60 protein-coding genes and 4 pseudogenes are annotated in these 115,343 nt (G+C 72.1%); 36 read left to right on the top strand and 28 right to left on the bottom strand.

Features of this window, described 5'->3' with window-relative positions:
• Positions 1-143: 143 nt before the first annotated feature.
• The gene (locus ABZX96_RS14700) at positions 144-1,154 is read right to left on the bottom strand and encodes an aldo/keto reductase (protein WP_355543425.1); all 1,011 of its coding nucleotides are present in this window, start codon (positions 1,152-1,154) and stop codon (positions 144-146) included.
• A gap of 70 nt (positions 1,155-1,224) precedes the next feature.
• On the opposite strand from ABZX96_RS14700, the pseudogene ABZX96_RS14695 reads away from it, so the two are divergent.
• Positions 1,225-1,537: pseudogene (locus ABZX96_RS14695) on the top strand (transposase); the annotation flags it as partial.
• An 880-nt stretch (positions 1,538-2,417) separates the two neighbouring features.
• Complete coding sequence (locus ABZX96_RS14690) at positions 2,418-2,552, top strand: hypothetical protein (protein WP_355543422.1); 135 nt, start codon at positions 2,418-2,420, stop codon at positions 2,550-2,552.
• A 74-nt stretch (positions 2,553-2,626) separates the two neighbouring features.
• Here ABZX96_RS14690 and ABZX96_RS14685 read toward each other — a convergent pair whose 3' ends face one another.
• From ABZX96_RS14685 to ABZX96_RS14670, 4 genes and pseudogenes are all read right to left on the bottom strand, one after another.
• A complete protein-coding gene (locus ABZX96_RS14685; RefSeq protein ID WP_355543503.1) occupies positions 2,627-3,346 on the bottom strand; it encodes a DUF6008 family protein in 720 nt (239 codons plus the stop codon).
• Positions 3,347-3,432: 86 nt separating this feature from the next.
• The gene (locus tag ABZX96_RS14680; RefSeq protein ID WP_355543419.1) at positions 3,433-4,389 is read right to left on the bottom strand and encodes an insulinase family protein; all 957 of its coding nucleotides are present in this window, start codon (positions 4,387-4,389) and stop codon (positions 3,433-3,435) included.
• 447 nt (positions 4,390-4,836) lie between these two features.
• Complete coding sequence (locus tag ABZX96_RS14675; protein WP_355543416.1) at positions 4,837-5,694, bottom strand: insulinase family protein; 858 nt, start codon at positions 5,692-5,694, stop codon at positions 4,837-4,839.
• A 49-nt stretch (positions 5,695-5,743) separates the two neighbouring features.
• A pseudogene (locus ABZX96_RS14670) lies at positions 5,744-6,103 on the bottom strand (insulinase family protein); the annotation flags it as partial.
• Between the two features lie 244 nt (positions 6,104-6,347).
• Between ABZX96_RS14670 and ABZX96_RS14665 the strand changes: the two are divergent.
• The 5 genes and pseudogenes from ABZX96_RS14665 (at position 6,348) to ABZX96_RS14645 (ending at position 10,840) form a co-directional block, all read left to right on the top strand.
• Positions 6,348-6,889: pseudogene (locus ABZX96_RS14665) on the top strand (DUF6423 family protein).
• A 20-nt stretch (positions 6,890-6,909) separates the two neighbouring features.
• A complete protein-coding gene (locus tag ABZX96_RS14660) occupies positions 6,910-8,205 on the top strand; it encodes an MFS transporter (protein ID WP_355543413.1) in 1,296 nt (431 codons plus the stop codon).
• A 38-nt stretch (positions 8,206-8,243) separates the two neighbouring features.
• The gene (locus ABZX96_RS14655; RefSeq protein ID WP_355543410.1) at positions 8,244-9,533 is read left to right on the top strand and encodes an NAD(P)-binding domain-containing protein; all 1,290 of its coding nucleotides are present in this window, start codon (positions 8,244-8,246) and stop codon (positions 9,531-9,533) included.
• A 27-nt stretch (positions 9,534-9,560) separates the two neighbouring features.
• Positions 9,561-9,983 carry a DUF6187 family protein gene (locus ABZX96_RS14650; RefSeq protein ID WP_355543407.1) on the top strand — a complete coding sequence of 141 codons (423 nt, stop codon included), beginning with the start codon at positions 9,561-9,563 and terminating at the stop codon, positions 9,981-9,983.
• A complete protein-coding gene (locus ABZX96_RS14645; protein WP_355543404.1) occupies positions 9,980-10,840 on the top strand; it encodes a cupin domain-containing protein in 861 nt (286 codons plus the stop codon). Before ABZX96_RS14650 ends, ABZX96_RS14645 begins: the two co-directional genes overlap by 4 nt.
• 641 nt (positions 10,841-11,481) lie before the next feature.
• On the opposite strand, the gene ABZX96_RS14640 is transcribed toward ABZX96_RS14645, so the two are convergent.
• From ABZX96_RS14640 to ABZX96_RS14630, 3 genes are all read right to left on the bottom strand, one after another.
• A complete protein-coding gene (locus ABZX96_RS14640; RefSeq protein ID WP_355543499.1) occupies positions 11,482-12,177 on the bottom strand; it encodes an FAD:protein FMN transferase in 696 nt (231 codons plus the stop codon).
• Positions 12,178-12,274: 97 nt separating this feature from the next.
• Entirely contained in the window at positions 12,275-12,718 is a 444-nt protein-coding gene (locus tag ABZX96_RS14635; RefSeq protein ID WP_355543401.1) for an FMN-binding protein, read from the bottom strand.
• Positions 12,719-12,776: 58 nt separating this feature from the next.
• Complete coding sequence (locus ABZX96_RS14630; protein ID WP_355543398.1) at positions 12,777-14,156, bottom strand: ferredoxin reductase family protein; 1,380 nt, start codon at positions 14,154-14,156, stop codon at positions 12,777-12,779.
• A gap of 160 nt (positions 14,157-14,316) precedes the next feature.
• Here ABZX96_RS14630 and ABZX96_RS14625 point away from each other — a divergent pair, with 160 nt between their 5' ends.
• The 4 genes from ABZX96_RS14625 to ABZX96_RS14610 all read left to right on the top strand — a co-directional run bounded on the left by ABZX96_RS14625 (position 14,317) and on the right by ABZX96_RS14610 (position 25,204).
• Entirely contained in the window at positions 14,317-15,111 is a 795-nt protein-coding gene (locus tag ABZX96_RS14625; RefSeq protein WP_355543395.1) for a response regulator transcription factor, read from the top strand.
• Positions 15,108-16,589: a HAMP domain-containing sensor histidine kinase gene (locus ABZX96_RS14620; protein ID WP_355543393.1), complete on the top strand. Its 1,482-nt coding sequence runs from the start codon at positions 15,108-15,110 to the stop codon at positions 16,587-16,589. The genes ABZX96_RS14625 and ABZX96_RS14620 overlap by 4 nt, the downstream gene beginning before the upstream one ends.
• Positions 16,590-17,477: 888 nt before the next feature.
• Entirely contained in the window at positions 17,478-23,996 is a 6,519-nt protein-coding gene (locus ABZX96_RS14615; protein WP_355543390.1) for a type I polyketide synthase, read from the top strand.
• Positions 23,997-24,001: 5 nt separating this feature from the next.
• On the top strand, positions 24,002-25,204 hold the full coding sequence (locus tag ABZX96_RS14610; RefSeq protein WP_355543387.1) for a geranylgeranyl reductase family protein: 1,203 nt from the start codon (positions 24,002-24,004) through the stop codon (positions 25,202-25,204).
• A 146-nt stretch (positions 25,205-25,350) separates the two neighbouring features.
• On the opposite strand, the gene ABZX96_RS14605 is transcribed toward ABZX96_RS14610, so the two are convergent.
• Positions 25,351-25,674 (bottom strand): hypothetical protein, encoded by a 324-nt coding sequence (locus tag ABZX96_RS14605; protein ID WP_355543384.1) that lies wholly within the window; start codon positions 25,672-25,674, stop codon positions 25,351-25,353.
• Between the two features lie 822 nt (positions 25,675-26,496).
• Between ABZX96_RS14605 and ABZX96_RS14600 the strand changes: the two genes are divergently transcribed.
• Positions 26,497-27,033 carry a hypothetical protein gene (locus ABZX96_RS14600; RefSeq protein WP_355543382.1) on the top strand — a complete coding sequence of 179 codons (537 nt, stop codon included), beginning with the start codon at positions 26,497-26,499 and terminating at the stop codon, positions 27,031-27,033.
• Between the two features lie 40 nt (positions 27,034-27,073).
• On the opposite strand, the gene ABZX96_RS14595 is transcribed toward ABZX96_RS14600, so the two are convergent.
• Positions 27,074-27,715 carry a TetR/AcrR family transcriptional regulator gene (locus ABZX96_RS14595; protein ID WP_355543380.1) on the bottom strand — a complete coding sequence of 214 codons (642 nt, stop codon included), beginning with the start codon at positions 27,713-27,715 and terminating at the stop codon, positions 27,074-27,076.
• Between the two features lie 292 nt (positions 27,716-28,007).
• Between ABZX96_RS14595 and ABZX96_RS14590 the strand changes: the two genes are divergently transcribed.
• From ABZX96_RS14590 to ABZX96_RS14560, 7 genes are all read left to right on the top strand, one after another.
• Positions 28,008-29,309, top strand: a complete 1,302-nt coding sequence (locus tag ABZX96_RS14590; protein ID WP_355543377.1) for an NAD(P)/FAD-dependent oxidoreductase — start codon at positions 28,008-28,010, stop codon at positions 29,307-29,309.
• Between the two features lie 871 nt (positions 29,310-30,180).
• On the top strand, positions 30,181-32,808 hold the full coding sequence (locus ABZX96_RS14585; protein ID WP_355543374.1) for a tetratricopeptide repeat protein: 2,628 nt from the start codon (positions 30,181-30,183) through the stop codon (positions 32,806-32,808).
• Between the two features lie 402 nt (positions 32,809-33,210).
• Entirely contained in the window at positions 33,211-34,470 is a 1,260-nt protein-coding gene (locus tag ABZX96_RS14580; protein WP_355543371.1) for an Nramp family divalent metal transporter, read from the top strand.
• A gap of 238 nt (positions 34,471-34,708) precedes the next feature.
• Positions 34,709-35,533 (top strand): helix-turn-helix transcriptional regulator, encoded by an 825-nt coding sequence (locus tag ABZX96_RS14575; protein WP_355543368.1) that lies wholly within the window; start codon positions 34,709-34,711, stop codon positions 35,531-35,533.
• A gap of 237 nt (positions 35,534-35,770) precedes the next feature.
• Positions 35,771-36,562 (top strand): AfsR/SARP family transcriptional regulator, encoded by a 792-nt coding sequence (locus ABZX96_RS14570; RefSeq protein ID WP_355543365.1) that lies wholly within the window; start codon positions 35,771-35,773, stop codon positions 36,560-36,562.
• A 273-nt stretch (positions 36,563-36,835) separates the two neighbouring features.
• Positions 36,836-37,789 carry a ribonucleotide-diphosphate reductase subunit beta gene (locus tag ABZX96_RS14565; RefSeq protein WP_355543362.1) on the top strand — a complete coding sequence of 318 codons (954 nt, stop codon included), beginning with the start codon at positions 36,836-36,838 and terminating at the stop codon, positions 37,787-37,789.
• A gap of 3 nt (positions 37,790-37,792) precedes the next feature.
• Positions 37,793-38,260: a hypothetical protein gene (locus ABZX96_RS14560; protein WP_355543360.1), complete on the top strand. Its 468-nt coding sequence runs from the start codon at positions 37,793-37,795 to the stop codon at positions 38,258-38,260.
• A gap of 60 nt (positions 38,261-38,320) precedes the next feature.
• On the opposite strand, the gene ABZX96_RS14555 is transcribed toward ABZX96_RS14560, so the two are convergent.
• Entirely contained in the window at positions 38,321-38,833 is a 513-nt protein-coding gene (locus ABZX96_RS14555) for a flavin reductase family protein (protein WP_355543357.1), read from the bottom strand.
• A 179-nt stretch (positions 38,834-39,012) separates the two neighbouring features.
• On the opposite strand from ABZX96_RS14555, the gene ABZX96_RS14550 reads away from it, so the two are divergent.
• Positions 39,013-40,203, top strand: coding sequence for an acyl-CoA dehydrogenase family protein (locus tag ABZX96_RS14550; protein WP_355543354.1), 1,191 nt, complete (start codon positions 39,013-39,015; stop codon positions 40,201-40,203).
• Positions 40,204-40,267: 64 nt separating this feature from the next.
• Here the strand turns inward: ABZX96_RS14550 and ABZX96_RS14545 are convergent, their stop codons facing one another.
• Positions 40,268-40,663 (bottom strand): DUF4440 domain-containing protein, encoded by a 396-nt coding sequence (locus tag ABZX96_RS14545; protein ID WP_355543351.1) that lies wholly within the window; start codon positions 40,661-40,663, stop codon positions 40,268-40,270.
• A gap of 226 nt (positions 40,664-40,889) precedes the next feature.
• Here ABZX96_RS14545 and ABZX96_RS14540 point away from each other — a divergent pair, with 226 nt between their 5' ends.
• The 6 genes from ABZX96_RS14540 to ABZX96_RS14515 all read left to right on the top strand — a co-directional run bounded on the left by ABZX96_RS14540 (position 40,890) and on the right by ABZX96_RS14515 (position 81,448).
• Positions 40,890-42,476 (top strand): aminotransferase class III-fold pyridoxal phosphate-dependent enzyme, encoded by a 1,587-nt coding sequence (locus ABZX96_RS14540; RefSeq protein ID WP_355543348.1) that lies wholly within the window; start codon positions 40,890-40,892, stop codon positions 42,474-42,476.
• A gap of 299 nt (positions 42,477-42,775) precedes the next feature.
• A complete protein-coding gene (locus tag ABZX96_RS14535) occupies positions 42,776-44,101 on the top strand; it encodes a helix-turn-helix domain-containing protein (protein WP_355543345.1) in 1,326 nt (441 codons plus the stop codon).
• A gap of 90 nt (positions 44,102-44,191) precedes the next feature.
• On the top strand, positions 44,192-52,753 hold the full coding sequence (locus ABZX96_RS14530; RefSeq protein WP_355543342.1) for a type I polyketide synthase: 8,562 nt from the start codon (positions 44,192-44,194) through the stop codon (positions 52,751-52,753).
• Positions 52,754-52,795: 42 nt separating this feature from the next.
• The gene (locus ABZX96_RS14525) at positions 52,796-63,394 is read left to right on the top strand and encodes a type I polyketide synthase (protein WP_355543339.1); all 10,599 of its coding nucleotides are present in this window, start codon (positions 52,796-52,798) and stop codon (positions 63,392-63,394) included.
• A 4-nt stretch (positions 63,395-63,398) separates the two neighbouring features.
• Positions 63,399-75,029 carry an SDR family NAD(P)-dependent oxidoreductase gene (locus ABZX96_RS14520; protein WP_355543336.1) on the top strand — a complete coding sequence of 3,877 codons (11,631 nt, stop codon included), beginning with the start codon at positions 63,399-63,401 and terminating at the stop codon, positions 75,027-75,029.
• 44 nt (positions 75,030-75,073) lie between these two features.
• A complete protein-coding gene (locus tag ABZX96_RS14515; RefSeq protein WP_355543333.1) occupies positions 75,074-81,448 on the top strand; it encodes a thioester reductase domain-containing protein in 6,375 nt (2,124 codons plus the stop codon).
• Between the two features lie 143 nt (positions 81,449-81,591).
• Here ABZX96_RS14515 and ABZX96_RS14510 read toward each other — a convergent pair whose 3' ends face one another.
• A complete protein-coding gene (locus ABZX96_RS14510) occupies positions 81,592-82,548 on the bottom strand; it encodes an AraC family transcriptional regulator (protein ID WP_355543330.1) in 957 nt (318 codons plus the stop codon).
• 80 nt (positions 82,549-82,628) lie between these two features.
• On the opposite strand from ABZX96_RS14510, the gene ABZX96_RS14505 reads away from it, so the two are divergent.
• The 5 genes from ABZX96_RS14505 to ABZX96_RS14485 all read left to right on the top strand — a co-directional run bounded on the left by ABZX96_RS14505 (position 82,629) and on the right by ABZX96_RS14485 (position 89,404).
• The gene (locus ABZX96_RS14505; protein ID WP_355543327.1) at positions 82,629-83,474 is read left to right on the top strand and encodes an NAD(P)H-binding protein; all 846 of its coding nucleotides are present in this window, start codon (positions 82,629-82,631) and stop codon (positions 83,472-83,474) included.
• A gap of 456 nt (positions 83,475-83,930) precedes the next feature.
• Positions 83,931-85,385 (top strand): NAD(P)/FAD-dependent oxidoreductase, encoded by a 1,455-nt coding sequence (locus tag ABZX96_RS14500; RefSeq protein WP_355543324.1) that lies wholly within the window; start codon positions 83,931-83,933, stop codon positions 85,383-85,385.
• Between the two features lie 180 nt (positions 85,386-85,565).
• Positions 85,566-86,759, top strand: coding sequence for a cytochrome P450 (locus ABZX96_RS14495; RefSeq protein WP_355543321.1), 1,194 nt, complete (start codon positions 85,566-85,568; stop codon positions 86,757-86,759).
• A 159-nt stretch (positions 86,760-86,918) separates the two neighbouring features.
• Positions 86,919-88,502, top strand: a complete 1,584-nt coding sequence (locus ABZX96_RS14490) for a methylmalonyl-CoA mutase family protein (RefSeq protein ID WP_355543318.1) — start codon at positions 86,919-86,921, stop codon at positions 88,500-88,502.
• 689 nt (positions 88,503-89,191) lie between these two features.
• On the top strand, positions 89,192-89,404 hold the full coding sequence (locus tag ABZX96_RS14485; RefSeq protein WP_355543315.1) for a DUF5988 family protein: 213 nt from the start codon (positions 89,192-89,194) through the stop codon (positions 89,402-89,404).
• Positions 89,405-89,603: 199 nt separating this feature from the next.
• Here ABZX96_RS14485 and ABZX96_RS14480 read toward each other — a convergent pair whose 3' ends face one another.
• Positions 89,604-91,349 carry a TIGR03767 family metallophosphoesterase gene (locus ABZX96_RS14480; protein WP_355543312.1) on the bottom strand — a complete coding sequence of 582 codons (1,746 nt, stop codon included), beginning with the start codon at positions 91,347-91,349 and terminating at the stop codon, positions 89,604-89,606.
• A 544-nt stretch (positions 91,350-91,893) separates the two neighbouring features.
• Here ABZX96_RS14480 and ABZX96_RS14475 point away from each other — a divergent pair.
• The 3 genes from ABZX96_RS14475 to ABZX96_RS14465 are packed head-to-tail and all read left to right on the top strand — an operon-like array spanning position 91,894 to position 95,122.
• A complete protein-coding gene (locus tag ABZX96_RS14475) occupies positions 91,894-93,183 on the top strand; it encodes a 4Fe-4S cluster-binding domain-containing protein (RefSeq protein ID WP_355543309.1) in 1,290 nt (429 codons plus the stop codon).
• On the top strand, positions 93,183-93,836 hold the full coding sequence (locus ABZX96_RS14470; protein ID WP_355543306.1) for a uracil phosphoribosyltransferase: 654 nt from the start codon (positions 93,183-93,185) through the stop codon (positions 93,834-93,836). Before ABZX96_RS14475 ends, ABZX96_RS14470 begins: the two co-directional genes overlap by 1 nt.
• Entirely contained in the window at positions 93,833-95,122 is a 1,290-nt protein-coding gene (locus ABZX96_RS14465; protein ID WP_355543304.1) for a hydrolase, read from the top strand. Before ABZX96_RS14470 ends, ABZX96_RS14465 begins: the two co-directional genes overlap by 4 nt.
• Before the next feature lie 184 nt (positions 95,123-95,306).
• Here the strand turns inward: ABZX96_RS14465 and mmsB are convergent, their stop codons facing one another.
• The 14 genes and pseudogenes from mmsB to ABZX96_RS14395 all read right to left on the bottom strand — a co-directional run bounded on the left by mmsB (position 95,307) and on the right by ABZX96_RS14395 (position 112,165).
• Positions 95,307-96,533 (bottom strand): multiple monosaccharide ABC transporter permease, encoded by a 1,227-nt coding sequence (gene mmsB / locus ABZX96_RS14460; RefSeq protein WP_355543301.1) that lies wholly within the window; start codon positions 96,531-96,533, stop codon positions 95,307-95,309.
• A gap of 9 nt (positions 96,534-96,542) precedes the next feature.
• Positions 96,543-98,078, bottom strand: coding sequence for a multiple monosaccharide ABC transporter ATP-binding protein (gene mmsA / locus ABZX96_RS14455; RefSeq protein ID WP_355543497.1), 1,536 nt, complete (start codon positions 98,076-98,078; stop codon positions 96,543-96,545).
• Between the two features lie 89 nt (positions 98,079-98,167).
• Positions 98,168-99,229 (bottom strand): multiple monosaccharide ABC transporter substrate-binding protein, encoded by a 1,062-nt coding sequence (gene chvE, locus ABZX96_RS14450; RefSeq protein ID WP_355543494.1) that lies wholly within the window; start codon positions 99,227-99,229, stop codon positions 98,168-98,170.
• A 266-nt stretch (positions 99,230-99,495) separates the two neighbouring features.
• Entirely contained in the window at positions 99,496-100,926 is a 1,431-nt protein-coding gene (locus ABZX96_RS14445; RefSeq protein ID WP_355543298.1) for an NADH-quinone oxidoreductase subunit N, read from the bottom strand.
• Positions 100,927-101,130: 204 nt separating this feature from the next.
• Positions 101,131-102,636, bottom strand: a complete 1,506-nt coding sequence (locus ABZX96_RS14440) for an NADH-quinone oxidoreductase subunit M (RefSeq protein WP_355543295.1) — start codon at positions 102,634-102,636, stop codon at positions 101,131-101,133.
• A 191-nt stretch (positions 102,637-102,827) separates the two neighbouring features.
• Positions 102,828-104,699: a proton-conducting transporter membrane subunit gene (locus tag ABZX96_RS14435; protein ID WP_355543292.1), complete on the bottom strand. Its 1,872-nt coding sequence runs from the start codon at positions 104,697-104,699 to the stop codon at positions 102,828-102,830.
• Positions 104,696-105,001: an NADH-quinone oxidoreductase subunit K gene (locus tag ABZX96_RS14430; protein ID WP_355543289.1), complete on the bottom strand. Its 306-nt coding sequence runs from the start codon at positions 104,999-105,001 to the stop codon at positions 104,696-104,698. Before ABZX96_RS14430 ends, ABZX96_RS14435 begins: the two co-directional genes overlap by 4 nt.
• Positions 105,002-105,201: 200 nt before the next feature.
• Positions 105,202-105,702: pseudogene (locus ABZX96_RS14425) on the bottom strand (NADH-quinone oxidoreductase subunit J); the annotation flags it as partial.
• Between the two features lie 102 nt (positions 105,703-105,804).
• On the bottom strand, positions 105,805-106,806 hold the full coding sequence (locus tag ABZX96_RS14420) for a complex I subunit 1 family protein (RefSeq protein ID WP_355543286.1): 1,002 nt from the start codon (positions 106,804-106,806) through the stop codon (positions 105,805-105,807).
• The gene (locus tag ABZX96_RS14415) at positions 106,799-108,010 is read right to left on the bottom strand and encodes a hypothetical protein (protein ID WP_355543283.1); all 1,212 of its coding nucleotides are present in this window, start codon (positions 108,008-108,010) and stop codon (positions 106,799-106,801) included. The genes ABZX96_RS14420 and ABZX96_RS14415 overlap by 8 nt, the downstream gene beginning before the upstream one ends.
• Complete coding sequence (locus ABZX96_RS14410) at positions 108,001-108,426, bottom strand: NADH-quinone oxidoreductase subunit A (RefSeq protein WP_355543280.1); 426 nt, start codon at positions 108,424-108,426, stop codon at positions 108,001-108,003. Before ABZX96_RS14410 ends, ABZX96_RS14415 begins: the two co-directional genes overlap by 10 nt.
• Before the next feature lie 181 nt (positions 108,427-108,607).
• Positions 108,608-109,084 (bottom strand): SRPBCC family protein, encoded by a 477-nt coding sequence (locus tag ABZX96_RS14405; protein WP_355543277.1) that lies wholly within the window; start codon positions 109,082-109,084, stop codon positions 108,608-108,610.
• Between the two features lie 188 nt (positions 109,085-109,272).
• A complete protein-coding gene (locus tag ABZX96_RS14400; RefSeq protein ID WP_355543274.1) occupies positions 109,273-110,913 on the bottom strand; it encodes an NAD(P)/FAD-dependent oxidoreductase in 1,641 nt (546 codons plus the stop codon).
• A gap of 151 nt (positions 110,914-111,064) precedes the next feature.
• Positions 111,065-112,165 (bottom strand): NAD-dependent epimerase/dehydratase family protein, encoded by a 1,101-nt coding sequence (locus ABZX96_RS14395; protein WP_355543271.1) that lies wholly within the window; start codon positions 112,163-112,165, stop codon positions 111,065-111,067.
• Positions 112,166-112,603: 438 nt separating this feature from the next.
• Between ABZX96_RS14395 and ABZX96_RS14390 the strand changes: the two genes are divergently transcribed.
• Positions 112,604-113,836 (top strand): DUF5954 family protein, encoded by a 1,233-nt coding sequence (locus tag ABZX96_RS14390; RefSeq protein ID WP_355543268.1) that lies wholly within the window; start codon positions 112,604-112,606, stop codon positions 113,834-113,836.
• A 503-nt stretch (positions 113,837-114,339) separates the two neighbouring features.
• On the top strand, positions 114,340-115,343 hold a 1,004-nt coding region (locus ABZX96_RS14385), incomplete at its 3' end, for a serine/threonine-protein kinase (protein ID WP_355543265.1).

Genomic DNA, 115,343 nt, shown 5'->3' with positions numbered 1-115,343 from the left:
GGCCGAGCCGACCTCGCGTGTGGTGTCGTTCATCGCGGAGGCGACTCCCTGCCGGCCGCGGCCGAGTGAGCCGGTGATGGCAGAGGTGCCCACGGCTCCGGACAGGCCGATGCCGAAGCCCGCCGGGACGAGTCCGCCCCGGACTACCGGGAGCCCGCCACAGGCCGCTGCTTGTAGAAGGATTCCTCCAGGTAGGCGGCCGCGTGCGGCTGGTAGGGCTCCTCCAAATAGGCGGCCTCCTGCTCGTCGAGTTCGACGTCCACCGCGGCGACCGCGTCGGCCAGTTGGGCCGGCTTGGTGACCCCGACGATGGGCGAGGTCACCGCCGGGTTGCGCATGACCCAGGCCAGGGCGACCTGGGCCGGGGACAGACCCCGCTTGCCCGCGATCTCGTGGACGCGCTCGGCCACTTCCTGGTCTTCGTCGCGGTAGAGGATCTTGCCGCCCTCGTCGGTCTCGGCACGCGCCGTGGCGGTGTCCCGGGCCCGCGTCAGTCTGCCCCGCGCCAGCGGGCTCCACGGGATCACGCCGATGCCCTGGTCGGCGCAGAGCGGGAGCATCTCCCGCTCTGCTTCTCGGTGGATGAGGTTGTAGTGGTCCTGCATCGACACGAACCGGGTCCAGCCGTTCAGGTCAGCCAGGTACAGGGCCTTCGTGAACTGCCAGGCGTACATGGAAGAGGCTCCGATGTAGCGGACCTTCCCGGACTTGACCGCGTCGTGCAGCGCCTCAAGGGTTTCCTCGATCGGTGTGTCGTAGTCCCAGCGGTGGATCTGGTACAGGTCGATGTAGTCGGTCCCCAGTCGCTTCAGGGAGGCGTCGAGCTCGGCGAAGATCGCCTTGCGGGACAGCCCGGCGCCGTTCGGGCCGGGGCGCATCCGCATCCAGACCTTGGTGGAGAGAACGACCTCCTCGCGCCGGGTGAAGTCCTTGACCGCCTGGCCGACGATCTCCTCGCTGCTTCCGGCGCTGTACCCATTGGCCGTGTCGAGGAAGTTGACGCCACTTTCGAGGGCCTGCTTGATGATGTCCCGGCTGGCGTCCGCGCCCAGCGACCAGGGCTCGCCGCCCCGGTCCGGCTCGCCGAAGCTCATGCAGCCGAGGGTGATGGCGGAGACTTCCAGCCCGGTCGTTCCGAGTTTGACGTATCGCATGCTTCCGAAACCTAGGAGTTGGAGTGCGCTCCAACGCAATATGTCTCGGTCCGGAATCCGGAGGCGTGGGGCCGTGATCATGGAGGCATACGTGCACGGGGTGTCCCCCGCAGCGTGGACGGCCGGGTCAAAGCCCTGGGCGGTGACACCGGGATCTCCAAGAGCGAGGTCTCCCGGATCTGCGGCGGCCTGGACGCGGAACTGTCCGTCTTCCGCACCCGGCCCCTGGACCACACCCGCTTCCCCTACCTCTACCTGGACGCGACTACTGCAAGGCCCGGGTCAACCACCAGATCGTCCCCCAGGCCGTGGCCATCGCCACCGGCATCACCGAGGACTACGGACGAGAAGTGCTCGGACTGCTGGTCGGCGACAGCGAGACCGAGGTGTTTGGGACCGCGTTCCTGCGCTCCCCGCACGAACGCGCCACTACCTCCCCGAAGGAAGCATGGGCCCTCTACCCGAAAACCAAAGACCAGATCCCCTCCGCTACACCACAACAGGGGGCATAACCCCTGTCGCTCCCCGGGCGCGCCAAGCAGGTCCCGGAGGCCTCCCGCGCCTGCGGACACCGAACGGCTTCGGCGTCGGCTCCTCCAGCTCCGGCTCACCTCCGCGCGTGCGGAGAGGACGGTTGAGCACGGGGTGCAACGGGACGCATCCGCAGCGGTGACGGCGATTCCGGAGAGTTGTACTCCTGCCTACTTTCGTACGGTGATGTCCTGGTCGAGCTGTGTGACGCGTTGCTGGGCACGGACGGCCCGGTCCGCACGCTCATGGACCTGGCCCCCGCCCTGAGCACCGAGGTGGGCCCATGCCCTCTACTCCGGGGTGAACCAGGGCCGGATCGAGGTCGCTCGGCTGCGTCGGGCTCTGGTCGAAGTGTCATTGCGCCTGGCGCCGACGGCCGCCTGCCACACCTTCGGCCGGGCCTAGCAAGACGGGCTACGCACTCTCTTTGCCGTCGTGGTCACCAGAGGAACAAGGCGGTCTGGTTACGGGCTGGGATGCCATGGCCGGGAGCCTATGACCGCCCCGAGCGCTGTGATGCAGCAGACCGACACGGCACTACCAACAGGTTGATGCGCACGGGAACGGAGCCCGCCTGCGCAAACTGTGGGCCGACAGTGCCTTCCGCGCGACCTGCACGGAACACGCCACCCGGCTCGGCCTCGGCTCCAAGCCGTCCAGCGCGACCTGGGCAGCAAGGGGCTCACCCCGCTGCCCCGCCGGTGGGCGGCCGAGCGCACCTTCGGATAGATCATGATGTTCCGCCGGCTCGCCCGCGACCACGAGTCGCTGCCCGCCCGCTCCGCCGCCCTCATCCAACTCCGAATGATCGACCTGATGGCCTGCCGCCTCACCGGCGAGCCCGCCCCTGCCTGGCGAGACACCTAGAACGATGCCAACTGGGCAGGTCGGGACGAAGGATTGGAAGGAGACGCCCACCAAAGGCTTCCAGCGCGATGTTGTTACGCCGGGGATGTGGCGTGTCGGACATCGGTGGCATCGAGGCGTCCGGCTTCCTCCTGCTGAGGAAGTGTCCGCTTCTCTTTCCAGAAGTGGTACAGAGAGGTGGCGAGGATGGCAGTGCCGAGGAGGTTGGCGACGAAGTGCCACCACACCCGGTATGTGGTGAGCGCTGGCCCCGGGTCGATCACGCCGAACCATGTTGACAGACCGATCGCACGGGTTGCCCCAAAGGCGACGGACAGCGTCAGTGCGATGTGCTCTGCGCCGTGAATGCTTTGCATCCATACGCCCGTCTTTGCCCACTTGTGCGAGTTGGTGTGATGGCTCAACTGCCGCGTGATCAGTGCGATGCCCACCAGCCCAGCGAGAAAAATGAAGTTCCCGGTCACGTGGAGAATTTCCATGCCGAGTGGTGGTTTCGTCGGATCGACTTGTCCCATACCCCGTGCCAGGCTGTCGCCCCACGGCGTCATCCAGGCCTCCGACGCGGGATGGGCGACCCAGTACGCCGCCTGCGCCACATGTTCCTGGAAATGCCCGAGCTGGCCGAGCACCCCCAACACGATGACGCCTGTACTGATGCGTCGCAGCCAGGGACGTTCGGTCCCACGGTCCGCGATGGCGAGGATGCCCACCGCGGCCCACATCGCCGCGGCCCAAAGGGTCAGCAGCACGGCTCCTGCGGTGTCCCAGGCTGCGACCGAGCCAGGCACCGACATGTCGGCATGATGGTTCACAGCGCTCCTGTGCGTCCACGTGGCTGAACGGGTGTTTGTTTGCTGGGCCAGTTCTTCGGAGATGACCGTTATAGTTCTTTTGCGTCATCCTGTTCTCTTGGATACGTCGTAGGAAGGACTGTTACGCGCACGGCGTCCGCGACTCGCAGATACCGATGTGCGGCGTTGAGCACGTCGGCGGGGCGTACACGGGCAAGCGCTTGAGGCCAGCGCCAGAGCCAGCCGGCCTCCACCCCAAGAGCGCGAACATGCGTAAGGGAAGCGGCAAGGCCGCGTTGCGGTGCCAGGGCGGCAGCAGCAGTGCCGCAGGCCGTAGCGGTTGCCCTACGCAGTTCTCCCCAAGGCAGGGGCTCCTCACGTAGTTCCGCCACGGCCGCTAGCACAACACCCCATGCCGCCTGATGGTGCTCCATGGGCACCTCGACGTTGACTTCCATAAAGGAGCGGCCGGGTTCGTGCCGGATCACGCTCCACGGGGAATAGCTCCACCCCAGTTCGTTGCGGAAGCGCCGCATGAGTCGGGAGCGGTAGCCACCGCCGAGTGTGTGCTGCGCTACAAAGAATGCGGGGTAGTCGGGGGCGTCCCGGCGGGGGGCCGACCATGCTATGCGCAGGCAAGCGGTCTCACCGCCGCCCACCCTGAGGATTCGCGCGCGAGCCTCGTCGCCGGCCTTGGGTGGGGTCTCCTTGTCGGATGCCCCGGTGGACTTCCGCTCCATCCGGTATTTCGGCCCTGAGGGCGCCGCGAGCATGTCTTTGTGTGCCGTGCGGGCCGCCATGTTCAAGGTGGTCATGAAACGTTCCAGCCCTCGGCCCAGTTCCTCCGCGTTGATACTGGACACCGCCGTGAAGCAGGCGGTGTCCAGATCCAGGAAACCGAGGGCATGTCGGCCCGTCAGGAGGGCCTCTGCGCCGTCCAAATAGGTGCTCGCCAGCCCGAAGGGCTCGGACCTGTCATCCCTTCCTGAGGCAAGCATGCTCCGGATGTAAGTAGAAGCAACTGCCTGACGATCGAGGAGAGCCACTTGCGCCTGTGCCTCCATAGATTCACGCAGGAGTCTCAGAGCATCAGGTACACCGAACGTTGCGATGAGCGACTCCGCCGCGTGTGCCAGGAAGTCCTCCCAACTGTCTGCCAGGAGGGGCAAACTCCAACTGTCTGCGGAGAGGCAAACTCCACAACAGCCCCTCTCCGTACGCCGTCACCTCGGCCTGTGCTCCGTGGCAAGCGGCCAATTCGTCCATGCTCGACCGGCCGCCCGCTGCGGAGCCCGCGGACATCAGGAACGCCGCGAGCAGCATCCGCAGACTTTCCGCTTGCCTGGGAGTGCCCCGGAACTCCGACCGCAACGGTGTGTAGCCGTTGATCTCCACTAGCGGGACGTCTCCGTACCGCACCGCGAGAACACCCGGCACGTGCTGTCCCTCCGCGGGTGCAGCCAATGCCTCTTGCAGATCAGGAGCTCCGACGATCACCGACCCACCTCCAGAGTGAGCACCGCCACTTTCTGTGCGAGCAGGTCCCGGGCCACGGCGCGGACTTCGGCCGCCGTTATCTGCAGCAGCGTGTGCGGCAGATCCAGCACCTTCGCGCTATCTCCATGGATCAGCTCGATCGAGCCTGTCATGAGGGCCCGGCCCATGACCTGGTCCTGGGTTCGCCACATCTGAGCGGCGATGCGACGAGCAGTGCGGGTCACTTCGCCCTGCTCCAGTCCCTCGTTCGCGATGCCGGCCAGTGTGTGACGCACCATGGCGACAGCGTCCGTCGTGGACAGATCCTTCTGGTGGAAGACCTCGACGACGAACGGCAGCGGGTTTCGGCCATCGAAAGGATTGCCGAAAAGCCCAAGGTAGCTGGCCACTTCGGTAATGCCACCGCGTTCGTCCGCTACCCGGTCGAGTCTTCCTAGGGGATGGTTGACCAAGATATCCGCCAGAAGAACGGCGGCCAGCAGGTTGCGAGAGATGCCGCGGCGCACCGGTGCACGGAATGCGATCGCGGTAGCAGGATGCGGTGCATGCGGATCCCGATGGGCCATGACGCGGTCCGCGTCGAGTTCGGGTTCTTCCTCTACTGTAGCTGCAGCGCGACCTTCGAGTACCGAGAAGGGGGCGTGGGAGCGTATTCTGCCAAAGTTTTTCTCGATCAGGGCTCGCATGTGTCGAGAATCAACGGACCCGCTTACGGTGAGGACTGCCCGGGACGGGACGTAGTAAGTCGCGGCAAATTGCTCGACATCGCTGGGGAAAGGAGGGTGTCGATGTGACTCGCACCATAACCGTTGTGTGCGTGTTGAGGAAAGGCGTAAGCCGCTTCGGGGAGCCACATCCAGGGAAACCTCCAAAGACTTGGCCGTCAATGTTGGCGCGGATTTCGTCCTTGACGACTTCCACCTGCTCCTTCAGCTGTCGTTTGCTGATCTTTCGTGTGGCCATTCGTTCGGCTTCCAGGCGCAGTAACGCCTCGGCCCGATCTGCCGGTAGAACTCCGTAGTATTCGGTGTAGTCAGCCTGTGTGGTGGCGTTGAGTATCCCGCCGGCGTCGAGCACGGCTCCCACCAAAGGGGCAGCGGACCTGTCGCACAGTAAGTGCTCGCAAAGATGAGCCACTCCGTTCTTGCCAAGTGGCTCTGTCCGAGAACCAACCTCGTAGTGCGCGGATATTGCCACCAGCCCGTGGGCGTCGTGTGGATCCAGCACCACGCGTAGTCCATTGGTCAGTGCAAGCCTCTCCATGGATCGACTATCTCCCGTCGCAAGCACCCGGTCATCCGAGCAATGGAACGGCAGTGTGGGGTGTGGGTTGATGGCTGTTCCTTCTGGCTCGTCAGCCAACTTCGGAACTGACTCTTGACGGTTACAAAGTGCACCGTCAAGCATTGAGCGCAACTCCAGTAACGGAGCAACGAGAGGAACCCTCGTGACCATCACCAATGACGCCCCTATAGCTGTGGGGGAGTTACGAGCCAAAGACATTCAGATGGCCGCCACTGCCGACCTCGCCCGGCGGACCCTGCTGATCAGTGGCGCGATCGGCGGGAACAGCCACGACATCGTGGTGTCCTTCGAGCTCCCCGAACCCGGCCGCTGACATGTCGTCAAGAGCGAGACCAACCTCACCGACCTGCCCTGGCTCACCTGGCAGATGACGTGCGAAGAGAACACTCGCTTCACTGCCGACGCACGGCGCAACTCGTCTCGCGACAGTTCGCCAAGACCTTCATGTCACCGGACCAAGAACGCATCACCTTCTATGACGGCGAGGTGCGTCCTGGGGAGGCGGTGCTGAAGATGTTCACCATCGAGGCGGCCCGCAAGCGCTCGGTCATTGCCCACTCGCGCTTCGTGCCACCGCCGGCTGAGGTCCCCGGCACCGGTCCGCAACAGCCACAGAAGCCGACGCAACCGGCGCAACCGGTCAAGCAGCGGCTGGCCGAACAGATCCGTCACGTAGTGGACAACGGTATGCCGCCCAGGCCGGCAATCGAGCTCTTCATCCCGGTCACGCTGATCAACGGCTGACACCTGGTCCAGGGGCGGCCGTGCGCATCGCGGCCACCTCACTAGTAGCCGAGCAGGACATCACATCAATGAGTACTCCAGGGCTGGTTCGCTTCGTCACGGCCCGCACTGTCTCGATCCTGGGTGATCGGCTGGCGGAGACCGCCTTGCCGATGGTGATCCTGCTGGCCACACAGGATGCCCTCTTGGCGGGCCTCGTGACAGCAGCCAATATGGCCCCCACGTTCCTTATCGCACTGCCCGTGGGACACTACGTCGATCTGCGGGAACGGCGCCGGCTGATGATCACTGCCGACATCTGGCGCGCTGTGTTGGCGGCTGGGCTCGCCATTGCTCTTCTCGCCCCCCACCCGCCGGCCGCGATTCTGATCGGCGTGTCCTTCCTGCTGGGTTGCGGAGATGTCTTGTTCAACGTCTCCGCGCAGTCCTACCTGCCGGCGCTGGTGCCCTCTGCTCGCATCATGCGCGCCAACACCGCTCTGGAGACCGGTGACGCGGCCGCCACCCTTGCGGGACCGGCCCTTGCCGGAGCTGTACTTGCCAGGTTCTCCGCCTCGGTCGCCATCGTCCTGAACTCGGCTTCCTTTCTTCTCTCCGCCTTGTTACTGCTTCGGCTCCCGAACTCCCGACTGGACCAAAGGCGGGACCCGGGGGAGGACGCCACTCACGCCAAGCACGCCGGCATGCTGGCTGGAGTGAGATTGCTGATCGGCGATCCGACCCAGCGACTTCTCCAGATCGCCACTGCCTATATGTATGTGGCAGCTGGCTCGTCCGGAGTCATGGTCATCAGCTTGGCCGTCCAGGCCTTGCGGTTGCGCACCGTGGAAGTGGGGCTGCTGCTCTCTGCAGCGGGCGTCGGCGGGCTGCTCGTCGGCTTAGTGGTCGCACGCATGGTCGAACGGGCACCGTGGGGTCCCCTGCTGGGGCTTGTCCTGTTCGGCCTCGCACTGACCTGCCTCTGGCTGGGCGCCAGCCCTAGTTTTGGCATCGCATTTCCGGCGGTATTGCTCATGGACGGCTGCTCCGCACTTGCTTTCATCACCGCTGGTTCGGCCCGTCAGCTTCTTACTCCCGCCGATCGCCTCGGCCGGGTTACCGCCGCCGCCGGCGTCCTGAACGGCGTAGCCCGCACGCTGGGCGCTGCGGGAGGTGGCACCCTCGTGGTGGCACTGGGGGCCCGCGGTGCCCTGATGACGCTGGGCGGATGCGGTATCGCAGCCGCGATCCCGCTGCTCCTGTCCCGTGTCGCCAGGTTCCCTCTGACCGGTGTTCCCCAACGAGACGTGAAGTCGGCCCCCGCAGGGACGTCCTGACCCGCCCCGGGCGTCCCCGGACAACGAGAGACCCAGCTATGACATACACGTTCATCCCTGCACCGGAACTCCTCGACAGTCCTCGAGGCCGGCGCCTCGTCGGAGCCACGCCGAGTGCCTTGATGGTGCCCGAACGACCGGAACTTCCCCCGACAGCCAGTGCGGTCATCGTCGGCGGCGGCTTGGCCGCGCTCAGCCTCGCGGCTCGTCTCTGGCATGACGGAATCAGGGACTACCTGATCCTGGAGCGCGGGCCCCGCCTTGGCGGCCAGTTCTTCGAACGGACGGCCAGCGTTGGCCAGATGATCCTGCGCAGCCCCTATGAACATCATCCTGGAGCCGAGGGACACAGCGACTGCGAGATGCTCGACTTCGCTCGACTGAACTGGAACCACCTCACCGCGATCGAGCAGAACGAGGTGCGAATGGCGCAGTCGGGCCAGCGCGCTGTGGCACCTCTCGACGTTTTCGAGGGTTTCTGCTCACATGTGGCAGCCACCCACAGCATCACCGAGCGATCTCGACGTGCGGAGGTCCAGAAGGTCGTCGCGGACGGCGACGGGTGGCGAGTGGCGACAGACCGGGGCGATGTCCGAGCCACAGCAGTAGTCCTCGCTGTCGGTGAAGCGCGGCGCGAGGCTCCGGACGGCTGGGACACCGCGTCCGAACGCGTACGGTACTGGGATGAACCCTGCGAGCCGATCGACGGACGTCACGCGGTGATCGGCGCGGGACTGAGCGCTGCGCACATCGTGGCCGATCTTTGCGCGCGCGGTCTGGCCGTCGATTGGGTGTTCCGAGGCAAGGAGCATTACCAGTGCGCCGATGTGAATGCCGCGTTTTTCCGCCCTGAAGGCCGGGCGATCTTTCACCTGGACTCGCTGGAGCGCCGATGGGCCATGCTGTCAGTCGAACGTCGCCCCTCCATCATGTTTGAGTTCCGCCCGCGTTTGCGGGCGTGGGAGGAAGTCGGCCTTCTCAGCGTCCACCGCGAAACGGTGGTCACGGAACTACGTGCCGATCCAACCGGAGTTGCACTGTGTATTGATGGCGGCGCGCCGCTGCGGGTGTCTCAGGCTCATCTGGCGCTGGGCACGCGGCCCCCACTCGCGCCCGAGGTTTCAGGAGCCGAAATCCGAACCCACGGGGGACTGCCTCTGATGGACGAGACCACCCTTCAGATTTCCGGCATCACTGGGTTATATGCCATCGGGGCCCTCGCCTCGCTCGCCCTTGGTCCCGCAACTCGGAACATTGATGGACACCGGGTGGCCGCTGCCCGTATCTCCACATCTCTGCGCAGGCGGCTCGGCAGCCGAGAAGCGTGACCGTTTCGAGCGAGCGTGGAGGTTGGCGTGATCATCACTCAGTATGAACCGGAAGAAGCGGCTCTTGAGCCGCAAAGCGTAGTCCTCGGCCAGGGCACGGACCGGGTCCTCGCGGCGTTGGGCCTTGTCGCCTACACCCATCGCATACCGCATCTCATGATCACCGTTGAGCGAGGGTCCCACGCGGGCGGTTGGAAACTCGGCTGGAAAGAGTCCATCGATGCCGGCCTGGATCTATGGGAAGAGATGCGGGCCCGCTTCGCAGAGTCCGGCCTGACGCGCATTCGTCGGAACGGCGCACCTCGCGAGAACCTGGCCAGGCTGGGAAGCGCTGTCGCCTCCGAGCTCGGTACCCCGCCTGATGCAGCGCTGACAGTGCTGCTCGCTGTGTGTCTCATCCGACGCGAAGAGTTCGACAGGCGACTGCTGGAACGGCGGGGACGCCGGTGAGATACCGTGCCGACCCACCCGCGATCGAGTTGCCGGAAACCTTTTACGCACAGCACTGGGAGCGTGAGCCCTTGCTGCTGCGGGCAGCCGACCCCAACTGCTTCCGCAGTGTTTTCACCAGCGCGGTGTTCGAAGAGCTGATTGAGTACGGAGCCCTGCGCAGCGGCTTCGTTACGGTGGTGGACAAGGGGCGACCAGTCGCCCACGAACTCCTCTGCCGGGAAGAGGAGGTAGGTGGGCTGGTCCATGACGATCTGGTGGCGCCGGAAATAGTGGCGAGCTATCGCCAAGGTGGGGCCACGGTAATACTTGCCGGAATTCACCTGCTGCATCGGTCCGTCGCCGACCTGGTGCGACGGCTGGAGGCAGATGTGGGCCGGGAGGCGGAGGCCCATGCCTTTCACACACCACCTCGTGCCAGCGGCCTGGCCCTGCATTTCGACGGCGAGGACAATTTCCTGTTTCAGCTGGAGGGCACCAAACACTGGACCCTCGCCCCACCCTTGTCTGACAGGCTGCCGGTCAGCGGTGGCCACCCGGGGGCCGGGCACGTGCTCGATCAGGACAGACTGATCCACGTCGAACTTTGTCCTGGGGATCTGCTGTATATCCCCCGTGGATGGTTGCATGCCTCATCGACGACCGACCAGGCGTCTCTGCACGTGACGATCCAGGTTTTGCCCCACACTGTTCGCGATGCCATCAGCGACAGGGTCCGGCAGATCCTGGAGGCCTCGGTCGCCGACGATCAAGTAGTCCCAGGCCGGGGAGCTTCCGCTACTGCATTTGCCGATCAGGTCCGCGCAACGGCCCGAGCGCTTGAGGAATGGGCTGATGAGCTGTCCTCGGGCCATTGATCAGACATCGCGCGGGTCACCGGATGGGGTCGGCCGAATATCTGCTTCGCATGGGTGTTCTGCGAGGTTCAGCGGGTCCTCGTAGTACTTGCAGGCGGATTCTCCGCTTGGGGGCATCATCGGCGGAGAGCGCGGTGCCCTGGTAAGTGGGGACGCACGTGAGCCGTACCCGCGTGGCCTGCCGGACGAAGCGTGGGAGCTGATCCAGCCGGTGACAACCGGAGGGAGAGCGAACCATCGGCTCACCTCGGCTCGCACGGAGATGACCGGTGCAAGGTCCTGGTCCTCACCACGGTGGCGTGGCGTGTTGTCTTCGGGCGTGGCGTGGACGGACGAGAGCGGGTGCGCGGCGGGCGGTCCCGCCCACGGCGTGGCGGGGTGCCGGGCGGCGTCGCCGGAGCCGAATGGGCGGCGGGAGACGGTTTCGCGGGGCGGGGAACGCGGGCGCGGACCGACGGCCCCCGCGCGGGGACCGGCCGCCGCGGCGCGGCTGGCTTCCTCCCGGAGCGTCCCCGAGCCGGGCGACGGCCCGCACCGGTCTCAGGGGGCTCGGCGGCAGCGGTCTCGCCGGGTCGTCACGCCGACGTGGACGCGCCTGCCGGCCGGTGCGGGCTCAGGCGGGCCTCTTGCCGGCGGGGACCTCAGTTCTCCCGCCGGGGTGAGGCCGGCACGATCAGTGCCCTGTAGCCGGGGATGCCGGCGATCCATTGCCGGGTCTCGGGCCCCAGGACGACCGGGGCGGTGGCGTAGGCGTCGGCCCAGGTGAGGTGCGGGCCGGTGACGGTCGCGGAGAGGGCCTTCGTGGCCGGGGCCCCGGTGCGGGGGTCGGTGATGTGGCAGCCGCGTTCCGTCGTGCCCGAGGTGGCGATGGCCAGGTCACGGCCGGTCACGACAGTCAGGAGGCGGCCGGGGCGGCGGGGGTCGGCGATACCCACGCGCCAAGGCGTGCCGGGCGATGCCTCGCCGCCGAGCTGGAGGTCGCCGCCGCCGTTGACGCAGGTGTTGGCCGCGCCGGCCGCGCGCAGGATCCGGGACGCTTCCTCGACGGCCCAGCCCTTGACGAGCCCCGAGGGGTCCAGGCGCCCTCCGGGACGGGGGGTGAAGCATCCGCGGGTGCGCCTTTCCGCCTCCTCGCACAGGCGGAGGACGCGCGCGACCACATTCGGGGCCTCGTCGAGCGTCATGGTGCCGTGGGCGAGGCGGCTGACGGCGCTGTCGGGGCGGTAGGTCGAGAAGAGCCGGTCGACGTGGTGGAGCCAGGCGACGGCCTGCCGCAGGGCGGAGACGAGGGCGGGGGTCGGCCGGTCGCGGATGTCGAAGGAGAAGACGGTGCCCATGACGTGCTCGACGTGACGGAGGCCGGGGTGACGGGAGCCCTGGGAGGCGGAGCGGGACCCGCCGACGGGACGTTCGGCGGCCCGGGCCGCCGCGGGCTCAGAGGGCGTGCCCATGGGCCTGGTCCAGGGCGCTTTGCAGGGACCGCACATATCCCTCGCTGGTGTAGGTGGCGCCCGACACGGCGTCGACGCGGGCGCTCTGGGCGTTCAGGGCCTCCTGCGTCAGCCGCGGTACGGCGGTCGCGGCGATCTCCCGGTCGCGTCCGTTCCCGGAAGGCACTTGGAGCACCTTGACCGTGACGATCCGCCCGCCCTTGAGCGTGACGGCGACCTGCACGGGACCGTACGGGGTGCCGACGACATCACCGGTGAAGGTGCGCCCGGCCCCGCCCGGGCCCGCCGGGGCGGGGGCGGAGTGCGGGCCGCCGGCCGATGACGGGGCGGGGGCCGCGGAAGGGGCGGCGGCCTGGTGCGGTTTGAGCGAGAGCAGCAGGACGATGCCGACGACGCTGGTGAGCGTGGTGGCGGCGGCTTTGCGCACGGTCTCTCCTTGGGACGGGGTGCGGAGATCGGGGTCTCGCCGGAAGCCGGGACGGGTCTCAGAAGGCGAAGGACTCGTGGTGGACGCGGCGCCGCGGTACGCCCGCGGCGCGCAGGGCGGTCAGGGCCGCGTCGGTCATGCCGGGCGGGCCGCACAGATACACCTCCCGTTCGGCGAGGTCGGGCACCTGCCGGACGAGGGCCGGCGCGGTGAGGGGGAGCGCGTGACCGGCCGGGGCGGAGACGGAGTAGTGGACGCGGGCGCCGCGATCCGCGGCGATCGCGTCGAGTTCCCCGCGCAGGGCGAGGTCCTGGGGGCGCCGGGCCCAGTAGATCAGGGCCGTGTCACCGGGAAGCGTCTCGAAGAGGGCGCGCAGCGGGGTGATGCCGACGCCGCCCGCCATGAGGAGCGACTTGCGGGCGCGGGCACGGGCGGCGGTGAGGCCGCCGTACGGGCCCTCGGCCCAGACGCGGGTGCCCGGCGCCAGTCCGGCGACGGCGGCGCTGTGCCGGCCGACGGCCTTGACGGTGATGCGCAGGAACCCGGGAGCGGCGGGCGCCGACAGCGAGTAGGGGGAGGCCGTCCACCAGAGCCCCGGGGCGAGGAAACGCCAGCGGAAGAACTGTCCGGGCCGGGCTCCCAGTTCCTCCAGCCGTTCGCCGGTGAGGTACACCGAGACGACGCCGGGCGCTTCGGGACGGACCGCGGCGACGCGCAGCCGGTGCCGGTACGCCGACCGCAGCGGCACGAGGAAGCGGTACCAGCCCACCAGCGCCGCCACCCCCACGTACAGCGCGTACCAGGCGGCCCGCGCCGGTCCGTCGCCCGCGAAGTCGGCGCCGTTGGAGAGCTGGTGGCCGAAGGCGAGGAAGACGGCCGCGTACGTGGCGAAGTGGAGGTAGTGCCAGGTCTCGTAGCCGACCCGGCGGCGTACCGCGCGGGCGGAGACGGCGGCGGTCAGCAGGAAGAGCAGGAAGCCCGCGGTGGCCTTGAGCATGTCGGGGTAGTGCAGGACGACGGCCGAGGTCTCGGCGACGAGGCCGGTGTGGCCGGTGAGCGCGTAGCCCCACAGGATCAGCAGCGTGTGGGCCAGGACGAGACTGATTGTCCATCGGCCGCCGTACGCGTGCCAGCGTGCCAGCCGGTCGGTGCCGATCGCGTGGTCGAGCAGCGGCGCGCGGGCCATGAGGGCGAGCAGGACGGCGCTGGCGTACCCGGCGAGGAGGCCGGTGACGCGTCCGCCGTTGGTGAGCCAGTCCGCGGGCCCGGCCACGGACGGGGTGTCGGCCCACCACAGGGCGAGGACCGCCGCGGCGCCGGCCGCGATGAGCAGCCGGGCGAGCAGGGGGCCGGGGTCGGGACGGGCCCGGCGCGGGGTGCCGCGGTGGCGGGAGCCGGGGCGGGCGGCGGTGCCGCGGGCGGGGACGAGGTCGGCCACGGTGGCGTCTCTCCTTCGTGCGCTGGACCGTTCGGAGGGCCAGCCTCGCCGTCCCGGCTCTGAGAACCTTCTGAACGGGCGGCCCGCGGCGGCATTCAGAGGAAACTCAGAGGCCCGGCCCGCCCCGCCCGCGGCCATGCCGGGAGATGCTGGAGGCACCATGCGGAACCACCCCTCGCCACCCGCCCTGAACAGGCCCGACGGCACCCCTGCCCGGGTACTCGTCGTCGACGACGAACCGGACCTCACCGACGTCCTGGCCGCCGCGCTGCGCGCGGAGGGGTGCGAGGTCCGCACCGCGGCCGACGGTACTTCGGCGCTGGAGACGGCCGCGGCCTTCCACCCCGACGCCGTGGTGCTGGACTGGATGCTGCCCGACATCGACGGGATCGCGGTGCTGCGCCGGCTGCGCGAGCGCGCGCCCGGCCTCTGCGTGCTGTTCCTGACCGCCCGGGACGCGGTGGAGGACCGCATCGCGGGCATCACGGCGGGCGGCGACGACTACGTGACCAAGCCGTTCAGCCTGGAGGAGGTGCTGGCCCGGCTGCGCGGACTGCTGCGCCGGGCCGGCATGACGCACGCGCCCGGCGACCACCGGCTGGTCTTCGCGGACCTGGTGATGGACGAGGAGGCCCGTGAGGTGAGCCGGGCGGGCCAGGTCGTGGACCTGTCGCGCACGGAGTTCGAGCTGCTGCGGTTCCTGATGCGCCATCCGCGCCGGGTCCTGTCCAAGGAACAGATCCTGGACCGGGTCTGGTCCTACGACTTCGGCGGCCGGGCCCATGTCGTCGAGCTCTACATCAGCTACCTCCGCAAGAAGATCGACGCCTGTCGGGAGCCGCTGATCCACACCGTGCGGGGTGTGGGATACGTACTCAAGCAGGCCCCCCGGCAAGGAGGCGCGTCGCCCGCCGGACGGGACACCGGGTACCGCTCCGCGGGCGGGCGCGCGTGAGCGAGCGGCGCCGCCTCCCGCGCCCGCCCCGTTCGCTGCGGGCCCGGCTGACCGCCGGACTGGTGGTGCTCCTCGCCGCGGCGTGCCTGGCTGTGGGCGCCACCACCGTCATCTCCCTGGAACACTTCCTGGTGGGCCGCCTCGACCAGCAGCTCAACGCGTCCGGTGGCCGTTTCGCCGCCAGCCTGGAGCACGGCGAGAGCCCGGACGCGGACAACCGCCCCGACACCCGGGGCCAGGCGAACGGCACCTTCGGCGCCCGGCTGCTGCACGGCCGCGTCACGCAGGCCGCCGTCGTGCGCGACGACGCCCAGGCGGCCGTGCCGCTGGCGGAGGAGGACCGCCGGGCGCTGGCCGCCGTTCCCGTCGGCGGGGGAAGCCGCACCGTCCGGCTCGGCGCCCTGGAGCGCTACCGGGTCACCGCTGTGGCCGGCGACGACGGCGACGTCATGATCACCGGGCTGCCGCTGCGTCCGGTCGAGGACACCGTCCACCGGCTGGAGATGGTCGAGGCGCTGGTGTTCGGCGCCGCCCTGGCCGCGACGGCGGTGGCGGGCACCCTGTGGGTACGGCTCTCCCTCCGGCCCCTGGACCGGGTCGCCACGACCGCCGCCGAAGTCACGCGCATGCCCCTGGCCAGCGGGCAGGTCGCGCTGCCCGCGCCGCTGCCTGCGAGCGACCCGGGCACCGAGGTCGGGCAGGTCGCGACCGCGCTGAACCGGATGCTCGGCCACGTCGGCGACGCCCTCGACCGCCGGCACGCGAGCGAGGAACGGCTGCGGCAGTTCGCCGCCGACGCCGGCCACGAGCTGCGCACCCCCGTCGCCGCCGTCCGGGCCCACGCCGAACTCGCCCTGCGGTACGAGGGCCCGCTCCCTCCGGACGTGCGGCACGCGCTGGAACGCGTCCAGTCCGAAGCGCGACGCATGTCGGGTCTGGTCGACGACCTGCTGCTGCTCGCCCGGCTCGACGCGGGCCGCCCGCTGGCCCGCGAGCCGGTGGACCTCACCCGGCTCGCCCTCGACGCCGTCGACGACGCCCGCGCCGTCGCGCCCGGCCACCGCTGGCTGCTGGACCTGCCACCCGAACCCGTCCACGTCCTGGGCGACTCCCACCGCCTTCACCAGGTCATCGCCAACCTCCTCGGCAACGCCCGCACGCACACCCCCGCGGGCACCGAGGTGATCCTGGCCATCACCCTGTCCCCGGACGGCGCGCAGACGCGGCTCACCGTCACCGACAACGGCCCTGGTATCCCCCCGGCGTCGCAGGCCGACATCTTCGACCGCTTCGTCCGCGCCGACCACGGCCGCTCCCGCACCGCCGGCGGCACCGGCCTCGGCCTGGCCATCGTCCGGGCCGTCACCGCCGCGCACGGCGGCACCGTCCAGGTCACCAGTCGCCCCGGCCACACCCGCTTCCACCTCCACCTGCCGTCCGTGCCCGAGCCCGAGCGGCCGGCCGGGCCGACTGACTGAAGAGGTGACTCCAGCGGTACGAGCGGCGCATGCGATTGCCGTTTCGTGTGCGAGGCGGCGCACAACCACGGCAGCCGCGCGCACGGTCTGTCGTCGGCGCCCTCAGAAGCCTGACCGACCGGTGACCGCGTGCTCTGCCCGGTGCGAAGCCGGTGACTTCACGCCGCGACCAGGTCTTCCGCGGTTCGGCCCCGACTTGCGGAAAAGGGCGCGTGGTTGCCCTGCGTTCACGCGGGCCGAGGTTTATGGCGCCGTGCGTGCAGAACGCGCCAAGTCCCTCGATCTCGCCGTTATTTGATGGCCGTGTCCCACGGCCCGCCTTCTGGGGGCACGTCTACGAGTCCGTATCTCGGAGCTCTCTCGTCGAGGTTTTCCAGGGCGAACAGGGCGAGACGCGCAATGTTATGTTTTCCCGGCAACCGAAGACATCTCGCAGGAGTGGATTGCCCGCGCCGCACCGGAAATGACGCTTGATCTCGGCTCGATGCCCGAGTGGACGCGCAGTTGAATTCGAGGCAGTCCGCTCCCTCACGGCACGGGCGCCTGAGGCGGCACCGTCGCGCTGGTCGCGCCAGGATGAGCGCGACGCGGTGCGCGACCGAGGTGCCGAGGATCGGCCGCATATCGCGGCCGGCCAATTGCCGTGAAGCGGCCGGATGGTCGCCGGCCGGGTCCCGGTGGCCGGTCGGCCGGTAAACGCGCCGGATCGGTTGGATTCGACGCACGGAAATCCTTGGCGTTCTTGGCCGTGCTACTCCCCGTCAATAGTGCGCCCTGTGAGGGCGGTCGAGCGTATGACGCAATGGAGGGTACGTGCGAAGCCCGTCGGCGCGGCGGAGAAACGGTCCGGCTGCCTTCCAGGCCCCCAGGGGGAGAAAGGTCAGTCTTATGAGTACGCAAACCGGCATGGTGAATCAGGAGGAGCCGATCGCGATTGTCGGGGCCGCCTGCCGATTTCCCGGCAAGGCCGTTTCCCTGGCTTTGTTGTGGGGGTTGCTCCGGGACCGTCGGGACACCAGGAGAAAGGTGCCGGCCGAGCGCTGGGAACAAGGGGAACTGAAGGGGCTGCCGGTCCAGGTGGCCGACCGGCTGCGGTACGGCTGCTTCCTGGAGGACGATGTCTACGCCTACGAGCCGGAATTCTTCGGCATCAACGCGCAGGAAGCCCCCTGGGTGGACCCCGAACACCGGCTGCTGGCGGAAGTGGTCTGGGAGGCGATCGAGCACGCCGGTATTCCGGTGCGGCGGCTTTCGGGAACGCCGACGGGCATGTTCTTCGGGATGTACCAGAAGGATTACATGCTGCGGGTGCAGCGGTCCCTGGAAGAGGTCGACGCCTATGCGATGTACACCGGTTTCGACAGCATCGGCTCCGGACGCGTCGGGTTCATGTTGAATTTGCGGGGGCCGCAGACCGTCGTGGAAAGCGCCTGCGCGTCCGGGCTGGTCGCGGTGCACACCGCCTGCCAGAGCCTGCGGGCCGGCGAGTCGGACGTCGCGCTGGCCGGTGCCGTGTCGCTGACCCTCGGCCCGGAGGGGGTCACCGCCCCCGCCCGGTGGGGCGTGTTCTCCCCCAACGGGCGCTGCCGCGCGTTCGACGCCGAGGCCGACGGCTACGTACGCGGCGAGGGCTGCGGAGTGGTCGTGCTCAAACGGCTGGCGGACGCGCGGCGGGCCGGGGACCGGGTGCTGGCGGTGCTGCGCGGTACGGCGGTCAACCAGAACGGCCGCGGTACCCGGCTGAGCGCCCCGTCGGAGCCCGCCCAGATCGACCTCTACCGCCTGGCGCTGGGGCGTGCGGGCGTCGAGGCCGGTGACGTCGGCATGGTGGAGGCGCACGGGCCGGGCACGGCGGTGGGCGACCCGATCGAGTTCGCCGCGGTGGCCGCGGTCTACGGCAAGGGCCGCGACCGGTGCGCGCTGGGCTCGGTGAAGACGAACATCGGCCACACCGAGCCGGTCTCGGGCGTGGCCGGGCTGCTGAAGGCCATCGCCTCCCTGCGGCACGGCCTGGTGCCGGCCAGCCTGCACTTCCGCCGCTGGAACCCGCAGATCGACCCCGGCGGCACCCGGCTCTTCGTCCCCACCGACACCGCCGAGTGGCCGGTGCGCGGCGGCCCCCGCCTGGCCGCGGTCTCCTCGTTCGGCATCAGCGGCGGCAACGCCCACCTCGTCCTCGAAGAGGCTCCCGGCCCGGCCCGCCGCGTCGTCCGCCAGGGCCAGTCCACCGCGTCCGGCCGTACCCGTGACCGCCTCGCCCAGGACACCCCGGGCGGCCACTCGCCGCGGGTCTTCCCGCTCTCCGCGGGCACCGCGGCGGCCCTGCGCTCCGCGGCCGGGCGCCTGGCCCGGTGGCTGCGGAGCGAGGGGGCCGACGTCCCGCTGGGCGATGTCGCGCACACCCTGGCCGTACGGCGCTCACCCGCGCGGGAGCGCGCCGCGATCGTCGCCACCGGGCGGACGGAACTGGTGGCCAGGCTGGAGGAGCTGGCGGCCGGGACCACGGCCCCCGCCGGGGTGGCGACCGGCCGGGCCGTGCCGGACCCCGGGCCGGGGCCGGTCTGGGTCTTCTCCGGGCACGGCTCGCAGTGGGCGGGAATGTGCCAGCGGCTGCTGGACCGCGATCCGCACTTCACCCGGGTCATCGACGAACTCGAACCGCTGGTCGCCGAGGAATCCGGGCTCTCCCTCCGGGAGACGCTGTCCCGGCCCGAGGTGGTGACCGGCTTCGACCGGGTGCAGCCAGTGATCTTCGCGCTCCAGCTCGGTCTGGTCGCCATGTGGCGCTCCCACGGTGTCCAACCGGCGGCCGTGATCGGTCACTCCATGGGAGAGGTGGCGGCGGCGGTGGCCGCCGGAGGGCTGAGCGTCCGGGACGGGGTACGGGTCATCTGCCGCCGGTCGCGCCTGATCCTGCGGACCGCGGGGCGGGGCCTGATGGCCTCGGTCGCCCTGGGCCCGGCCGAGGTGGAGCGGCTGCTGGCCGAACAGGAGGAGAAGGGCGCGACCGTCGCCGTCGTCGCGTCACCGCACAACACCGTCATCGGCGGGGACGCCGACCGCATCCGCCACCTGGCCCGCGACTGGGACGCGCGCGGCATCGGCGTCCGCGTGGTCGACGTGGACGTCGCCTCGCACACCGCCCACATGGACCCCATCCTGCCCGACCTGGCCGACGCGCTGTCCGGTGTCACCGGTACGACGCCGACGGCGGCCTTCTACAGCACCGTCGCCGACGACCCGCGGTCCCGGCCCGGATTCGACGCCGCCTACTGGTCGGACAACCTCCGCCGGGTCGTGCGCTTCGCCGACGCCGTGCACGCGGCGGCCGAGGACGGCCACCGGCTGTTCGTGGAGATCGGGCCGCACCCCGTCCTGCTCCAGCCCGTCCAGGCCACCCTCGCCGCGCACGGCCGCACCGGCACCGCCGTGGTGCCGTCCCTGCTCCGCGACACCGACGACGAGCTGGCGTTCCACACGCACGTGGCGGCGCTGCACTGCGCCGGCCACCCGCTGGACTGGGCCGACCGCTACGGCAAGGGGTCCCTGGCCGACGTCCCGCCCACCACGTGGGACCGCAAGCGGTACGTCGTGGCTCCCTCCCCGCTGCGGCGGACGTCCCCCACGCCCCACCCGCTCACCGGACCGCACACCACGGACCCCGACGGCGCGGGACGCCACCTGTGGCAGGCCCGGATCACCCCGACGACCCTGCCGTGGCTGACCGACCACCGTGTGAACGACGTCGTCGTGGTGCCCGGCGCCGCCCTGTGCGAGATGGCCGTCGCGGCGGCGGCCGACCTGTACGGCACCGGTCCGGAACGCCTGCGCGTCACCGGCGTCGACCTGGAACGGCTCCTGCTGCCGGCGGCGGAGGGCACCCGCGTCACCGCCACCGCCGAGGCGTCCGGTCCCGACAGCGCCCGCTGGCGCGTGGTCGGCACGGCCGCCGACGGCACCGTCGTCCGGCACGCCCGAGCGTGCCTGCACAGGATGCCCGAGGACGAACGGGCACCGCGGGGCCGCGATCCCCTGCGGCTGCCGGAGGAGTTCCCCCACGCCGTGGACGTGCCGGAGATCTACCGGCAGATGCGCGAGGAGCGCGGTGTGCTCCACGGGCCGTCCTTCCTGGGCCTGCGGAGCCTGCACGCGAGTGCGCCGCGGGGCGGGACCGCCGACCGCCCGAAACCGGACCGCTTGCTGGCGCGCATCCAGGTGCCGGACGACGGCCGGGCCGGGGCGCGGGAGTTCCACTGGCATCCCGTCGCGCTGGACACCTGCCTCCAGGCGGTCGCCGCGGCCGTCCTGCGCACCGACGGTCTGCCCGCCGGAGGAATCCTGCCGCGGCGTATCGAGGCACTGCGGCTGTACGGCACGGTTCCGCTCGACGGGTACTGCCTGGTGTCGCTCGAAGAGGCGGACGGCGGCCGGTACACGGCGGACTTCCGGCTGTTCGCCGACGACGGCACCGTGGTCGCGGACGCCACCGGAGTGGAGTTCCACCACGTACCCGCCGAAAGCCCCGAGGAGCGCTTCGCCGGCCGTCTGCTGCAAACGGTCTGGGAGACCCGCGAACCGCCCGGTCCGAAGGCGGCGACCGGGGCCTGGGCGCTCATGGCGGAGACGGGCCGGGAGGCGTCCGCGGCCGAGCTGGGCGAAGCCCTGCGACAGCACGGCGCCACGGTGCGCGTCCTGACGCCGCCCGCGGTCCGCGCGGACCGCGGCGGCGACGAGCCGCCCGCGCTCACCGGGACCGGTGCGCAGGCACTCCAGGCAGTGGTCTATCTGCCGGCCCCCGGCGCGACCGGCGAGGCAGCGGCGCCCGACCGCGAGGCGCGCAACCGCGTCGCCCACCTGCTGGAAGCGACCCGCGCCCTGCCCAGGGCCACGGACGGCGGGACGGCACCGCGCCTGTGGACCGTCACCGGCACCGCCCAGCAGGTCGCCCCCGGCGACCGGCCGGACCTGGGCCAGGCGGGCCTGCGCGGCCTGACGCGGGTCCTGAGCTACGAGCACCCCGAACTGCGCCCCAGCGTCCTGGACGTCGCACCGGACACGCCGGTACGGCAGGTGGCCGCCGAACTGCTGTCCTGCCCCGACGAGGAGGACGAGGTCGCCTACCGGGGCGGAGCGCGCTACCTGGCCCGGCTCCGCAACACTCCGATGGACGAGCGGGACCGCCGCCGCGCGACGGTCGACCGGCGGCGGAACCGGGTGGCCCTCCACCTCGCACGCCCCGGTGACCTGGACTCCTTCGAGTTCGTCGCCCAGCCCCGCCGCCGACCCGGACCGGGCGAGGTCGAGGTCCGCCTCGACGCCACCAGCGTCAACTTCATCAACGTGCTCCAGGCCATGGGCGTCTACCGGCAGTTCCGCACGGAGGACGACGGGCCGGAGGTCTGCGCGTTCGACGGCGCGGGCGTCGTCACCGCCGTCGGCACCGGCGTACGGGACGTCCGCGAGGGCGACCGCGTCGCCGCGATGTTCGTCGACGGCACCCGGACCGCCGTGATGTCCTCCTTCGCCACCGTCCGCGCCGACTGCGTCCTGCCGGTACCGGACACGGTGAGCACCCCGGACGCGGCGGCCCTGCCCTGCGCCTACCTGACCGCCTGGTACGCCCTGCGGCACCTGGCCCGGCTGCGGCCGGGGGAGACGGCGCTCATCCACTCGGCGAGCGGCGGCACCGGCCTGGCCGCGCTGAACCTCGCACGGGCCCGCGGCGCGGACGTCCTGGCCACCGCGGGCAGCGAGGAGAAGCGGGCCTACCTGCGGCGGTCGGGCGTCCGCCACGTGATGGACTCCCGCACGCCGGCCTTCGCCGACCAGGTACGGGACCTCACCGCGGGCCGCGGCGTCGACGTGGTCCTCAACTCCCTCACCGGCCCCGCCCAGACGGCGGGCCTCGACCTGCTGGCGCGCCAGGGCCGCTTCGTGGAACTCGGCAAGCGGGACATCTACGCCAACACCCGGCTAGGCCTGCTGCCCTTCCGCCGCAACGTCACCTTCGCGAGCGTCGACCTCCTGCTGATGCTGCGGAAGGACCCGGAGGTGCTCGCCGTGGGCTACCGCGAACTCGCCGGAATGCTCGCGGACGGCACGCTGCCGCTCCTGCCCCGCACCGATCACCCGGTCGCCGAGGCGTCCTCGGTCTTCCACACCATGGCCGCCGCCCGGCACACCGGCAAACTCGTCCTCACCTGGCCCACCGAGGGCACCGACACCCTGCCCGTGCGGCCCGAGGATGCCACCGTCGTCAGGCCCGGCGGAAGCTACCTGGTCACCGGCGGGCTCGGCGGGCTGGGACTCCTGGTCGCCCGGTGGCTGGCCGAGCGGGGCGCCGGGGCGGTCGTCCTCGCCTCCCGCGGCGCACCGAGCCCCGAGACCCGCGCCGCTCTCGACGCCCTCGCCGACTCCTCCGGCACCCGCCTGGAGGTCGTCAACGGGGACCTCGCGGAACCGGGCACCGCCGACGCCCTGGTGCGCGCCGCGCTGGCCACCGGCTTCCCGCTGCGTGGCGTCGTGCACGCGGCGGCGGTCGTCGAGGACGCCACCGCCGCCAACATCGGCCCCGCCCTCCTGGAGAAGGTCTGGCGCCCCAAGGCGACCGGCGCCTGGCTGCTGCACCACGCCGTCCAGGACCAGGACCTCGACTGGTGGGTCACCTTCTCCTCCGCCGCCTCCCTGCTGGGCAACCCCGGGCAAGGCGCCTACGCGGCGGCCAACGCCTGGCTGGACGAGTTCACCTCCTGGCGCCGCGCCCAGGGTCTGCCGGCCACGTGCGTCAACTGGGGCCCGTGGGCGGAAGCGGGCCGCGGCACCGTCATGGAACAGCGCGGCTACACCATGATCGCGCCCGCGGAGGGCATCGCCGCCCTGGAACGCATCCTCGCCCACGACCGCGCCCGCACCGCCTACACCCCCGCCGACCTGCCCCGGTGGCTGGAGTCCTACCCCGCCACCGCCCGCACCGCCTTCTTCGCCGACCTGGCCGCCGCCTCGGCGGACGCGGGCGTCACCGGCTCCCGCAGCGTCCTGCTGGAAGCGCTGAAGACGGCCGACGGCGCCCAGCAACGCCACCACATCCTGGAAGCGCAGGTCCTCGAACACATCGTCTCCGTGCTCCGGGTGGAGGCCGACCGGCTCGACGCCGACACGTCCCTGGTCACCCTGGGCCTGGACTCCCTCATGGCCATCGCCCTGCGCAACCGCCTGCAACGCGCAACGGCCCTGGACATCCCCAGCACGGTGATGTGGACCCACCCCACCGCCTCCGCACTCACCCACTACCTCCTCGACCGGCTGCACCCGGACCCGGGGCAGGACCACGCCGGCCCGGACGCCGGACCCACCGCCGCCCCGCACCCGCCGGAGACCGGCGAACGCGACCCGGCCGTTTCGAGGTGACCACCATGACGACAGACCCCGCCCACCCCACCCGCGCCCCCAAGACCTGGGACGTGATCGTCATCGGCGCCGGGCCGGCCGGCGCCACCGCGGCCCGCGTCGCCGCGGAGAACGGCTGCGAGGTACTGCTGCTGGAACGCGCGGCCATCCCCCGCTACAAGACCTGCGGCGGAGGACTCATCGGAGAGGCGCTCGCCGCCCTGCCCCCCGGCCTGCCCCTGAACGTCCTCGACACCGCCCGCACGTTCACCTTCGCCCTCGACGGCCGCAAGGAACGCACCCGCACGTCAAGCGCCCCTACCTGCGCCATGGTCTTCCGCAGCGAACTGGACGCGGCCCTGACCGAGGCGGCGGCCACCGCCGGCGCGACGGTCCGCGACAGCACCGCGCTGACCACCCTGAGCGAGCGGGACCACACCGTCACCGTACGGACCAACCGCGGCGAGGCCCTGCACGCCCGGGCCCTGATCGGCGCCGACGGCAGCGCGAGCCGGGTCGCCCGGTATGTGGGAGTGCGCTGCGCCCAAGTGGACCTCGCCCTCGAAGTGGAGGCGCCCGTGGACACGGCGACGGGCGACCGGTGGCGCGGCCGTGCCCTGCTCGAATGGGGCCCCATGCCGGGCTCGTTCGGCTGGGTGTTCCCCAAGGGGGACATCTGCACCGCCGGAGTCGTGGCCGCGCGCGGCGACCCCGACGCCCTGCGCGCCTTCAAAGAGGCGTTCCTGCGACGCCACGGCCTGCACACGTCCCGCCCTCTCCACGACACCGGCCACCTGACCCGATGCCGCCACCCGGACTCACCACTGACCCGCGGACGGGTCCTGGTCGCCGGCGACGCCGCCGCCCTGGTCGACCACTGGTCCCGGGAGGGCATCTCCTACGCCCTGCGCTCGGGTGCCCTCGCGGGCCGCGCCGCGGCCCGTGTCGCCGCCGCACCCGCGGAGGCGGACGCACGGTCCGCGACCGGCACCTACGCCCGGCAGATCGAGGAGGTCCTCGGCGTCGAAATGCGCGCCAGCGCCGCCCTGATGAGCGTCTTCGCGCGCAACCCGGCTTTCCTCCACACCGCGCTGACCCGCGTGCCCCAGGTATGGCGCCACCTCGACACCTACATCGCCGGCCGTTCCAGCGTCGCCCAGATCATGAACACCCCTCTCGCCCGTGTCGCGAGCGCGGTGGGCACCCGGCTGCCGGCCCGGCGGAGGTAGCGCGTTCCCCGGTCCACGCTCGGGGGGAATCAACGGTGCGGCCCGTGACTCCCATGCGCGGTGGAGGACGGGGGAGGCGCTGCGTCCGCCGAGGCTCCGCCGGAGCCGGACGAGTCGCCGATGTCCGGCACCATGTCTGGCCCGGCTTAACGCCGGACCTTCACGCTGAGGCCCCGTGGCGCCTTGGCCGACTTCCCCGGGGCGACGACTTGCCCCACGTCACCGGTGCAGTTCGTTCCCCGGTGAACGACTACATCGCGGTTCGTCTTGTTCTTGATGTCCAGGCCCCGCTTGGGCCATGAGAAACACGCGCCATCATGCGGGTTGATCATTTGTTCGCCGTTGACGGTGAGGTTGCCGGTCGCTGCCTGGGCGCTCGCGGTAGAGGTCAGGCACAGGGCGACGGTGGCCAGGGAGATACCGACCGCGCGCAGGGCGACGGCCCCGCCTGGACGCTTGAGTTTCCGCATTCCGATTCCCTTTCTGCACGTCGACGCTGCCGCGTCTGCTTCGATCGGCCCCGGGGTGTTACCCCGCCTACCCGGGGTCGCCGCAACGGCTTGACGAACGTCCCGTTGTGCTTGCCTCCGACGCGCACCGCGACAAGGTCGCCCATCGCGTAGCCTCCGCCGTTCCCGCACAGGGCGGGCGTGACCCATTCACCGGCCTGGTCGGAGCCTGGTTTTGCCTGCGAGATCCGTCCGCTCGTCGGAAGAGCGCCGGCGGCAAGGATCAGGGTTGGCGGTGGGTGATAAAGGGACGTCACCACCATCAGGGACGTCACCGCTATCTCTGCGTTGCGGGCTGGACACCGCCGCTTTCACTGATGCCCTTGCCTCGGAATCCCCATGCCGAATAATCTCAACATTCGCCCGTTCGGCCCATTCCTCTTATGTTCCCAATATGGGAAGGGAGGGAATGCCGGTGGGGCCACGCCCTTTTGTCCTGTCCTTCGGAAACGACCCGGGCCAGTGGGCGCCGCGAACGGTTTTCCGCCCGACCGGGGCCGGGTGGCGGAGCCCCCGGAGTGCGACGCCCTGATCGCCGCCCCGTCATCACTCTCAAGAGCCGGCGTGGCCGGGATTCGTGCGGCCGAACCGAGGGCGATCACCGGGGGATTGGCCTACAGGGGCTGGCATCCGCACGGCAACGACTCCCGTTGCCTCTGTGGCGTTCGGCGGAGGATAGACGTACGCACTCCGCTTCACCAGGTGGCCGGACCCCGTCCCGTCGGCCGTCTACTGTACGGGCACGGTCGCGCCGCCCGGCGTGGCCACCTGAGGAGGAAAACCATGTCATCGCCCTGCTCCCCTCAGTACGCTCCCGCCGGTGATGTGGGTGCGGCGCTCATGATGATCGACTCTCGGCTCAAGGCCATTCACGACGGCAAGACCGAGATCGACCCCGAACACGAGGCGCTGATCCACCAGTTCACCGAGTCACTCGGCCCCAAGGGGGCGCGTGACGTGCTGGACGGAGCGTGCACGCTCATCTACATGTTCATGGTGTGGCTGCGGCAGGCCCACGAGGAGCACGACAAGGACGTCATCGAGTACGTGGTGCCGAGCCTCGTGGCCACGATGCGCATGATGCCCAAGAGCGTCCGCCCGGAGGCCGTCCCGACGATGGCCGGGCTGGTCATCGCCGCGGGCACCGGGCTGAGCCCCAACCTGTGGCGCAAGCAGTACGGGGACTGGACCGAGGAGGAGATGACTCCCCTGGAGGTCACCGCCTTCCTGCTCGCGGAGCACATCAACCGCATCACCGACGACCCCGACTTCGCCACCCGCATGATCACCGAAGCGCTGTCCAGGGCGGACGAGGCCTGACGCGCCGTCTCGTCCGCGAGGGTCCCTCTTGAAGCGGTCCTCAGGCGCGCGGTCCGGGTCCCTGAGGGGCGTACGTCTCCAGGTAGGCGGTCACCATGCGCCGGGCTTCGGCGATCGTGGCCTCGTCACCGTCGGGGGAGCGCCGGAACGCGACGTCGAAGAGCCGGTTGCCGACCTCGAACGCGAGCCGCAGAACCAGCTGAGGGGTGTCCGCGGTGATCAGATCGCGCTCGACGAGGAAGCGCCGGAGGCGCTCGGCCTGCGCCGTGTCGTACGCGCGCATGATCTCGTCGAGCATCGCGTGGCGGCCGGCGAACCACAGCTCCGTGCAGCTCTTGTGCTGCCGGAAGTAGCCGAGCGGCGGGTTGATGATCGCGTCGGCGGCGTCTCGCAGCGTGCGCACCTCGGAGTTGTCGAGCGCGGCGCTGGTCAGCGCGTCGAGGGCGTTCGCGTGGCGCCGCAGGAGCTCGGCGTCGACCTGGTACCGGTCGGCGAAGTAGTGGTACATGGAGGCGATCGGGATGCCCGCTCGCTCACCGATCGCCTTGAGCGTGGCGGCCTCGTAGCCCTGCTCGCCGAGCAGCGTCTCGGCGGCGTCCAGGATGGCCTTTCTGCGCTCTATCCCACGGCGCTGCACGGCTGGGCGGGCCTGCACCGGGGATGCCGGACTTTTATCGAACATGATTCGAGATCGTATCAGGATTCCGCCGAAATCGGCCTGTGATCGCATTGCGCGGTCCGGGTGGCCGTGCTGGGCGTGAAGCGGGCCGAGTGGCCCCCGTCGCCTTCAGGTCTCGCCCTCCGGGCGCCCGGGCGCCCGCCGCGACTCCGCGGGCCGGGCTCTCGCGTCGGCGCGCGTTGACAGTGTCTGCGTGAGCTCTAAACTCGAAGTCGATTCGAGAACGTGTTTGGCGATACGCCGCCGTGCGGCCATCCCCCAGCGGCGCGGCGGCCCCAGGAGAACGGAGAACGCCGTGAGCGACAGTTGCGACGTGGTGGTGATCGGTGCCGGCTTCGCCGGGGTCACCGCGGCCCGGGACCTCAGCGTCTCGGGTCATTCGGTGATCCACCTCGAAGCGCGCGACCGTGTCGGCGGCCGGACCTTCACGGGCCAAGCCTTCGGCCGTCCTGTGGAGTTCGGCGGAACCTATGTGCACTGGAGCATGCCGAACGTCTGGCACGAGATGCAGCGCCACAACATCCCGCCGGCGACGACCCTCCAGGCGGACACGGTGTACTGGCTGGCCGGCGGCACGGTGCACTCCGGCACCCAGCGTGAGTACGCCGAGGCCGTGGCTCCCTCCGCGGCGCGGTTCTTCGCCGACGCGAGGACGCGGTTCCCCCGGCCGTTCGACGTCACCGCGGGCGACACCGGTGAGATAGAGAAGCAGACCCTCGCGGACCGGCTCGACTCCCTCGGCCTGTCCGCACACGACAGGGACCTTCTGGAAGGCATCCTCGCCACGTTCGTCCACTCTCCCGACGAGCAGGGCCTCGCGCAGTTCCTCCTCTGGGCCTCCGTGAACTTCGGGGACTGGGGTGCCTTCCTGGAGACCGCCGGGTTCTTTCCGATCCAGGGCGGGACCAAGCGGCTCATCGAGGCCATCCTGAGCGAGTCGAAGGCCGACCTCCGGCTGTCCACGCCCGTCGGCGCCGTCGAGGACGACGGCTCCGGCGTCACCGTGACCACCCGCGCGGGCGAGCGGATCAGGGCGCGCTCCGTCGTGGTCGCCGTCCCGCTCAACACCCTGGGCGACATGACCCTCACCCCCGAGGTCGCGGCGCCGGTGCGCGGCATGATCGAGCGGAAGCACCCGATGAGGACGGGCAAGATCCTGGCCAGGGTCAAGGGCGAGATCGAACCCTTCCTGGCCGTCGCCCCGGCCGGAAAGAACCCGATCTGCACCGCCAAGGCCGAGTACCGGCACGACGGCGACACGCTGCTCTCGTGCTTCGTCGCCGACCCCGCGTCCCTGGACGCCGGGGACCGCGAGGGTGTGCAAGCGGCGTTGCGGACCTTCGTCCCCGCCGTCGAGGTGATCGATACGGCCGGCCACGACTGGAGTGGTGACGAGTTCGCCCAGGGCACGTGGGCGCATCACCGGCCCGGCGACCTGACCCGGGTCGTTCCGCGGATGCGCGAACCCCACGGGCGCGTCCACTTCGCAGGGGCGGACTTCGCGGGCATGTACGTCACGGGGATCGAGGGGGCCATGGAGACCGGCGCGGGCGCGGCCCGGAAGATCGTTGCGGCCCTGGCCGACGGCTCGTACTGATCGGGTGCGTCCTCGTCGAGGAGAACCGTGGGCGACAGCGCCGTGGCGGTGATCGCCTGGCGTGCGCCGGACGTCCTGGCCGAGGCCGTCGCTCTGCTCGGTGGTGGTCGGCGTCGCCGGTTGCGCCGGTGACACCGACCACCGGGACGAGGGGGTGATCGCGGCGGCGCTCGACACTTTCGGCCGTGCCGTTCTGTCCGCCGACCATGCGGGCATCCCCTTGTTCATGGTCCGCTGACAGAATGCGCTCTCGATGCGGTGCGCGAGACCGTCGGTGTCGTTTTTGTTTCAGAGGACTGATGGGCCAATAGGTACGTGCCGAGCTGGTGTGGCGGATCTGCGGATCGTCTGGGTGACGAGGGCGCGCCCTGGCCCCGCTGTTCCGGACGCGATACCCCTTCGGCTCCGCGGCGAAGTACGGCTGAATGCGGGTGGTCGCCTCCAACTCGCCCATGCTGTTCGCCGGAAGCCGGTGCGCGAGTGTGGCATCGGATGTGGCGTGTGCCGTGACAGGCCGACGGTCCGACGCCCCGACGATCCGGCCCCGCCAACGGCCCACCGCGCCGCGGCCGGTGTCGAGCCGGGCCGGACCGCTGGAGACATGCCGGGGGCCGGCCGGCGGCGGGCCGGCCGCGGCGTGGAGGTCCCGAGGCGGACGCGCGCCGCTGAGGCGCGGTTCCCCAGCCCGCGTATAACGCCAAATGGGTGGAGTATCCGTAAATTACTCGTATGACTTCTTGCGCTCGCCCCGGTGGCAAAATCCAAGCCATATGCCGGGGGTTAGCTGGCGCAAATGGGTCACGGTCTTCCGCTCGCGCGCGGGAGATGGCAATATCGTGGGATAGTAGAGCCTGCACCTTTGGTGCCGGTTATGGATAGGGGTCCTCTTGCGGCAGCAAAGGAGCTGCCGCTTTCTTGTCGCCCGCCCGATCGTCCAGTTGGCCGTCATTCCACCTATCGGAACTCCCTTGGCTGTGCGCGGGGTCTGTGGATAAGGTGGGTGATCGTTGGGGAAGGCCACGGCAGGTGGGCGGATGATTTCTCGGTCTTCGACTCGGCCGTGGTCTGGGTTCGATTTCAACTATTGTTGTCCGGCCGGTTGGGCCCTGTGATTCAGGTGGTGCGCTGCGCCGCGCCGTGCGCGCGGACGCATTACGTGTGGTGTTCAAAATTCCTCGTGCAAAAGGGGGCAGCGGTCGTGGAGAACGGTGGTACTCCGTCACTGTTCGTTGAGGAACTGGAGCGTCTGCTTACTCAGCGGAACCTGTCCTGGCGGCGCCTCGCCGACCTGGTCGGCTACCATCCCAGCTGGCTCAGCAAGGTCCGGCACGGCGCGCCCCCCTCGGCCAGTCTCGTCAAACGCTGCGATGACGTACTGGAAGCCGGCGGAAAGCTCATCGAACTCGCCGCGGTGAAGTACACGCATTCCCCGGCGCAATTGCCCGCCCCGCCGGCGGGCTTCGTCGGCCGGGAAAGCGATCTTTTACGCCTGCGCAGTTTCCTGATGGGGCGTGGCGACGCGCGCGGCACCCCAATTGTTGCCATCGACGGCCCACCAGGCGTCGGCAAAACGGCGCTCGCGCTCCGCGCGGCCGACGAAATCATCAGGTCCGAACCGAATGCGTTCCCGGACGGCCAGCTCTACGCGGATCTCAAAGGGTATGCGAAAACGGGGCTTCCCGCGCGTTCTGCGGACGTTCTCGAAGAATTCCTGGTATCGCTCGGAATGCCGGTCCAGGACATCCCGGCCGGAACGGAGCGGAGAGCGAAACTCTACCGCTCACTCCTCTCCTCCCGGCGCGTTCTCATCGTGCTGGACAATGTCGCCTCCTCGGAACAAGCCGAACCTTTGCTGCCTTCCGCGGCCGGCTGCGCGGTCGTCCTGACCAGCCGTCGAAGACTGAGCGGGCTGGCCATGCGGGTCGGCGTGGAGCGGATTCTGCTCCAGCACCTCTCCGAGGAGGAGAGCCTCGAAATTCTCGCCACGGTCATCGGCTCCGGGCGCGCGGAGGCGGAAGCGGGGGCCGTGGCGGCCCTCACGGAGCTGTGCGGGCGTCTCCCGCTGGCCCTCAGGATCGCCGCCGACCGGGTGGCGGCGCACCCCCACCACCCGATCAGCGAACTCGTGGAGGAACTGGCGGCCGGACGGCAACGGCTCGACGGTCTCGCCAGCCACGATTCGGTGACCGTCCGCTCGGCCTTCGAGTGGTCCTACTGCGACTTGAAAGACGAGGAAGCCCGTACTTTCCGGTTCCTGAGTCTGCATCCGGGCCCGCACGCGGGTGTGGCGTCCATCGCGGCGCTCATCGATCGCCCCGTCCTGGAAACCCAGCAACTTCTGCAACGCCTGCACGAAGTCCACCTCCTGGAGGGGGTCTCCTGCAGCCGGTACCGTTTTCACGACTTGCTTCGGCTCTATGCCGCGGAGCGCCTCGAAAGCGATGACGACGCGGACCAGCGCAAGGCCGCGGTGGGACGGCTCGCCGACTGGTATCTGCACACGAGCATCGCCGGCGCGCACACGCTCGTCCCTTTTCGCGTCAGCCTCATCGACCTTCCCCGGCCGGACCGTTCCATCAGCCCGCTGCACTTCGAGGACGATGAGGCCGCGCTGCGCTGGTTCGACACCGAGGCCGCCAATTTCGTCCGGATCCTTCGGCTCGCCGTGGACCACGGTTTCCACGAGAACGCCTGGAAACTGGCGATCGGCCTCTACGACTACTTCTGTCTGCTCCGCAAACCCGGAAGCATCTGGCTGGCCATCACGGCGGTGGCGCTGAAGGCCGCGCGGGCCTCCGGCAGCCGGTTCGCCGAGGGCTGGCTGGAGACCGGTGTCGCCGAGGGCTACCGGTGGCAGCGCCAGTACAAACGCGCCCAGCAGCACTTCGAGTACTCCCTGGCGATACGGCGGCAGATCCGGGATCCGCACGGACAGGCGTGGACGCTCGGCGGCATGAGTTTCCTGGCCGTCGACCAAGGGCGCTGGCAGGAGGCGCACGACCGCGCGCAGGAGGCGATGACCCTGTTCACCGGGCTCGCCGACCACGACGGATCGGCCTCCGTGCTCCTGACCCTGGCCGATTCCTACTGCGGCTGGCACCGGTACGACCAGGCGCTGCGAACGCTCGGCAAGGCCCTGGACATCTTCCAGGAGATCCGGAACTACGACGGGCAGGGACGGGCGCTGACCAGAATGGCGGGGATCCACACGGCGCAGGGCCGGCACGCGTCGGCCCTGGTCTGTCTGGAGCGGGCCCTGGAGACCCGGCGCGCGGCCGGGGCCCGCGGGGGCGAGGCGGACTGCCTGTACCGGTACGGTTGCACGCTGGAGAGGCTGGGGCAGCCGAGCCGCGCCGTGGCCTCCTGGAAGAAGGCCCTCAGCCTGTACGAGGAACTCGGCGACGTCCGGGCGGACGAGATCCGCGCGCGCATCGAGAGGTCGTTCCTGCCGCGGGCGGAGCGGCAGCGGCGGGGCGACCCGATGGCGTGCTGGAGCTGAGCACGCGGTGCTCCCGGCGTCATGGGACGGGCGCGGGACGCCGCCGTGGGGAACTGACGCACCGGTAGCCCGGCCGCCCGTCGCGGACGGGGGAACCGGGTGGGCCCGCCCGCGGAAGGGCCGGGTGCGTGGCGCTCCCCGTGCCTGGCCCGCGAGGCAGGCGAGCGGACGCCGCATCCTGTGGGGCGGCCGGTCCATTCCCCGGGGGATGGACCGGCCGCCCTTTGCCGTTGGCGGCGTCCCGCCCGCGCGGCCCCGCGGCGGATGTGCCCGCGGCCCAAACGCCACGTTTCCCCTAACTCTCAACGGGCCAACGCTTGTTGGCGGGCGCGGTGATCGCGTCGTATGGAGCCGGACGCGACAGCCGTGATGCCCGTTGTTCGGAGGAGCTCTGTCCCGCTGATGACCGAATCGACGTCCCTGGCCTATCAGGCCGGGAAACCCGCCCCGCCCCGGAGTTCCCCGTCCCGCCTGGGCCGCGCCTACGGCTTTCTGGGATCCGCGTTCGTCGTCGCGGTCGCCTATGTCGACCCGGGCAACTTCGCCACCAACATGAGCGGCGGCGCACGCTACGGCTACCTCCTCCTGTGGGTCATCGCCTCCGCCAGCGCCGCCGCGGTGTTCGTGCAGTACCTGGCGGCCAAACTGGGCATCGCCACCGGGCGGAGCCTGCCCGAGCTGTGCCGCGAGCACTACCCGCGACCGGTCACCTTCGGGCTGTGGGTCCAGGCCGAGCTGGTGAGCATGGCCACCGACCTGGCGGAGTTCGTCGGCGCGGCGGTGGCGCTCAACCTGCTGTTCGGCGTGCCGCTGCTGCCCGCGGCATGCGTCACGGCGGCGGTGTCCCTGACGATCCTGACGCTGGCCCCGCTGCGCCGGCGGCGTTTCGAGACCGTCATCGTCGCCCTGATCCTCATGGTGTCCGCGGGCTTCGCCTATCAGGTGGTGCGGTCCGGACCGCCGGTCTCGGCGGGCGCCGGGCTGCTGCCGGGGTTCGCGGGTACGGACAGCGTCCTGCTGGCCACGGGCATGCTCGGCGCGACGGTGATGCCGCACGCCATCTACCTGCACTCGGCCCTCACCCAGGAGCATCACCACGCCTCGGTCACGGCCCGCAGGAAGGCGCTGCGCTCCTCCGTGAAGGGGCTCGCCTGCGCCCTGGGCATCGCCGCCGTCATCAACGGCTCGATGCTGCTCGTCGCGGCGGCCTCCCTGCACGGAACGCCGCTGCCGCACGAGTCGCTGGCCGACATGCACGACGGGCTCGGGAAGGTGCTCGGCGCCGACACCGCCCTCGCCTTCGCCCTGGCGCTGCTGGCCTCGGGCATCGCCGCGTCCAGCGTCGGGACCTACGCGGGCCAGGTGATCATGTCCGGTTTCCTGCGCACCCGGATTCCGCTGCTCCTGCGCAGGCTCCTGACGATGACGCCACCGCTCGCCATCCTCGCGCTCGGCACCGATCCCACGCAGGCCCTCATCATCAGCCAGGTCGTCCTGTCGTTCGGGATCCCGTTCGCCCTGGTCCCCCTCGTCCTGTTCGGGCGCCGCCGTGATGTGATGGGGCCGCTGACCAACCGCCGGCTGACGACCGCGATCGGCGCGGTGGTGGCCCTGTCGATCTCGGGCCTGAACCTGTTCCTCCTCCACCAGTTGGCGGCCTGACCCCCGCTGTTCCCTGAAACAGTCAACGGGTCAACACTTGGCCCGTAAATCGGCATCGTGCACGATCGACGGGCAATGCGAGAGCGGACCGGTCGCCTCTCGCCCCGGTGTTCCGTACTCGCCGCTCGACACTTCGCCTGGTGGGGGTTTCCTGTCCGTGGCAGTCAATCGACGCCTTGAGATATACCGCTGGAATCAATTCGACGGCGGCTTCTCGCCGAACGATGTCGCCGAGGAGATGAACCGTCCCGAAAGGGGGCCCGAGGGAGCCGTCGACGACCTCGTCGCGTTGCGGCCGAGGAATCCCGGCGGCGACCGCGAATTCATGACCGCGGACCCCCGTGCCCTGATCGACATGCCGACCTCGGTGGACACGTACGCGTCCTTCTTCGACGCCTTGCAGATCGTCGCGAGGACCGGTGAAGACACCAAGGAACTGCTGGACCTGGAGACGGCGTGCGCCCGTATGCACGAGGTGGCGGCGGAGTGCGGGGAGGAGGTCGTCGCCATGATGCCCGGTGGCGGCCGGCCGGTCGCCGAGCTGTTCGAGTGCGGGCCTCCCGTGCTCGGCCAGGGCATCCGCACGAGGCTGCTCCTCCAGCACACCGCCCGGTTCGACAGCGCCGCCCGGGAGCAGGCCGAGGCGCTGATCGGGGCGGGAGCCGAGATCCGCACGGTGGCGCCGCTGTTCGAGCAGCTGATCATCTTCGACGCCCGCACCGCCTTCATCCCCGCCGCCGACGCCGACCGGGACGCGGTGGCGGTGATCCGCGACCCCACCGTCGTCACGTTCCTGCACGCCTGCTTCGGGCGCGCCTGGGCGGGCGCCATGAGCTACGCCCCCCGGCTGGGCGAACTCAGCGCGATCAGCGACGACCTGAAGGACGAGATCCTCCGGATGCTGATCAACGGGGCCAAAGACGACACGATCGCCCGCCGGCTCGGTCTCTCCGTGCGCACCTGCCGGAAATACGTCGCGCAGCTCATGCGGAAATACCGCGTGGCCACCAGGTTTCAACTCGGTTATGCGGTCTGCCGGGGAATGGGGCCGGCGGGGGACTGACCGATCCGGTAACGAGCGGGGCCCAGGCATGCGGCGGCATGCCTGGGCTTTTTTTCTTGCCAAAGTCCGGCAGTTACCGGCATGGCGCCGATGTGCAGCTTCATGAACGGTTCAAGTGTGGACTACGGCAAATTCCCCGGACATAATTTTCGCAGCGATCACGGGGAGTTGAGTATGCCTCGGTACTTTTGCAGACGCCTCCGCGTTGGCGATTCAACCCGATTGAGGTGGTGAGCGATGCGGTTCGAAGTGTTGGGCTCGGTGCAGATTCGTGACGGTGACCGGACCGTGCCGTTGGGCGGCGTGCGGCACGGCGCGACGCTGGCCTACCTCCTGCTGCACAGCAACACGACGGTGACCATCAGCCGGCTCATGTCCGCGGTGTGGCCGGCCAGGGTCCCGCCCACGGGACGGCAGATGCTCTACAACGCGATCTTCCGGCTCCGCTCGGTCCTCTCCTCGGGCGGCGGCGGCGAGAAACTGCTGCGCGAAGGCCCCGGTTACGTGCTCCACGTGCCCGACGACCGGCTCGACCTCAGGCAGTTCCAGGCGCTGGTGGCCCGCGGGCGCCGCGAGCTCGCGGCCGGGCGGTGGAGCGAGGCGTCCGACACCTTCCGCGACGCCCTGGGCCTGTGGCGGGGCCCCGCACTCGCCGACCTCGTCGAGCACGGCTACGCCTGGCCGGAGTGCACCGCCCTCGACAACGCCCGCACGGCCGCGCTGGAGAGCCGTATCGAAGCCGACCTCGCGCTGGGCCGCTACCGGGACGTCATCGGCGACCTGGAGGGGCTGGTCGAGGCCGAGCCATTGCGCGAACAGGCCTGCGGATGGCTGATGCGGGCGCTGTACCAGTGCGGGCGGCAGGCCGACGCGCTGAGCCTCTACCGGCGCACCCGCGCCGCGCTCGTCGACCAGCTCGGCCTGGAACCCAGCCCCCAGCTGCGGGCCCTGGAACGCGCCGTGCTCAACCACGACCTGGCGCACGTGGGCGCCCCGCCCCTGCTCCACGCGAGCGCCGGCAGCCGCTGACCACGCGACCGCCGCCGGCCCCCTGACCCTTCCCTTCCCGACATCCCCCCGTACGGCGCCGTACGCCGACGTGCGACGGCGCACGGCCACCTCTTCTTGCCGGTACGTCGTGCCGTCCGCACCCGGACGCACCGGCATGACGTGCTGTCCGCGTCCGGACGCACCCGCTACGACGTGCCGTCCGCATCAGGACGCGTCCGGACGCGCCCGGCACGACGCAAGGTCTCATCCCCGAAACACCCGACGAAACCGGAGACAACCTCGATGGCCACCATGGACCCATCGCTCGTCACGTCGGTCGAGCAGTCCTCCCTCACGGACCTGGGGGGAATCAACATCGACGACATGATCGACTATGTACACAAGGACCTGAAGAAGCTCCCCGAGTACATCGACCTGTACAAGCGGTACTTCAAGCACCGCTGGAACGCCTACGACCTGGACTTCAGCCAGGACGTCGTCGACTGGCGCACCAAGATGACGGAGGAGGAGCGCTCGGCGTTCAAGGAGATCGCCGCGGCGTTCCACCACGCCGAGCGGCAGGTCGAGATCGAGCTGCCGGTCTTCATGCTCTCCGGCAGCGAGGAGGCCAAGCTCTACCTGTCCACCCAGATCGAGGACGAGGCCCGGCACACGCTGTTCTTCGACCGGTTCTACCGGGAGGTCGTGGGCCTGCCGGGCGACTCGGTGGAAGAGCTGCTGGCCGCCTCGTTCGACTACGTTCCCGAGTCCTTCGTGGGGTCCTTCGGGCTGATGGCCCACCTGTCGGACGACCTGCGCAAGGACCCCGAGAACATGGTCCTGAAGGTGCGCTACGCCACCGCGTACTTCTTGTGGATCGAGGGCGTCCTCGCGCTCAGCATCATGAAGATCACCCTCACCTACTGCCGGACCCGGGGCTACCTGCCCGGCTACTACACCGGGTTCATCGCCTCGTGCCGTGACGAGGCCCGGCACGTGCAGTTCGGGATGCGGTTCCTGCGCGACGCGATCCAGGAGGACCCGCGCCTGGTGCACGAGGTGTACGAGACCCTGCGCACGGAACTGGCCATGAACGGCGGCGTCAGCAAGCCGGCGCCGCTGGAGCCCCTGGGCTGGGACGCCGAGGCGGTCACCGAGTTCATGATCCGTCAGGTGGAGAACAAACTGTCCGACGTCGGCATCGACCTGCCGCCGGACATCGCCGCGATGGTGGCGAACATCCAGCCCGAGATCGCGGGAGGCTGAGCCATGGGCACGACGATCAGCGAGCAGACGGTGCGGTTCCTCACCGCCGAGTGGGCGGAGGCCGCCCGGGTCCACGTGGACGGCGGGCCGGGCGAGGACGTGGTGGCGGCCAAGCAGGAGAGCTACTGGGAGTGGATCGCGGACACCCGCGCGGCGTGCTCCCAGGCCTGGGCCCTCGGCGTGCGCGAGGCCGACGGCACGACGTCCTACCTGCGCCTGGCGTGGCAGGACGGCAAGTGCGCGGAGGGCACGGTGATCGCGCCGGGGGAGCCGGTGGAGGCCGACTTCGTCCTGGTGGGCAGCGTGGAGACGTGGCGCCGCTTCTACGCGGGCGAGCTGAACCTGCAGCGCGCGGTGGTCGACCGGAAGCTGGCGCTGGAGCGGGGCGACACCCTCATCTTCTTCCGGAGCATCTTCTTCTTCGTCGAGTCGCTGGCGGCGCTGCAGCAGGTGCCCACCAGCTTCGGCTGAGCACGCGGCTGCCCGCGCCCTCGACGAGGAGCGGCGCGGGCAGTTCGCTGTCCGGACGTCTCAGCCGCCCTGGCCGGCGACCGCGGGCACGGAGCTGACGAACGAGCCGTACCGGCCGCGGTGGAAGACCAGCGGATCGGCCGAGCCGAGGGAGTCGGTGAGCCCCACCACCCGGGAGACCACAACGGAGTGGTCTCCCGCCGGGTGCTCCGTGTCGATGACGCACGCGATACGGGCGACGGCGTCCTCCAGCTCCGGGCCGGTGTCCGACGGATTCCACCGCACGCCGGCGAACCGGTCGGCGGAACGCTGCGAGAACTGCCGGCTGAGCCGTTCACCGGCCCGGTCGAGAACGTTCACGCAAAACCGTCCGCGCTCGCGGATGAGCGGCCAGGTGGTCGACGTCCGCGCCGCACAAAGGAGCACCAAAGGCGGGTCGAGCGACACCGAGGTGAACGAGTTGCACACCATTCCTACCGGCTCCCCCTGTGGGCCCGTCGACGTAATGATGGTGACGCCGGTGGGGAAATTGCCGAGTGTGCGCCTGAAGTGTGCTGCATCGATAGTCGTCATGACACTCCTTGACCGGATATTTTTGAAGCAATCGTAGTGGTGCGACCGCCGCCGAGAACTGGGCCCGGCTACAGAATGCCGAGGCAACTTTGTTCTTGTGGCGCATTCATGGAATCCGCGTTCCGGCTTTTACTGAAGCCACGCAGACGAACACGTGGAAGAGAACGAAGGAGATGCGCGTGTCCACTGACCTTGATTTCCGATACGAGCCCGAGGTGCAGGAAGTCGTCGACCGGGCCCGCAAGCTGGTGCCGCTCCTGCGGGAGCACTCCGCCCGCGCCGAGCAGGACCGCCGGCTCGCCCCGGAGGCTGTCGAGGCGCTGCGCGCGGCCGGGTTCTTCCGGATGAGCGTGCCGCGGGCCTACGGCGGCGACGAGTTCGGCATCCGCACGCAGGCCGCCGCGATCGCGGAGATCGGCCGCGGCTGCGCGTCGGCGGGCTGGCTCGTCGGGATCACCGGAGCGGCCGAGACGCTGTCGAGCCTGATCCCGGAGAAGGGCGCCAAGGAGATCTTCGGCGCCACCCCCGACGTGTTCGTGTGCGCCAACGGCGGCCACCACTCCGCCACCGCGACCCGGGTGGACGGCGGGTACCGCGTCACCGGCAAGTTCCCCACCATCTCGGGCGTCGAGATCGGCGACTGGATGATCCTGGCGGTCGTTCCCCTCGTCGCGGACGGCGAGCCCACCGGGGAACTCGTCTCCCTGGCGGCGCCCCCGAAGGAGGGCCGCGTCCACCACACCTGGAACGTGGCCGGGATGCTGGGCACCGGCAGCCACACCGTCGAGTTCGACGGCCTCTTCGTCCCGGAGAGCCGGAGCATCGAGCACCCGCTGGACCCGGAACTCGGACTGCTGAACTTCCCCAAGCTGGAGACCTTCGCCGCGGTCGCGCACCGCACCATCGCGGCCCTGGTCGGTGCCGCGCACGGCGCCCTGGACACGGTGTGGGACATGCTGGAGAAGGGCAAGCCGCTGATCGACACGGTCCACGCGTCCGCGCTCGACTCCCCGGTCGTGCGCCAGTGGCTCACCGAGGCCGTGCACGACGTCGACACGGCCTACCACCACCTGCTGTCCTCCGCCGACATGTTCGACGCGGCAGCCACCGCCGAGGGCACCATGTCGCGCGCCGATCGCACCCGCGCCCGGCTGCACATGAGCTCCGCGCTGCAGAACGCGCGACAGGCCATGGGAAAGCTGCTCGACCTCGGCAGCACCAGCGGCTTCTCCTCGTCGAACCCCCTGCAGCGGTACTGGCGGGACCTGGAGACGGGCAGCCACCACATCCACTTCAACCGCCTGGTCAGCCTGGAGGACTACAGCCGCTCCCTGCTGGGCGTCGACCAGCCGGTGTCGCTGATCCACTGAACCCGGCCGTGCGTGCGCCCCGCCTCACGGACCGGATCCGTGAGGCGGGGCGCACGTGTGCCGGTCAGGTGGAGCCGAACCGGTTGTCGATCGCGAAGCGCCAGCCGTCCGCCCCGTGCACCAGCACGTCGGTCGCCTGCCCCGTCGTGCTCGTCCGGCCGCCCTCCGGGGCGTTCTCCTCCAGGGTCCATTCCGTGACCACGAGCGCGACGTCGCCGGCGATGTAGGTGTGCCGGTACGCGAACTCCACATGGGGCTCGGCGGTCCGGAAGTATTCCCCCAGCGCCTCCCGCAGGTCCCCGCTCTTGCCGAGCGCGACCCCGCGTTCCACGACGGTCAGGCCCTCGTCGGTGTAATGGGACAGCGTCGCGTCCACGTCACCCGAATTGAACGCGGCCGTGTATTTGCGCTTGAGTTCTTCGAAGCCCTTCCGGTGGTCCGTTCCGTTCACAGTGGGCACGGGCAACTCCTGTTCCCTCGGCGGTCGGCACGCGGCGACCTGGTCGATACCGTATTCCGGAGGCTAGCGATTCGGGCTAACCTCCGGATAATCCGCACGAAAACACGCCGCCTGCTTAACGATGGATTAGCGGGTGGTTATTCGGGCTCGGCCATGATGGATACCGCACGCGTCGCGGGCATCGCATCGCGCGCAGAAAAGCGGACCCGCAGGGGTGGAGGACCGAATGAATTACCAGGCGAACGACCTCGTGGACACCGAACTGCACCAAGCCGTTTCCCAGGTCGGCCTCGACGTCGAGTACGTCCGGTCCCGGGGCAACACGATGTGGGCCCGCGGACGCGACGGCGGCGAGATCCCCGTCACCGACTTCATCGGCGGCTACGGCTCACTGATCCTGGGCCACAACCACCCCGAGGTCGTCGCCCGGGCCAAGGAACTGCTCGACCGGGACACCCCCGTCCACGCGCAGGTCTCGCTCCGCCCGGAGGCGGCGGCCGTGGCCGCCGTCCTCAACCGGATCGTGCAGCGCGAGTTCGGCACCGACGAGCCGCACCGCGCGGTCTTCGCCAACTCCGGCGCCGAGGCCGTCGAAGTCGCCGTCAAACACGCCGAGATGGACCGGCGCATCCGGCTCGACGCCCTCACATCGGCGATCGAGGAGCACCTCGCCGACGCGCGCGCCGCGATCGCGCGGGGCGCCGCCGTCCTCGCCCCCGCCGTCCTCACCGCCCTCGGCCTGCCGGCCACGGCCTCCCCCGAGACCGCGCTCGACGCCTTGGAAGCGCGCGCCCACACACTCCAAGCCGCCGGACCCCGGCTGTTCACCCTCGCGGGCGGGTTCCACGGCAAGCTCGTGGGAAGCGTGCAGCTCACCCACAACCCCCAGTTCAGGACGCCGTTCACGGCCCTCGGTGTGGCACCCCGCTTCCTCCCCGTCAACCAGCCGGAAGCGCTGCGCCCGGCGTTCGAGGCCGAGCGCACCACGGTGCTGGACGTGACGGTGGCGGACGGCGTCGTGGACGTCGTCGAGCGCGACGTGCCCGTCTTCTGCGCGCTGCTGGTCGAACCCGTGCAGGGCGAGGGCGGCATCGTGCCGGTCACCCCCGAGTTCGCCAAGGAGATCCAGGCGGTCTGCGCCGAGTTCGACTGCCCCATCGTGGTCGACGAGGTGCAGACCGGGGCCGGACGCTCCGGCGCCTTCTTCGCCGGCTCGCTGCTCCCGCTCCGCGGTGACTACTACACCCTCGCCAAGAGCCTGGGCGGCGGGCTCGCGAAGACCGCGGTGACCCTGATACGCGAGGGGCGCTACCGCCCGCAGTTCGAGCTGGTGCACAGCTCCACCTTCGCCAAGGACGCCTTCTCCAGCGGCATCGCCCGCCGCGTGCTCGACCTCCTGGAGGCCGACGGCGGCGCCGCCTACCGCACCGCCGCCGAGCGCGGCGCCCGGCTCGCCGAGGCGCTGGAGGCGGTCCGCGCCGCGTACGGCGACATCGTCTCCGACGTCCGGGGCCTCGGGCTGCTGGTCGGCGTGGAGTTCGCCGACCGGTCCGCCGTCGGCTCGCCCATGGTCCGGCAGACCCAGCCCGCCGGCCTCTTCGGGTTCCTCGTCAGCGGATACCTGCTGCACGAGCACCGGATCCGCGTCATGCCGACCGGCAGCGCCCCCAACACCCTCCGCCTGGAGCCGTCGATCGCGCTCACCGACGACGAGATCGACCGCCTCGCCGCGGGCCTGCGCGAGGTGTGCGAGGTGCTGCGCGCCGACGACGACGAGCGGCTCACCGCCTTCCTCCGCAACCGCGGCTTCTAGCCCGGCCGGTCGGGCGGGCGCACGAGGCCACGTCGATGCCAGGGGTGGTCGCGGCACGGCGCTGTTTCGACGACAGAGCGGCCCCGGCCCGTCCTCCGGGCGCACGCCGCCGCCTCGGCGGCAGGCCGTCCCTCCGGGCGCACGCCGCCATGCCGACGACAGAACCGAACCCGGCTCGTCCTCCGGGCGCACGTCGCCACCTCCGCGGCAGGGCCCGCCCGCACCCGCCGCCGAACCCCGTCCCGTACCCGAAGCCGTCTCGATCACTCGACGCACGCCGTGCGCACGGAGAGGAAGCAATGTCGATCCATGGTGACGCGGACCGGTTCAGCCGCCTGCTGCTGGTACCCGGGGACGAGCGGGCGGCCTCGCGCGCGCTCTGCCGGGCCGAGGTGCTCGACGAGGTCGTCAACCGGTGCGGCCCGGCGGCGGCGGCCTGGGCGGCCGAGACCGGCCGGGCCCTGCTCGACCTCACCGTCCGCGAACTGGCCGACTGCGAGACCGCCGTACTGACGCCCAAGGACCACGAGCTGCTGGAGCTCATCGCGGTGTGGATCGCCCTGTGGATCGGCGGGGCCACCCCTCCCGACGCGCTCACCGCGGACATCGAGGACGTGGTCCGCGTCCACGTCGAGCGCGGCTTCGGCCCGGACAGCGCGCTGACCCTCATCCGTGTCGCGCACGGGCGGATCACCGCGGACCTGCTGCGGGCCTGCGAGAAGGCCGTGCCCGCCCGGGACCTCCCCGACGCCATGCGGCACGTGTCCGGGGCGGTCTTCGACGCGGTGGAGAGCCTGTGCCGGCTGGTCTCCCGCCGGTTCGCCGTGGAACGCGAACGGTGGCTGACCGGCCAGGCCGCCCAGCGGCGCAACATCGTGTGGGAGATCCTGCGCGGCGGTCCCGTGGACCTCGCCAGGGCGAGCCGCCGCCTGGGCTACGACCTCACGCTCAACCACCTCGGCCTCGTGCTGCGGTCCGAGGACACCGGCCGCGCCGACGGCCTGGAGCGGACCGCCGCACGCGTCCTGGAACGCGCCGGAGCCACCGCCACCCTCCTCGTCCCGGCCGGGGCGGGCCGCCTGTGGGCCTGGGGCGCCGTGCCGGGGACCCGGCCGCTAGACCTGTCGGGCCAGCCGCTGCCCCTGCACCTGCGGGTCGCCGCGGGGCTGCCCGCCGCGGGCCTGGCCGGGTTCCGCCTGACCCACGACCAGGCGGAGACCGCGGCCCGCATCGGCGGGCGCATGCGGGACGTCCACCGGATCCACGAGTACCGCACGCTGGAACTGGTGGCCCTGATGATGGCCGACGAACCCGGCGCCGCCGACTTCGTCCGCCGCGAACTGGGCGCGCTCGCCGAGGACTCGCCGTCGGCGGCGACCCTGCGCGCCACCCTCAAGTGCTACCTGGACCAGGACCGGAGCCTGGCGGCAGCGGCCCAGCACCTCCACGTGGCCAAGAACACCGTCCTCTACCGGGCCAGGAAGGCCGCCGAACTGCGCGGACGGCCACTCGGCGAGAACCGGCTGCACCTGCACGCCGCCCTCTGCCTCGCCGAGGCGCTGGGGCCGGACCTGCTGCGCCGGCCGAACGAGAACGTCCCGGCCCCGCTCCACGCGACGGCCTGACCGAGAGACAGCCCGACCCGGACGGCCCGACCGAGACGTCCGACCCAGCCTGACCGAGACGTCCGACCCAGAGGGAGAGCAGGGGAGCAGATGAGCACTGTCACCACCGGATCCGGTGCCGGACTCAGCGCCGTCGCCATCGTGGGAGTCGCCTGCCGGCTGCCCGGCGCCGGCAGCCCCGATGCCCTGTGGGACCTGCTGCGCGCGGGGCGCAGCGCCGTCACCGACGTACCCGAGCAGCGCCGCCACCACCTCGGCCCCGCCCGGTGGGCGGGGCTCCTCGACGAGGTCGACCGGTTCGACGCGGAGTTCTTCGGCATCTCGCCGAAGGAGGCCGCGGCCATGGACCCCCAGCAGCGGCTCATGCTGGAGCTGGGCTGGGAGGCGCTGGAGGACGCGGGAGTGCGGCCCGCGGACCTGCGGGGCTCGGCCACCGCCGTCTTCGTCGGCGCCATGGCGGACGACTACGCCCTCCTCGGCACCCGGGCCGGCACCCGGAGCATCACCCGGCACACCCTCACCGGCGTGGGCCGGGGCATGCTCGCCAACCGGCTCTCCTACTTCCTCGGCATTCACGGCACCAGCCTCACCGTCGACACCGGGCAGTCCTCCTCGCTCGTCGCCGTCCACCTGGCGTGCGAGGCGCTGCGGCGGGGCGAGACCGGCCTGGCCCTCGCCGGCGGCGTCAACCTCATCCTGGCGCCGGACAGCACCCTGCGGGCCGAACGGCTCGGGGCGCTCTCCCCGGACGGCCGCAGCCACACCTTCGACGCCCGCGCCAACGGATACGTCCGCGGCGAGGGCGGCGTCGCGCTCCTCCTGAAACCGCTGGCCGCCGCGCTCGCCGACGGCGACACCGTGTACGGCTGCGTTCTCGGCGGCGCCGTGAACAGCGACGGGGCCGGCGACACGCTGACCGCGCCGAACAGCGCCGCGCACACGGCCGTCCTCACCGCCGCGTACGGCAACGGCGGCGTCGACCCCGCCGAGGTCTCCTACGTCGAACTGCACGGCACCGGCACCCGACTGGGCGACCGCGTCGAAGCCGCCGGGCTCGGCGCCGTGTTCGGCCCCGAGCGCCCGGTGCGCGTCGGCTCCGTCAAGACGAACATCGGTCACCTCGAAGGGGCCGCGGGCATCGCCGGACTGCTCAAGGTCGTCCTGTCCCTGCGCCACCGCGCCCTCCCCGCCAGCCTGAACTACGACACGCCGAACCCGGACATCCCCCTGCGTGAGCTGGGCATCGAGGTCCAGCGCGACCTGACGCCGCTGCCCCCGCACGGCAGGGTCGTCGCGGGCGTCTCGTCCTTCGGGCTGGGCGGCACCAACTGCCACCTGGTCCTGGCCACCGCACCGGAAACGGCCCCGGCCGCAGCGCCCGATACGCCCGATACCGCAGCGCCCGATACCGCCGCCCCGGCAGCCGTGCCCGGCACCGCCGCTCCGGCCGCCGCGCCCGCCGCAGCCGCCCCCGCGGTGGCCTGGCCCCTCTCGGCCCGATCGGCGGCGGCGCTGCGGGACCAGGCCGCACGGCTGCACGCCCACCTCACCACGCACCCCGAACTCGGCCTCGCCGACGTCGGCTTCTCCCTCGCCACCTCCCGCACCGCCTTCCCCCACCGCGCCGTCCTGACCGGCACCACGCGCGAGGACCTGCTCGCCGGCCTGCGCGCGCTGAGCGAAGGCAAGCAGGCCGCCCACCTGGTCCGCGGCGAGAGCCGCGCCACCACGGGCGGCACCGTCTTCGTCTTCCCCGGCCAGGGCAGCCAATGGCCCGCGATGGCCCACGACCTCATCGCCGAGTCGCCGGCGTTCGCCGAGTCCGTCGAACGGTCCGCCCGGGCCCTCGCCCCGCACGTCGACTGGTCGTTGACCGACGTCCTGCGGCAGGTGCCGGGCAGCGCGTCCCTGGACCGCGTCGACGTGGTCCAGCCCGCGCTGTTCGCGGTGATGGTCGCGCTCGCGGACCTCTGGCGCGCCATGGGCGTCCACCCCGACGCGGTGATCGGCCACTCCCAGGGCGAGATCGCCGCCGCGTACGTCGCGGGCGCCCTGACGCTGGACGACGCCGCGGCCGTGGTGGCGCTGCGGAGCCGGGCCATCACCGCACTCGGCGGCGCCGGCGCCATGGCGTCCGTCCCACGACCCGTCGCCGAAGTCCGAGCACACCTCACCGACCTCACCGGCCTCTCCGGCAACGTGAGCGTCGCCGCGGTGAACGGCCCGTCCTCGACCGTGGTCTCCGGACCCGCCCCCGAACTGGAACGGCTGGTGGCCGCGTTCACCGCGAACGGGGTCGACGCCCGTATGATCCGCGTCGACTACGCCTCCCACTCCGCGTACGTCGAGGAGATCCGGGACGAGGTGCTCACGGCGCTCCGCGACATCCGTCCCCGGCGCGCCGACCTGCCCTTCTACTCGTCCGTGACCGGCGGCCTCCTCGACACCGTCGAACTCACCGGCGACTACTGGTACCGCAACCTGCGCCAGACCGTGGAGTTCGAGCGGGCCATCCGGTCCGCGACCGCCGACGGCCACCGGACCTTCCTGGAGTGCAGCGCCCACCCCGTGGTCGGCGTCGGCATCGGCCAGATCCTCGACGAGACCGACGCGTCCCACGACTCCGGCACCCGCTCCCTCGTCATGGGCACCCTGCGGCGCGACCACGGCGGCCTCGTCTCGTTCCTCGACGCCCTCGGGCGCCTCCACGTCAACGACGCCACGGACACGGACACCCCCGGCGTGGACTGGCACGCCGTCTACGCGGGCCACTCCGCCCGCCGCGTCCCCCTCCCCACATACGCCTTCCAGCGCGGCAGGCACTGGCTCGACGTCCCGGACGCGCCGACGCCGGACGAGACCGTGGAACCCACCGCCACCTCCAACGGTCCCGGCGGGACGGAACCCGCGTCCCCCGTCCCGTCCGAAGCACGGTCCGCCGACGACTTCCTCACCGCAGTCCGGGAAACCGCGGCGATCGTCCTGGGACACCCCACCGCCGAAGCGGTGCCCGTCGACCTGTCGTTCAAGGAGCTGGGCTTCGACTCGGCGGGCGCCGTCGAATTCCGCAACCTGCTCGGCGAGGCGACCGGGCTGCGGCTGCCCACCACCCTGACCTTCGACCACCCCACCCCCACGGCCGTCTCCCGGCACCTCGCCGCGCTCGCGAACGGGACCGTCGAACACGCCGCGGACGAACACGTACGACCGGCCACCGACGACGAACCCGTCGCGATCGTGGCGATGAGCGGACGCTGGCCCGGCGGAGCCGATTCCCCCGAGCGGCTCTGGCAGCTCGCGCTCGACGGCGTGGACGCCATCACCCCGTTCCCCGAGAACCGCGGCTGGGACACCGAGGGCATCTACGACCCCGAACCCGGAAAGCCCGGCAAGACCTACGCGCGCGAGGGCGGTTTCCTCCACGACGCCGACCGGTTCGACGGCGCGTTCTTCGGCCTCAGCCCGCGCGAGGCGACCGTCATGGACCCGCAGCAGCGGCTGCTCCTGGAGACGGCCTGGGAGGTGGTGGAACGGGCCGGGATCGACCCGGCCGCACTGCGCGGCAGCAACACCGGGGTCTTCGTCGGCCTGATGCCCCAGGAGTACGGCCCCCGATTGCAGGACACCCCCGAGGAGCACACGGGGCACGCCCTGACCGGGACCACCACGAGCGTGGCCTCCGGGCGGCTGTCCTACGCGCTCGGCCTCCAAGGCCCGGCGATCACCGTCGACACGGCCTGCTCCTCCTCCTTGGTCTCCCTGCACCTGTCGGTGCGGGCGCTGCGCCGGGGCGAGTGCGACCTCGCCGTCGCCGGCGGCGCCACCGTCATGTCCACCCCCGGGATGTTCACCGAGTTCAGCCGCCAGCGCGGCCTCGCCCCCGACGGCCGCTGCAAGCCCTTCTCCGACACCGCCGACGGCACCGCGTGGTCGGAGGGTGTGGGGCTGTTGTTGCTGGAGCGGTTGTCGGATGCGCGGCGTGCGGGGCGTCGGGTGCTGGCGGTGATTCGTGGCAGTGCGGTGAATCAGGACGGCGCGTCGAACGGCCTGACGGCGCCGAACGGGCCCGCGCAGGAGCGGGTCATCAGGGCGGCGCTCGCCGATGCCGGTCTGTCTCCGGACGAGGTCGATGTGGTGGAGGCGCACGGGACCGGTACGCGGCTGGGGGACCCCATCGAGGCGCAGGCGCTGATCGCCGCCTACGGCCAACGGCCGGAGGAACGGCCCCTGCTTGTCGGATCGCTGAAATCCAACATCGGTCACACGCAGGCCGCTGCGGGCGTCAGCGGCGTGATCAAGATGGTCCAGGCGATCCGGCACGGCCTGCTGCCCGCCACCCTCCATCTGGACGAGCCGTCGAGCCATGTCGACTGGTCGGCGGGCACGGTCGCCGTACCTGGGGAGACGGTGCCGTGGCCGGAGACGGGGCGGGTGCGGCGGGCGGGGGTGTCGTCGTTCGGGATCAGTGGGACGAATGCGCACCTGATTGTGGAGGAGGTGCCGGAGGAGGAGTCGGAGCGGGCGCCGTTGGCGGGGTCTGTGGTGCCGTGGGTGTTGTCGGGGCGTTCGGAGGAGGTGGTGCGGGAGCAGGCTGTTCGGCTGGGGGAGTGGGTGCGGCGGGAGCCTGATGTGGGTGTGGGGGACGTCGGGTGGTCGTTGGCGACCGGGCGTGGCCGGTTTGAGCGGCGTGCTGTGGTGGTCGGTGCCGATCGCGAGGAGCTGCTGGCGGCTCTGGAGGAGGTGGCGTCTGGCCGGGTGCCGGTGGTGGGTGCGTCCGGTGGTGGGCTGGGGTTCGTTTTCGCTGGTCAGGGTGGTCAGCGGGTGGGGATGGGCCGGGAGTTGTATGGGGCCTATCCGGTGTTCGCTACAGCACTGGACGAGGTGCTGGACGCGGTGGACGCGGAGCTGGCCGGTCATGTGGATCGTCCGTTGCGGGATGTGCTCTTCCCTGACCCTGACGCGAGCAGTGATGCCGGTTTGTTGGATCAGACGGTGTATGCGCAGGCGGCGTTGTTCGCCATTGAGGTGGGTCTGTTCCGCCTGTTCGAGTCTTGGGGCGTTCGGCCGGCGTGGCTGGTGGGGCATTCCGTGGGAGAGATCGCTGCGGCCTTCGTAGCGGGGGTGTTCTCCCTGTCGGATGCTGCCCGGCTGGTGGCGGCGCGGGGTCGTTTGATGCAGGCGCTGCCGTCTGGTGGCGTGATGGCCGCCGTGGAGGCATCTCCTGACGAACTGGCCGAGGTGCTGGAGGGCACGGTTGGCGCGGTGGGCCTGGCCGCCGTCAACGGGGCCACCTCCGTGGTGGTTTCCGGTGAGCGGTCGGCGGTGGAGCAGGTCGTGGCGGCCTGTGAGCAGCGTGGCCGGCGGGTGAAGCGGCTGCGGGTCAGCCATGCTTTCCACTCTCCGCTTATGGAGCCGATGTTGGCGGAGTTCGCGGCGGTGGTGGACGGGCTCTCGTTCGCCGAGCCGGTGCTGCCGATGGTCTCCACGGTGACCGGGGAGCCGGTGAGTGAGGGGCTGCTGACGGATCCGGCGTATTGGGTGCGGCACGTCCGCGAGACGGTCCGCTTCCACGACGCGGTGGCGCACCTGGGCGACCTGGGCCTGGGCGGTTTCCTGGAGCTGGGCCCGGGCGGGGTGCTCGTCGGACCGGTGCAGGAGACCGTGGAGCAGCACGGCAACGGGGGACAGGTAGTGGTCCCCGCCCTGCGCCCCGGGCAGAGCGAGCCCCACTCGGTGATGGCGGCGCTGGGCGCCCTCCACGCCGCCGACGTAACCCCCACGATCGACTGGAAGACGATCTACGGAGACCACGCCACCTTCGTGGACCTCCCCACCTACCCCTTCCAACGCCAGCGCTACTGGCTCACCGCTCCCGAGCCCGCCGCCGACGCCGCCGCTCTCGGGCTCGCCGCGCTCGGGCATCCGTTCCTGCGTGGTGCCGTGGAGCTCGCGGAGGTGGAGGGCACGGTGCTGACCGGCCGGTTGTCCCTGGGGGCGCAACCGTGGCTGGCCGATCACGAGGTGCTGGGCCGGGTGCTGCTGCCGGGCACGGCGTTCGTCGAACTGGCCCTGCAAGCCGCTGACGTGGTCGGATGCCGCACGGTCGAGGACCTGACCCTGTCCGCGCCCCTGATCCTGCCCGTGGACGGCGACGTTCAGGTCCAGGTGGCCGTCGGTGCCGCCGACGAGCGGGGTGGCCGGTCCCTGACCGTGCACGCCCGGCCCGAGGGCGGGGAGTGGACCCGTCATGCCGAAGGCGTCCTCGTCACCGACGCGGTGCCGCCGGCCGAGCCGCAGGGGGCATGGCCGCCACCAGGTGCCGTCCCCGTGGACGTCGACGCGCTCTACCAGACGCTTCGGGAGCGCGGTTACGGGTACGGCCCGGGGTTCCGGGGCCTGCGGGCGGCCTGGCGGCTCGGTGACGATCTGCTGGCCGAGGTCGCGCTGCCCGAGGGTTCGCCGGACGGCTTCGGGCTGCACCCGGTGCTCCTGGACGCCGCGCTGCACCCGGTGGTCGGCCTCGCCGTGAGTGAGGACGAGCCGACGACGCGGCTGCCGTTCGCGTGGTCCGGGGTCACGCTGCACGCCACGGCCGCGAGCGAGTTGCGCGTGCGCGTCACTCCGGACGACGAAGGAGCGGGCGGTGTGACGATCCGGGCGGCCGATCCCACGGGCGCGCCCGTCGCCTCCGTCCGGTCGCTGCGGCTGCTCCCCGTCCCGCTCGACCACCTGGAGGCCGCTGACCGGGCGCTGCCTTACCGCCTGGACTGGGTGCCGGGCGAGGCGGCGGGGACTTCGGGGCGGGTCGGTTCGTGGGCGCTCGTCGGCGACGGCGCCGGGCTGCCCGAGATGCCCACGTACCCCGACCTGGCCGGGCTCGGCGACGAGGTTCCCGAGATCGTCCTGCTCGACGTCCGCGGCGATCAGCACCGGTCCGGAACCGCCCAAGGCCAGCCCCGAACCGCCCAAGGCCAGCCCCGAACCGACCAAGACCGTCTACCCACCCACGTACACCACGCCATAACCCACGTAAGCCACCTCCTCCGCACCTGGCTCGCCGACGACCGGTACGCCGCGTCCACCCTCGTCCTCGTCACCAGCGGCGCCGTCACCGCCCGCGAGGGAGACGTGCCCGACCTGGCCGGTGCCCCGCTGTGGGGCCTGGTCCGCTCCGTGCAGGCCGAGCACCCCGGGCGCATCGTCCTGCTCGACGTGGACGAGCACGGCACCACGCCCGCGGCGATCCCGGCCGCCCTGGCCGGTGGCGAGCCGCAACTGGCCGTCAGGGCGGGCTCGGTGCTCGTCCCCCGCCTCGTCCGCCTGAAGCCGCGCGAGGCTGAGCCGGGCGCCGCGCCCTCGCCGACCGGGACCGTCCTGATCACCGGCGGTACCGGAACGCTCGGCGCGCTCGTGGCCCGCCGGCTCGTCACCCGGCACGGCGTCCGGCACCTGCTGCTGACCGGGCGACGCGGGCCGGACGCGCCCGGAGCCGCGGAACTGGCGGCCGAGCTGACCGCACTCGGCGCGCACGTCCGGATCGCGGCCTGCGATGTCGCGGACCCCGGCGAGCTGGCCGCGCTGCTGGCCTCCGTGCCCGCCGAGCACCCCTTGACCGCGGTCGTCCACGCCGCCGGAGTGCTCGCCGACGGCAGCTTCGCCTCGCTCTCCGAGGAGGCGTACGCGACGGTGCTGCGGTCCAAGGCCGACGCGGCCTGGCACCTGCACCGGCTCACCGCCGACGCCGATCTCGCCGCGTTCGTCCTGTTCTCCTCGGCGGTGGGCGTGATGGGCAACGCCGGTCAGGCCAACTACGGCGCCGCCAACGCGTTCCTGGACGCCCTGGCCGGTCACCGCGCCGCGCGAGGGATGCCCGCGACCTCGGCCGCGTGGGGCCTGTGGGCGGACGCGGGAGGGATGACCGACTCCATGAGCCGGGCCGATGTGGCCCGGATGGGCCGACGCGGGCTCGCCGCCATGTCCACCGCGCAGGGGCTCGCCCTGTTCGACACCGTCCTGACGGCGTCGGCGCGGACCCCGGTCCTGGTGGCGGCCGGTATCGACACCGAGGCCTGGGACGCCGACACCGGTTCCCCGGTGGTACGGGGCCTGGTCCGCGGGCAGCGGCGCCCGGCGGCCACCGCCGCGGCGCCCGCCCGGTCGCTGGAGCAGGACCTGGCCGGCCGGTCGTCCGAGGAGCAGCACGCCATGCTCCTGGAACTGGTCCGGCGGACGGCCGCTGGCGTGCTCGGCCACGACGGCCCCGAGGCGGTACCGGCGCGGACCGGCTTCCTCGAAGGGGAGTTCGACTCCCTGAGCGCGGTGGAACTGCGCACCCGGCTGAACACGGCCACGGGCCTGCGGCTGCCCACCACGCTCGTCTTCGACTACCCGACCCCGGACGCCGTCGCCGGTTACCTCCGCACCCGGCTCGTGAGCGAGGACACTCCCTCGGTCATGGCGGAGCTGGAGCGCTTCGACGCCGTCGTGGCGACGCTCGCGTCGTCCCCGGACGCCGGCGAGGAGCGGGCCGAAGTCGCCCGCCGCCTCGGCGAGCTGCTGCGGCGCCTCGACTCCGGGGCCGAGGCGGAGATCACCGCGGCGACCAACGACGAACTCTTCGCGCTCATCGACCAGGAGCTCCAGCTCCCCTGACCCGTCGGACCCGGCGACCACTTGGCAAGGAGATTGATTTCCGTGGCGGACGACCAGAAGCTGCGTGACTACCTCAACCGGGTCACCGTCCAGCTCAAGCAGGCCCGTGCCCGGCTGCACGAACTGGACGAGCCCATCGCCATCGTCGGCATGGCCTGCCGCTACCCCGGAGACGTGCGCTCGCCGGAGGAACTGTGGCGGCTGGTGGACGACGGGCGCGACGCGGTGACGGGGTTCCCGGACAACCGCGGCTGGGACCTCGACACCCTCTACGACCCCGACCCCACCAAGACCGGGACGTCGTACGTGCGCGAGAGCGGGTTCGTGCACGACGCGGACGAGTTCGACGCGGAGTTCTTCGGCATCTCCCCGCGCGAGGCGCAGGCGATGGACCCCCAGCAGCGGCTGCTCCTGGAGTCGGCGTGGGAGGTGCTGGAGAGCGCCGGCATCCGCCCGGGCCCGCTGCGCGGCAGCAACACGGGGGTGTTCGTCGGCATCATGGCCCAGGAATACGGGCCGAGCCTGCTCAACCCGTCGCTCGACGCCGTCGACGGCTACCTCGTCACGGGCAACCAGCTCAGCGTGGCCTCCGGGCGCATCTCGTACACGTTCGGTTTCGAGGGCCCGGCGATGACCGTCGACACCGCCTGCTCCTCGTCGCTCGTCTGCGTCCACCTGGCCGCGCAGGCGCTGCGCAATCGGGAATGCGACCTGGCGCTCGCGGGCGGCGTCGCGGTGCTCTCCACCCCCGGGTTCTTCGTCGACTTCAGCCGGCAGCGCGGGCTCGCCGCGGACGGGCGGTGCAAGGCGTTCGCGGCCGGGGCCGACGGCACCAGCTGGAGCGAGGGCGTGGGCATGCTGGCCCTGGCCCGCCTCTCCGACGCCGAGCGCCTGGGCCACCCGGTGCTCGCGGTGATCCGGGGCAGCGCGGTCAACCAGGACGGCGCGAGCAGTCAGCTCAGCGCCCCCAACGGCCCGTCGCAGCAGCGGGTCATCCGGCAGGCGCTGGCCGACGCCCGTCTGACGCCGGCGGACGTGGATGTCGTGGAGGCGCACGGTACGGGGACGCCGTTGGGTGATCCGATCGAGGCGCAGGCGCTGCTGGCGACGTATGGGCAGGGGCGTCCGGCGGATCGTCCGCTGTGGCTGGGTTCGCTGAAGTCCAACATCGGTCACACGCAGGCCGCCGCGGGCGTCGGCGGCATCATCAAGTCGGTCATGGCGATGCGCCACGGCACGCTGCCGCGCACCCTCCACGTCGACCGGCCCACCCCCCACGTGGACTGGGACGAGGGGGCGGTGGAACTGCTCACCGAGGCCCGGCCGTGGCCCGCGGCGGACCGGCCGCGGCGCGCCGCCGTCTCGTCGTTCGGGATCAGCGGCACCAACGCGCACGTCATCCTGGAACAGGCGCCCGAAGGCCCGGCGGACGCGGAGACGGACGCGGACGTGCAGACGGCAGCGGAGGACCGGCCTCTGTCCGATGGCGCGGACCCGAACGCCCCCGCGCTGTGGGTCCTCTCGGGCCGCTCCGAACAGGCGGTACGGGACCAGGCGGCACGGCTCCTCCGGCACGTCACCGACCATCCCGGACTCCGCCCGGCGGACGTCGGATTCTCGCTGGCCACCGCACGCACCCCGTTCGAATGGCGGGCCGCCGTCGCGGGGGAGCGCGCGGAACTGCTGACCGGTCTCGCGGCCGTCGCGGACGGGCAACGCGAGGTGGGCCGCGCCCTCACGGCCGATCCGCGTCCCGTCTTCGTCTTCCCGGGTCAGGGTTCGCAGTGGGTGGGGATGGCGGTGGAACTCGCCGGGTCCTCGCCGGTGTTCGCGGCTTCTTTGGAGGAGTGTGGGCGGGCGTTGGCGCCGTTTGTGGAGTGGTCGTTGTCGGCTGCGCTCGGTGATGGGGGGTTGTTGGAGCGTGTGGATGTGGTGCAGCCGGTGTTGTTCGCGGTGATGGTGTCGTTGGCGCGGTTGTGGGTGTCGTGTGGGGTGTTGCCTGCGGCGGTGGTGGGTCATTCGCAGGGGGAGATCGCTGCGGCGGTGGTGGCGGGTGCGTTGTCGTTGGAGGACGGTGCGCGGGTGGTGGCGTTGCGTAGTCGGGTGATTGGGGAGGTGTTGAGTGGTCGTGGCGGGATGATGTCGGTGGCGGTGTCGGCTGGGCGTGCGGCGGAGTTGGTCGCGGGTGTGGCGGGCCGGGTGGATGTGGCGGTGGTGAACGGTCCGGCGTCGGTGGTGCTGGCGGGGGAGCCGGACGCGTTGGCGGCGGTGGCTGCGAAGTGCGAAGGGCTGGGGATTCGGCATCGTGTGCTGCCGGTGGATTACGCCTCGCACAGTGAGGGTGTGGAGGCGGTCGAGGAACGGTTGCTGGCGGATTTGGCGCCGGTGGTGGCGCGGTCGTCGTCGGTGCCGTTCTTTTCGACGGTGACGGGCGGCGTGCTGGACACGGCCGGGTTGGATGCGGGGTATTGGTTCCGGAATCTGCGGCAGACGGTGTTGTTCGAGGACACGACCCGTGCGTTGGCGGAGGCCGGGCACAATGTGTTCATCGAGGTCAGCCCGCACCCGGCCCTCGTCTCCAGCATTCAGGACACCCTCGCCGACCACCCCCTCGACGCGGCGGCCTTCGGCACCCTGCGCCGCGGACACGGGGGGATCGAGCGGTTCCTCACCGCCCTCGGAGAGTCGTACGCCCACGGCGTCACCGCCGACTGGCCCACCCTGTTCGCGGGGGCGCGGCGCGTCGGCCTGCCCACGTACGCCTTCCAGCGGCGCCGCTACTGGCTGGAGCCGGCCGCCTCGGCCGACCCCACCCAATTCGGCCTCGCCGTCACCGACCACCCGTGGCTCGGGGCGGTCGTCCACGCGGCCGACAGCGACACCGTCCTGTTCACCGGCCGCGTCTCCCTGACAGCCGAACCCTGGCTGAACGACCACGAGGTCTTCGGAACCGTCCTCGTCCCGGGCGCGGCCCTCGTCGAGCTCGCGCTCCACGCCGGCGACCCGGTCGGAGCGTCCGTCCTGGAGGAACTCGTCATCGAGGCACCCTTGGTCCTCGCGCCGGAACAACCCCTCCAGCTCCAGGTCTCCGTCGGCCCCGAGAACGACGGCAGCCGCCCCGTCACCATCCACAGCAGGAGCCACCACGACGACGCCGAGTGGACCCTCCACGCGACCGGAACCCTCGGTACGGCCGACGAACCCGGCCCGGACGAAACCCTCGCCTGGCCGCCGGAGCGGGCGACCGAGATCGACGCCCACGCGATGTACGACGCGCTCGACGGCCTCGGCCTGGCCTACGGGCCCGGGTTCCAGGGAGTGCGCGCCGCGTGGCGGGCCGGGGACGAGCTCTACGCGGACGTCGTCCTCGCCGAGGAGACGTCAACCGGCTTCGGCATCCACCCCGCGCTGGCCGATGCCGCGCTGCACACCTACGCGCACGGGACGTTCACGGACGGGACGGTGCGCCTGCCGTTCTCGTGGAGCGGGGTCCGGCTGCACGCGACCGGCGCCACGTCCCTGCGGGTACGGCTCACCCCCACCGGCGAGGACACGGTGCGCCTGTACGCCACCGACCCCGCCGGTCAACCCGTCCTCACCGTCGAGGCCCTGACCACCCGCCCCGTCACCGCCGAACGGCTCGCCGCCCTCCGCGCCCCCGGCCAGGACACCCTGTACGAGGAGTCGTGGACCCCGACGGCCCTGCCCGCGACCGAACAACCGGCCACCGTGTCCCCGGTGGACGCGGCCCTGACCGGCGACGAGCCCGTGGACGGCGTCCTCGTCCTGGACGTCCCCGCCGCCCCGGGCGAGACGCTCACCACCACACACGCGGCGCTCCACCAGGTCCTCGACCCCCTCCAGCGGTGGCTGGCCGACGAGCGCCGCGCCGATTCGACCCTGGCCGTGGTCACGCACGGGTACCTGGACGCCGACCCGGTCGCCGCGGCCGTCTGGGGCCTGGTGCGCTCGGCCCAGTCGGAACACCCCGGCCGGATCGTGCTCGTCGACGCCCCCGCCGAGACGGAGCCCGACCTGACCACCCTCGTGCCCGGCGCCCTCGCGGGCGGCGAACCGCAGCTCGCGCTCCGGTCGGGCCAGGTCCTGGCGCCGCGCCTCATGCGGCAGACGCCCAGCGCCGAACCCGCGCCCGCTCCGTGGCGGCCGGACGGCACCGTACTGATCACCGGCGGCACCGGAACGCTCGCCACCCTCGCGGCCCGGCACCTGGTGGCGGCGCACGGGGTGCGTCACCTGCTGCTCACCAGCCGCCGGGGCATCCGCGCGGCGGGCGCGCCCGAACTGGTCCGGGAGCTGGAGGAGCTGGGCGCGAGTGTGACGGTGGCCGCCTGCGACGTCGGCGACCGCGACGCCCTCGCGGCCTTGCTCGCGGGCATCCCCGCCGAGCACCCCCTCACCGCGATCGTGCACACGGCCGGCGTCCTGGACGACGGACTCGTCACCTCCCTCACACAGGCCAAGACCGAAGCGGCCCTGCGGCCGAAGGCCGACGCCGCCTGGCACCTGCACGAGCTGACCAAGGACCTGGACCTCGCGGCCTTCGTCCTGTACTCGTCCCTGTCAGGCCTGATCGGCGGCCCCGGCCAGGCCAACTACGCCGCCGCCAACTCCTTCCTGGACGCCCTCGCCCGGCACCGGAACGACCTCGGCCTGCCCGCCGTCTCCCTCGCCTGGGGCCTGTGGGCCGACGCCAGCACCATGACCGGACAGCTCTCCGACCGCGACCACCGGCGCCTGAGCCGCATGGGCATCGCCCCCATCGCCGGCGACGCGGGCATGGCGGCCTTCGACGCCGCCCTCGCCCTCGGCCGCCCCGCCGTCGCGATCACACCGCTGGACCGGGACGCGCTGCGCGCCGCCGACCCCGTACCGGCCCTGTTCCGCGGCCTCGTGCGCACCGCACGCCGACGGGCCGCGGCCGGGCAATCCGGCGCGGACTCCTTCGCCGAACGGCTGCGTCCGCTGCCGCTGACGGAACAGCGCGCCGCCGTCCTCGCGCTGGTCTGCGAGCAGGTCGCGCACGTGCTCGGCCACAGCGACCCGTCGACCGTCCAGACGGAGCAGGCGTTCCGGGACCTCGGCTTCGACTCCCTCACGGCCGTCGAACTGCGCAACCGGCTGACCAAGGCCACCGGCGCCCGGCTGCCCGCCACGCTCATCTTCGACCACCCCACACCGGTCGCCCTGGCCGCCTTCATCGGGACCGTCCTCGGCATCGACGAACCGGCCGCCACCGAGACCGCCCCGGTCGCCGCGACCGGCGAACCCATCGCGATCGTCGGCATGGCCTGCCGCTTCCCCGGCGGCGTCCGCACGCCGGAACAACTGTGGCAACTGCTGGAATCGGGCACGGACGCCCTGTCGGACCTCCCGGACGACCGGGACTGGGACCTCGGCAAGCTGCGCGACGACCTCGTGACCCCCGACGCCGTCCCGATCAGGCGCGGCGGATTCCTCCACGACGCGGCGGAGTTCGACCCGGCGTTCTTCGGCATCTCCCCGCGCGAGGCGACCGTGACGGACCCGCAGCAGCGCCTGCTCCTGGAGACCGCCTGGGAGGCCGTCGAGCGCGCCGGGATCGACCCGGCCGCACTGCGCGGCAGCAACACCGGCGTCTTCGCGGGCTCCATGCACCGCGACTACAGCGCCCGGTTCACCGGCACCCCCGACGGCTATGAGGAGGTGCTCGGCACCAGCAACGCCGGCGGCGTCGTCTCCGGCCGGATCTCCTACACCTTCGGTTTCGAGGGCCCGGCGGTCACCTTGGACACGGCGTGCTCGTCCTCGCTGGTCGCCATGCACATGGCCGCGCAGGCGCTGCGCGCGGGGGAGTGCGACATGGCCCTCGCGGGCGGCGTCACCGTGATGTCCACCCCCGAGACCCTGCAGGAGTTCAGCCGCCAGCGCGGCCTGTCCTCCGACGGCCGCTGCAAGGCGTTCGCCGCCTCGGCGGACGGCACCATCCTGTCGGAAGGTGTGGGGCTGCTGTTGCTGGAGCGGTTGTCGGACGCGCGGCGTGCGGGGCGTCGGGTGCTGGCGGTGATTCGTGGCAGTGCGGTGAATCAGGACGGCGCGTCGAACGGTTTGACGGCGCCGAACGGGCCTGCGCAGGAGCGGGTGATCCGTCGTGCGTTGGCCAGTGCGGGGCTGTCGGCGGCGGATGTGGACGTGGTGGAGGCGCACGGCACCGGCACGCGGCTGGGCGATCCGATCGAGGCGCAGGCGGTGCTTGCGACGTATGGGCAAGGTCGTTCGGATGATCGTCCGGTGTTGCTGGGATCGCTGAAGTCCAACATCGGTCATGCGCAGGCCGCTGCGGGTGTGGGCGGCGTGATCAAGGTGGTGGAGGCGATGCGGCATGGCGTGGTGCCGGCGTCGTTGCATGTGGACGAGCCGAGCCCGCACGTCGAATGGGACAGCGGTGCGGTGGAGTTGGTGCGGGAGAGCCGTCCGTGGCCGGAGACGGGGCGGGTGCGGCGGGCGGGGGTGTCGTCGTTCGGGATCAGTGGGACCAATGCGCATGTGATCGTGGAGGAGGCGCCGGACGAGGCGTCGGCGGAGGGAACGGCGTCCGGTCCTCCGGTGGTCGTGCCGGAGCAGGGTTCTGCCGTGGTGCCGTGGGTGTTGTCGGGTCGTTCGGACGGGGTGGTGCGGGAGCAGGCTGCTCGGCTGGCGGAGTGGGTGCGGCGTGAGCCTGATGTGAGCGTGAGGGACGTCGGGTGGTCGTTGGCGGCCGGGCGGGGGCGGTTTGAGCGGCGTGCTGTGGTGGTCGGTCAGGATCGAGACGAGCTGCTGGCCACTTTGGAGGAAATAGCCCTGGGCCGGGCACCCGTGATGGGTGCGTCCGGTGGTGGGCTGGGGTTCGTCTTCGCTGGTCAGGGTGGTCAGCGGGTGGGGATGGGCCAGGAGCTGTACGAGGCCTATCCGGTGTTCGCTACGGCCGTGGACGAGGTGCTGGCCGCAGTCGATGCGGAACTCGCTGGTCATGTGAATCGTCCACTGCGGGACGTGCTCCTCGATGCCAACGACGACGCGGTCGCGAGTCCGTTGCATCAGACGGTGTATGCGCAGGCGGCGTTGTTCGCCATCGAGGTGGGTCTGTTCCAGTTGTTCGAGTCCTGGGGCGTGCGGCCGGCGTGGCTGGTGGGCCATTCGGTGGGGGAGATCGCTGCGGCGTTTGTGGCCGGGGTGTTCTCCCTGTCGGACGCCGCCCGGCTGGTGGCGGCGCGGGGTCGTTTGATGCAGGCGCTGCCGTCTGGTGGCGTGATGGCCGCCGTGGAGGCGTCTCCCGACGAGCTGGCCGAGGTGCTGGAGGGCACGGTTGGCGCGGTGGGCCTGGCTGCCGTCAACGGGGCCACGTCGGTGGTGGTCTCCGGTGAGCGGTCGGCGGTGGAGCAGGTCGTGGCGGCCTGTGAGCAGCGTGGCCGGCGGGTGAAATGGCTGCGGGTCAGTCACGCTTTCCATTCCCCGCTTATGGAGCCGATGTTGGCGGAGTTCGCGGCGGTGGTGGACGGGCTCTCGTTCGCCGAGCCGACGCTGCCGATGGTCTCCACGGTGACTGGGCAGCCGGTGGGGCCGGGAGTGGTCACAGACCCGGCGTATTGGGTGCGACATGTCCGCGAGACCGTCCGTTTCCACGACGCGGTGGCGCAGCTGGGCGACCTGGGCTTGGGCGGTTTCCTGGAGCTGGGCCCCGGCGGGGTGCTCGTCGGGCCGGTGCAGGAGATCACGGAGCAGCGCGGCCATGGGCAGCAGATAGTGGTCCCCGCCTTGCGCCCCGGACAAAGTGAGACTCAGTCGGTGATGGCGGCGCTGGGCGCGCTGCATGCCGCCGATGTGGTGCCCGTAGTGGACTGGAAGGCGATCTACGGAGGCGACGCCACCTTCGTGGATCTGCCTACTTACCCCTTCCAGCGCCAGCGCTATTGGTTGAGCGCACCCTCAAACGTTGGCGTCTTGGGCGGGGTGGGGCACCCGCTCTTGGGGTCGGTGGTCGAGGTCGCGGACAGCGGGAGTCTGGTGCTGTCGGGGCAGTTGTCGCTGACGGGGCAGCCGTGGCTGGCGGATCATGAGGTGCTGGGGTCGGTGGTGGTGCCGGGCGCGGTGCTGGTGGAACTGGCCTTGCACGCGGCCGGTCGCGCTGGGGCGTCCTCGATCCGGGAGCTGGTCATCGAACGCCCCATGGTCTTGGCCGAGCAAGAAACGGTCCTGTTGCAGGTGCAGGTAGGCACCGACGACCAGGGCGTGCGGTCGGTGAGCGTGCATGCTCGGCCCGATGAGCCGGACAGTGCGTGGATACGGCATGCCGCCGGCGTCCTGGACACCGAGCCCCCGACTCCCACGGTTTCCCTGGCGCAGTGGCCGCCCGCCGACGCCACCGCCCAAGACCCCGGCCAGCTCTACACCACCTTGGCGGAGGCGGGCCTGGCCTACGGACCGGTCTTCCAAGCGGTGCAGTCGGTCTGGCGCAAGGGCGATGAGATCTTCGCCGAGATCGTCCTGCCCCAGGACGCGGACGCGGAGGCGGGTGCCGACGGCTTCGGCCTCCATCCGGCACTGCTGGACGCCGCCCTCCACCCCCACGCCCACGCCACGCTCGCCGACAACGGAGTCCAGCTCCCCTTCGTATGGAACGGGGTCCACCTGGCAGCGGCAGCGGACGAAGTCACCCGCCTTCGGGTGCGGCTTGCCCCGGCGGGCGACGGGGCGGTGTCGCTGCTCGCCGGCGACATGGCGGGGAACCCGGTCCTGGCCATCGAGTCCGTGACGGCGCGTCCCGTCGCCGTCGAACAGCTCGCGGCGCCGGGGCTCCGGACCGAGGGGTCGCTGCTGGAACTGGCGTGGACGCCGGTCTCCCCGTCCGCCGCGCCCGCAGCGATCGCGGTGACACCGGTGGAGGAAGCACTGATCGGGGACGAGCCGCTGCACGGCGCGGTCGTCGTGGACGTGGAGCCGAGCGCGTCCGACGCGCCGACGGACATGCCGGACGCGGTGCGCGCCGCCGTCGGCCGGGTCGCCGACCTCGTACGGCGCTGGCTCGCCGCACCGCATCTGGAGAGGACGCGACTGGTCGTGCGGTCCACCGGAGCGGTGGCCACGGACGAAGGGGAGTCGCCGGATCCGGTCGCCGCGGCCGTCTGGGGCCTGGTGCGCTCGGCCCAGTCGGAACACCCCGGCCGCATCGTCCTCCTCGACACGGAACCGGGTGCCGGTCCGGACCTGGCGTCGGTGCTGTCCGCCGACGAGCCGCAGCTCGCACTGCGCGCCGGGCGCCTGCTGCGCCCCCGCCTCACGCGGCTTCCCGTTCCCGGTGAGCCGGTGCCGTGGGACAGCGAGGGGACGGTGTTGATCACGGGTGGTACGGGTGCGCTCGGTGCGGTGGCGGCCCGGCACCTGGTGTCTCGACACGGGGTGCGGCATCTGCTGCTGACGAGCAGGCGCGGTGCCGAGTCCGCGGGTGCGGCGGAGCTGGTGGCGGAACTGGCGGAGGCGGGCGCGCAGGTGACGGTGGCGGCGTGTGACGCGGCTGACCGGGACGCGCTGGCCGCGGTGCTGGCGGGCATTCCGGCGGAGCATCCGTTGACCGCGGTAGTGCACACCGCCGGTGTCCTGGACGACGGTCTGGTCGCGTCCATGACCCGGGAGCGGCTGGAATCCGTGCTGCGTCCGAAGGTGGACGGGGCCTGGAACCTGCACGAGCTGACCAAGGACCTGGATCTGTCGGCGTTCGTGCTGTACTCGTCCGCTGCGGGTGTTCTGGGTACTCCGGGTCAGTCCAATTACGCGGCGGCCAACTCCTTCCTGGACGCCCTTGCCCAGCATCGGCGGGCGAAGGGCCTGCCCGCCGTCTCCATCGCCTGGGGACTGTGGGCCGACGCGAGCGGCATGACGGGGCACCTCACCGAGGCGGACCGGGACCGGCTGACCCGTAACGGATTCGCCCCCCTCAGCACCGACGCGGGTACCGCGCTGCTGGACGCCGCCGTCGCGGCGGGCCGGCCGGCCGTCGCCGCGACCCCGGTGCTCCGGACTGCGCGCGGCGAGGTGCCCCCCGTCCTGCGGGACCTCGTACGAACGCCGCGACGCCGCGAGAGCGCGGCCCCCGAGGCCCAGGTCTCCCTGGCCGAGCGGCTGCGCCCGCTCACCGAGCCCGAGCGCCGGTCCTTCCTGCTCCGCCACGTCCGCGAACAGGTCGCCCAGGTGCTCCGGCACGACGATCCGGCGGCGATCGGGCAGGACCAGCCGTTCCAGGACCTCGGTTTCGATTCGCTGACCGCCGTCGAACTGCGCAACCGCCTCGCCGCGTCCGCCGGCGAACCGCTGCCCGCGACGGTCGTCTTCGACCACCCCACCCCCCACGCGCTCGCCGCGTTCCTGCTCGACCGGCTCGTCCCGAAGCCCCAGGCGGCGGCGCGGGCGAAGCTCGACGAGCTCGACCTCTTCCTGGCCGACCTCGACCTTGAGGACGAGGGCCGGTCGCAGATCGCGGTGCGCCTCGAACAACTGCTTGACCGCTGGCGCGACCACGCGCCGGCCTCATCCAACGAGCCCGAGGCGGACCTGGACTCCGCCACCGACGAGGAACTGTTCCGCCTGGTCGACACCAGCCGAAAGGACTGACGGGATGTCCAACGAGGCCAAGCTCCGTGAATACCTGAAGAAGGCCATCGCCGACACCCGCGAGGCCCAAGGACGGCTGCGGGACCTGGAGGAGGCCGCCAGCGAACCCATCGCCATCGTCGGCATGGCCTGTCGCTACCCCGGTGGCATCCGCTCGCCGCGGGACCTGTGGCGAGCGGTGTCCGAGGGCGCCGACTGCATCGGGGAGTTCCCCGGCGACCGCGGCTGGAACGTCGACCGCCTCTACAACCCCGACCCGGAGGCCGGCGGGACGACGTACACCCGGCACGGCGGGTTCCTCTACGACGCGGGGGAGTTCGACCCGGCGTTCTTCGGCATCTCACCCCGTGAGGCCACGGCGATGGACCCCCAGCACCGTCTGCTCCTGGAGACGGCGTGGGAGGCGATCGAGGACGCGCGCATCAGCCCGCGGACGCTGCGCGGCAGCCGCACCGGAGTCTTCGCTGGGGCGATGTACCAGGACTACGCGCCCCGGCCCACCGAGACGCCGCTTGCCCTCGAAGGACTGATCGCGGGCGGCACCGCGGGCAGCATCGCTTCGGGGCGCATCGCCTACACCCTGGGCCTCGAAGGCCCCGCGGTCACCATCGACACGGCGTGCTCGTCGTCCCTGGTGGCGCTGCACCTGGCCGCCCAGGCCCTGCGGTCGGGTGAGTGCGACCGGGCGCTCGCCGGCGGGGTCACCGTGATGGCCACGCCGACGGTGTTCGTGGAGTTCAGCAGGCAGCGCGGGCTCGCCGCGGACGGGCGGTGCAAGGCGTTCGCCGCCGGGGCCGACGGCACGAGCTGGGCGGAGGGCGTGGGCTTCCTGCTGCTCGAACGGCTGTCGGACGCGGTCCGCGACGGCCACCGGGTGCTGGCCGTCGTCCGGGGCAGCGCCGTCAACCAGGACGGCGCGAGCAACGGCCTGACCGCGCCGAACGGCCCCTCCCAGGAGCGCGTCATCACCGCGGCGCTGACCAACGCCCGTCTGACGCCGAACGACGTGGACGTGGTGGAGGCGCACGGTACGGGGACGCCGTTGGGTGATCCGATCGAGGCGCAGGCGCTGCTGGCGACGTATGGGCAGGGGCGTCCGGCGGATCGTCCGCTGTGGCTGGGTTCGCTGAAGTCCAACATCGGCCACACGCAGGCCGCCGCGGGCGTGGGCAGCGTGATCAAGATGGTGCAGGCCATGCGGCACGGCGTCCTCCCGAAAACCCTGCACGTCGACACGCCCAGCCCGCACGTGGACTGGAACAGCGGCGCGGTGGAACTCCTCACGGAGAACCGCCCGTGGCCCAACACCGGGAGGCCACCCCGGGCCGGTGTCTCGTCGTTCGGGATCAGCGGCACCAACGCGCACGTCATCCTGGAGCGGGCCCCCGAGCCGGAGCCCGCCGAGCCGGAGCCCGCCGAGCCGGAACCCGCCGAGCCGGGCGCCGCCCCGGAATCCGCCGCCCCGGACGCCGTGCCGTGGGTCCTGTCCGCCCGTACGGACGAGGCGCTGCGCGCCCAGGCCGCCCGACTCGCCGAGCACCTGGCGCACCACCCCGAACCGCGCCCCGCCGACGTGGGCTTCTCCCTCGCCACCACCCGCGCCCACCTCGACCGGCGCGCCGTGGTCGTCGGACGGGACCGGGACACCCTCATCGCGGGTCTCTCCGCCCTCGCCTCGGGCACCGAAGCCGGCGCGAGCCCGGTCGAGGGCGCACAGCCCGTCTTCGTGTTCCCGGGTCAGGGTTCGCAGTGGGTGGGGATGGCGGTGGAACTCGCCGCGTCGTCGCCGGTGTTCGCGGCTTCTTTGGAGGAGTGTGGGCGGGCGTTGGCGCCGTTTGTGGAGTGGTCGTTGTCGGCTGCGCTCTGTGATGGGGGGTTGTTGGAGCGTGTGGATGTGGTGCAGCCGGTGTTGTTCGCGGTGATGGTGTCGTTGGCGCGGTTGTGGGTTTCGTGTGGGGTGTTGCCTGCGGCGGTGGTGGGTCATTCGCAGGGGGAGATCGCTGCGGCGGTGGTGGCGGGTGCGTTGTCGTTGGAGGACGGTGCGCGGGTGGTGGCGTTGCGTAGTCGGGTGATTGGGGAGGTGTTGAGTGGTCGTGGCGGGATGATGTCGGTTGCGGTGTCGGCTGGGCGTGCGGCGGAGTTGGTCGCGGGTGTGGCGGGCCGGGTGGATGTGGCGGTGGTGAACGGTCCGGCGTCGGTGGTGCTGGCGGGGGAGCCGGACGCGTTGGCGGCGGTGGCCGAGGTGTGTGCGGGGCTGGGGGTTCGGCATCGTGTGCTGCCGGTGGATTACGCCTCGCACAGTGAGGGTGTGGAGGCGGTCGAGGAGCGGTTGCTGGCGGATTTGGCGCCGGTGGTGGCGCGGTCGTCGTCGGTGCCGTTCTTTTCGACGGTGACGGGCGGCGTGCTGGACACCGCGGGGTTGGATGCGGGGTATTGGTTCCGGAATCTGCGGCAGACGGTGTTGTTCGAGGACACCACGCGGGCGTTGGCGGAGGCCGGGCACAATGTGTTCATCGAGGTCAGCCCGCACCCGGCCCTCGTCTCCAGCATCCAGGACACCCTCGCCGACCACCCCCTCGAAGCGGCGGCCTTCGGCACCCTGCGCCGTGCCCACGGAGGGCTTGAGCAGTTCCTGACCGCCCTCGGCCAGGCCCACACCCGGGGCGTCACCCTCGACTGGTCCACGCTCTTCGGCGAGCGGCCCCGGCACGTGGATCTGCCCACGTACGCCTTCCAGCACGAGCGCTACTGGTGGACCCCGGCCAGGTCCGCCGACCCGGCCCACTTCGGCCTGACCCCCACCGGCCACCCGCTGCTCGGGTCCGTCGTGCACACGGCCGACGGGGACTCCGTCCTGTTCACCGGCAGCGTGTCCCTGACCACCCACCCCTGGCTCGCAGACCACGGCGTCCTGGGAACGGTCATCCTGCCCGGTACCGCGCTGATCGACATGGCCGTGCACGCCGGCGACCACGTCGGCACCTCCGACCTGGAGGAACTGCTCATCGAGGCCCCGCTGCCGCTCGGCGCCGACCAGCCGGTCCACCTCCAGCTCGCCGTCGGGGCCCCCGACGCGGACGGCACCCGGGCCGTGACCATCCACAGCAAGCCCGACCGCCCGGACGGCACCTGGACCCTCCACGCCCGCGGTGTCCTCGGCAACAGCCCCGAGCCCGCCGGGTCCACCGAGCCCGCGGACGCGGCCTGGCCGCCGCCCGGCGCCACGCCGTTGGACGTCTCCGACGCCTACCCGGTGCTCGCGGAGACCGGCCTGGACTACGGGCCGGTCTTCCAGGGGCTCACCGCGGCCTGGCGCTCCGGGCCCGAGCTGTACGCCGAGATCACCCTGCCCGAGGGCGACACCACCGGCTTCGGGATCCACCCCGCCCTCCTGGACGCCGCTCTCCACGCGTTCGCCCACGACCACCTGACCTCCGGCACCGGCGTCTCCCTCGCCTTCGCCTGGAGCGGGGCCCGGCTGCACGCGACCGGCGCCACGTCCCTGCGGGTACGGCTCACCCCCACCGGCGAGGACACGGTGCGCCTGTACGCCACCGATCCCGCCGGTCAGCCGGTCCTCACCGTCGAGGCCCTGACCACCCGCCCCGTCACCGCCGAACAGCTCGCCGCCGCCCGCACCGCGGGCCCGGACGACCTGCTCGACGTGGTCTGGACGCCCCTTGTCCCGGCGCCCGCCGAGACCGGCCCGGTGACCGTCGCCGTCGCGGTGGCCGACGACGACCCCGTGCCCGACTTCCTCCTTCTGGCTGCCGAGGCCGCTGGCAACGAGGTCTCCGGGCCCGAGGCCTCTCGCCCTGACGTCTCCGGTCTCGACCCCCTCGCGGCGACGCACGAGGCGACCCGCGCCATGCTCGCCCGTCTCCAGGCGTGGCTGGCCGACGAGCGGCTCGCCTCCGCCCGGGTCGTCGTCCGAACCACCGGCGCGGTCGCGGTGAGCGACGGCGAGAACGCCGACCTGGCCGCGTCCGCCGTCTGGGGCCTGGTGCGGGCCGCCCAGGCCGAGCACCCCGACCGGATCGTCCTGGTCGACGGCGAGCCGGGCACCGGCCTCGACCTGTCCGCCGGCCTCGACCTGCCCGCCGTCCTGGCCGCGGCGACCGCCGCCGGTGAATCGCAGCTCGCCGTGCGCGGCGACACCGTCCACGTACTACGGCTGGCCAAGCCCGCCCCCGCGACGCCACGGCCCCGGCCCGCCGACGCCGCCTGGCGGCTGGACGTCACCGACCCCGGCGACCTGACGAGCCTGGCACCGGTGCCGTCCCCGGACGACGACGCCGAGCTTGCCCCCACAGAGGTGCGCGTCGCCGTCCGGGCGGCGGGCATCGGCTTCCGCGACGTCCTCACCGCACTCGGGCGCTTCGCCGACGACCGGCCGCATCACGCCGACGACCGGCCGCCCCTCGGTGGCGAACTGGCGGGCGTCGTCACAGCCGTCGGCGCCGAGGCGTCCGGATTCGCCGTCGGCGACCGCGTCATGGGCCTGGCCGCCGGCACCTTCGGCCCCTCGGCCGTCACCGACCACCGGCTCCTCGTCCGCATCCCCGCCGATCTCACGTTCGCCCAGGCCGCCGGCGTCCCCGTCGCCTTCCTCACCGCCCTCCACAGCCTGCGCGATCTCGGCGGCCTCACCGCCGGCGAGAGCGTCCTGATCCACGCGGGCACCGGCGGCGTCGGAATGGCCGCCATCCAGATCGCCCGGCACCTCGGCGCCCGCGTGTACGCCACCGCCGGGCGCGCCAAGCACGAGGTCCTGCGCGGCCTCGGTGTGCCCGCCGAGCGGATCGCCGACTCCCGGTCTCCGGAATTCGAACAGGACATCCTGCGCGCGACCGGGAACCGCGGCGTGGACGTGGTCCTCAACTCGCTCACCGGTGAATTCGTCGACGCGTCCCTGCGGCTGCTGCCGAACGGCGGGCGCTTCCTCGAACTCGGCCACAGCGAACGGCGCGACCCCGCCGAGGTCGCCGCCCGTCACCAGGGCGTCGACTACGCGGCGTACGACCTGGCACAGATCGATCCGGACCTCCTCCGGGAACGTCTCACCGAACTCGCCGAGCTGTTCGAGCGGGGCGTGCTGCACCCGCTGCCCGTGACGGCGTGGCCCCTGACCCGCGCCGAGGCCGCCCTCCAGCACATGAGCCTCGCCCGGCACACCGGCAAGAACGTCCTCACCGTCGACCGGGCGCCCGACCCGGAAGGAACCGCCCTGGTGACCGGCGGTACCGGCGCCCTGGGCGCCGTCGTCGCCCGGCACCTGGCGGTGGCACACGGGGTGCGTCACCTGCTGCTCACCAGCCGCCGGGGCCTCGACGCGGCGGGCGCCCCCGAACTGGTCCGGGAGCTGGAGGAACTGGGCGCGAGCGTGACGGTGGCCGCCTGCGACGTCGGCGACCGCGACGCCCTCGCGGCCCTGCTCGCGGGCATCCCCGCCGAGCACCCCCTCACCACCGTCGTCCACACCGCGGGCGTCACCGACGACGCCCTGATTGCCTCCCTGACCGACGACCAGCTCGCCACAGTCCTGCGGCCGAAGGCCGACGCCGCCTGGCACCTCCACGAGCTGACCAAGGACCTGGACCTCTCGGCCTTCGTCCTCTACTCCTCGCTCGCGGGCACCCTGGGCGGCCCCGGCGTCGCCAACTACGCCGCCGCCAACTCCTTCCTGGACGCCCTCGCCCGGCACCGGCGCGCCCAGGGCCTCCCCGCCGTCTCCGTGGTGTGGGGACTGTGGGAGGAGGAAGGCGGCATGATCCGGCGCCTCTCCGCGGGCGACCGGACCCGGATGGCCCGCGACGGGCTGCGCCCGATCACCCGCGACCGCGGCATGAGCATGCTGGACTCCGCGCTCGCGGGCGACCGCCCGGTGGTCGTGGCCACCCCGTTCGACCCGTCGGCCGTACGCGGGGACATCGCTCCCGCGCTGCGCGGCCTGGTCCGGACGACGGGCCGGCGCACCGCCGCAGGACGCGGCGCGGGCGACGACGCCCTGACCCGCCGCCTCTCCGCCCTCCCCGAGGACGAGCGGCGCCGCTTCCTCGTGGGTTTCGTCGGCGAGCACGCCGCGGCCGTACTCGGCCACACCGACGCGTCGGCGGTGGCCGCCGACCAGTCGTTCCGGGACCTCGGCTTCGACTCCCTCACGGCCGTCGAACTGCGCAACCGCCTCGGTGCCGCGACGGGACTGCGCCTCCCGGCCACCCTCGTCTTCGACCACCCGAGCCCGACCGCCCTCGCCGACTTCCTGCACGCCGAACTCGGGGGAGCCGAGGCCGGCGCCGCCGAGGTGATCCGGCCGGTGGCGGCGGACGAACCCATCGCGATCGTCGGGATGGCCTGCCGCTTCCCCGGCGGCGTCACCGACCCCGAAGGCCTGTGGCGCCTGGTCGCCGACGGCGTGGACGCGATCGGCGACTTCCCCGACAACCGCGGCTGGGACACCGAGGCCATCTACGACCCCACCGGCGAACGCCCCCGCAGCACCTACGCGCGCACCGGCGGGTTCCTCTACGACGCCGACCGGTTCGACGCCGCGTTCTTCGGCCTGAGCCCCCGCGAGGCGGCGATCATGGACCCGCAGCAGCGGATCCTGCTGGAGACCGCCTGGGAGGTCGTCGAACGCGCCGGGATCGACCCGGCCGCACTGCGCGGCAGCAACACCGGCGTCTTCGTCGGCCTGGTGCAACAGGAGTACGGCCCCCGGTCGGACACGATCGGCGAGCAGCACGAAAGCCACTTCCTCACCGGCGGCACGGCCAGCGTCGCCTCCGGCCGGATCGCCTACACGATGGGCTTCGGCGGCCCCGCGGTCACACTCGACACCGCGTGCTCCTCCTCGCTCGTCGCCACCCACCTCTCCATGCAGGCGCTGCGCCAAGGCGAATGCGACCTCGCCCTCGCCGGCGGAGCGACCGTCATGGGCACCCCGGGCCTCTTCACCGGTTTCAGCCGCCAGCGCGGCCTGTCCCCGGACGGCCGCTGCAAGGCGTTCGCCGCGGCGGCCGACGGCACGGGCTTCGGCGAGGGTGTGGGGCTGCTGTTGCTGGAGCGGTTGTCGGATGCGCGGCGTGCGGGGCGTCGGGTGCTGGCGGTGATTCGTGGCAGTGCGGTGAATCAGGACGGTGCGTCGAACGGTTTGACGGCGCCGAACGGGCCTGCGCAGGAGCGGGTGATCCGTCGTGCGTTGGCCAGTGCGGGGCTGTCGGCGGCGGATGTGGACGTGGTGGAGGCACACGGCACCGGCACGCGGCTGGGCGATCCGATCGAGGCCCAGGCGGTACTCGCGACGTACGGGCAGGGTCGTTCGGATGATCGGCCGGTGTTGCTGGGATCGCTGAAATCCAACATCGGTCATACGCAGGCCGCCGCGGGTGTGGCTGGTCTGATCAAGGTGGTCGAAGCGATGCGGCATGGCGTGGTGCCGGCGTCGTTGCACGTGGAAGAGCCGAGCCCGCACGTCGACTGGTCGGCGGGCGCGGTCACCGTCCCGAGGGAGACGGTGCCGTGGCCGGAGACGGGGCGGGTGCGGCGGGCGGGGGTGTCGTCGTTCGGGATCAGTGGAACGAATGCGCACCTGATCGTGGAGCAGGCACCGGAGCCGACACCGGAGGAGGCGCCGGCGGAAAAGTCTGAGCGCGGCTCTGTGGTGGTGCCGTGGGTGTTGTCGGGGCGTTCGGATGGGGTGGTGCGGGAGCAGGCTGTTCGGCTGGCGGAGTGGGTGCGGCGGGAGCCTGACGTCGATGCGAGTGACGTGGGCTGGTCCTTGGCCACTGGACGGGGCCGGTTTGAGCGGCGTGCGGTGGTGGTCGGTGCCGATCGCGAGGAGCTGCTGGCGGCTCTGGAGGAGGTGGCGTCTGGCCGGGTGCCGGTGGTGGGTGCGTCCGGTGGTGGGCTGGGGTTCGTTTTCGCTGGTCAGGGTGGTCAGCGGGTGGGGATGGGCCGGGAGTTGTATGGGGCCTATCCGGTGTTTGCCGCGGCGGTGGATGAGGTGCTGGACGCGGTGGACGCGGAGTTGGCCGGTCATGTGGATCGTCCGCTGCGGGATGTGCTCTTCCCTGACCCTGACGCGAACAGTGATGCCGGTTTGTTGGATCAGACGGTGTATGCGCAGGCGGCCTTGTTCGCCATCGAGGTGGGTCTGTTCCGCCTGTTCGAGTCCTGGGGCGTGCGGCCATCGTGGCTGGTCGGGCATTCCGTCGGCGAGATCGCTGCGGCCTTCGTAGCCGGGGTGTTCTCCCTGTCGGACGCCGCCCGGCTGGTGGCGGCCCGGGGCCGTTTGATGCAGGCGCTGCCGGAAGGCGGCGTGATGGCCGCCGTGGAAGCCTCCCCTGACGAACTGGCCGAGGTGCTGGAGGGTGTGGCCGGTGCGGTGGGCCTGGCCGCCGTCAACGGGGCCACCTCCGTGGTGGTCTCCGGTGAGCGGTCAGCCGTCGAGCAGGTCGTGGCGGCCTGTGAGCAGCGTGGCCGGCGGGTGAAGCGGCTGCGGGTCAGCCATGCTTTCCACTCTCCGCTTATGGAGCCGATGTTGGCGGAGTTCGCGGCGGTGGTGGACGGTCTCTCGTTCGCCGAGCCGACGCTGCCGATGGTCTCCACCGTGACCGGGCAGCCGGTGGGACCGGGAGTGGTCACAGACCCGGCGTACTGGGTGCGGCATGTCCGTGAAACGGTCCGTTTCCACGACGCCGTGACGCACCTGGGCGACCTGGGCTTGGGCGGTTTCCTGGAGCTGGGTCCGGGCGGGGTCCTGGTCGGCCCCGTCCAGGAGACCGTGGAACAGCACGGCAACGGGGGACAGGTAGTGCTCCCCGCCCTGCGCCCCGGGCAGAGCGAGCCCCACTCGGTGATGGCGGCGCTGGGCGCCCTCCACGCCGCCGATGTGGTCCCCACGGTCGACTGGAAGGCGATCTACGGAGACCACGCCACCTTCGTAGACCTCCCCACCTACCCCTTCCAACGCCAGCGCTACTGGCTGAGCGCGTCATCGCCCGTGGGCACCTTGGGCGGGGCAGGACATCCGTTCTTGGGGTCGGTGGTGGAGGTTGCGGACAGCGGGAGTCTGGTGCTGTCGGGGCAGTTGTCGCTGACGGGGCAGCCGTGGCTGGCGGATCATGAGGTGCTGGGGTCGGTGGTGGTGCCGGGCGCGGTGCTGGTGGAGCTGGCGCTGCACGCGGCCGGTCGCGCCGGGGCGTCCGCCATCAGGGAGCTGGTCATCGAACGCCCCGTGGTCTTGGCCGAGCAAGAAACGGTCCTGCTGCAGGTGCAGGTAGGCACCGACGACCAGGGCGTGCGGTCGGTGAGCGTGCACGCCCGGCCCGATGAGCCGGACAGTGCGTGGATACGGCACGCCGCCGGCGTCCTGGACACCGAGCCACCGTCCCCCACTGCCGGCTCCTTGGCGCAGTGGCCTCCCGCCGACGCCACCGCCCAAGACCCCGGCCAGCTCTACACCACCTTGGCGGAGGCGGGTTTGACCTACGGCCCGGTCTTCCAAGCGGTGCAATCGGTCTGGCGCAAGGGCGATGAGATCTTCGCCGAGATCGTCCTGCCACAGGACGCGGACGCGGACGCGGAGGCGGGCGCCGACGGCTTCGGCCTCCACCCGGCACTGCTGGACGCCGCCCTCCACCCCCACGACGCGCTTACCAGCGACGGACCCCAACTCCCCTCCACGTGGCGGAACGTGCACCTGCACGCGGAAGGCGCCGAGAAGCTACGCGTCCGCCTCGTCTCCGCCGCCGACGGATCGGTGAGCCTGCACGCCGAGGACACTCAGGGGCAACCGGTGCTCACCGCCGAAGCGGTTCGGCTGAACCCGGTGACCCCCGAGCAACTGGCCGAAGGGCGGCCTTCCCACCGGAACTCGCTGTGGGAAGTCACCTGGACACCTGTCGACCAGCGTGCCGGGACCGTTCCCAGTGCGGACGTGCTGGTTCTGGAGCGGCCCGCGACCGAACTGGTCAAGGCCGCGCGCGAGCTCGTCGAGCAGGTCATGGCCGCTTTGCGACGCGCGCTGGAGGCCGGCACGACCCTGCTGGTCGTGACGCACGGAGCCGTCTCGACGGGTTCGGGGGAGTCCGCGGACCCGGCGGGATCGGCGGTGTGGGGGCTGCTCAGGTCCGCTCAGCTGGAGCATCCGGGGCGCGTCATCGCCGTGGACGTCGAACCCGGCGCCGAATGGGAGCCGGGTCCGCTGCCGGAGGGCGAGCACCAACTCGCGGTCAGGCAGGGCCGACTGCTCGCGCCTCGCCTGGCATCCGCGTCCGGCACGGGCGGCACGTCCTTCACCTGGGGCGAGGGAACCGTCCTCGTCACCGGGGCGGACGGCGCACTCGGCGCGGCCGTGGCCCGGCACCTGGTGGCCGCGCACGGCGTACGGCGGCTGCTGCTCACAACGGAGCCAGGAGCACATCAAGAGCCGCTCCTCACAACGGAGCAAGGAGCGCCCCAAGAGACGGACGCGGCGGACTTGGCAGCCGAGCTGACGGGCCTGGGCGCCGACGTGGCAACCGCGACGTGCGACCTCTCGGACCGGAAGGCCGTCACCACACTGCTCGCGGACATCCCCGACGAGCACCCGCTGACCGGCGTGATCCTCACCGGGACGGCCACGGGGAACGACGGCTCCTCCGAGGACCGGGAGAACGGGCGCGGTCCGGCGCTGTGGGCCACCTCGGAAGCCGCGTGGAACCTGCACGAGCTGACACGGGAGCTCGACCTCTCGGTCTTCGTCCTGTTCTCGTCGGTCGGCGGAACCCTCGGCAACCTGGGCGCGGGCGACCTCGCCTCGGCGGACGCCTTCCTCGACGGCCTGGCGGCGCACCGCGTCGGGCTCGGTCTGCCGGCGCTGTCCGTCGGCACCGGGGACCACCGATCCACGCGGTACGGGCTCCGCCCGCTCGCCCCCGAAGAGGCGCCCGCGCTGCTGGACGCCGCCCTGGTGGCGGCCCGGCCCGCCCTGCTGCTCGCTCCGCTCGACAAGGCGGTCCTGCGGACGAGCCAGGACATCCCGCCGCTGCTGCGCGATCTGGTACCCGCCCGTGCCCGCCGTGACGTGAACGACGCCGCGACCGGGGTCGAAGCACTGGCCCGACGGCTGGCCGGGCTGACCGTTCCGGAGCAGCAGGAACTGCTGGTCGGCATCGTCAGCGAGCACGTCGCCACGGTGCTCGGCCACGCCGACGCCGACGGCATCCACCCGGACCACGCCTTCCAGGAGATCGGCTTCGATTCCGTGACGGCGGTCGAACTGCGCAACCGGATCGGCGCCGTCACCGGCGTACGGCTGCCCGCCACCGTCGTGTTCGACCACCCGACGCCCGCGGCGCTCGCGCGCTTCCTCCGCGATCGCGTCGTCCCCACCGCGGATCCGGCCGTGGCCCTGCGGAAGGAACTGGACGACCTGGAGGCGCGCCTCGCGGAGGCCGCCGATCTGGACCCGAGCGGTCGCCGGGTCGTGGCCACACGACTGCGCCGCATCCTCGACCGCTGGTCGCACTCCCACGAGACCGGGACGTCCGAGCCGGGCGAGACGCCCGACGCGGAGGACTCGCTGGAGTCCGCGTCGACCACGGACCTCTTCGACTTCATCGACAACGAACTCGGCCGTGCGGCCGGATGACCCACCAAGGTCGACCCGGACCAACTGAAGGAGTGTCCAATCCGATGTCCGACGAGCAAAAGGCTGTCGAATACCTGAAGTGGGTGACCTCCGAACTGAAGCAGACCAGGCAACGCCTGGTCGACGTCGAGGCCGCACAGCACGAACCCATCGCGATCGTCGGCATGGCCTGCCGGTTCCCCGGTGACGTCACGTCGCCGGAGGACCTGTGGCGGCTGCTGGCGGAGGACGGGGACGCCGTCACCGAGTTCCCCACCGACCGCGGCTGGGACATAGCGGGCCGCTACGACCCCGAACCCGGAAAACCCGGCAAGACCTACACCAAGCACGGTGGGTTCATCCGTGACGCGGCGGAGTTCGACCCGGAGTTCTTCCGGATCTCCCCACGCGAGGCGACCGCCATGGACCCGCAGCAGCGCCTCCTCCTGGAGACCGCCTGGGAGGCGCTGGAACGGGCCGGGATCACCCCGGACACACTGCGCGGGGAGCCGGTCGGCGTCTTCACCGGGATCGCCGCCCAGACCTACAACCTGACCATGGACCAGGAGGAGTACGCGGGCTACCTGGCCACCGGAGTCCTCGGCAGCGTCGCCTCCGGCCGGATCTCCTACACCTTCGGTTTCGAGGGCCCGGCGGTCACCTTGGACACGGCGTGCTCGTCCTCGCTGGTCGCCATGCACATGGCCGCGCAGGCGCTGCGCACGGGCGAGTGCGACATGGCCCTGGCGGGTGGCGCCACCGTGGCCGCCTCCATGGACGGTTGGCTCGAATTCAGCCGCCAGGGGAACCTCGCCCCCGACGGCCGCTGCAAGGCGTTCGCCGCCTCCGCCGACGGCACCGGATGGTCGGAGGGCGTGGGCCTGCTGTTGCTGGAGCGGTTGTCGGACGCGCGGCGTGCGGGGCGTCGGGTGCTGGCGGTGATTCGTGGCAGTGCGGTGAATCAGGACGGCGCGTCGAACGGCCTGACGGCGCCGAACGGGCCCGCGCAGGAGCGGGTCATCAGGGCGGCCCTCGCCGATGCCGGTCTGACTCCGGACGAGGTCGATGTGGTGGAGGCGCACGGCACCGGCACCGTGCTCGGCGACCCGATCGAGGCGCAGGCGGTGCTTGCGACGTATGGGCAAGGGCGCTCGGAAGATCGTCCTGTGTTGCTGGGATCGCTGAAGTCCAACATCGGTCATGCGCAGGCCGCTGCGGGTGTGGGCGGCGTGATCAAGGTGGTGGAGGCGATACGGCACGGGGTGGTGCCGGCGTCGCTGCATGTGGACGAGCCGAGCCCGCACGTCGAATGGGACAGCGGTGCGGTGGAGTTGGTGCGGGAGCGTCGTCCGTGGCCGGAGACGCGGGTGCGGCGGGCGGGGGTGTCGTCGTTCGGGATCAGCGGAACCAATGCGCATCTGATTGTTGAGGAGGCGCCGGAGGAGGCGCCGACGGAAAGGTCTGAGCGCGGTTCTGTGGTGGTGCCGTGGGTGTTGTCGGGGCGTTCGGACGGGGTGGTACGGGAGCAGGCTGTTCGGCTGGCGGAGTGGGTGCGGCGGGAGCCCGAGGCCGATGCGAGTGACGTGGGCTGGTCCTTGGCCACCGGGCGTGGCCGGTTTGAGCGGCGTGCGGTGGTGGTCGGTCAGGATCGAGACGAGCTGCTGGCCGCTTTGGAGGAAATAGCCCTGGGCCGGACACCCGTGATGGGTGTGTCTGGGGGTGGGCTGGGGTTCGTTTTTGCTGGTCAGGGTGGTCAGCGGGTGGGGATGGGCCGGGAGTTGTATGGGGCCTATCCGGTGTTTGCCGCGGCGGTGGATGAGGTGCTGGACGCGGTGGATGCGGAGTTGGCCGGTCATGTGGATCGTCCGTTGCGGGATGTGCTCTTCCCTGACCCCGACGCGAGCAGTGATGCCGGTTTGTTGGATCAGACGGTGTATGCGCAGGCGGCGTTGTTCGCCATCGAGGTGGGTCTGTTCCGCCTGTTCGAGTCCTGGGGCGTTCGGCCGGCGTGGCTGGTCGGGCATTCCGTCGGCGAGATCGCTGCGGCGTTTGTGGCCGGGGTGTTCTCGCTGAAGGATGCCGCCCGGCTGGTGGCGGCGCGGGGTCGTTTGATGCAGGCCCTGCCGGAAGGCGGCGTGATGGCTGCCGTGGAAGCCTCCCCTGACGAGTTGGCCGAGGTGCTGGAGGGCACGGTTGGCGCGGTGGGCCTGGCTGCCATCAACGGGGCTACCTCCGTGGTGGTTTCCGGCGAACGGTCGGCGGTGGAGCAGGTCGTGGCGGCCTGTGAGCAGCGTGGTCGGCGGGTGAAGTGGCTGCGCGTCAGTCACGCTTTCCATTCTCCGCTTATGGAGCCGATGTTGGCGGAGTTCGCTGCGGTGGTGGACGGGCTCTCGTTCGCCGAGCCGGTGCTGCCGATGGTCTCGACCGTGACCGGGCAGCCGGTGGAAGCGGGACTAATCACAGACCCGGCCTACTGGGTGCGGCACGTGCGTGAGACCGTCCGCTTCCACGACGCCGTGGCACACCTGGCCGACCTGGGCTTGGGCGGTTTCCTGGAGCTGGGCCCCGGCGGGGTCCTGGTCGGCCCCGTCCAGGAGACCGTGGAGCAGCACGGCAACGGGGGACAGGTAGTGGTCCCCGCCCTGCGCCCCGGGCAGAGCGAGCCCCACTCGGTGATGGCCGCATTAGGCGCCCTCCACGCCGCCGACGTAACCCCCACGGTCGACTGGAAGGCGATCTACGGAGACCACGCCACCTTCGTGGACCTCCCCACCTACCCCTTCCAACGCCGGCGCTACTGGCTCCCCGCCTCCCCCCGCAACGGTGACCCGGCCAACCTCGCCCTCGCCTCGTCCGAACACGCGCTTCTGGGTGCGGCCGTCTATCCGGCCGGTACCGACACCGCGCTCTTCACCGGGCGGATCTCGACGGCCACTCAGCCGTGGCTGGCCGGACGTGTGCCCGACGCGGCCTTCGTCGACCTGGCGCTGTACGCCAGTGACCAGCTCGACTGTGACGTGCTGCGGGACCTGAGCGTCGAGGTCCCGATGTTCGTCCCGGATGGGGGAGCCGTGCACGTTCAGGTGGCCGTCGCGGCACCTGACGAGGACGGCGTGCGGGCGCTCACCCTGCACTCCCGGCCGGATACCCCGGACAGCGCGTGGACCCTGCACGCCACGGGCGCGATCCACCGCGGCGCGCCGGACGTGGCAGAGTCCGACGGGGAATGGCCCGGCCCCGAGGCGGAGCCGACCGACCCCGGTCCGCTGCCGGACGGGGTGACGGCGCTGTGGCGGCTCGGCGAGGAGATCCTCGCCGAGGTGGAGATGCCGGACGGACTCAAGGAGACCGCCCGGGAGTTCGGCATACACCCGGTCCTGCTGGACGGTGCGCTCCGGGCCCTCGTCGCCAAGGACGACGACGGCCGAAGCGTTACCCACCACTGGACCGGTGTCCGACTGCACGCCGTCGGCGCGACCAGGCTCCGGGTGCGCCTGACGCCGCTCGGGGACGGCACGATCGCCCTCCACGCCGACGACCCCACGGGCCGGCCGGTGTTCACGGCGGAGTCCGTGGCGCTCCGGCCCGGCGCGTCCGAGCCCGCCGCACCGCACTCCGCGGAGGAGAAGGACGCGCTGTTCCACATCACCTGGTCGCCTGCCGTGCTGCCCCCCGCGCCTGCCGCGGACGAACCTGACGGCAACCCGGTCGTCCATCGAGCACGCCTGGCCGAGGCGGAAGCGGGCGACCCGGGGGCCGCCGCCCACTCCATGACCCGGGACGCGCTCGCCTTCGTACAGGAGTGGCTGTCCGACGAGCGGCGGACGCAGACTCGCCTGATCGTGCTCACCGAGGGCGCGGTGGCGGTCGAAGAGGGCGCTCCCGTCGACGTGGCGCACGCGACGATGTGGGGCCTGCTGCGGTCGGCCCAGGCCGAGCACCCCGGCCGCATCGTCCTCCTCGACACGGAACCGGGCACCGAACCGGACCGTAGCGCCGTCCTGGCGGCGGCCGGACTCGGGGAGCCGCAGGTTGCCCTGAGGGGCGGACGGGCCTTCGTACCGCGGATGACGCGGCTTCCCGTTCCCGGTGAGCCGGTGCCGTGGGGTAGCGAGGGGACGGTGTTGATCACGGGTGGTACGGGTGCGCTTGGTGCGGTGGCGGCCCGGCATCTGGTGTTTCGGCATGGGGTGCGGCATCTGCTGCTGACGAGTCGGCGTGGTGCCGAGTCCGCGGGTGCGGCGGAGCTGGTGGCGGAACTGACGGACGCGGGCGCGCAGGTGACGGTGGCGGCGTGTGACGCGGCCGACCGGGAGGCGCTGGCCGGGGTGCTGGCAGGTATTCCGGTGGAGCATCCGTTGAGCGCGGTGGTGCACACCGCCGGTGTCCTGGACGACGGTCTGATCACGTCCCTGAGCCAGGAGCGGCTGGAATCCGTGCTTCGTCCGAAGGTGGACGGGGCCTGGAACCTGCACGAGCTGACCAAGGACCTGAATCTGTCGGCGTTCGTGCTGTACTCGTCCGTCGCGGGTGTTCTGGGCACTCCGGGGCAGTCGAACTACGCGGCGGCCAACTCCTTCCTGGACGCCCTTGCCCAGCATCGGCGGGCTCAGGGGCTGCCCGCCGTCTCCATCGCCTGGGGACTGTGGGCCGGCGCGAGCAGCATGACCGAGCACCTCTCCGAGGTGCACCTCAGCCGGATGGCCCGCGAGGGCATGCGCCTCCTGCCCACCGACCTCGGCATGGCACTGCTCGACACGGTGGCGGGTGCCGCCCACCCGGCGGTGATCGCACTGCCGGTGGACCTGGCCGCCGCGCGCACCCATCCTCGTCAGCCTGTGGTGCTGCGCGCCCTGACGCGGGTGCGGCACCGGCCGGTGGCGGCAGCCGCCGAAGAGCGCGCCGGTGCCGGGCTGGGCCTGGACGGTCTGGCCGGACTGGACGAGCGGGAGCAGCGGCGTCTGCTGGTCGAGCTCGTCGTCGAGCAGGCGACGGCGGCGCTGGGACGCGGGCCCGACGCGCCGGTCCTCGCGGACCAGGTCTTCCAGGACGTCGGGTTCGACTCGCTGACCGCCGTCGAACTGCGCAACCGGCTGACGAAAGCCGTCGGCCTGCCGCTGCCCGCCGGTCTCGTCTTCGACCACCCCACGCCCGAGAAGTTGGCGGGGCGTCTCCTGGCCGATCTGGTCGGTGATCCGGGCGGTAGTGGGGACGCCGTCGACTTCGCCGCCGAGGTGCGGCTCGCGCCGGACATCGTCGCGGCGGCGAGCGTCGAACGGGTTGCCGAGCCCCGGCACGTCCTCCTGACCGGCGCCACCGGCTTCCTCGGCTCCTTCCTGCTGAGGGACCTGCTGCGGACGACGTCGGCCCGGATCCACTGCCTGGTCCGCGGCGTGGACGAGGCCGACGCGCGCGCCCGCCTGGAGGCCGCGGCGCGGTGGTACCGGACCGGGGACGATCTCGACTTCGACCGGATCGACCTCGTCGTCGGTGATCTCGCGGAGCCGGCCCTCGGACTGGCCGGGGACCGCTTCGACGCGCTGGCCCGGCTGGTGGACGTCGTCTACCACGCGGGCGCCAGTGTCAACTGGCTCTATCCGTACGAGGCGCTGCGTCCCGCCAACATCGCGGGCACCGAGGAGGTCCTGCGGCTCGCGGCCCGGCACCGGACCGTGCCCGTGCACTACATCTCGTCCACCGGCGTCTACGCCCACGAGGCCGTCGAAGGCCGCCGGGTCCCCGTCGACGACCCGATCGGCCCGCCGGAGCTGCTGTCCAACGGGTACCGGCAGGCGAAGTGGGTGGCCGAGGGCATCATCGGCATCGCCCGGTCGCGGGGCATCCCGGTGTCGGTGTACCGGGTGGACGTGGTCTCCGGCGATCAGGTCAACGGGGCCTGCCAGACGCAGGACTTCGTGTGGCTGAGCATCCGAGGGATGCTGACGGCGGGCGCGGTGCCCGCGGGCATGTCCGGGTACTTCCACCCCACCCCGGTCGACTACGTGAGCGCGGCGATCCTGCGGCTCTCGTCCCTGCTCACGGGCGTGGGGGACACCTACAACCTGTCCAACCCGCACCGCCTGCGCTTCTCCGAAGTCGTCGACGAGCTGCGCGCCCTCGGGCACGGCCTCGTGGAGTTGGAGAGGGCCGAGTGGAGCCGGGCGGTGCGCAGCGATCCGGAGAACTCGCTGCTGCCGCTGCTCGACGTCTTCGAGGCCGCGATCACCGGAATCGGCGGCTATCCCGACATCGACACGGACAGGACGGAGGCGGCGTTGGCGGGCAGCGGCATCGGCTGCCCGCGGGTGACGGGCGAACTGCTGGCCCGGTACCTGAGGTTCTTCACCGACCAGGGGTACTTTCCGGCCCCTAATCCGGGTCCGTCCCCGTCCTCAGCCCCGTCCCCGGCCGCACGCCACACGGCGTCCGTGACGGTGTGACGATCCGGCGGACGTAGGACCGAGAGGACCCCGGCGACCAGGCAGGCCGCCGGGGTCCTCGCTGTTTTTCTCCGCTGCGGCACCCCCGTTCCGGGCCGCTGGGAGCGCCCCGGACACCGCCCCCGCAAGGGAGCTGCTTTCGGTCAGGTGTTCAGTTCCCTGGTGCGTCGCGCGGCGGCACGGTGTTGGGTGGGCGTGATGCCGCGGCAGCGCTTGAAGGCGACGCTGAGCGCGAAGGTGTCGGAGTACCCGACCCTGCGGGCGATGGAGCTCACCGTGGCGTCGGTGTCGCGGAGCAGGTCCGCGGCCAGGGAGACGCGCCAGGTGGTCAGGTAGGTCATGGGGGGTTCGCCGACGTGGCGGGTGAAGCGGCGGGCCAGGCCGGACCGGGAGGCGCCCACCTTGGCGGCGAGGGTTGCCACGGTCCACGGGTGGGCGGGGTGGTCGTGCATCAGCCGCAGCGCGTTCGCGACGACGGAGTCCTCCGTGCCGCGGTACCAGACGGGGGCGTGACTGTGGGGACGGTCGAACCAGGCACGCAGGGTGGAGACGAGCAGCAGGTCCAGCAAGCGGTCCAGGACGGCTTGCTGGCCCGGCTTGTCGCGCCGCAGCTCCTCCGCGACCAGGGTGAGGAGCGCGCGGTCGCTGTCCTGCTCCGGCACGACGAGGACGTCCGGGAGGGCGTCCAGGAGGTGGTCGCTGATCCCGGCCCGGCCCTCGTAGGCACCGCTGATCAAAAGGGCCGCGCCCGCTTCGCCGACACCGCAGGTCCGCGGGTCGAGGGCCGGGCCGCCCCCCGCGACGGCACGGGTGGTGAGCGCGCAGTAGTCCGCGCTGGTGATGACCTGCTGGGGCGCCGAGGCCGCGTCCTCGGCGACGGTGTAGGGAGCGGGGCCGCGCAGGACGGCGACGTCACCGGAGCCGACCTCGATCGGTCCGCTGCCGGCGGGTGTGATCCAGACCGCGCCGCCGAGCGGGACGACGAGGGTCAACTGGGCGCCGCTCGCGAAGCGCAGGGACCACCGAGGGCTCATGACCGTCCGGGTGAACACCGCTCCGCGCGCCCGTACCCCGTCCAGCAGATTCGCTAACGTGTCCACTCGTCCAATGTAGACGCTCGAACATCGACCTGGGCGTCTCAGCCATGGGTTCGCTTTCCGGGGAAGGATTTAGTGGGCTCATGACTGAGCACCCGATTCTGATCACCGGCGGCACGGGGAAGGTCGGCGGACGCGCCGTCTCCCAGCTCCGCGCGAAGGACGTCCCCGTGCGCGTGGGGTCGCGTTCCAGCGACCCCCGTTTCGACTGGACGGACCGCGACACCTGGGACGCCGCCCTCCAGGGCGTCAAGAAGGTCTTCATCGTGCCGCACGACGGCGAACTGCTGACGAGGCCGTTCGTCCAGCGCGCCAAGGAGCTCGGGGTCGAGCGCGTCGTCCTGCTGTCCGGCCGCGGCGCCGACATCCCCGGCTACGCGGGCGAGGACAGCATCGCGGGCAAGACGCACATCGACGGCGAGGACGCCGTGCGCAACTGCGGGCTGGAATGGACGATCGTGCGGCCGGCGTGGTTCGCGCAGAACTTCAGCGAGGGCTTCTTCCGTGACGCGGTGATCGCGGGCGAGCTGCGCCTGCCCGCCGGCGACGGCGCGGCGAGCTTCGTGGACGCCGAGGACATCGCCGCGGTCGCGGTCGCGGCCCTCACCGAGGACACGCACGTGGGCAAGACCTACGAGCTGTCCGGTCCGAGCGCCCTGACCATCGGCGAGGCGGCGGCCCTCATCTCCGAGGCCACCGGCCGCACGGTGCGTTACGTGTCCCTGACGCCCGAGGACTTCATCGCCGAACTGATCGCCGAGGGCTGGCCCAAGGCCGACGCGGAGGACTACGCCGACTCGGTCGGCCCCATCCGGCGGGACATGGACAGCCACCTGTCCGACGGCGTGCAGGCCGCGCTGGGCCGTCCGCCCCGCTCCTTCGCCCAGTTCGTGGCGGACGCCGCGGCGGCCGGCGCGTGGCGCGACTGACCTGACCGGGAGCCGGTGACCGCCACCGGCCGACCGTACGAGAACGCCCCCGCGATCCTGATACGCGGGGGCGAGACCACCTGAACATCCGCGGCGCCGGTTTCCGGCCCGCCGGGACGGCCCGCCACAGAGCGGGCCGACGCACCACCACACGAGTCAACGGGGGAGCTGCACTGTGTGGCATACCGACGCGGCCGTTCCGCGCGTCGTCTCGGGTCCGCCACCACCGCGCAGCCATGAACGCGTCCAGATCCTGTCTTGCACTGAGTCGGCACCACCTTTCCGATCGCCTGCCTCGCCCACGCGCGCCGGGTCCGCCGGTTGCCGCGTCGGACCGCCGTACCCGAACCGGCGGAGCGAGCGAGCCGCGAGCTCAGGGACCGCGCAAGCAGCCGTCGATCTCTCACGCTGCCCCCAGTCCCATGTACGCGATCACAGGAAACAGAGGACGACCCAGTGAGTGAAGACAACCAGCCAGGTATGCGCGGCACCGGTGGCCTCTCCCGTCGGCGGCTGTTCAAGCTGGGCGGGATCGCCGCCGCTGCCGCCGCGGTCGGGACCGTCACCGGCCCCCTCGGCACCGTCGCCGCCCGCGCCGACGAGTCGGGCACCAGGTACGACGCCATCGTCGTGGGCCTCGGGTTCGCCGGCGCGATCGCCGCGCGGGAACTGCGCGCCAAGGGGCTCAGCCCGCTGGTCCTGGAGGCCCGCGACCGGGTCGGCGGCCGGACCTGGACCGACACCTTCGCCCAGCAGCCCGTCGAGATGGGCGGGCAGTTCGTCGACGAATCCCAGCCGCTGATCACCGCCGAGCTCCGGCGGTACGGCATCCCCACCGCGACCGGTCTCGTCCCGGCCAAGGCGATCATGCCGACCCCGGACGGCCCCGCCCCCTTCTCCATCGCCGAACTGCAGTCCCGGCAGGGGGCGCTCCTGGAACGCCTCTTCGAGGGATCGAAGTCGTTCTTCCCGGAACCCAACAACCCCCTCCTGCAGAGCGCCCTCGTGCGGGACCTCGACAGCCTCTCGCTGCGCGACCGGCTGAACCAGCTCAACCTGAGCGCCGCCGACGAGAGCTGGATCAACGGCATCACCGCCGGGCAGTCCGGCGGATCGAGCACCTACGGCGCGTACACTGCGCTGGCCCAGTGGTGGTCGCTGGCGGGCTGGAACTCCGGCGCCTGGTACCGCGCCCAGAGCAAGCGGGTCTCCACCGGCATGAGCAGCGTCGTCGCGGCGATCCTCGCCGACGCCCGGGCCGACGTCCGCCTGAACACGCCCGTCGCGTCGATCACCGACAAGGGCGACGTGGTCCAGGTGACCACGGCGGCGGGGCAGAAGTTCACCGCGCGCACCGTCGTCGTGGCGGTGCCCGTGAACGTCTGGAAGACCATCACGTTCAACCCCGGCCTGCCCGCGGTACACGCCACCGCCACCCGGCAGGGCGTGGGCGTGGCGAACAGCCGCAAACTGTGGCTGCACGTCAGCGGCATGACCGAGGCGAAGGTCGTCAACGGCGCGGAGGGCGACCCCTTCATGACCGTGCTGTCGCACAGCGAGACCTCCCGGGGCCAGCTCCTGATGGCGCTCAACAGCAAGCCCGCCATCGACGTGGCGAACCGGGCGGCGATCGAGGCGGCGCTCAAGACCGTGCTGCCGGAGGCCAAGCTCATCGAATACCGGGCGCAGGACTGGGGCGCGGCGCCCTACTCGCTCGGCGGCTGGGCGCTGCGCCGTCCGGGGCAGATGTCCGCGCAGCTGCCGGCGATCCAGCAGCCGCACGGCAGGGTGGCGTTCGCCACCAGCGACATCGCCAGCGGCTGGGTGGGCTTCGTGGAAGGCGCCGTCGAGGCGGGCTTCCGCGCGGCGGGCCAGGCCGCCTCGATCGCGGGGAGCAAAAGAGCGGCCTGAGCCCGGGAGGCCGAAGAGCGCGGCGGAGGACGCCGGCCGGGCAGGCCCCCGGCCCGGCTCCGGCGCCCTCCGTCCCGTGTGGCCGCCCTGTAGGCGCCGGACGACCGCCGAGGGCGCGGCCCGGGTCCGCGCAGACCCACACGACCACTTCACGCGTTCGCGTCACGAAGGAGACCTCTCATGCCGGATTCCCCGACGCCGCCCGCCTGGCCCATGCCGCGCACCTGCCCGTACTCCCCGCCGGACCAGTACGCCGAGCTCCGCCAGGGCCCGCCCGTCAAGGTGCGCGTCGGCGGGGGCGAGGCCTGGCTCGTGACCCGGCACGACCACGTCCGCGCGGTGCTGACCGACGACCGGTTCAGCTCCGACGACCAACTGCCGGGCTTCCCCCTGCGGGTGCGGGTGCCGCCCGAGCCGCGGGCCATGTCGCTCTTCCGGATGGACGGTCCCGAGCACAGCAGGCTCCGCAGGATGGCGCAGACGGAGTTCACCGCACGGCGCACCCGCGCGCTGCGGCCCGCCGTCGACGCGCTGGTCGCGCGGCTCCTGGACGGCATCGCGGCCGGGCCGCGCCCGGTGGACATCGTCCAGGAGTACGCGCTCGCCCTGCCCGCCCTCCTGATCGCCCGGCTCTTCGGGGTGCCGGACGAGGACCAGGGCGAGTTCACCGCGCGCAGCCAGGTCATCCTCACCCCCGACGGTGACCCGCAGGAGGTGTACGCCGCGTTCACCGCCATGACCGCGTACCTGGACCGCCTCGCCACCGAGCGCGAACGCGACCCGCGCGACGACCTGCTGAGCCGCCTGGCCACCCAGTACGTCGCGACCGGCGAACTCACCCACGAGGACCTGGTCGCCATGGTCCGCCTGTTCCTCGTCGCGGGCCACGAGACGACCGCGAACCAGATCGCCCTGAGCGTGCTGTCCCTGCTGCGCGCCCCGGACCAGCTCGCCGAGCTGAAGGAGCGGCCCGAGCTGTACCCGCGGGCCGTCGAGGAATCGCTGCGCTACTGGTCGATCGCGCAGGACAACCAGGTCCGGGTGGCCGTCGGCGACGTCGAACTCGATGGTGCCGCCATCGCCAAGGGGGACGGCGTCATCCTCGCGCTGCCCGGCGCCAACCACGACGAGCGGGTGTTCACGGACCCGGGCCGGTTCGACATCCACCGGAACGCGGGCCGGCACGTCGCCTTCGGATACGGGGCGCACCTGTGTCCCGGCGCACCGCTGGCCCGCATGGAGATCGCCGTCGCGCTCCGGGAACTGTTCGCCCGCTTCCCGTCACTCCGGCTCGCGGACGACGGCGCCGACGTGCCGTTCCGGAACCAGCACACCGTCGTGTACGGCCTGGACGCGCTGTACGTCACCTGGTGACGGAGCGCTCTCCGGCTCCGGGGTGCGGCCTGCCGCTTCGTCGGCGGGCCGCCCCTCACCGAAGATCGGGATTAGCCCGGACAGAGCGCGGCCTTAGACCACCCCCCAATACTCGTACGCAGCAGCAGCTTCGGCTGGACGACGACGAGGGAGGGACGGATGGGCGGGCGTGCATCCGAGTCCGGACTGCCCATCGAGCCGGTGTACGGGCCGGAGGCGCTCGGGCAGTGGGACCCGGCGGAAAAGCTGGGGGCGCCCGGCGCGTATCCCTTCACCCGGGGTGTGTACCCCACGATGTATACGGGCCGGCCGTGGACGATGCGGCAGTACGCGGGGTTCGGCACCGCGGCGGAGTCCAATGCCCGCTATCAGCAGCTGATCGCCAACGGGACGATGGGCCTGTCGGTGGCCTTCGACCTGCCGACCCAGATGGGGCACGACTCGGACGCGCCGATCGCCTCGGGGGAGGTGGGCAAGGTGGGGGTGGCGATCGACTCCATCGAGGACATGCGGGTGCTGTTCGACGGCATCCCGCTGGACAAGGTCTCGACCTCGATGACCATCAACGCGCCCGGGGCGCTGCTGCTGCTCCTGTACCAGCTGGTGGGCGAGGAGCAGGGCGTGCCGGCCGACCGGCTGACCGGCACCATCCAAAACGACGTGCTCAAGGAGTACATCGCGCGCGGCACCTACATCTTCCCGCCCAAGCCGTCGCTGCGGCTGATCGCCGACATCTTCCAGTACTGCCGGGCGGAGATCCCCCGGTGGAACACCATCTCCATCTCCGGCTACCACATGGCCGAGGCCGGCGCCTCGCCCGCCCAGGAGATCGCCTTCACCCTGGCCAACGGGATCGAGTACGTGCGTACCGCGGTGGCCGCCGGGATGGAGGTGGACGACTTCGCGCCCCGGCTGTCCTTCTTCTTCGTGGCCCGCACCACCCTCTTGGAGGAGGTCGCCAAGTTCCGCGCGGCCCGCCGGATCTGGGCGCGGGTGATGCGCGAGGAGTTCGGCGCCAGGAATCCCAAGTCGCTGATGCTGCGCTTTCACACCCAGACCGCCGGGGTCCAGCTCACCGCCCAGCAGCCGGAGGTGAATTTGGTGCGGGTGGCGATACAGGGGCTGGGGGCGGTGCTGGGCGGCACCCAGTCGCTGCACACCAACTCCTTCGACGAGGCCATCGCGCTGCCCACCGACAAGTCCGCCCGGCTGGCCCTGCGCACCCAGCAGGTGCTGGCGTATGAGACGGACGTGACCGCCACGGTGGACCCCTTCGCCGGGTCCTACGTGATCGAGTCGATGACCGATCAGGTCGAGGCGGCGGCGCTGGACTTGATGCGCCGGGTGGAGGACCTGGGGGGCGCGGTGGCGGCCATCGAGCAGGGCTTCCAGAAGAACGAGATCGAACGCAACGCCTACCGCATCGCCCAGGAGACCGACGCGGGCGAGCGGGTGGTGGTCGGCGTCAACCGCTTCCAGCTCGATGAGGAGGAGCCCTACGAGCCGCTGCGGGTGGACCCGGCCATCGAGGCCCAGCAGGCCGCCCGCCTGGCCACGCTGCGCGCCGCCCGCGACCAAGCCGCGGTGGACGCGGCGCTGACCGATTTGAAGAAGGCCGCGGCCGGCACGGACAACGTGCTGTATCCGATGCGGGAGGCGCTGCGGGCCAGGGCGACGGTGGGGGAGGTCTGCAATGCGTTGCGGGAGGTGTGGGGGACCTACGTGCCCACGGACGCGTTCTGATCGTTCCGATCGTTCGGGGCGGTGGACCGGGTCCGCCTCTTCCCGCCCGTCCGGCGTGTGGACGCTTCGGTGAGCGGGGGGGCGGGCTCGGGGGTGGGGGCGGGTGATGTTTGGTGCCGGTGAACGCCGGGGGCGTTGTCCTCAATCGCCGGACGGGCTTGTATTTGCCGGGCCGCCGTCGCCACGGGGCCGGGCGGGCTTGATTGTGCCGGTCCGCCGTCGCCAGGGAGCCAGACGGGCTGGATTTTGCCGGGCGGCCGTCGGCAGGGAGTCGGGCGGGTTTGGTTTTGCCGGTCCGCTGTCGCCAGGGAGTCGGGCGGGTTTGGTTTTGCCGGGCCGCCGTCGCCACGGGGCCGGGCGGGTTTGGTTTTGCCGGTCCGCCGTTGCCAGGGAGTCGGGCGGGTTTGGTTTTGCCGGGTCGCTGTCGTCAGGGAGTTGGGCGGGTTTGGTTTTGCCGGGTCGCTGTCGTCAGGGAGTCGGGCGGGTTGGTTTTGCCGGGCCGCCGTCGCCGCGGAGCCGGGCGGGCTGGGTAGGACGCCGGACGGGCTGGAATCGAGGTGGGAACAGTCGAGGCCGCCGGACCACCCACGTTCCGAACCGGTGATTGAGCTCTTGCTGAAAGTCCTGGTAGTCGAATGCTGAAAGTTCTGTCAGCCGAAGAGTCAAGGCGAGACGAAGGGAAGGTCTCCATGCGTATGCGACCCAACGCGATTCTGCAGGGCGGTACCGCGGTTCCTGACGACGAGAGGATCCGCTATGTCGAGGACACGCAGGACACTTTCAAGCTCTTCCTCAAGAACCGCTATGAGCACTACAAGCCGACCGGAGACATGAGAAAGCACCACGACGGCAGCGAACTCCTCGTATTCGAGTGGATGTACCGCACGTACGTGGCCGAGTGATGGGCCGCACCGCACCCGTGCGGCCGGATGACGGGTCGCGCCGTGCGGACCGTGCGCGGCCCGGAGCGGTATCGCCCCGGGCCGCGCACGGTCGTGCCGTCCGGATGTCGAGGGCTGGAGGGCGGCGCCGGACGCGGGGCCGGAGGAGCGCGACCGGACACCGCGTGACCGTTCCCGGCCCGGTCGGTTCCTCCCGCCCTCACCCCCGCGGCTTGTGCAGCAGCAGCTCCGTGTTGTGGTCCGCGGGCGTCCCGATCCGCGTCGCCGGGGTCGAGTGGGGGTCGTTGAAGGACAGCTCGCGGTAGAGCGCGGCGAGCCCGGCCTCCGAGGTGTCGCCGAAGTCGGTCTCGTAACGGGCGGCGGACTCGACGAGCGTGGTGAACAGGGAGAGCGTGCCGTCCCCGTTGTCGGCGATCTCGATGATCCGGGCGTGCTGCGGGTAGTCGACGTGCGAGGCGGTGTTGATCTCCCAGAAGGACCGCTCGGGGACGGCGTGGCCGTGGGCGGTGATCCGGTTCTCGTGGCTGTGGCCGTTCACCCACGCGACGACGTTGGGGTACCGCTGCAACAGCTTCACCAGCGCCTTGCCGTCGTGCCGCGCCTCGAAGGGGCGGTACGGGTCGGGGAGCAGGTTGTCCATGGACGTGCTGGTGTGGTGGCTGAAGAGGACGACGAGCTGGGCCGAGCCGCCACCGCGCACCGCTCGGCCGTCCGTCTCGTACCAGTGGTCGCTGTGGGACCGCAGGACGTCCTCCAGCCACTTGAGCTGCTCCGTACCGATGGACCCCTCGGCGAACCCGGCGCGGTTGGTGGTGTCCAGGCTGACGCCCACCACGCCTTCGGCGAGCTGGAAGGTGTAGTACAGCTTGCCGGTGGCGGCGTTCTCCTCCGTGTAGCCGTGCCCGACCGGGCCGGACCCGGTGTGGACCGGGGAGAGGTGGGCGCGGGCGAACTCCTTCGGGGTGAAGGGCTCGCGGCGTTCGTCGGGGGTGACCCGGCGCACCGCGCCGCCGTCGCCCAGCAGCTTGGCGAACTGCGCGACGGCCCGCGCCGGATCGGTGCGCAGGAGGCCGGCCAGCTTGTCCGCGGTCGCGTCGTCGCAGCCCTCGATCTTGCGGTCACCGGTGTAGAGGGAGCGGAGCAGGCCCAGGTCGGGCAGGGTGCCCTCGATGCTGTCGTCGTGGTTGCCGACCGTGGTGTACCAGGGGAAACGCAGCCCGGGCGAGGTGACCTTCCGGCCGGCGCCGGTCAGGAAGCCGGGTATGCGGGGGAAGCCGCGCGCCTTGTACGCGTCCCGGAGGGCGGCCTCCGGGTTCCAGTACAGGGTGGAGCCGGAGTTCTGCACGCCTTCGTAGCGGTTGGGGTCACCGCTGCTCGGCGTGATCGTGCCACCGCTCATCACCGTGAGGTACCAGTCGAGTTCGAGGTGCTCGTGGTTGTCGGTGTTGTCGCCGGTGGTCATGACGAGGGAGAACGGCGTCCCCGTGAACGGGCCCCGGGAAAGGGAGTTCACCCGCTCGATGAGCGAGGTGGTGCCGAGGACGGACAGCGTCTCCTGGGGCCGGTGCGCGCCGCTGCCCATCAGGCGGCTCAGGTACTCGAACCGGACCGGGGACTCGGTGTCCACCAGATGCAGATCGGTGAGCTGGACGAACGAGGCCAGCCCCGTGCGCCGGTCGTCGCGCGTCGCACTCGCCGGGGCCAGCTCGCCCCGCACCACCAGCGGCCAGCCGGGGCCGCCGCGCAGCCGCTTGTACGTCCCGCTGCCGGTCGGGGTGGCGACCTGCTCCAGCGTCGTGCCGGCAGTGCGCACCGCCCGGGCCGCGGTGCGGGCCAGCGCGCGGTCCAGGGACGCGGCGGAGGCGAACCGCCCGTCGGCCAGCGCGAGCCCCAGGGCCGCGCCCGATGCGCCGGTGACGAACGTGCGTCTGCTGAATGCGGGCATACCGCTCTCTCCAGAAGGTCGGTCGGACAGGACACGAGCAGGGCCGGCGACCGCGCGTACCGGTCGCACCGGTGGCCCGGAGGCGTTACCGCCGGGTAGTGGGCCAACGGTCAGGATGACCGGCAACTCTGGTGGTCCTGTGAACGAGCGGAGAAGGTGCGGTGCAGCTCCGGTGACGGGCGCTGTGCGGGGGTGCGGTTCATCGGGGTCACGGATGCCGGGGAGCTCGGCGGAGGGCTCGTCCGCAAGGTGTCGCACAGTGTCTTCTTCAGCTGTGTTCTCGCCGCTCCCGGCGTGGCTTCGCAGCAGGCCGTCGCCAGGAGTCTCCGGGCGGAAACGGGCTTCGCCGGGCGTTGCCGACCCTCACCCGCGACAGGTTCGGCGGGTATGGCGCCCCGCCGACCCGGCCGTACCCGGCGCCCGGCGGCCAAGGGAAAAGCAGCCGCAAGGCCCGCTCCCTTCCGGGCGGTACACGGTAAAATTCCGGCCAGTCTGTGAGGAATCGACCCCGGACGATCTCATCGCAATGCGTCAGGAGATCATCATGCGGCAGGAACACCTCGCCGAATTCTTCGCCGATCCGACAGCCGCCAGGAATGACCTGCTCGCCGCCTTTCGGCATCGTCTCGACCGGCTTCCGACGCGGGGTTCCAGTTTCTTCATCCACCTCAGCGAACTGTGCCCGGTCGCCTGCGAGCACTGCATGTACTCCTCGGATCTGCAACGCAAGTCGGACAAGGACTCCTTGTCCGAGGCGGAGTTGGAGGAGGCGATCCGGTTCATCACCGAGTCCCGCTCGCAGAAACTCAACATCACCGGTGGCGGGGAACCCTTCCTGAAATTCTCCTCGATTCTGCGGCTGCTGGAAACGGTGGACGTCCCGCGCGTCGAGATCGTCACCGCGGGCCACTGGGCGACCACCCCGAAACGCACCGCGCGCCTGATCGGCCGCATCGACGAGGCCCGCTCCCGCAACCCGCGGGACCCCGACCTGATGCTGCGGCTGAGCATCGACCGCTATCACCTCAACGCGCCCCGGCCGGTGCGGATCGAGCAGTACGGCAATGTGGTCCGCTGCTGGGCGGAAACCCGCCCCCGTCTCGCGGTCGGCCTGCGGAGCATTCAGCCGGACCTCGGAACGGTGGACCGGCTCATCGCCGAAGAACTGGGCGCGACGGTCCGGGAGGTGGACGACTGGAACCGCCTGCTCGTGCTGCCGGACGGCCAGACCGTACCGCTGACCTTCAACGTCTTCCGGCGCAGCGGAAAAGCGAGTCGGCTGACGGAGGACCACCAGGAAACCAGTAAGAGCATCCGGGAGTACTACGGTCCTTTCGAGACCCGGCCGGGAACCCTGTCCCTGGCCACCGCGGTCAACGACGCGATTCGCGGTGCGTACCCGCCGAGTTCCGGGCTCGCGGTCACCCTGAATTCCGACGGGACGTTCTGGATATTCTGCGGGACCGCGCCGGACCGGAAACTCGTCCTGAACCGGGAGAGTTTCGCCGAGGCCGTCGCGTACTTCTTCGACGACCCCATCACCCACCTCCTCGTGGACGACGGCATCTGGGCGCTCTCCGATCTCGTCATGGACCTCGATCCGGCGGTCCACGCCATGGCGCTGGCCAAGAACGACTCCGCGTCCCTCGTGGACGACCTCCTCGGCCCGGACGACGTGCGGTTCGCCGTCACGCTGCTGGCCACCCACCACCTCGTCACCCGGCAGCGGGCCACGCTGGACGCCGGGCACCCGCTCGCGGGCCCGCTGGCCGATCCGCGCGCCGACGTGGCGGGGCTGTGCCGGGCCGTCGTCGCCGGGCGGCGGGGAGCGTGATGGCCGCCGCGCTGGAGGTCCCCGACGGCGGGGACCGGTACCGGCGGCTCAGCGCCGCCGTCCCGCCCGAAGAGGTGCGGCGCACCGCCATCGAACTCGGCGAGGTGCTGGCCCACCGGGCCCGCTCCCTCCTCGGCGCGCCGGGCGGCCCGCGGCACGCCGTCCCCGGGAGCGTGCTGTGCGTGGTGGTGCTGCGCGGCGGGGCGCTGCTGTACCCGGGGTTCTCCGTGGTGTTCGCGGACGCGGACTTCTGCATGCTCGGGATGCGCCGGGAGAACGGGGCGGTGCGCACCGAGTACGTGACGCCCATCCCCGGGAACGCCTACGCCGCCACCCTCTACCTGGACTGCGTGACCGCCACCGGCGGCACGCTGCTGGCCGCCCGGGAGGCCGTCGGCGGCCGGTGCGCGCCCGGCCGGGAGACCGCCGTGGTGATCAGCGGCGCCGCCACGGCGACGAAGCGGCTCGGGGAGGCGGGGATGGACGTGCTGGGATGCAGCCTGCACGAAGGGCTGAACGGGGACGTGGTGCTGCCCGACATGGGGGCGCTGGACGCCGGGGACCTGTTCAGCGGTGCCGCCGGGCGGCCGTCGGCGCCGGGAGGTCCGGCGGACGGTGCTCGGGCAGACGGTGCTCGGGGAGACGGCCGGTGAGCGCGGACCCTCTCGCGTCCGGCCCGTCCTTGTTGCTGACGAACGCGGGGACGTGGGGCGGGCCGGACGGCACGGCCACCGTGGACGTGCTCCTTCGCGCGGGCCGCGTCGAACAGGTCTTCCCGGCAGGCGGCGGCCGACCCGCCCCTCCACCGCACACCGGCCGCCCGCAAGACCCCCGGCACCTCGACCTCACCGGCCACCTCCTCCTCCCCGCCCCCGCCGAACCGCACTGCCACCTCGACAAGGCGCTGACCGGGCCGCTCGGCGACCGGGCGCACGACGGTGACCTCGACGGCGCCGTCCGCGCCTGGTACGCCCACCGGCGGCAGGCGTCCCGCGCGCGGGTGCGGGAGCGCGCGCTGCGCGTCGCGGAGCGGCTGCTCGCCTCGGGGGCCACGGCGGTCCGCACCCATCTGGACGTGGGGGAGGCGACCGGGCTGCTCTTCCTGGAGGCGCTGGGCGAGGTCAAGGAGCGGCTGCGGGGGCGGCTGGAGCTCCAGCTCGTCGCCATGGTGGATCTGCCGCTGCGCGGCCCGGCCGGCGCCGGCAACCGGGCGGCGCTCGCCGACGCCCTGGCGGCCGGTGCGGACGTGGTCGGCGGCGCGCCCTACCGGGACGAGGACCCGGCGGCCTGCCTGGACATCCTGATGGACCGGGCGGCCGGCGCCGGGCGCCCGCTGGACCTGCACATCGACGAGACGCTCGACCCGCGCGCGGACAGCCTGGGCGCCCTCGCCGCGCGGGTGCGGGAGACGGGGTTCCCGTACGGCGTCACCGCGAGCCACTGCGTGAGCCTGGCGATGCGGCCCCCGGAGGCGGTCGCGCGCACGGCCGCCCGGGTGGCGGCGGCCGGCATCGCGGTCGTGGCCTGCCCGGCGACCAACCTCTACCTCCAGGGGCGCGCCCACGGCGGCCTCGCCGTCCCGCGCGGCCTCACCGCGCTCGCCCACCTGCGCGCCGCCGGGGTCACCGTGGCCGGCGGCGGGGACAACGTGCGGGACCCCTTCCTGCCGCTGGGCCGCTGCGACCCGCTGGACACGGCCGCGCTGCTGGTCCTGGCGGGGCACCTGACGCCGGGCGCGGCCTACGACGCGGTGAGCCGGGGCGCGCGGGCCGCCATGGGGCTGCCCGCGCCGGAACTCCGGGCCGGGGCCCCCGCCGAACTGCTGGCCGTGCGCGCCACCACGCCGGCGGAGGCGCTGGCGGACGGCGCGGACCGCCTGGTCTTCCACCGGGGCCGGGTGGTCTGCCGCACGCGACGGGAGACGGAGTTCCTCGGGTGACCGGCCGCTTGGCCGTACCCGCCGGGCCCCGCCTGGGCACCCGGCTTCACCCGCACGGAGTTCTCGGGGTGAGGGCGACGCCCCGCCGTCCCCGTCATCGCGGCCCCGCAGGAGGGCCACCGCCCGGCTTCACCCGCCGGGCCCTGCCTCGGCACCCGGCCGCACCCCGTCCCGCCCGGAACCGTCACGACCCCACCCGCCGCTTGTTCCACACGTCGAAGCCCACCGCCGCCAGGAGCACCAGGCCCTTGATGACCTGCTGGTAGTCCGTCCCGATGCCGACCAGCGACATGCCGTTGTTCAGGACGCCCAGGACCAGCGCGCCGATGATCGCGCCGAAGACCGTGCCGACACCGCCGCTCATCGAGGCGCCGCCGATGAACGCCGCGGCGATCGCCTCCAGTTCGAAGTTGATGCCGGCCTGCGGGGTGCCGGCGTTGAGCCGGGCCGCGTAGACGCAGCCGGCCAGCGCGGCCAGGACGCCCATGTTCACGAAGACCAGGAAGGTGACCCGCTTGTCCTTGACGCCGGACAGCTTGGCGGCGGCCTTGTTGCCGCCCAGCGCGTACACGTGGCGGCCGACGACGGCGTTGCGCATCACGAACCCCAGCCCGATCAGCAGCGCGCACATGATGAGCAGCACCACCGGAACGCCGTGGTAGCTGGCCAGCGTCAGCGTGAACGCCCCCACCGCCGCGACGATCGCGGCGCACTTGAGCAGCCACAGCACACGCGGCAGCACCTCCAGCTCGTAGGCGAGCTGCCGCCGCCGGTCGCGCCACTCCTGGACGAGGACGAAGACGATGACGAGCAGGCCGATGAGGAGAGTGGGGTTGTGGTACTGGGTGTAGGGGCCGATCTCCGGGATGAAGCCCTGCGCGATGTCCTGGAAGCCGCCCGGGAAGGGGCTCAGCGACTGACCCTCCAGCACGATCTGCGTCCCGCCGCGGAACAGCAGCATCCCCGCCAGCGTCACGATGAACGACGGGATGCCGACGTAGGCGATCCAGAAGCCCTGCCACGCCCCGGCCGCCGCGCCGATCAGGAGCGACGCCACCAGCGCCACGCCCCACGGGACGTCGTGCCGGACCATCATCACGGCCGCGACGGCGCCCACGAAGGCGGCCAGCGACCCCACCGACAGGTCGATGTGGCCCGCCACGATGACGATCATCATGCCCATGGCCAGGATGAGGATGTAGCTGTTCTGCTGGACGATGTTGGAGACGTTGTTGGGCAGCAGGAGCGTGCCGTCGGTCCAGATCTGGAACAGCACGACGATCAGCGCCAGCGCGATGATCATCCCGTACTGCCGCATGTTGCCCCGCACGGCGCGCAGCAGCACCGCCCCGCTGGAGGGCGCCGGCGCGCCGCCGGAGGGGCCGGTGGGCGGTCGAGTCACGGTCGTCATGGGCGGACCTCAGCTCCTGTCCATGGTCATGTGGCGCATCAGCACTTCCTGCGTGGCCTCCGCCCGCGCGAACTCGCCGGTCAGGCGGCCTGCGGCCATCGTGTAGACGCGGTCGCACAGCCCCAGCAGTTCGGGCAGTTCGGAGGAGATGAACAGGACCGCCTTGCCCCGCGCGGCCAGTTGGTCGATCACCGTGTAGATCTCGTATTTGGCGCCGACGTCGATGCCGCGGGTGGGCTCGTCCAGGATCAGCACCTCGGGGTCGGCGTGGATCCACTTGCTCAGCACGACTTTTTGCTGGTTGCCGCCGCTGAGCCGGTTCACCCGCTCGAAGACGGTGGGCGTCTTGATGTTCATCGACCGGCGGTAGCCCTCGGCGACCCGCCGTTCCTCGTGCTGGTCCACGACGCCCCGCCGGGTCAGCTTGGGCAGTGAGGAGAGGGAGATGTTGCGGTGCACGGTGTCGATCAGGTTCAGCCCGTAGGTCTTGCGGTCCTCCGTGACGTACGCGATGCCGTGCGCCACCGCCCGCGGCACCGTCCGCGGGGTCACCTCCCGGCCGCCCACGTGGACGGTTCCGGACTCGTACCGGCCGTACGAACGCCCGAAGACGCTCATGGCCAGTTCGGTGCGGCCCGCGCCCATCAGCCCGGCGACGCCCACGATCTCGCCCCGCCGCACGGTCAGCGAGACGTCGTCCACCACCTTGCGCTGCTGGTCGATGGGGTGCCGCACGGTCCATCCGGTGACCGTGAGCGCCGGCTCGCCCGCGTCCGGGCCGGTGTACGGGGTGCGCTCGGGGAACCGCTGGTCCAGGTCGCGGCCCACCATGGCCCGGATGATCCGGTCCTCGGAGACCCGCGGCGCGGCGTCCGGGCGCTCGCGGACGGTCAGCGTCTCGATGGCGTGCCCGTCGCGCAGCACCGTCACCGCGTCCGCCACCCGCCGGATCTCGGCGAGCTTGTGGGAGATGACGATGCAGGCGATCCCCTGGGCGCGCAGTTCCAGGATGAGGTCCAGCAGGTGGGCGCTGTCCTCGTCGTTGAGTGCGGCGGTCGGCTCGTCCAGGATCAGCAGCCGCACCTCCTTGGACAGCGCCTTGGCGATCTCCACGAGCTGCTGCTTGCCGACACCGAGGTCGGCGATCCGGGTCTGCGGCTTGTCGCGCAGCCCCACCCGCCGCAGCAGCGCGGCGGCCTGCCGCAACGTTTCGGTCCAGCTGATGACGCCGCGGATGGCGCGCTCGTTGCCCAGGAAGATGTTCTCCGCGATCGACAGGTAGGGGACGAGCGCGAGTTCCTGGTGGATGATGACGATTCCGCGCCGCTCACTGGCCCGGATGTCCTTGAACGCGCAGCGCTCGCCCTCGAAGAGGATCTCGCCCTCGTAGCTGCCGTGCGGATGGACGCCGCTGAGCACCTTCATCAACGTCGACTTGCCGGCGCCGTTCTCCCCGCAGACCGCGTGGATCTCCCCGGCGCGGACGGACAGGTGGACGGCATCGAGCGCGGTGACCCCGGCGAATCTCTTGGTGATGCCGCGCATTTCCAGGACGGGTGGGGCGTCGGGGAGGGGAGCGCCGAATGGCGGGCCGGCGGAGGGGCGGCTTATGGGGTGCTCCCGGGGCAGGCCGCTCACCGCAGGTCCTCCGCCTTGATGTAGCCCTCGTCCACCAGCCGGTGCAGGTTCTTCCTGTCGATGCTGACGGGATCGAGGAGGAACGCCGGGACGACGCGGGCCCCGTTGTCGTACGTCTTGGTGTCGTTGACCCGCGGCTTGCGGTGGTGCAGCACCGCGTCCGCCATCAGGACCGCCTGCCGGGCCAGTTTGCGGGTGTCCTTGTAGACGGTCTGCGTCTGCTGACCGGCACGGATGGACTTCACCGACGCCAGCTCCGCGTCCTGGCCGGTCACGACCGGGTACGGCTTGCCGCCCGTGCCGTAACCGACGCTCTTGAGCGCGGAGATGACACCGATGGAGATGCCGTCGTACGGGGAGAGCACGGCGTCCAGCTCCGTGGAGCCGTAGTTCTTGCTCAGCAGGTCGTCCATCCGCTTCTGCGCGGTGCCGCCGTCCCAGCGCAGGGTGGTGGCCTGGTTCATCCGCGTCTGCCCGCTGCGCACGACGAGCTGCCCGCGGTCCATGTACGGCTTGAGCACGGTCATCGCGCCGCCCCAGAAGTACTTCGTGTTGTTGTCGTCGGGGGACCCGGCGAAGAGTTCGAGGGTGAACTTCTCGTCCTTCTTGGCGTCCAGCCGCAGCGCGTCGACGATGTACCGGCCTTGGATCCGGCCGACCCGCTCGTTGTCGAAGGACGCGTAGTAGTCGACGTTCGGCGAGCCGAGGATGAGGCGGTCGTACGAGATGACGGGGATGCCCGCGTCCTTGGCGCGGCGCAGCACGTCGGTCAGCGCGGAGCCGTCGATGGCGGCGATGACCAGGAGGCGGTGCCCTCTGGAGATCATGTTCTCGATCTGGGCGACCTGGTTCTCGACCTTGTCGTCGCCGTACTGGAGGTCGGTCCGGTAGCCCTTGGCCTGGAACTGCCGGGCCATGTTCGTGCCGTCGGCTATCCAGCGCTCGGAGGACTTGGTGGGCATGGCGATGCCGATCGTGGCGCCGGCGGCGCCGCCCGGTCGGTAACGGCTGCCGCCCTTGGCCTCCTGCCCGCAGCCGGCCAGGGACAGGGCGAGCACGGTGGCGAGGGCGACGGCGGGGAGGGCACGGGCACGGAGGGACGAAGCGGGCGGGCGGGGGACGAGGGCACGTGGGGACAGCGGCACTTGAACTCCTCGGCTCGAAGCGGCGGGCGTTCAACACGAGTTGATGCCCCCGTGGGCGGGACTTCACTCACTGGTGGGTGGCGGGGGAGTTCGCTGGTGCCTGGGAGGGGGATCGGGCGGGTGCGGCCGGGGTACGGGGCGGGCGCTCGGCGGACGGGGACTCGTGCTGCATCGGTGGCTCAGCCCGCCGGCGTCCCGTTCAGCGCGTCGAGCAACGGCCCGCCCACCAGGCCGAGTGCCACGGAGAGCACGGCGGCGGTGCCGGCGACCACACCGGCAGGCGTCCTCGCCGGGGACGGAGCACCGGGCGCGTCCTGCGCGGGCCCCGAGAACACCGGGGCGATCCAGCGCAGGTAATAGAAGAGCGACGCCACCGTGTTGGCCACCGCGAGCAGCGCCAGCCACGCGTACCCGGCGTCGATCACCGCCCCGAACGCCTGGAGCTTCCCGAAGAACACCCCCGTCGGCGGTGTGCCCACCAGACCGAGCAGACAGACGGCGAGCGCGCCCGCCAGGACGGGCCGGGTGCGGGCCAGGCCCCGGTGATCGGCGATCCGCCGGGCGCCCGGCAGGGCGCACACCACGGCGAACGCCCCCAGGTTGGTGACCGCGTAGGCGGCCAGGTAGAAGAGCAGGGCGGGCTGGGCGAGCGCGGAGCGGCCGGCCGCCGCCACCGGCAGCAGCAGGTAGCCGACCTGGCTGACCGTCGAGTACGCCAGCAGCCGCCGCACGTCCTCCTGGAAGAACGCCGCCAGGTTGCCCAGCGTCATGGACGCGGCCGACAGGACGGCGAACAGCGCGGCCCACGGCACGTCCGCCGTACCGGCGGGGAGGGCGACCGACCCCAGCCGGTAACAGGCGGCCAGCGCCCCCAGCTTGGGGACCGTCGACAGGAACGCGGCGGCCGGACCGGTGGTGCCCTGGATCGCGTCCGGCACCCAGAAGTGCCCCGGCACACCCCCGGCCTTGAACAGCAGCCCGGCCAGCACCCCGACCACCCCGGCCGCCACCACCCCCGCCGGGGCGGAGGGCAGCTCCGCCCGCAGGACCGGGTAGCCGGTGGCGCGGCCCGCCGCCAGCAGGAGGGTGACGCCGCCGAGCATCAGGGCACCGAGCAGCGCGCCCGTCACATAGAACTTCAGCGCCGCCTCCGTCCCCGGCCCGTCCTTCGCGAACCCGGCCAGCACGTACGCGGGGAGGCTCGCCAGCAGGTACGCCGCCGCCACCAGCAGCAGGTCCTGCGCCCCGGCGAGCAGGACGGTGCCCAGCGCGGCCAGTTGCAGCAGCACGTACCACTCCGTCTCCCGGGGGTGGCCGCGCAGCCGGGGAACGGCCAGCGCCAGGACGCCGAGCGTGCCGACGAGGACCACGACGCGGCAGGTGGCGGTCACCGGGTCGAGCGCGTACGCGTCCCCGAAGGCCGTCCGCGGTCCGGTACCGGCGGCCACCGCGGCGGCCACGACGCCCGCCGCGCACGCCACCGCCGCCAACGCGCCCACCAGCCACTGCCGGGCGCGCGGCAACCAGGAGCCCAGCAGCAGACCGGTGACGGCCGAACCGGCGAGCAGCACCTCGGGGAGCAGGTCGAGGGGGTTCTCGTTCACGTTCATGGGTGCCGCCTCGGGAGGCCTGGCGTGTGCGTCGCCGTGTGCCTCGTCGCGTGCCGTCTCGCGTGCCTTGTCCCGTTTCGTTTCGTGTGCCTCGTCTGGTGTCGTCCCGTGTGCCGTGGCTTGTGAGCCGTCGTGTGGTCCGGCGTTTGCCTCATCGCGCGTCTCGTCTCATCGCGCGTCTCGTCTCATGGCACATCGCGTCTCTCATCGGGCGAGGAGGCGCAGGACGTCGTGGGAGGCGGGTTCGATCACGTCCAGCAGGAAGCGCGGGGCCAGGCCGACGAGGACGGCGAGTGCCAGCAGGGGGACCACGGCGGCGCTCTCGTGCGCGCGGACGTCCGGGAACGCGCGCCCGGCGCCGGGCGCGTCCGGGAGGCGGGGCGAGCCGGTGAACATCCGCTGGAGCGCGCGCACGAACAGCCCGGCCGTCAACAGGATGCCCAGCAGTGACAGCCCCGTGGCGACCGGCCGCGGCCCCAGGCTCCCCGCGAGGATCTGGAACTCCGCGATGAACCCGGAGAACCCCGGCAGCCCCAGCGACCCGAAGGCCGCCACCCCGGTCAGCGCCGCGAACAGCGGCGCCCGGCCCGCCAGTCCCGAGTACGCCGCCATGTCGTACGTCCGCCCGCGCTCGTACAGCACCCCGGTCAGCAGGAACAGCGCGCCGGTCAGCAGGCCGTGGCTGACCATCTGCGTCACCGCGCCGGTGACCGCGAGCTGCCGCGCCGCGCGGTGGTCCGCGCCGGTCGCCGCCGCCGCGCCGAGCGCCAGCACGATGTAGCCCATGTGGATGACCGAGGTGTACGCGATCATCCGCTTGACGTCCCGCTGCGCGAGCGCCACCAGCGCCCCGTACAGCACCGAGACAGCGCCGACGACCACGAACACCGGCGCCCACGCCCGCCACCGGTCCGGGAGCACCGGCATGGCCACGCGCAGGAAGCCGTACGTCCCCATCTTCAGCAGCACCCCCGCCAGGATCGCCGACCCGGCCGCCGGGGCCTCGGTGTGCGCGGGCGGCAACCAGGTGTGGAAGGGCACGGTCGGGGTCTTCACGGCCAGCCCGGCGCCGAGCGCGAGCAGCACCAGGCCGCCGTACAGCGGCCGTCCGGCGAGCGGGTCGCGCCGGGTCAGGTCGACGAGGTCGAAGGTGTGCGGCTCGGCCGCCAGGTACAGCCCGAGGAAGCCGAGCAGCAGGGCGAGCGATCCGAGGAAGGTGTACAGGAAGAACGTCAGCGCGGCGCGGCCGGCCCCGCGGTGGCCCCAGCCGGCGATGACGAAGTACATGGCCACGATGGACAGGTCGAAGTAGAGGAAGAACAGGATCAGGTCGAGCGCGGTGAACAGGCCCAGGCAGGTGGTCTGGAGGAAGAGGAAGAGTGCCGCGAACGCCCGGGGGCGGGCGAGCCGACGCAGCGAGTACAGCGCGCAGGCCAGGAAGAGGACGCAGGTGAGCGCCAGCAGCGGCAGCGACAGCCCGTCCACGCCGACGTGGTAGCCGACGCCCGCGCTCGGCATCCAGTCCGTCCGCGCCTCGTACTGGATGCCCGCGCCTGGCCGGTACCCGCACCAGACGGCGAGCGTCAGCGCGAGGTCGGCGGCGGCGGCCATGGCCCAGACGGCGGGGAACACCCCACCCGGCGTCGTCCGCGGCAGACACAGCAGGAGGGCGGCGACGGCGGTGGGGAGCAGGACGATGAGGGTGAGCACGGGGGGCGCCTTGGGGTCGGGGGTGGGGGCGCATGGCAGTCAGCGCGGGGCGGGGGTCGCTTTCCGGGGGGGCGGGGCGGTCGGCAGGCGGGGCGGGCGGGGATCGGCAGCCGGGGACGGTGGCGGTGGCGGTGTGCGGAGCTCACCTCGGGACCGGGAGTGCGGAGGCGGGAGGGGCGCGCACGTGGTCCTCATCTCGCGAGCGTGCAGACGACGGCGAGCAGGGTGACGGCGGCCACGGCCTGCGCGAGGTACTGGTGCAGTTGCCCGGTCTGCGGACGGCGGGCCCAGTGGCCGAGCGTCCGGCAGCCCGCCGCGATCCCCGCCACCGCTCCGTCGAGGGCGCGCTCGGGCCCCTGGGCGGCGAACCAGGCCACGCGCGACGTCCCGCGTGCCGCCGCTTCGGTTCCCCGCGTGAGGACCCGCGCGTCGAAGGCGGCGAGCGCGTGCGCCAGGCGCAGTACGGGGCGTACGAGGCAGGCGCGCGCCGCCTCCTCAAGGCAGAGCCAGCGGACGAACGGCCCGCGGAGGGCGCGCGGCAGAGAAAGCACGCGGTCCCCCCACGCCCAGGCAGCCGATGACGCCGCCACCGCCAGCACGCCGGACAGCACCAACTCCCATGCGGCAGGGCCGGGTTGCGGACCGAGATCCAGAGTGCGATCGAGCGCCGTACGCACCGGGGGAAGCGCGAGCGCCGCCAGACCCGCGCACGCGAGGGCGAGTACGCAGAGGGGGAGGGCCGCGTAACGAGGTGGCGCGGGCCTCCCGGAGGGGGCGGTGCCCGGGGCCGGCCGCCACACGTACCACAGCGCCTTCCCGCTGTACGCCGCCGAGACCGCCGCCGCGGCCAGCCCGACGGCGTAGAGGCCCGGGCCCGCCTCCCGCGCACCGGCCAGCAGCAGGTCCTTCGCGGCCCACAGGCTCAGCGGCGGCAGCCCCGCGAGCGCCAGCGCGGCGACGGTGAAGGTGACGCCCGGGACGCGGAACCGCCGGGCGGCGCCGCGCAGGGCGGGCAGCGCCTCCGTGCCGAGCACGGTCAGCCACGCCCCGGCCACCAGGAACGCCAGGCTCTTGGCCGCCGCGTGCGCCAGGAGTTGCAGGGTGCCGCCGGTGGTGGCGCCGACGCCCGCGGCCAGCACCATGAAACCGATCTGCGCGCAACTCGACGCGGCCAGCAACTGCTTCAGGTCGGTCTGCGTGACCGCGACCAGGCCGAGGGCGAGCGCCGTCACCGCCCCCGTCCAAGCCACCGCCGCACCGCCCCACCCAGAGGCGGCCAGCAGCGGCCCCATCCGGAGCAGCAGATACGCACCGGCCACCACCATGGCCGCCGAGTGCAACAGGGCCGAGACCGGGCTCGGGCCCCGCATGGCCCGCGCCAGCCAGAAACTGAACGGGAGCTGCGCCGACTTGCCGAAGGCGGCGGCGAGCAGCCCCGCGGTGACGACGGACAGCCAGGGGCCCGTGAGCCCGGGCAACCCGTCCGGCCCGTCAAGCGCGAGCGGGGCCGGGCGGCCCGGACCGGCGCCCGCCAGCGCCGCTCCGGCCGCCAGGTAGAGGCCCAGGTCGGCGGCGCGCGTGGTGAGGAACGCGAGGTTGGCCGCCGGCACCCGGTCCGCGTCCCGCCACCAGAACCCGATCAGCGCCCAGGAGGTCGCCCCCATCACCTCCCAGCCCATCAGGAGGACGGGCAGCGTCGTCGCGGTGACCGTCGCCACCATCGCGCCGCTGAACAGCAGCATCAGGCCGTGGAAGCGGGCCCGGGCCTCCCGGAGCCCCGGGTCGGCCGCGGCGAAGGCCAGGACGGCGGTGGTGACGGCCGTGACGGCCACCGCCACCAGCCCCGACAGGCCGTCGACGGCGAACCGTGCCGGAGCCCCGGCCAGCAGCGGCGCCCCGGCCACCGGTCGGACGTACGCCGCCCCCGCGGCCAGCCCGCACCCGGCCGCGGCGACCGCCACCGCGAGCCCCGGCGCCACCCGGTCCGCCCGGTGCCCGGCGACGGCCAGCGCCGCACCGGCGACCAGCGGCAGGGCGAGCAGCGCCCAGAGCAGCGCGCTCACTCCCGCAGCTCCGCCGCCATGTCGGTCATGTCCACCTCGCGGGCCCGGAACAGGGCCGTGACCACGGCGAACCCGACGGCCATCTCCACGGCCATCACGGTGACGGCCACCACCACGAGCACCTGCCCGTCGGCGCCGTCCGGGGACAAGTAGTGCCACACCGCGCCCGCCGCCAGGATGACGCCGCCGAGCAGCAACTCCAGACCCATCATCAGCATCACGATCGACTGCTGGGTCAGCGCGCCGAACAGCCCGACGCTGAACAGCGCGGCGGCGACCAGAAGGAGGAGGGGGAGGGTCATCGGCCGCCGCCGCCCCTGCCGTGATGGGTATGGCCGTTGCCGCTTCCGTCGGGGTCGGTACGCTCGTCGCCGTCTCCGCCGTCTCCGCCGTGATCGGTGCGGTCGGAATCGCCCCCACCCTGATCGGCACGCCCGTCGTCCCCCGCGCACGGAGCGTCGGAGGAAGGCCGACGCTCCCGGTCTCCCGGTACGCCGTCGGCCCGCCCGTAACGTCCCCGAGGGGTGGCCAGGACCACCGTGCCGACGATGGCCGCGAACAGCGCCATCCCGAGCGTCATCATCGTGAGCATCTGCGGACCCATGAGCGCGTCGCCGAGCGCCCTGGTGGGGTCCGCCGGGGCCTGGCCCCTCCGCTCCGGCCAGGGCGTGAGGAACGCGCCGGTGGTGAGCAGCGCGAAGACGAGCGCGCACAGGACGGCCGCGCCCTTCTTGTTGTGCAGCATCGTCATCGGCATCAGACCGGCCGGGTTCATCATGTACATCACCATGAACACCGCCATCAGGGCCATCTCGATCGTCATCATCAGGACCACGACCACGCCCAGGTAATCCAGGCCGAGCAGCAGCAGGATGCCGCCGACACACAGCAGCGAGGCCAGTAGTGCGTACGTCGCCCGCGCCATCGAGTCCACCCGGAACACCAGGCCACCGGCGACCACCGCCCCGGCACCGAGCACCCAGAAGACCAGCTCACCGGGCACGGCGACCGCCTCCCCGGACCGGCCCGTGGGGCGCGTGCAGCGATTCATGGGAGCGCCCGCGCCCCGCGCGTCCGCCGGCGCGTGGGCACGAGCAGCGCCCGCTCACCGTCGCTCCAGCACGACCACCGCCACGACCAGCGCCTGAACCATCGTCAGCGGCAGGAGCAGCAGCCAGGAGAACGCCATGTAGCGGTCCATCCGGATGGTGGGCAGCGCCCGCCGGACGGCCACCAGGAGGGCCAGCACCGAGCCCGTCTTGACCAGAGTCCAGGCCCACGGCGGCAGCAGCGGACCGTGCCCGCCGCCGAGGAACAGCGGCACCGCGAACGCCGCCGTGCTGACGAACAGCACCCACCGGCCGCCCGACAGGAGCAGCCGGTCCACACCGGACAGCTCGGCCGCCACGCCCCCGGCGACGTCCTGCCCCACCGGGTGGCCGAAGGGCCCCCAGAAGGACATGGCGAGCGCGCTCACCAAATAGACGATGAACGCCACCGGCATCCAGACGGCGAACCACAGTCCCTCCTGGGCCCGCACCACCTCGCCCACCCGCAGCGACCCGGCGCCCAGCGCGGCGGTGGTGAGGGCGAACATGTGCGGCAGCTCGTACGCCAGCCCCTGCGCCAGGAACCGGTAGCCACCGATCAGCGGCAGCACCGCGTTCGGCCCCCAGCCCGCCAGCCACACGGCGGCCCAGGCCAGCGCCTCCATCGCGTTGAACCACACGACGCCGACATCCGGGTCGACGAGCGCCCGGAAACCCCACGGGAGGACCGCGGCGGCGAGGACGGCGGCGATCGGGACCAGCGCCACACCGACGCGGCCCAGGAGGACGTCCGCGGCCGTGGTGCGGCGCCGCTGCTGGACGAGCAGGCGCAGCGCCTCGTACAGCGGGCGCACGGCACGCGCGCCGAGGGCGCTCAGGGAGCGGCGCGCCGGCCCGGGTTCGCCCCCAGTGGGCAGCGCGGCGTCGTACGCCTTGGCGACCAGCGCCGCGACGACCAGGGCGACGGGGAGCACCACGGTCGCCCAAAGGGGAGCCGTCGCGTCGGTCGGGCCGCCCGCCAGCGCGCCCGCCGTCGCCTGCCCGATGCCGTCAGCCATCCGGGCCTCCGGGTCCGGCCGGGTCCGTTCCCTCGGCGCGGTGCGGGTTCCGGGGCCCGGCCACCGCTTCGTCCAGGTCCGGGTCCAGGCTGGCCACGATCAGCCGGGCCGCGGCGAACTCCGTGCCCACCAGCAGGCCGGGCAGCACGTCGAGCAGCGCGCGGGACGGCGGGAGGGGGCCGTCCACGCGGCCCCTCGGGCCCCACGCGGCGTCGCGAGGAAGGAGCGGACGCGGGTCGTCGAAGTGGTCGAGCGTCGCCTCCGTCTCCGTCAGCCAGGTCAGGACGCGGTCGTGCACGTCGCCGCCGGCCGTGCGCGCCGGGCCGCTGACGCCGCACCCGGCCGCGCGGTCGGCGGGCAGCGGCCCCAGTCCGGCGGTCAGCAGCCGCAGCGTGCGCGAGCGCCGTACCGTCCTGGTCAGGGCCCGGAGGGCCGGGCGCACGGCGGTGGCGGGGGCGGCGCCCAGCACCTCGTCGCGCAGCCGCCGGGCGCGGGCCGCGGGTCCGGGCCAGCCGGCCACCGCCAGCACACGGCCCAGGCTGTCGAGGTGGGCGGCACAACGGCGCCGGGCCGCCGTGTCGTGCGCCGCCTGTTCGCCGCGCCGGGCGCGTAGCCAGGGCTCGTTCCAGTAGGGGAGGACGGGTTCCCGGGGCGGCGGAGTGGCCTCGGCCCGGGCCTCCTGGATCACGTCGCCTTGCAGCGCCAGGTGGAGGACGAGTCCGGACGGCCAGTCGGCGAGCGCCGGGCCCAGGGGGACGTGCAGCCGGTCGAGCCGCAGGCCGTCCCGGTCGTCGGCGCGCTCGGCCATCCGCAGGTCGTGCCGGGCCTCGTTCCCGTCGTTGCCGGTGGGCGTGAGCTCGTGGACGCTCCGAGCCCGGCCGTCCTCCGTACCGGTGCCCGTCGCCAGCCGCTGCCGCCCCGCGTCCAGCACGGCGGAAACCTGGCAGGCGTCGGCCACCCGCACCCGGTCCCGGGGCTTCGGTACGGCCTGCCACACGCCGTCCAGCCACGCGGCGGCATCCGGACCCGGGCCGCCGACGACGACCAGCAGGTTCGCGGCGGCGGGCGCGGCGGCCGAGGACCAGCCGCGCCGCCGCACCTCCGCCTCCACCGCCAGCCGTACGGCGGTCGCGCCCGGCAGGGACACCAGGAACGTCGCCGGGCGGGTGAGGGCGGCAGCGCGCACCGCCGCTCTCAGGCCCACCGGAACGCGCCCTCACGCCACGCGTAACCCACCCCGGCGAACAGAATCGCCAGGAAGAGAAACATCTCGACGACCGCGCCCGTCCCCATCGTGGTGACGACCTTCACCCACGGATACATGAAGAGCATTTCCATGTCGAAGGCCAGGAAAATCATGGCGACCGGATACCAGCGGACGTGGAACCGGGAAAAGGCGTGCTCCTGGGGCGGCAGGCCACCGGTGAACGGTTGGACTGCCGCGGCCTTCCCGAATCCGGAACGGGAAGGGGGGCGGGAACGGGATTCCGAAAGGGATCCGGAAGGGCGCCTCGAAAAGGAGCCGGTAAGCCAGGAGCCGCACCCGTACAGGGCGAACAGTCCGATCAGCACGACACCGAGAAGCAGCAATACCGGTCCCCACGCGTTCATTGTGCTCATGGTGCCCGGCGGGCCTCACGAAACGTGGGAGGCGGGGCCGATTGTCACCGGTCGGCCGACCGCCGAATGCCGCGATCCGTGAAGGAGTCGGCAGGAAGCCGTGGGGGAGCCCACGGCAATAACAACCCACGGGGAGACGGGAAGACGGAAACAGGGAAAGACGAGAACACGCGAAGAGAATTCACCGCCGGTCTTCCGGAGACAGCGCCTGCCGGGTCTCCTCCCGATGGGTTTCCATCACCACTTCCGTCAGCTTCTTCAGCATGCGCCGGTTCCGCAGGTTCAGAACGGCCTCCAGCGCCAGGTTGTGCGCCGAGGCCCCGACCCCGCGCAGGGGGTGTTCGTCGACGACCACCAGGCAGCCGTCGCCCCATGGCTGGAGCTGGATGGAGATCCGCGCGCTGCCGAGGCAGCCGGCCTGCGCTTCGAGTTCCAGCCGTTCGCCCGGGTCGCAGGCCCGGACCAGAGTCTGGCCCTCGAAGGACCACATCGGCGTCCCCACCCGGTAGCGGACCGCCGCGCCGGGCTCCGGCCAGTGGTCGTCCATGTGCTCGGTGGTGCGGGGGCCGACCACCCACCGCTGGTACTTGCGGCCGTCGCACAAGACGGACCACACCGCGCTGGGCGGTGCGGGGATGAGGACGTGTCGTACGGCCATGGCTCGCCTTCCACGGTTGCGGGCGCCTGGGGTGGTCTCGGTACCCGGCCCGTATGTCAGTGTCGGTCGCCCGCGGACGGACGGCCCGCCGGACGAGCGCGACTGGGCTAACGACCGGACAGCACGCGGCAGGGGCGACGAAGTCAGCCCATGACGACCGAACGGCCCAGTTGCCAGCCATGAGCGCCTCACCCCTCGCCCCCACCCGTCAGATTCCGCTGCATGGCGGACAGCGCCGGCCCCAGCAGATGCCGGGTCACCGCCCGCTGGGCCCGCAGCGCCGCGCGCGCCGCGTTGGCCCCGCAGGCGCCGTGTACGCCGCCGCCCGGGTGGGCGGACGCGGAGGCCAGGTAGAGGCCGGCGACGGGGGTCTCGGGCCGTCCGCTGCCCGGCACCGGGCGGAAGATCAACTGCTGGTGGACGGAGGCGGTCCCGCCGTTCAGCGCGCCGTTGACCAGGTTTTGGTCGTGGTGGTGCAGGTCGGGCGGGGCCAGCACGCGCCGCGCCACGACGCGGTCGCGGAACCCGGGGGCCAGCCGCTCGACCTGTGCTTCCAGCCGCCGCGCCATCGTCTCCCGCCGCCGCTCGTCCCAGTGGCCGTCCAGCCCCTCGTCACCGGCGTCCCCCCGGATCCGCTGCGGCAGGTGGGTGTAGGCCCAGGCGGCCTCGGTGCCGGCGGGGGAGCGGCTGGGGTCGGCGGTGGTCATCTGGCCGAGCAGGGCGAACGGCCGGTCCGGGACGTGGCCGGTCGCCAACTGGGCGGCGTGCCGGGTCAGGTGGTCGTTGCCGTCGGCGAGGTGCACGGTGCCGGCCTCGGCGGCCTCCGGGGAACTCCACGGGATGGGGCCGGACAGCGCCCAGTCGACCTTGAAGGTCGCGTAGTCCCAGTGGTACCGGCGCATGTCGTCGCGCAGCCTGCCGGGCAGGTCCTCCCAGCCGACCAGACCGCCGTACAGGTCGGTGGCCGGCACGTCGGCGAGCACCGCGCGGCGGGCCCGTACGGGTTCGCCGTCACGGGTGACCACGCCCAGCGCGCGGCCCCGCCGCACCACGACGCGGGACACCTCCGTACCGCAGGTCACCGTGCCGCCCCGGGCCTTCAGACGGCGGACGAGCGCCGCGCTCAGCGCGCCCGCGCCGCCCACCGGCACCGGCCAGCCGTGTTCGTGGCCGAGCATGGCCAGCAGCCATCCGAAGGCGGTGGACGCGCTCGCCTCCGGCGAGAAGTCGGCGTGCAGGGCGCAGCCCGAGAACAGCACGGGCGCCCCCGCGCCGCCGAACTCCTCGTCCCCCAGCCTCCGCACGGGCAGCAGCATCATCCGCATCAGCCGCAGGCCCCCCGCCCCGCGCAACTCGGCGGCCAGCCGGGCGGCCGACACCACCGGCGGGAAGGGGGCGAAGAGCAACCGCATCACCTGGGGGCCCAACCGGTCCCAGAGGCCGACCAGCCGCAGGTACGCCTCTCCGTCGCCGGGGGCGGCGGCGTCCAGCCCGGCGGCGGTCCGCTCCGGGTCGCGGTACAGCACGGGGCACTGCCCGTCGCTCAGCGGGTTCGCGAGGACGGCCGGGGCGTGGCTCCAACTCACCCCCCACTCCTCCGGCCGCAGCTTCCGGATGGCGGGGGAGGCGACGGCCAGCGGATAGAACGAGCTGAACAGGTCGTTGACGTAGTCCGGGTGCACCCCGCGGTCGCTGCGCACCGCTCCCCCGGCCTCCGGCTGCGCCTCCAGGACGTGGACCCGCCACCCCGCGTCGGCCATGATGTTGGCCGCCACCAGTCCGTTCGGGCCGCCGCCGATGACCACGGCGTCCGCGTCGCCCGCCGTCACGGGCGTACGCCCAGCGGGTGACGGCCCGGGAACGCGCCTCGGCGCGCGTCCGGGCAACGGCACCCCGTGGCCGGGAGCAGGCACACCCCCAGGGGGCGCCGCCCCGTACGCAGGAGCCCCCGCGTCCGTGCCACCATCCGCCCGGCCCCCCTCACGTCCGCCTCCCCATCCCGGTGGCGGCCTCCGCCACCCGGCCGCCCGGGAGGGGAGAGGCGAGCCGCGGCGTCGGGCCGCCCGCGTCCTCCTGGAGGGCGAGGGCGAACTCCGTGATCGTCTCGCGGGCCGAGCGGGGCCGGAAGGCCAGTTCGCTCTCCGCGCGCGTGGTGTCCATGACCGGGAACCGCAGGACGGCGTCGAACATGCCGAGCGGCACCGGCACGGCGTGCAGCGCCCAGGCCGCGGAGAGCGCGGCCCGCACCGGCCCGCGCGGCACCCGAATGGTGCGGGTGCCGAACACGTCGGCCAGCATGGCGGCGTCCACGACCGGCGCGGCGGCCAGGTTGAACGGGCCGCTCACGGACCGGACGAGGGCGGCGCGCAGCGCGTCGGCCACGTCGTCCGCGTGCACCGTCTGGAAGCGGAGGCCGGGGAGATCGGGGATGGGCAGCCGGTCCGGCCGCACCAGCTTCGTGGGCACGAACGGGCCCAGGAAGATGCGCCGTTGCTCGGCCGCCGAGTCCCGTTGCAGGACGATGCCGGGCCGCATCCGCACCACGCGGGTGCCGGAGTGGTCGCGTTCGAAGACGTCCAGCAGGCGTTCCACATAGGCCTTCTCGCGGCAGTACGCGGCCTCCGGCCAGCCGTCCGTCGGCCAGGACTCGCTCACCCCCACGTCCTTGGGCCCGGGGGAGTAGGCCCCCACCGAGGAGACGTGGACCAGCGCGGGCACCTTGGCGGCGGCCACCGCCTCGAAGACCCGGGCGCTGCCGCCGACGTTCGTCTCCCACGTCACCTTGGGCCGCCGCGTCGGGTGGAACAGCCAGGCCAGGTGCACCACGGCGTCCGCCCCTTCGAAGAGCGCGGCGAGGTCGCTACGGGTGGTGTCGGCGCTCACCCACTCCGTCTTCGCGGACGCGCCGGGGTCTCCCGGGACGCGGCGCGCGATGCCGACGACCGAGGCGATCCGCTCGTCGGCGTCCAGGCGGCGCAGCAGCGCGGTGCCGAGGTTGCCGGTCGCGCCGGTGACGACGACGCGCAGCCCGCCGCCCGGCGGGGAGGCGGCCCGCTCACCCTGCTCCTGGTCCGAGGCCATGACGCGCTCCCGTCCTGTGAGGTGGTCGGCGGGTGGCCGCGCGTGGCACGGACCCGCTCCGGGGGTGGGGTGGGGCCGTGGCACGGACCCGTCCCATGGGGTCGGGCGGGGTGGCCGCGCGCACCGGCGCGGGTCCGCCGCGAGGGGCGGGGCGGGTCCGGCCGTGCGGCACGGGCCCGCCCTCGGTCGGGATCACCGGGGGTACCCGCCCGGTCCGCGCGCTAACCAGCGGAGGCGGTCCTCCCCGGGCGCCCGGACCGGGAGGCGGCGGACATCACTCCAATGGCGGTCACCCCGGACCCCGGCCCTCCCGGCCCTCCCGCCCCCGCGCCGCCGGGCGTCACCCCCGCAGTCCCGGCCGCGGCACCGCCCCGCACCCGCCCCCGCATCCACCCCGAACCCCTGCGCTGCCGCGCGCCGTGAGAGCACACTGCGTACATGGAACATGACGGTACGCACATCCCCGACCACCGCGTCATCAAGGTCACGCGGCAGGACTCCCCGGTGGCGGACCTCGCGGACATGGAGACCTGGGAGGCCCGCGAACGCTACCCGGAACTGCGCGTGCGGGGCCCGCTGTTCGCGGTCGGGCAGCGCCGGGACGACGGCCGGTGGCAAATCATGATCATGGAAGAGGGCAATCCCCAGGAGGCCCGCGATGCCCTGAACGCCCACTTCCGCCAGCGCGCCCAGGACACCCGGGATGAACTCGACCGCGCGGCGTACCTCGCCGCCGCCGAGCGGCTGGACTGGGAGCCCCTGGACGAGCTGACGGTGCTCGGCCGCGACCACCGCGTCATCCGCGGCGACCTGTTCCTGCGCTTCGGCCCGGAAGGCCCCGAACCCCCGCGGCCCGCCGACCCCGACCCCGATCCCGTGGCGGTGGCCGGGCGGCGGACCGTGCGGCACGCGGCCGAGGGGTTCGTCATCGACCCGGCCGCCGCCACCGGCCTGGCCGAGGGCATCGTCAAGACCGAACTGCTGACGTACGCCTATTCCTCGCTGGTGGTCCCCGCCGACGTGTACGCCGACTCCGTCCGGGCGCGCGAGACCCACCCCGGCGTCGTCCTGCTGCCCGCCGGGTTCACCGTCGCCGAACGCAAACCGGAGGGCGAGTGGGGATCGATCTGCGGGTCCTGCGCCACGCCGCGGGAAGCCCGGGAGCTGCTGAGCGCGTACCTGCGGGAGTTCGCGCCGCGACTGCTGCGCCTGGACGAGGAGGACTGGGCCGAGTACGCCCGCGCGGCCGACCACCTCGACGGCACCCGCGCCAACGAAGTGGCCGTGGCGGGACGCCGCTTCCGGGTGGTCCGCGTCCAAGGACTGGTCCGCGTCGGCCCCGACGGTCCCGAACTCCCCCGCGCCTCGGACTGGGTGCCGCACCCCCCTCCCGCCCTGCACGAGAAGCAGCTCCAGGAGGAGGAACGCCGGGAACGGGAAGCGGCGGGGGCCGCCGGGCCTCTGGAGGCGGACGGGGAACCCGCGCTCGTGGCCGACGGCGGCCCGTCGGCGGTGGGCGTGTCCGCCGAGCCTCCCCTGACGGCGGACGAGCCCCCTGTGGTGGCCGCCGAGTCCCCTGCCGTCGCGGCCGATTCCCCGGTGGTGGCCGCCGCGGAGCCGGTGACGGTGGCCGGTGACGAGCCTCCGGTGGCGGGCGTGGACGCGGAGTGAGCCGGGGGCGGGGTGCCGCAGCGCTGGCTCTGGCCCGTTCCTCGTGGTGACTCCTGGCCCGTTCCTCGTGCCGCCGCCCTGGCCCGTTCCTCGTGATGACCCCAGGCCCGTCCCTCGTGATGACCGCGCGGGGACAGCGCACCCGCACCGGATACGTCACCACCCGCACCGGATACGTGACACTCGGCCCCGCACCGCTCGCGTCGTCCGGACCCGACCGCCCAGCCTCCCACCGTGCCGCCCCTCGCTCCCTCCCGCGGCTTCGATGCCGCACGCCTCCCTCCCGCCCCCTCCACACCACCCCCGGCGAACGACCCACGCCGCACGCTGAGCCGTCCAGGTCCCGCCCGTTCCCACCCGCCCCCGGCGCTCCCAGCGCGTCGGCGTAGCTCGTGCGGAGCGCCGGTCAGCGCCCTACAAGGTGCGCGGGTCCGCGGCCATACTGGGGCGGGCGGGGCATACAGGGGGTTGCGCGGGGCGGCGGACGGGGGCGGGCGGACTCGATGGCGGAGAGCAGGCTGATCCAAAGCCGTTACCGGCTGCTCGACTTGATCGGGCGCGGTGGCATGGGCGAGGTGTGGCGGGCACGCGACGAGTCCCTGGGACGGCAGGTCGCGGTCAAGTGCCTGAAGCCGCTGGGCCCGCAGCACGACCCGGCCTTCATGACGGTGCTGCGCGAGCGCTTCCGGCGCGAGGCGCGGGTGGCGGCGGCGCTCCAGCACCGCGGCATCACCGTCGTCCACGACTTCGGGGAGGACGACGGCATCCTCTACCTCGTCATGGAGCTGCTCAACGGCCGCAACCTGAGCCAGCTCCTGGAGGACAACCGGCACGACCCGCTGCCCCTGGCGGACTTCGCCGAGATCGCCGAGCAGGTCACCGCGGCGCTGGCCTACACCCACGAACAGGGCATCGTGCACCGCGATCTGAAACCGGCCAACATCGTGCGGACCTCCGACGGCACGGTCAAGATCTGCGACTTCGGCATCGCCCGCCTGGGCCACGACATCGGGTTCACCGCCCGCCTCACCGGCACCGGCATCGCCATGGGCACCCCGCACTACATGTCCCCCGAGCAGATCGGCGGCGGCACCGTCGACCACCGCAGCGACCTGTATTCGCTGGGCTGTGTCCTGTACGAGATCGTCGCGGGCGTGCCGCCCTTCGACCTGGACGACGCCTGGGCGGTGCTCGTCGGCCACCGTTCCACCGCCCCCGAACCGCCGCGCACCCACCGTCCCGAACTGCCGGAGGCGTACGAGCGGGTCGTGCTGGACCTGCTCGCCAAGGCCCCCGAGGACCGGCCGCGGGACGCCGCCGCGCTGGCCAAACGGCTCGCCACCGCGCGCGGCCAGTCCTACCCGGCGGTGGCACCGGCCGGGGCCGGCGTGACGGTGCCCGACACCCCCTTCGCGCCCGGCGCCGGGCGGCGGCCCCGCGGGGGGCCGGGCGGGGGGGACGGCGGGCGGGGGGGCCGGGCCGGGGGGCGGGGGCCCGCCCGGGGCGG

It is taken from the genome of Streptomyces sp. NPDC003077 (assembly GCF_040611095.1).
Taxonomy (GTDB): domain Bacteria; phylum Actinomycetota; class Actinomycetes; order Streptomycetales; family Streptomycetaceae; genus Streptomyces.
This window is presented reverse-complemented; position numbering and strand designations above follow the sequence as displayed.

Coding starts and splice junctions, on each gene's coding strand:
- ABZX96_RS14700 (WP_355543425.1), bottom strand. CDS start 1,154: ATGCGATACGTCAAACTCGGAACGACCGGGCTGGAAGTCTCCGCCATC.
- ABZX96_RS14690 (WP_355543422.1), top strand. CDS start 2,418: ATGATGTTCCGCCGGCTCGCCCGCGACCACGAGTCGCTGCCCGCCCGC.
- ABZX96_RS14685 (WP_355543503.1), bottom strand. CDS start 3,346: ATGTCGGTGCCTGGCTCGGTCGCAGCCTGGGACACCGCAGGAGCCGTG.
- ABZX96_RS14655 (WP_355543410.1), top strand. CDS start 8,244: ATGACATACACGTTCATCCCTGCACCGGAACTCCTCGACAGTCCTCGA.
- ABZX96_RS14640 (WP_355543499.1), bottom strand. CDS start 12,177: ATGGGCACCGTCTTCTCCTTCGACATCCGCGACCGGCCGACCCCCGCC.
- ABZX96_RS14625 (WP_355543395.1), top strand. CDS start 14,317: ATGCGGAACCACCCCTCGCCACCCGCCCTGAACAGGCCCGACGGCACC.
- ABZX96_RS14615 (WP_355543390.1), top strand. CDS start 17,478: ATGAGTACGCAAACCGGCATGGTGAATCAGGAGGAGCCGATCGCGATT.
- ABZX96_RS14610 (WP_355543387.1), top strand. CDS start 24,002: ATGACGACAGACCCCGCCCACCCCACCCGCGCCCCCAAGACCTGGGAC.
- ABZX96_RS14605 (WP_355543384.1), bottom strand. CDS start 25,674: ATGCGGAAACTCAAGCGTCCAGGCGGGGCCGTCGCCCTGCGCGCGGTC.
- ABZX96_RS14600 (WP_355543382.1), top strand. CDS start 26,497: ATGTCATCGCCCTGCTCCCCTCAGTACGCTCCCGCCGGTGATGTGGGT.
- ABZX96_RS14595 (WP_355543380.1), bottom strand. CDS start 27,715: ATGTTCGATAAAAGTCCGGCATCCCCGGTGCAGGCCCGCCCAGCCGTG.
- ABZX96_RS14585 (WP_355543374.1), top strand. CDS start 30,181: ATGGATAGGGGTCCTCTTGCGGCAGCAAAGGAGCTGCCGCTTTCTTGT.
- ABZX96_RS14580 (WP_355543371.1), top strand. CDS start 33,211: ATGACCGAATCGACGTCCCTGGCCTATCAGGCCGGGAAACCCGCCCCG.
- ABZX96_RS14575 (WP_355543368.1), top strand. CDS start 34,709: ATGAACCGTCCCGAAAGGGGGCCCGAGGGAGCCGTCGACGACCTCGTC.
- ABZX96_RS14570 (WP_355543365.1), top strand. CDS start 35,771: ATGCGGTTCGAAGTGTTGGGCTCGGTGCAGATTCGTGACGGTGACCGG.
- ABZX96_RS14565 (WP_355543362.1), top strand. CDS start 36,836: ATGGACCCATCGCTCGTCACGTCGGTCGAGCAGTCCTCCCTCACGGAC.
- ABZX96_RS14560 (WP_355543360.1), top strand. CDS start 37,793: ATGGGCACGACGATCAGCGAGCAGACGGTGCGGTTCCTCACCGCCGAG.
- ABZX96_RS14555 (WP_355543357.1), bottom strand. CDS start 38,833: ATGACGACTATCGATGCAGCACACTTCAGGCGCACACTCGGCAATTTC.
- ABZX96_RS14540 (WP_355543348.1), top strand. CDS start 40,890: ATGAATTACCAGGCGAACGACCTCGTGGACACCGAACTGCACCAAGCC.
- ABZX96_RS14535 (WP_355543345.1), top strand. CDS start 42,776: ATGTCGATCCATGGTGACGCGGACCGGTTCAGCCGCCTGCTGCTGGTA.
- ABZX96_RS14530 (WP_355543342.1), top strand. CDS start 44,192: ATGAGCACTGTCACCACCGGATCCGGTGCCGGACTCAGCGCCGTCGCC.
- ABZX96_RS14520 (WP_355543336.1), top strand. CDS start 63,399: ATGTCCAACGAGGCCAAGCTCCGTGAATACCTGAAGAAGGCCATCGCC.
- ABZX96_RS14515 (WP_355543333.1), top strand. CDS start 75,074: ATGTCCGACGAGCAAAAGGCTGTCGAATACCTGAAGTGGGTGACCTCC.
- ABZX96_RS14505 (WP_355543327.1), top strand. CDS start 82,629: ATGACTGAGCACCCGATTCTGATCACCGGCGGCACGGGGAAGGTCGGC.
- ABZX96_RS14495 (WP_355543321.1), top strand. CDS start 85,566: ATGCCGGATTCCCCGACGCCGCCCGCCTGGCCCATGCCGCGCACCTGC.
- ABZX96_RS14490 (WP_355543318.1), top strand. CDS start 86,919: ATGGGCGGGCGTGCATCCGAGTCCGGACTGCCCATCGAGCCGGTGTAC.
- ABZX96_RS14485 (WP_355543315.1), top strand. CDS start 89,192: ATGCGTATGCGACCCAACGCGATTCTGCAGGGCGGTACCGCGGTTCCT.
- ABZX96_RS14480 (WP_355543312.1), bottom strand. CDS start 91,349: ATGCCCGCATTCAGCAGACGCACGTTCGTCACCGGCGCATCGGGCGCG.
- ABZX96_RS14475 (WP_355543309.1), top strand. CDS start 91,894: ATGCGGCAGGAACACCTCGCCGAATTCTTCGCCGATCCGACAGCCGCC.
- ABZX96_RS14470 (WP_355543306.1), top strand. CDS start 93,183: ATGGCCGCCGCGCTGGAGGTCCCCGACGGCGGGGACCGGTACCGGCGG.
- mmsB (WP_355543301.1), bottom strand. CDS start 96,533: ATGACGACCGTGACTCGACCGCCCACCGGCCCCTCCGGCGGCGCGCCG.
- mmsA (WP_355543497.1), bottom strand. CDS start 98,078: ATGCGCGGCATCACCAAGAGATTCGCCGGGGTCACCGCGCTCGATGCC.
- ABZX96_RS14445 (WP_355543298.1), bottom strand. CDS start 100,926: ATGAACGTGAACGAGAACCCCCTCGACCTGCTCCCCGAGGTGCTGCTC.
- ABZX96_RS14430 (WP_355543289.1), bottom strand. CDS start 105,001: ATGACCCTCCCCCTCCTCCTTCTGGTCGCCGCCGCGCTGTTCAGCGTC.
- ABZX96_RS14420 (WP_355543286.1), bottom strand. CDS start 106,806: ATGGCTGACGGCATCGGGCAGGCGACGGCGGGCGCGCTGGCGGGCGGC.
- ABZX96_RS14410 (WP_355543280.1), bottom strand. CDS start 108,426: ATGAGCACAATGAACGCGTGGGGACCGGTATTGCTGCTTCTCGGTGTC.
- ABZX96_RS14405 (WP_355543277.1), bottom strand. CDS start 109,084: ATGGCCGTACGACACGTCCTCATCCCCGCACCGCCCAGCGCGGTGTGG.
- ABZX96_RS14395 (WP_355543271.1), bottom strand. CDS start 112,165: ATGGCCTCGGACCAGGAGCAGGGTGAGCGGGCCGCCTCCCCGCCGGGC.
- ABZX96_RS14390 (WP_355543268.1), top strand. CDS start 112,604: ATGGAACATGACGGTACGCACATCCCCGACCACCGCGTCATCAAGGTC.